84 protein-coding genes, 1 pseudogene and 1 riboswitch (1 of these 86 running past the window's edge) are annotated in these 96989 nt (G+C 62.0%); of the genes and pseudogenes, 38 read left to right on the top strand and 47 right to left on the bottom strand.

All coding sequences use genetic code 11. From position 1 onward, the window contains the following. From ATY78_RS04895 to ATY78_RS04885, 3 genes are all read right to left on the bottom strand, one after another. A partial coding sequence (locus tag ATY78_RS04895; protein WP_190237391.1) for a M10 family metallopeptidase occupies positions 1–1578 on the bottom strand: 1578 nt, incomplete at its 3' end. Beyond that, positions 1575–2162: a hypothetical protein gene (locus ATY78_RS28780; RefSeq protein WP_245313487.1), complete on the bottom strand. Its 588-nt coding sequence runs from the start codon at positions 2160–2162 to the stop codon at positions 1575–1577. The genes ATY78_RS28780 and ATY78_RS04895, both read right to left, overlap by 4 nt. Positions 2163–2376: 214 nt before the next feature. Beyond that, on the bottom strand, positions 2377–2631 hold the full coding sequence (locus ATY78_RS04885) for a DUF1127 domain-containing protein (protein WP_088681211.1): 255 nt from the start codon (positions 2629–2631) through the stop codon (positions 2377–2379). Positions 2632–2712: 81 nt separating this feature from the next. Here ATY78_RS04885 and ATY78_RS04880 point away from each other — a divergent pair, with 81 nt between their 5' ends. From ATY78_RS04880 to ATY78_RS04865, 4 genes are all read left to right on the top strand, one after another. Continuing rightward, complete coding sequence (locus tag ATY78_RS04880) at positions 2713–4131, top strand: PLP-dependent aminotransferase family protein (RefSeq protein WP_088681210.1); 1419 nt, start codon at positions 2713–2715, stop codon at positions 4129–4131. A gap of 125 nt (positions 4132–4256) precedes the next feature. Further along, a complete protein-coding gene (locus tag ATY78_RS04875) occupies positions 4257–4835 on the top strand; it encodes an acyloxyacyl hydrolase (protein WP_088681209.1) in 579 nt (192 codons plus the stop codon). Positions 4836–4955: 120 nt separating this feature from the next. Then, a complete protein-coding gene (gene purL, locus ATY78_RS04870) occupies positions 4956–7187 on the top strand; it encodes a phosphoribosylformylglycinamidine synthase subunit PurL (RefSeq protein WP_088681208.1) in 2232 nt (743 codons plus the stop codon). A 19-nt stretch (positions 7188–7206) separates the two neighbouring features. Further along, a complete protein-coding gene (locus ATY78_RS04865) occupies positions 7207–7440 on the top strand; it encodes a BolA family transcriptional regulator (protein WP_010010652.1) in 234 nt (77 codons plus the stop codon). 137 nt (positions 7441–7577) lie between these two features. Here ATY78_RS04865 and ATY78_RS04860 read toward each other — a convergent pair whose 3' ends face one another. Continuing rightward, positions 7578–8750: a hypothetical protein gene (locus tag ATY78_RS04860; protein ID WP_088681207.1), complete on the bottom strand. Its 1173-nt coding sequence runs from the start codon at positions 8748–8750 to the stop codon at positions 7578–7580. Between the two features lie 162 nt (positions 8751–8912). On the opposite strand from ATY78_RS04860, the gene ATY78_RS04855 reads away from it, so the two are divergent. From ATY78_RS04855 to ATY78_RS04825, 7 genes and pseudogenes are all read left to right on the top strand, one after another. After that, complete coding sequence (locus tag ATY78_RS04855) at positions 8913–9143, top strand: hypothetical protein (RefSeq protein WP_088681206.1); 231 nt, start codon at positions 8913–8915, stop codon at positions 9141–9143. A 172-nt stretch (positions 9144–9315) separates the two neighbouring features. After that, on the top strand, positions 9316–9651 hold the full coding sequence (grxD, locus tag ATY78_RS04850; protein ID WP_009994514.1) for a Grx4 family monothiol glutaredoxin: 336 nt from the start codon (positions 9316–9318) through the stop codon (positions 9649–9651). 137 nt (positions 9652–9788) lie between these two features. Then, positions 9789–10994: a multidrug effflux MFS transporter gene (locus ATY78_RS04845; protein ID WP_088681224.1), complete on the top strand. Its 1206-nt coding sequence runs from the start codon at positions 9789–9791 to the stop codon at positions 10992–10994. Positions 10995–11029: 35 nt separating this feature from the next. Next, entirely contained in the window at positions 11030–12310 is a 1281-nt protein-coding gene (locus ATY78_RS04840; protein ID WP_088681205.1) for a multidrug effflux MFS transporter, read from the top strand. A gap of 148 nt (positions 12311–12458) precedes the next feature. After that, complete coding sequence (locus ATY78_RS04835) at positions 12459–14420, top strand: elongation factor G (protein WP_088681204.1); 1962 nt, start codon at positions 12459–12461, stop codon at positions 14418–14420. A gap of 15 nt (positions 14421–14435) precedes the next feature. Continuing rightward, positions 14436–14637 (top strand): annotated as a pseudogene (locus tag ATY78_RS28775) (acyl-CoA thioesterase); the annotation flags it as partial. A 29-nt stretch (positions 14638–14666) separates the two neighbouring features. After that, positions 14667–15140: a GNAT family N-acetyltransferase gene (locus ATY78_RS04825; protein WP_088681203.1), complete on the top strand. Its 474-nt coding sequence runs from the start codon at positions 14667–14669 to the stop codon at positions 15138–15140. A 58-nt stretch (positions 15141–15198) separates the two neighbouring features. Here ATY78_RS04825 and ATY78_RS04820 read toward each other — a convergent pair whose 3' ends face one another. The 10 genes from ATY78_RS04820 to ATY78_RS04775 all read right to left on the bottom strand — a co-directional run bounded on the left by ATY78_RS04820 (position 15199) and on the right by ATY78_RS04775 (position 25638). Then, on the bottom strand, positions 15199–16023 hold the full coding sequence (locus tag ATY78_RS04820) for an inositol monophosphatase family protein (RefSeq protein WP_088681202.1): 825 nt from the start codon (positions 16021–16023) through the stop codon (positions 15199–15201). 40 nt (positions 16024–16063) lie between these two features. Next, entirely contained in the window at positions 16064–16891 is an 828-nt protein-coding gene (locus ATY78_RS04815; RefSeq protein WP_088681223.1) for an inositol monophosphatase, read from the bottom strand. Positions 16892–16937: 46 nt separating this feature from the next. Next, positions 16938–17810 carry a tRNA 2-thiocytidine(32) synthetase TtcA gene (ttcA, locus tag ATY78_RS04810; RefSeq protein ID WP_088681201.1) on the bottom strand — a complete coding sequence of 291 codons (873 nt, stop codon included), beginning with the start codon at positions 17808–17810 and terminating at the stop codon, positions 16938–16940. Positions 17811–17871: 61 nt separating this feature from the next. Continuing rightward, entirely contained in the window at positions 17872–18801 is a 930-nt protein-coding gene (locus tag ATY78_RS04805; protein WP_088681200.1) for a glutaminase, read from the bottom strand. A 72-nt stretch (positions 18802–18873) separates the two neighbouring features. Then, positions 18874–19491 carry a 30S ribosomal protein S4 gene (rpsD, locus tag ATY78_RS04800; protein ID WP_088681199.1) on the bottom strand — a complete coding sequence of 206 codons (618 nt, stop codon included), beginning with the start codon at positions 19489–19491 and terminating at the stop codon, positions 18874–18876. Positions 19492–19715: 224 nt separating this feature from the next. Further along, complete coding sequence (locus tag ATY78_RS04795) at positions 19716–21227, bottom strand: ATP-binding protein (protein WP_088681198.1); 1512 nt, start codon at positions 21225–21227, stop codon at positions 19716–19718. A 127-nt stretch (positions 21228–21354) separates the two neighbouring features. Next, positions 21355–22155: a glutamate racemase gene (murI, locus tag ATY78_RS04790; RefSeq protein WP_088681197.1), complete on the bottom strand. Its 801-nt coding sequence runs from the start codon at positions 22153–22155 to the stop codon at positions 21355–21357. After that, positions 22136–22966: an RNA methyltransferase gene (locus ATY78_RS04785; protein ID WP_088681196.1), complete on the bottom strand. Its 831-nt coding sequence runs from the start codon at positions 22964–22966 to the stop codon at positions 22136–22138. Before ATY78_RS04785 ends, murI begins: the two co-directional genes overlap by 20 nt. Before the next feature lie 4 nt (positions 22967–22970). Beyond that, positions 22971–25010, bottom strand: a complete 2040-nt coding sequence (locus ATY78_RS04780; RefSeq protein ID WP_088681195.1) for an FUSC family protein — start codon at positions 25008–25010, stop codon at positions 22971–22973. Between the two features lie 88 nt (positions 25011–25098). Continuing rightward, positions 25099–25638: a hypothetical protein gene (locus tag ATY78_RS04775; protein WP_088681194.1), complete on the bottom strand. Its 540-nt coding sequence runs from the start codon at positions 25636–25638 to the stop codon at positions 25099–25101. Positions 25639–25831: 193 nt separating this feature from the next. Here ATY78_RS04775 and ATY78_RS04770 point away from each other — a divergent pair, with 193 nt between their 5' ends. The 3 genes from ATY78_RS04770 (at position 25832) to ATY78_RS04760 (ending at position 28229) form a co-directional block, all read left to right on the top strand. Continuing rightward, positions 25832–27043, top strand: coding sequence for an NADP-dependent isocitrate dehydrogenase (locus ATY78_RS04770; protein WP_088681193.1), 1212 nt, complete (start codon positions 25832–25834; stop codon positions 27041–27043). Positions 27044–27113: 70 nt separating this feature from the next. Next, positions 27114–27542 (top strand): GNAT family N-acetyltransferase, encoded by a 429-nt coding sequence (locus tag ATY78_RS04765; protein WP_088681192.1) that lies wholly within the window; start codon positions 27114–27116, stop codon positions 27540–27542. A gap of 60 nt (positions 27543–27602) precedes the next feature. Then, positions 27603–28229 carry a glutathione S-transferase family protein gene (locus tag ATY78_RS04760; RefSeq protein WP_088681191.1) on the top strand — a complete coding sequence of 209 codons (627 nt, stop codon included), beginning with the start codon at positions 27603–27605 and terminating at the stop codon, positions 28227–28229. 25 nt (positions 28230–28254) lie between these two features. Here ATY78_RS04760 and ATY78_RS04755 read toward each other — a convergent pair whose 3' ends face one another. The 5 genes from ATY78_RS04755 to recA form a co-directional block, all read right to left on the bottom strand. Next, a complete protein-coding gene (locus ATY78_RS04755) occupies positions 28255–28560 on the bottom strand; it encodes an addiction module antidote protein (RefSeq protein WP_088681190.1) in 306 nt (101 codons plus the stop codon). Next, positions 28557–28895 (bottom strand): type II toxin-antitoxin system RelE/ParE family toxin, encoded by a 339-nt coding sequence (locus ATY78_RS04750; RefSeq protein ID WP_088681189.1) that lies wholly within the window; start codon positions 28893–28895, stop codon positions 28557–28559. Before ATY78_RS04750 ends, ATY78_RS04755 begins: the two co-directional genes overlap by 4 nt. A gap of 101 nt (positions 28896–28996) precedes the next feature. Further along, entirely contained in the window at positions 28997–29848 is an 852-nt protein-coding gene (locus ATY78_RS04745; RefSeq protein ID WP_088681188.1) for an AraC family transcriptional regulator, read from the bottom strand. A gap of 367 nt (positions 29849–30215) precedes the next feature. Next, positions 30216–32870 (bottom strand): alanine--tRNA ligase, encoded by a 2655-nt coding sequence (gene alaS, locus ATY78_RS04740; RefSeq protein ID WP_088681187.1) that lies wholly within the window; start codon positions 32868–32870, stop codon positions 30216–30218. A gap of 165 nt (positions 32871–33035) precedes the next feature. Then, positions 33036–34124: a recombinase RecA gene (gene recA, locus ATY78_RS04735; protein ID WP_088681186.1), complete on the bottom strand. Its 1089-nt coding sequence runs from the start codon at positions 34122–34124 to the stop codon at positions 33036–33038. Between the two features lie 229 nt (positions 34125–34353). Here recA and ATY78_RS04730 point away from each other — a divergent pair, with 229 nt between their 5' ends. After that, complete coding sequence (locus ATY78_RS04730) at positions 34354–35298, top strand: carbohydrate kinase family protein (RefSeq protein WP_088681185.1); 945 nt, start codon at positions 34354–34356, stop codon at positions 35296–35298. Between the two features lie 88 nt (positions 35299–35386). Beyond that, complete coding sequence (locus ATY78_RS04725; protein WP_088681184.1) at positions 35387–36313, top strand: pseudouridine-5'-phosphate glycosidase; 927 nt, start codon at positions 35387–35389, stop codon at positions 36311–36313. A 264-nt stretch (positions 36314–36577) separates the two neighbouring features. On the opposite strand, the gene ATY78_RS04715 is transcribed toward ATY78_RS04725, so the two are convergent. Continuing rightward, positions 36578–39181, bottom strand: a complete 2604-nt coding sequence (locus ATY78_RS04715; protein ID WP_088681183.1) for a PAS domain-containing sensor histidine kinase — start codon at positions 39179–39181, stop codon at positions 36578–36580. 313 nt (positions 39182–39494) lie between these two features. Here ATY78_RS04715 and ATY78_RS04710 point away from each other — a divergent pair, with 313 nt between their 5' ends. Continuing rightward, a complete protein-coding gene (locus ATY78_RS04710; protein ID WP_190237390.1) occupies positions 39495–40541 on the top strand; it encodes a flagellar biosynthetic protein FliO in 1047 nt (348 codons plus the stop codon). A 392-nt stretch (positions 40542–40933) separates the two neighbouring features. Beyond that, a complete protein-coding gene (locus ATY78_RS04705) occupies positions 40934–41569 on the top strand; it encodes a DUF1062 domain-containing protein (RefSeq protein WP_088681181.1) in 636 nt (211 codons plus the stop codon). A gap of 60 nt (positions 41570–41629) precedes the next feature. Here the strand turns inward: ATY78_RS04705 and dksA are convergent, their stop codons facing one another. After that, positions 41630–42049 (bottom strand): RNA polymerase-binding protein DksA, encoded by a 420-nt coding sequence (gene dksA / locus ATY78_RS04700; protein ID WP_008525884.1) that lies wholly within the window; start codon positions 42047–42049, stop codon positions 41630–41632. A gap of 274 nt (positions 42050–42323) precedes the next feature. Between dksA and ATY78_RS04695 the strand changes: the two genes are divergently transcribed. The 4 genes from ATY78_RS04695 to ATY78_RS04680 all read left to right on the top strand — a co-directional run bounded on the left by ATY78_RS04695 (position 42324) and on the right by ATY78_RS04680 (position 46274). After that, positions 42324–42818: a histidine phosphatase family protein gene (locus tag ATY78_RS04695; protein WP_088681180.1), complete on the top strand. Its 495-nt coding sequence runs from the start codon at positions 42324–42326 to the stop codon at positions 42816–42818. A 142-nt stretch (positions 42819–42960) separates the two neighbouring features. Next, the gene (locus ATY78_RS04690; protein ID WP_088681179.1) at positions 42961–44436 is read left to right on the top strand and encodes a YcjX family protein; all 1476 of its coding nucleotides are present in this window, start codon (positions 42961–42963) and stop codon (positions 44434–44436) included. Then, positions 44433–45512, top strand: a complete 1080-nt coding sequence (locus ATY78_RS04685) for a TIGR01620 family protein (RefSeq protein WP_088681178.1) — start codon at positions 44433–44435, stop codon at positions 45510–45512. The genes ATY78_RS04690 and ATY78_RS04685 overlap by 4 nt, the downstream gene beginning before the upstream one ends. Positions 45513–45722: 210 nt before the next feature. Beyond that, entirely contained in the window at positions 45723–46274 is a 552-nt protein-coding gene (locus ATY78_RS04680; protein ID WP_088681177.1) for a hypothetical protein, read from the top strand. Between the two features lie 53 nt (positions 46275–46327). Here ATY78_RS04680 and folK read toward each other — a convergent pair whose 3' ends face one another. From folK to folP, 3 genes are read right to left on the bottom strand one after another with little or no spacing between them, the layout of a single operon-like run. Further along, positions 46328–46846: a 2-amino-4-hydroxy-6-hydroxymethyldihydropteridine diphosphokinase gene (gene folK / locus ATY78_RS04675; protein WP_088681176.1), complete on the bottom strand. Its 519-nt coding sequence runs from the start codon at positions 46844–46846 to the stop codon at positions 46328–46330. After that, the gene (folB, locus tag ATY78_RS04670) at positions 46839–47204 is read right to left on the bottom strand and encodes a dihydroneopterin aldolase (protein ID WP_088681175.1); all 366 of its coding nucleotides are present in this window, start codon (positions 47202–47204) and stop codon (positions 46839–46841) included. Before folB ends, folK begins: the two co-directional genes overlap by 8 nt. Beyond that, positions 47201–48070 (bottom strand): dihydropteroate synthase, encoded by an 870-nt coding sequence (folP, locus tag ATY78_RS04665; protein WP_088681174.1) that lies wholly within the window; start codon positions 48068–48070, stop codon positions 47201–47203. Before folP ends, folB begins: the two co-directional genes overlap by 4 nt. Positions 48071–48171: 101 nt before the next feature. Between folP and ATY78_RS04660 the strand changes: the two genes are divergently transcribed. Then, the gene (locus ATY78_RS04660; protein ID WP_088681173.1) at positions 48172–48798 is read left to right on the top strand and encodes a DUF922 domain-containing protein; all 627 of its coding nucleotides are present in this window, start codon (positions 48172–48174) and stop codon (positions 48796–48798) included. 425 nt (positions 48799–49223) lie between these two features. On the opposite strand, the gene ATY78_RS04655 is transcribed toward ATY78_RS04660, so the two are convergent. Both ATY78_RS04655 and ATY78_RS04650 read right to left on the bottom strand, forming a co-directional pair. Then, positions 49224–49544 carry a 2Fe-2S iron-sulfur cluster-binding protein gene (locus tag ATY78_RS04655; RefSeq protein WP_011425597.1) on the bottom strand — a complete coding sequence of 107 codons (321 nt, stop codon included), beginning with the start codon at positions 49542–49544 and terminating at the stop codon, positions 49224–49226. A gap of 202 nt (positions 49545–49746) precedes the next feature. Further along, on the bottom strand, positions 49747–50130 hold the full coding sequence (locus tag ATY78_RS04650) for an Hpt domain-containing protein (RefSeq protein ID WP_088681172.1): 384 nt from the start codon (positions 50128–50130) through the stop codon (positions 49747–49749). 465 nt (positions 50131–50595) lie between these two features. Between ATY78_RS04650 and ATY78_RS04645 the strand changes: the two genes are divergently transcribed. Together ATY78_RS04645 and ATY78_RS04640 are read left to right on the top strand one after the other, a co-directional pair. Further along, positions 50596–57711 (top strand): hypothetical protein, encoded by a 7116-nt coding sequence (locus ATY78_RS04645; RefSeq protein ID WP_088681171.1) that lies wholly within the window; start codon positions 50596–50598, stop codon positions 57709–57711. A 276-nt stretch (positions 57712–57987) separates the two neighbouring features. Continuing rightward, positions 57988–58857, top strand: coding sequence for a D-alanyl-D-alanine carboxypeptidase family protein (locus ATY78_RS04640; RefSeq protein WP_088681170.1), 870 nt, complete (start codon positions 57988–57990; stop codon positions 58855–58857). A gap of 27 nt (positions 58858–58884) precedes the next feature. Here ATY78_RS04640 and ATY78_RS04635 read toward each other — a convergent pair whose 3' ends face one another. The 5 genes from ATY78_RS04635 to ATY78_RS04615 form a co-directional block, all read right to left on the bottom strand. Then, complete coding sequence (locus ATY78_RS04635; RefSeq protein ID WP_088681169.1) at positions 58885–60138, bottom strand: sensor domain-containing diguanylate cyclase; 1254 nt, start codon at positions 60136–60138, stop codon at positions 58885–58887. A 147-nt stretch (positions 60139–60285) separates the two neighbouring features. Further along, positions 60286–60897: an ABC-type transport auxiliary lipoprotein family protein gene (locus tag ATY78_RS04630; protein WP_088681168.1), complete on the bottom strand. Its 612-nt coding sequence runs from the start codon at positions 60895–60897 to the stop codon at positions 60286–60288. A 21-nt stretch (positions 60898–60918) separates the two neighbouring features. Further along, positions 60919–62289 (bottom strand): MlaD family protein, encoded by a 1371-nt coding sequence (locus ATY78_RS04625; protein WP_088681167.1) that lies wholly within the window; start codon positions 62287–62289, stop codon positions 60919–60921. A gap of 9 nt (positions 62290–62298) precedes the next feature. After that, on the bottom strand, positions 62299–63138 hold the full coding sequence (locus ATY78_RS04620; protein WP_088681166.1) for an ABC transporter ATP-binding protein: 840 nt from the start codon (positions 63136–63138) through the stop codon (positions 62299–62301). Between the two features lies 1 nt (position 63139). Then, complete coding sequence (locus ATY78_RS04615; RefSeq protein ID WP_190237389.1) at positions 63140–64309, bottom strand: MlaE family lipid ABC transporter permease subunit; 1170 nt, start codon at positions 64307–64309, stop codon at positions 63140–63142. A gap of 101 nt (positions 64310–64410) precedes the next feature. On the opposite strand from ATY78_RS04615, the gene dgcA reads away from it, so the two are divergent. Continuing rightward, positions 64411–65394 carry an N-acetyl-D-Glu racemase DgcA gene (gene dgcA, locus ATY78_RS04610; protein WP_088681164.1) on the top strand — a complete coding sequence of 328 codons (984 nt, stop codon included), beginning with the start codon at positions 64411–64413 and terminating at the stop codon, positions 65392–65394. Here the strand turns inward: dgcA and ATY78_RS04605 are convergent. Together ATY78_RS04605 and ATY78_RS04600 are read right to left on the bottom strand one after the other, a co-directional pair. Beyond that, positions 65346–66563, bottom strand: a complete 1218-nt coding sequence (locus tag ATY78_RS04605) for an MFS transporter (RefSeq protein ID WP_088681163.1) — start codon at positions 66561–66563, stop codon at positions 65346–65348. The two genes, dgcA and ATY78_RS04605, sit on opposite strands and share 49 nt — an antisense overlap. 164 nt (positions 66564–66727) lie before the next feature. Continuing rightward, on the bottom strand, positions 66728–67540 hold the full coding sequence (locus ATY78_RS04600; RefSeq protein ID WP_088681162.1) for a UDP-2,3-diacylglucosamine diphosphatase: 813 nt from the start codon (positions 67538–67540) through the stop codon (positions 66728–66730). Positions 67541–67745: 205 nt separating this feature from the next. Here ATY78_RS04600 and ATY78_RS04595 point away from each other — a divergent pair, with 205 nt between their 5' ends. Next, positions 67746–68495, top strand: coding sequence for a phosphoglycerate mutase family protein (locus ATY78_RS04595; protein ID WP_088681222.1), 750 nt, complete (start codon positions 67746–67748; stop codon positions 68493–68495). Positions 68496–68656: 161 nt separating this feature from the next. Here the strand turns inward: ATY78_RS04595 and ATY78_RS04590 are convergent, their stop codons facing one another. Next, positions 68657–70096 carry an FAD-binding oxidoreductase gene (locus ATY78_RS04590; protein ID WP_088681221.1) on the bottom strand — a complete coding sequence of 480 codons (1440 nt, stop codon included), beginning with the start codon at positions 70094–70096 and terminating at the stop codon, positions 68657–68659. 242 nt (positions 70097–70338) lie between these two features. Here ATY78_RS04590 and ATY78_RS04585 point away from each other — a divergent pair, with 242 nt between their 5' ends. Continuing rightward, positions 70339–72651, top strand: a complete 2313-nt coding sequence (locus ATY78_RS04585; RefSeq protein ID WP_088681161.1) for an NADP-dependent malic enzyme — start codon at positions 70339–70341, stop codon at positions 72649–72651. 33 nt (positions 72652–72684) lie between these two features. Here the strand turns inward: ATY78_RS04585 and ATY78_RS04580 are convergent, their stop codons facing one another. Continuing rightward, the gene (locus tag ATY78_RS04580) at positions 72685–73116 is read right to left on the bottom strand and encodes a type II toxin-antitoxin system VapC family toxin (RefSeq protein ID WP_088681160.1); all 432 of its coding nucleotides are present in this window, start codon (positions 73114–73116) and stop codon (positions 72685–72687) included. Positions 73117–73588: 472 nt separating this feature from the next. Here ATY78_RS04580 and ATY78_RS04570 point away from each other — a divergent pair, with 472 nt between their 5' ends. After that, positions 73589–74683 (top strand): DUF2865 domain-containing protein, encoded by a 1095-nt coding sequence (locus ATY78_RS04570; RefSeq protein ID WP_088681158.1) that lies wholly within the window; start codon positions 73589–73591, stop codon positions 74681–74683. A 12-nt stretch (positions 74684–74695) separates the two neighbouring features. Here ATY78_RS04570 and bluB read toward each other — a convergent pair whose 3' ends face one another. Next, positions 74696–75385 (bottom strand): 5,6-dimethylbenzimidazole synthase, encoded by a 690-nt coding sequence (gene bluB, locus ATY78_RS04565; protein WP_088681157.1) that lies wholly within the window; start codon positions 75383–75385, stop codon positions 74696–74698. 41 nt (positions 75386–75426) lie between these two features. After that, a riboswitch (cobalamin riboswitch) is annotated at positions 75427–75613 on the bottom strand. A 220-nt stretch (positions 75614–75833) separates the two neighbouring features. On the opposite strand from bluB, the gene ATY78_RS04560 reads away from it, so the two are divergent. The 3 genes from ATY78_RS04560 to ATY78_RS04550 all read left to right on the top strand — a co-directional run bounded on the left by ATY78_RS04560 (position 75834) and on the right by ATY78_RS04550 (position 79717). Further along, positions 75834–77708, top strand: a complete 1875-nt coding sequence (locus ATY78_RS04560) for a HAMP domain-containing methyl-accepting chemotaxis protein (protein ID WP_088681156.1) — start codon at positions 75834–75836, stop codon at positions 77706–77708. Between the two features lie 59 nt (positions 77709–77767). Beyond that, positions 77768–78352, top strand: a complete 585-nt coding sequence (locus tag ATY78_RS04555) for a hypothetical protein (RefSeq protein WP_088681155.1) — start codon at positions 77768–77770, stop codon at positions 78350–78352. 303 nt (positions 78353–78655) lie between these two features. Continuing rightward, positions 78656–79717: a 3-deoxy-7-phosphoheptulonate synthase gene (locus ATY78_RS04550; RefSeq protein ID WP_088681154.1), complete on the top strand. Its 1062-nt coding sequence runs from the start codon at positions 78656–78658 to the stop codon at positions 79715–79717. Here ATY78_RS04550 and ATY78_RS04545 read toward each other — a convergent pair. From ATY78_RS04545 to ATY78_RS04535, 3 genes are all read right to left on the bottom strand, one after another. Next, positions 79714–80541, bottom strand: a complete 828-nt coding sequence (locus ATY78_RS04545) for a TolB family protein (protein WP_088681153.1) — start codon at positions 80539–80541, stop codon at positions 79714–79716. The two genes, ATY78_RS04550 and ATY78_RS04545, sit on opposite strands and share 4 nt — an antisense overlap. Positions 80542–80567: 26 nt before the next feature. Then, positions 80568–82247, bottom strand: coding sequence for an NAD+ synthase (locus ATY78_RS04540; protein ID WP_088681152.1), 1680 nt, complete (start codon positions 82245–82247; stop codon positions 80568–80570). A 208-nt stretch (positions 82248–82455) separates the two neighbouring features. Then, positions 82456–83016 (bottom strand): DUF4231 domain-containing protein, encoded by a 561-nt coding sequence (locus ATY78_RS04535; protein WP_088681151.1) that lies wholly within the window; start codon positions 83014–83016, stop codon positions 82456–82458. A 219-nt stretch (positions 83017–83235) separates the two neighbouring features. On the opposite strand from ATY78_RS04535, the gene ATY78_RS04530 reads away from it, so the two are divergent. Further along, positions 83236–83766 carry a DUF1003 domain-containing protein gene (locus ATY78_RS04530; protein ID WP_088681150.1) on the top strand — a complete coding sequence of 177 codons (531 nt, stop codon included), beginning with the start codon at positions 83236–83238 and terminating at the stop codon, positions 83764–83766. A 17-nt stretch (positions 83767–83783) separates the two neighbouring features. On the opposite strand, the gene ATY78_RS04525 is transcribed toward ATY78_RS04530, so the two are convergent. Then, positions 83784–84185 (bottom strand): GFA family protein, encoded by a 402-nt coding sequence (locus ATY78_RS04525; RefSeq protein WP_088681149.1) that lies wholly within the window; start codon positions 84183–84185, stop codon positions 83784–83786. A 308-nt stretch (positions 84186–84493) separates the two neighbouring features. Here ATY78_RS04525 and ATY78_RS04520 point away from each other — a divergent pair, with 308 nt between their 5' ends. Then, a complete protein-coding gene (locus ATY78_RS04520) occupies positions 84494–86332 on the top strand; it encodes an ABC transporter ATP-binding protein (RefSeq protein ID WP_088681148.1) in 1839 nt (612 codons plus the stop codon). Positions 86333–86549: 217 nt separating this feature from the next. Here ATY78_RS04520 and ATY78_RS04515 read toward each other — a convergent pair whose 3' ends face one another. Further along, a complete protein-coding gene (locus ATY78_RS04515; protein WP_088681220.1) occupies positions 86550–87923 on the bottom strand; it encodes a 3-deoxy-7-phosphoheptulonate synthase class II in 1374 nt (457 codons plus the stop codon). A gap of 219 nt (positions 87924–88142) precedes the next feature. On the opposite strand from ATY78_RS04515, the gene ATY78_RS04510 reads away from it, so the two are divergent. Continuing rightward, complete coding sequence (locus tag ATY78_RS04510; protein WP_088681147.1) at positions 88143–89432, top strand: vWA domain-containing protein; 1290 nt, start codon at positions 88143–88145, stop codon at positions 89430–89432. Between the two features lie 6 nt (positions 89433–89438). Here ATY78_RS04510 and gor read toward each other — a convergent pair whose 3' ends face one another. After that, positions 89439–90824, bottom strand: a complete 1386-nt coding sequence (gene gor, locus ATY78_RS04505; protein WP_088681146.1) for a glutathione-disulfide reductase — start codon at positions 90822–90824, stop codon at positions 89439–89441. Positions 90825–91002: 178 nt separating this feature from the next. On the opposite strand from gor, the gene ATY78_RS04500 reads away from it, so the two are divergent. After that, positions 91003–91221 carry a hypothetical protein gene (locus tag ATY78_RS04500; RefSeq protein ID WP_088681219.1) on the top strand — a complete coding sequence of 73 codons (219 nt, stop codon included), beginning with the start codon at positions 91003–91005 and terminating at the stop codon, positions 91219–91221. A 42-nt stretch (positions 91222–91263) separates the two neighbouring features. Here ATY78_RS04500 and ATY78_RS04495 read toward each other — a convergent pair whose 3' ends face one another. The 3 genes from ATY78_RS04495 to rpiA all read right to left on the bottom strand — a co-directional run bounded on the left by ATY78_RS04495 (position 91264) and on the right by rpiA (position 92912). Next, positions 91264–91548 (bottom strand): acylphosphatase, encoded by a 285-nt coding sequence (locus ATY78_RS04495; protein WP_088681145.1) that lies wholly within the window; start codon positions 91546–91548, stop codon positions 91264–91266. Positions 91549–91640: 92 nt separating this feature from the next. Continuing rightward, complete coding sequence (locus ATY78_RS04490) at positions 91641–92198, bottom strand: DUF2059 domain-containing protein (RefSeq protein WP_088681144.1); 558 nt, start codon at positions 92196–92198, stop codon at positions 91641–91643. A 15-nt stretch (positions 92199–92213) separates the two neighbouring features. Continuing rightward, on the bottom strand, positions 92214–92912 hold the full coding sequence (rpiA, locus tag ATY78_RS04485; protein WP_088681143.1) for a ribose-5-phosphate isomerase RpiA: 699 nt from the start codon (positions 92910–92912) through the stop codon (positions 92214–92216). 238 nt (positions 92913–93150) lie between these two features. Here rpiA and ATY78_RS04480 point away from each other — a divergent pair, with 238 nt between their 5' ends. Beyond that, complete coding sequence (locus ATY78_RS04480) at positions 93151–93855, top strand: HAD family hydrolase (RefSeq protein WP_088681142.1); 705 nt, start codon at positions 93151–93153, stop codon at positions 93853–93855. Between the two features lie 305 nt (positions 93856–94160). Here ATY78_RS04480 and ATY78_RS04475 read toward each other — a convergent pair whose 3' ends face one another. Next, on the bottom strand, positions 94161–96071 hold the full coding sequence (locus ATY78_RS04475) for a murein L,D-transpeptidase (RefSeq protein WP_088681141.1): 1911 nt from the start codon (positions 96069–96071) through the stop codon (positions 94161–94163). A gap of 93 nt (positions 96072–96164) precedes the next feature. After that, positions 96165–96494 (bottom strand): hypothetical protein, encoded by a 330-nt coding sequence (locus ATY78_RS28120; protein WP_141105622.1) that lies wholly within the window; start codon positions 96492–96494, stop codon positions 96165–96167. Here ATY78_RS28120 and fumC point away from each other — a divergent pair. Next, a protein-coding gene (gene fumC / locus ATY78_RS04470; protein WP_088681140.1) for a class II fumarate hydratase crosses the window boundary here: on the top strand, positions 96493–96989 show its beginning. Its footprint extends 895 nt past the window's final position; 497 of the gene's 1392 nt are visible here — the first part of the coding sequence; it begins with the start codon at positions 96493–96495; its stop codon lies beyond the right edge, outside the window. The two genes, ATY78_RS28120 and fumC, sit on opposite strands and share 2 nt — an antisense overlap.

The following is a 96989-nucleotide window of genomic DNA, read 5'->3' as shown; positions in this document are numbered from 1 at the left end:
GCCGGTTATAACGTTGTCGAGCCCATTGCCGGTTCCGGTAAAGGCTGCCGTGCCGATGTAGGTGAGGTTCTCGACATTGCTGCCGAGCGTATAGTTTGCCAGCGCGCGAACCGTGTCGATACCCTCGTCGGTATTCTCGACGACGACGTCGCCGACATTGTCGACGACATAGGTGTCGTCGCCCACTCCACCAATCAGAGTGTCGGCGCCATACCCGCCATTCAGGACATCATTGCCGGCGCCGCCGGTAATCGTGTTGGCGACCGCGTTGCCGGTGCCCGTGAAATTGCCCGATCCCGTGTAGATCAGGATCTCGACATTGCTGTCGAGCGCATGGTTTGAAAGCGCCGTCTGGACCGTGTCCGTCCCCTCGTTCCCGAACTCGATCACAGAATCGAAGGTATCGTCGACAACATAGAGGTCGTTGCCCACGCCGCCCACCATCCAGTCGGAACCAGCACCGCCGATCAATGTATCATTGCCGGCACCACCATAAAGCGAATCATTTCCAGCATTGCCCCATAACGTATTGTTCGCCTCGTTGCCTACAATATTGTCGCTGCCGGAGCCGGCCTGAACATTCTCGATCAACGACGCAAGGTTGCCGTTATAAAGAAGCGCGTTGAAAATGTTGCCGCGGGCATAGCCATCGTTCGGACCACCCCACAGATCGGCTAGCTGGCTTTGGGAAAAGACCGAGTATCCCCCCGCTCGCAGATCGATATTGAGGGCGGTGGTATAAGCACTCAAATCATAGGTATCGATACCGCCGCCGTCCCAGATTGTCGCGAAGATCCGGTTGGCATCAGGGGTGATGGCCGCAACCCCGTCGACATAGGTGACACCTTCGTTCGGATTCCACTTATAGACGGTATCGCCGCTGTTCGTGGTGTAGTCTGCACCATACATTTCCTGCAGGGCGGCGATGTCGAGCATCATGAAGGTCTGTGGCGCGCCGTCAGCCTCGTACTTGTACCCGCCGCTCGTACTGTCTCCGACATATGTACGATAGGTCATGATCGTATATTCGACCGAATCGTAGGCACGCGGAACGACCGTGGGATTGTAGAAAAAATCCGGTTCGTGAGCATGTTTCAGCCCGAGAGCATGACCGAGCTCATGCGCCAGGGTGTGTCCCGCATAGTTGCCGAACTCCGGATAGCGATAATCGGATTCCGTACCGGCATATTCCGTCCCGAACCAGACATCACCGCCGCTGTTGCTAGAGTCCGGATAGTAGCCCCATGCCGTCGAAGGCAGGGACGACTGAGCGAACCGCACGGTTGCGGTATCGGCGCTTCCCGCCGTGAAATTGGCGTTCGTAAACCCCTCTACCGAAAAACCGTCATTTGCCGCGTTTCCATAGGATTGCTCCATAAAAAACAAAGCTGCAGATTGCTGTTGCGAGGAAATCGACGAGAAATCGAAATCTTTCTCGCCGCTATAGGAATACGATGTCGAGAGAGTGGGAAACGCATAGGTTATCGTGCCGTCCCAGGCAATGCCGCTGAGAAGCCCGTCAATTTTCTTATCCCCCGTCAAGAACACATCCTTCGTGGAGGTAATAATGCCTGTCATCGGATCCCCGTTTGCCTATGCTGCTCTACCAGAGCGCCCTGCGTCCTGTCGGACGCCAAAGAACGCTCTACATTTTCAATCTTCAAATCGTGCTTTCCGAAAATCGATTCCGATTTTCGGGCCAATGCGCTAACGCGTATATCCGACGGAGTAACTTCGCGATTAACGCGCGTCATCGGATCGACAGGTCTGTACTTCCCTGACGGATTCAACCCGGCGAACACCTGAAAGGATCCGCTGCGTGGTTTGACGATAGGGGGGATCGGCATGGTTCGAAGCCGTTCCTCCGTGACCTTATCCGCGAGACGCGCCTTGAGCCTGATAATCTTGGCGGCTCTCTGAATGCCATCGGCCCGGGACGAGCATCCCTTCAACGTCAAGTCGCGCCGCAATTGAGCCGCGTCGGCAGCAATTCGATAGAACGCAGCAATCCCGCAGGGCGCACGAAGACCGGAGTCCAGATGCTGCGAAATGACGCCATCCATACGCGGAATTATTCCCCTCAAAGCTGCGGATTTATCGCGAGTGCGGAACCTGCTGCGGTTGTTTGTGGAGATGTAGCTCACGCAGAGGTAAGGCACCATGGGGGTGCTTGTGTTTCCTGCATTTTTAAGTGGGTGTGGCTAATAAGCAGCAAATTTCCCGTCACTAACGTAAGCTCGCTACCTCGTGCCTCGCGATTGGGGCAGTTGCTCGCGTTTCCCGGGCAAGGCTTCGAGCCGTCACCGTTCCATCGTCCCTGGCAATCCTCGACCGACGACAGAACGGTGAACCGCTGCAAATCTTTGCACGCCAGGCTTAATCCCAAAAGAAAGACTTGCCGACCTCACGGGCCGCATCGGACTGTGACACACCGATATCCTTGAGTTCGCCCGCCGTCAGGCCTCTCAATGCGCGCCGACCTTCCCGCTTCTCATGCCAGAGAAGAATAGCCGCCCAGATTCGGCCGAGACGCGTCGCCTCGGCTGGCTCGGCCGGCGAGGCAATCACTCTTCTGTCTTCGAAGGAGGCAATTGGTACAATTGGCATTTTGATTTCAGGCAAAGCAGACATTCCAGGAATCCTTTCGGCGATCCGTTGGAATTGACTCTTAATCTTGACAGATACAATGTGACAATATAAGCAATTGTCACCATGACAAATTGGCTTCCTGATCTTTCACGCGGCTCCGGGCCGGTCTATCTCCGGCTCGCCGACAGCATCGAATCCGCCATATCGAGCGGCGCCCTGCCCGCCGGCAGCAAGTTGCCGCCGCAGCGCAACCTTGCCTATGACATCGGCGTGACGATCGGCACGATCGGGCGCGCCTATGCATTGGTGCACGAGCGCGGCCTGGTCGCGGGCGAAGTCGGGCGCGGCACCTATGTGCTGAACCGTTCCGAGACCCCGCCCGGCGAACAGAGCGATCCATTGACCGTCTCGCTTGGCGGCACCCGCTTCCAGGATGCGCCTGCCAATAAGATCCGCTTCGATACCACTGCTGCTCCCGACCTCGGCCAGGGCAAGATCATATCGGGCGTTCTCGCGGAGATCGGCGAACAGCATCTGGCGGAGATCTCCTCCTACTCCCGGAGTTTCCCGCCGAACTGGTTCGAAGCCGGACGTCGCTGGCTTGCCCGCAGCGGCTGGACGCCGGACGTCGAAAATATCGTCCCGACGCTCGGCGCCCATGCGGCGGCGATCGCCGTTATCGGCGCCGTCTCGGCTCCGGGCGACAAGATCGTCTTCGAGAATCTCAGCTACACCCAGGTCAGTCGCAGCGCCCGCCTTCTTGGTCGCCGCACGGTGACGGTCGATTCCGATGAATTCGGCATGATCCCCGAGGATTTCGAGCGGCTTTGCCAGCAGCAGCACCCGAAGCTCGCCTTCCTGATGCCGACGGTCCATAACCCGACGGTGGCGATCATGCCCTATGAGCGGCGTGCCGCGATCGCCGGCATCGCCAGGAAGCATGGCGTCTGGTTGATCGAGGACGATCTCTATGGCGGCATGGCCGATGACGATACGCCGCTGCTTGCAGCACTTGCGCCCGATCGCACCTTTCTCGTCAACGGCCTGTCGAAATCGGTCGCCGCCGGCGTGCGCGGCGGCTGGGTTGCCTGCCCGCCGCATTTCGCGCAGCGCATCAAGGTAACGCACAGGATGATCACGGGCGGCCTGCCGTTCATCCTGGCGGAGACCTGTGCACGGCTCGTCGAAAGCGGCGCCGCGCACGAGATCCGCAAGTCGAGCGTTGAGGAGCTTGCCCGCCGTACCCAGCTCGCCCGCGAGTATTTGCAGGGTTTCGATTTCGAATCGCACCCGCATGCGCCCTTCCTCTGGCTGAAGCTCCCTGAGCCTTGGATGTCCGGCACCTTCAAGAATGCCGCCTTCCGCGACGGCGTGCTGGTCGACGACGAGGACGAGTTCAAGACGGCGCGTGGCGAAAAAACCTATCACCGTGTTCGCGTCGGTTTCTCCTCGCCGAAAACAGGACAGGAGCTGATCTCGGGCCTGATGATCCTGCGCCGTCTCTTGGAAAATGGCGGCTCCGCCTATGACGGCGAAATATGACCTGTTGCAAATACACGTCATAGTTCCGAAAAAATATCGGCGTTGAATCGCGGTTCTTTACCCCTCTGCCTGCCATGCTACCTCTTTGTCATTCCTCCTTGGGTGAGGGAATCAAAGGACAGCGGATGAAGATCGACTTCAACAAGGTCGTTCTGCGCTTCTTGGGTATTGCGTCAGTAGGGACGGTTATGGGCTTTTTTGCCATGGCCAACTCTGCAAGTGCAGGTGAACAAATATTCGACGAATTGCGCTTCGGCGCCTCGGCCTCGGTACAATCGGGCCACTCCCGGGAAAACGGCGTTTTTCCCGAAATTACCGCCCTCTTCGATCCCTTCGGCTATGATGAGACGGTCGGCTGGCAGCGGCTGCTGCATCCGCGGGTCCATGTCGGCACCTCGATCGGCACATCGGGCGAAGCCACGCAATTCTTCACCGGCTTCACCTGGACGGTCGATTTCAACGAGAAGCTCTTTGCCGAAGCCGGTTTCGGCGGCGTCATCCATACCGGCGATCTCGATGAAGATGATGACGGCCCTGGACTCGGCTGCCGCGTCCTCTTCCACGAATATGTCGGCGCCGGTTATCGTTTCACCCGCAATTGGAATGTGATGGCCCAAATTGCCCATTCCTCCCATGCCAATCTCTGCGACGGACCTAACGACGGCATGACGCGCGCCGGCCTGCAGGTCGGCTACAAGTTCTGATCATCTGATCTTTTATTGGAACACTCTGCCCACCCTCTGTTGACGGCGGGCATTTTCCTGTCGCGCGCCGCCGCTACATGAGCTAAAGACAGCGCAAAACGCGCCAGGGACTTTCCGCTCATGACCATTCCAAACACCATCCCGATCACGCCGGAACTCATCGCAAGCCATGGCCTGAAGCCGGACGAGTACCAGCGCATCCTGGACCTGATCGGCCGCGAGCCGAGTTTCACCGAGCTCGGCATCTTCTCGGCCATGTGGAACGAGCACTGCTCCTACAAATCCTCGAAGAAGTGGCTGCGCACGCTGCCGACCAAGGGGCCGCGCGTCATCCAGGGCCCGGGCGAGAATGCCGGCGTGGTCGATATCGATGACGGCGATTGCGTCGTCTTCAAGATGGAGAGCCACAACCACCCCTCCTATATCGAACCGTACCAAGGTGCGGCGACCGGCGTCGGCGGCATCCTGCGCGACGTCTTCACCATGGGCGCGCGCCCGATCGCCGCGATGAACGCGCTGCGCTTCGGCGAGCCGGATCATCCGAAGACCCGCCACCTCGTCTCCGGCGTCGTCTCCGGCGTCGGCGGCTACGGCAACTCCTTCGGCGTGCCGACGGTCGGCGGTGAAGTCGAGTTCGATGCACGCTACAACGGCAACATTCTCGTCAACGCCTTTGCCGCCGGTATCGCGAAATCGAACGCCATCTTCCTCTCCGAAGCCAAGGGCGTGGGCCTCCCGGTTGTCTATCTCGGCGCCAAGACCGGCCGCGACGGCGTCGGCGGCGCGACGATGGCTTCGGCCGAATTCGACGAATCGATCGAGGAGAAGCGCCCGACCGTTCAGGTCGGCGACCCCTTCACCGAAAAGTGCCTGCTCGAAGCCTGCCTTGAGCTGATGCAGACCGGCGCCGTCATCGCCATCCAGGACATGGGTGCCGCCGGCCTCACCTGCTCGGCCGTCGAAATGGGCGCCAAGGGCGATCTCGGCATCCTGCTCGAACTCGACAAGGTGCCGGTGCGTGAAGAGCGCATGACCGCCTATGAGATGATGCTCTCGGAAAGCCAGGAGCGCATGCTCATGGTGCTGCAGCCGGAAAAGGAAGAGCAAGCCAAAGCGATCTTCGTCAAGTGGGGCCTCGATTTTGCCATCGTCGGCAAGACCACCGATGACCTGCGCTTCCGCGTCGTGCATCAGGGCGAGGAAGTCGCCAACCTGCCGATCAAGGATCTCGGCGACCAGGCGCCGGAATATGATCGCCCCTGGCGCGAATCCGGCAAACAGGCCCCCCTGCCCGCCAACCTCGTCGCCGCACCTCAGGATTACGGCCAGGCGCTGCTCCAGCTCGTCGGCTCCGCCAACCAGTCGAGCCGCCGCTGGGTCTATGAACAGTACGACACGCTGATCCAGGGCAATTCGCTGCAGCTTCCGGGCGGCGATGCCGGCGTCGTGCGCGTCGACGGCCATCCAAGCAAGGCGCTCGCCTTCTCCTCGGACGTCACGCCGCGTTATGTCGAGGCCGATCCTTTCGAGGGCGGCAAGCAGGCGGTTGCCGAATGCTGGCGCAACATCACCGCGACCGGCGCCGAGCCGCTCGCCGCCACCGACAATCTCAACTTCGGCAACCCCGAAAAGCCTGAAATCATGGGCCAGTTCGTTCAGGCGGTGAAAGGCATCGGCGAAGCCTGCCGCGCGCTCGACTTCCCGATCGTCTCCGGCAACGTCTCGCTCTACAACGAGACCAACGGCGTCGCCATCTTGCCGACCCCGACGATCGCAGGCGTAGGCCTGCTGCCGGACTGGCGCAAGATGGCCCGCATCGGCAGCGCCAATGACGGCGACAAGGTCATCATGATCGGCGTGGACGGCAGCCACCTCGGCCAGTCCGTCTATGTGAGAGACGTGCTTTCCAGCCGCGAAGGTCCCGCACCTGAGGTCGATCTGTTCGCCGAGCGCCGCAACGGCGATTTCGTCCGCTCCGTCATCCGCAACGGCCAGGCGACCGCCTGCCACGACATTTCCTCGGGCGGCCTTGCCGTCGCTCTCGCCGAAATGGCCATGGCATCGGACAAGGGCCTGACGATCGATCTCGGCGAATGCAAGGGTGCGCCGCATGCGCTGCTCTTCGGTGAAGACCAGGCCCGTTACGTGCTGACGGTGCCGGCCGATGTCGCCGATTTCGTCTGCGCCAACGCCGAAGGAGCCGGCGTTCCCTTCCGCCGTCTCGGCACGGTCGGGGGAGCCGCACTCGTCGTCGGCGATCTCATCTCGCTGCCGATTCAGCAATTGCGCGATGCCCATGAATCGTGGTTCCCTGATTTCATGGAAGGCCGCGGCGAACTGGCCGCGGAATGATGCGCAAGGAGTAACGATCATGGCCATGAAACCCGGCGATATCGAAGACATGATCAAGGCTGGGATTCCCGGTGCCAAAGTGACGATCCGCGATCTGGCCGGTGACGGCGACCACTACGCCGCCGAAGTCGTCGCCGAAGTCTTTCGCGGCAAGAGCCGCGTACAGCAGCACCAGATGGTCTACGAGGCGCTGAAGGGCAATATGGGCGGCGTGCTGCACGCGCTCGCCCTGCAGACCTCCGCGCCGGATTGAAAATCTAGGATTGGCCGCTACCTCTCCACCCCTCATTCCTGTCCTCGGACTCGATCCGAGGGAAGTCACAGGAATGAGGGAGGTCGTGGTGAGCGCGCATTGATCCGGACACCTCGGTGAGCTGGAGTCACGGCGGCTTAAGCCGGCAGCTTGTCCTGCTCCGGATAGGCAAAGACCGAAGCCGGCATCGGGCCGGCGGTGAGCAACGTGAAATCGAACGAGGATTTCATGTCCGGTCCGAGCACATATTGGCGATGGACCCGCAGTTGGTCCTTGCGGATTTTGCGGTAATGCTCGCCCGTCAGCATCTGCTTGACGCGGATGAGAAGGATCTTCGCCGGGGGCGCATCGGCATGGCCGCAGACGGCAACGACCGGCACCTTGTAGAAATTGATCGAATCCGTTAGGCACTGCACGTCGAGCCAGGAAATCTCGGGACAGCGGGCGATCAGCCCGACGCGGGCGCGAAGCAGCTTCGCCGATGACAAGAGTGCGCATTGCAGGACCGCGCTGCCGAGCGTGGCAAACACGACGCGCTTGCCCTTGAAGATCTCCGGCTCCCTTTCGAGCAGAATGCCGATGACATGGGCGGCGACGCTTGATCCCATGCTGTGCGACGAGATCACATATTCATCCGCCTCTTCCATGAGCGCCTTGCGCACGGCAACGGCCCGGCCCTCCAGCCAGTCGTTGAATTCAGCCTGGTCCATACGGCCGAGCGCCACCGCCATTTCCCAATCGGCAAAGAGATGCAGCGTATGGAAACGCTCGGAAAACGGCAGGAAGGCGAAGATGAAGAAGCAAAGCGCCAGCGATCCGCTCCAGAGCATGTGCCAGGCCGGGAAGCCGAGACCATAAGGCAGGAGAGCGATCTGCGCCGTCAACGCGATCGCCAGGGCTGTCAGCAGGAAGGGAAACAGGAAGAACAGGCCGAAACGCCAGGCATGGCGGAAATATCCCCGCATGCCGCCCTCGAGCATGATCTCAACGCAGCTTCGAAAGCCCGCGATGATGCGGCTTACCGTGCTGCGGCTGCGCAGCCGGCGCACGAGCACATCATGCTCGACCATGTGGATCCGGCTCTTCGTCTGCCAGCTATGGGAATCCGACCCGCCGCCGATCGCCTCGCTCGTCATCACCTCGAAGCTGAGGGGATCGCTTCCCGCCTCCGGCGTTCCCGTCTCGATCGAATAGCCCCACACCGCGGCGCTCTGCCTGGCCGAGCGCTCATAGCGAGCCCTGTGGGCAGCGCCGTCGAGGGGCTCGAAGCCCGGGAAATGCAGGACGACCCGCTTCTCGATCAGTTTCATTCCACTCTTTCGGCCGGGTCGATAGCCGGCATGCTACTGCGATCCTGCTGCCGTGCCGATATCGACGAAAAAGCAGGGATGGTCTCGAAGGCGTCTTGCTAACCGAACTCTTCCGGAATTCAATAGCGGGCATGTCGTTTCCACCACGAACGGAGAGGTTTTGTGGCCGATCTTGTCAAAGAATTGATATCAGGCGTCGTCGACACAGTGCTGAAGGAAATCCTGAAGAAAACCACCGGCCGGGTCACGAGGAAGCGCAGCAGGCGCAGGACCCGCCCCACGACAACAACAACGGCTGCGCGCAAGACGACGACGGCCAAACGCAAACCAGTCCGCAAACAGGTCAGCAAACGCCGCACCGCCGCCGGCCGCAGCCGTCAACGCCGCGACTGAGAAAAGCACTGCATCTCGCCCACCGTCACGCGACGGCAACAATCCCGAAGTGGTCTGACCAGATTGGTCTTTTTTTGGTTCGGGCGGCTGGAATTCCTGCTGTCGCATGCTATCTAAGGGAAACGATTGAAACGGCGGGCCTTTAACTCGCCCGTTGAAAGGATCAGGTCCTATGAGCGGCATTCACGAATTCATCGACAATGAAATCAAGAGCAACGACGTCGTCCTCTTCATGAAGGGCACGCCGCAGTTTCCGCAGTGCGGTTTTTCCGGACAGGTCGTTCAGATTCTCGATTACATCGGAGTCGACTACAAGGGCATCAATGTGCTCGCCGATTCGGAAATCCGCCAGGGCATCAAGGATTATTCCAACTGGCCGACGATCCCGCAGCTTTATGTAAAGGGCGAGTTCATCGGCGGCTGCGACATCGTCCGGGAGATGTTCCAGGCCGGTGAGTTGCAGCAGCATCTCCAGGAAAACGGCGTCACCGTTCGCGGCGCCGCCTGACCGGTCACCGGGCGTCCGTCCGGTTTCCAAATCTGTTTCTCGAGTCCGAGGCGCTGCGGTGAGCAGCGCCTTAGCCTGTTTATGGGAATTTCATTGTGACAGATTCATCCCAAGCCGTGTCCGCGGGCCGCCTGCCCATGGGCAAGCGTGAATTCATCGCGCTTGCAGCCTTCCTGATGGCCATCAACTCGCTCGCGATCGATATCATGCTCCCGGCCCTGCAGCAGATCGGCGCCAGCCTCGGCGTCGAAAGCGAGAATCACCGCCAGTTCGTCGTCTCCTCCTATCTTCTCGGCTTCGGCTGCGCCCAGCTTTTCTACGGCCCGCTCTCCGATCGCTTCGGCCGCCGCGCGCCGCTGTTGACCGGCATCGTCATCTATATCGTTTCCGCCATCGGGATCGTTTTCGTTCCGTCATTTGCCGGCCTGCTGGTGCTGCGCTTCGTCCAGGGCATCGGTTCAGCCGCCACCCGCGTTATCACCATCTCCATCGTCCGCGACATCTATGGCGGCCGGCAGATGGCCGAGGTCATGTCGCTGATCATGATGGTCTTCATGATCGTGCCGGTGATTGCGCCAGGCACCGGACAGGTGGTGATGTTCTTCGGCAACTGGCACCTGATCTTCCTCTTCATCGCAACCATGGCGACTGCGATCGGCGTCTGGGCCTATCTCCGCCTGCCGGAGACCTTGCATCCGCAGAATGTCCGCCCCTTCACCGCCCGCTCGATCTTCGGCGCCTTCAAGCTGGTGCTGACCAATCGCGTGGCGCTCTGCTACACCATCGCCAGCACCTTCATCTTCGGCGCGCTGTTCGGCTTCATCAATTCCGCCCAGCAGATATATGTCGGCATCTATGGCCTCGGCGTCTATTTCCCCTTCGCCTTTGCCGGTGTCGCGATTTTCATGTCGCTGTCGTCCTTCTTCAATTCGCGTTTCGTCGGCAAGCTCGGCATGCGCCGCCTGTCACATGGTTCGCTGCTCGGCTTCATCGCCATCAACACCATCTGGCTGATCGTCCAGATGGCGAGCTCCGAGCCGATGCCCTTCGCGCTGTTCATCTCCTTCTTCGGCCTTGCCATGTTCCAGTTCGGCTGGATCGGCTCGAATTTCAACTCGCTCGCCATGGAGCCTCTCGGCCATGTCGCCGGCACCGCCTCCTCCGTCCTCGGTTTCATGAGCACGGTCGGCGGCGCCATCATCGGCGCCGGCATCGGCCAGGCCTTCGACGGCACCGCGCTGCCGATGGTCGCCGGCTATTTCGCCGTATCGATCGTCGGGCTGATCTTCGTGCTGATTGCCGAGAAGGGCCGCCTCTTCCACCAGCAGAACCCGGCCGTCTGAACGACCGGCCTCATTCGCCTACGGGATATCTCCACATGACGCCGCCGCACAAACCGCACCAGGAAAACCAGGGCTCCCGCCGCATCGGCATGGGTTTCGGCGAGTTCGTCGTCACCATCGCCATCATGACCGCCAGCGTCGCCATGGCGATCGACAGCATGCTACCGGCATTGCCGAATATCGGCCATTCCCTCGGCGTCACCAATACCAACGACGCGCAGCTCATCATCGGCGTGTTCCTCCTGGGCTTCGGCATCTCGCAGATATTCTTCGGCAGCCTTTCGGATACGTTCGGCCGCCGCAACATCCTGCTCGGCGGCCTCGTCTGCTACGTGGTCGGGATGTTTGCCGCCGCAGCAACCGGCAGCTTCGAAATGCTGCTGGTCATGCGCTTCATCCAGGGCGTGGGCGGCGCGGCGGTGCGTATCACCACCATGGCTATCGTGCGCGACTGCTTCGGCGGCCGCGAAATGGCCCGCGTCATGTCTTATGTCATGATCGTCTTCATGATCGTGCCGATCGTCGCCCCCTCCGTCGGCCAGCTGATCATCCTCTATGCCAACTGGCACTGGATCTTCATCCTGCTCGGCGTCATCGCCACCATCCTGTTCGTCTGGGCGCTTCTGCGTCTGAAGGAATCGCTGCCGCCGGAAGAGCGGCTGCCGCTGTCGGTCGGCTCCGTCATGGATGGTTTCAAGACGGTGCTCACCAACCGCATCACCTGCGGCTACATGATCGGCCTCACCATGTTTACCGGTGTCATCAGCGCCTATGTGATTTCGGTGCAGCAGGTCTTCGGCGAGGTCTACGGTCTCGGTGACTGGCTGCCGATCGCCTTTGCGGCCACCGCCGGCGGCATCGCCCTCGCCAATTTCGCCAACGGCTTCTTCGTCCGTAAATTCGGCATGCGCCGCATCTCGCACGCCGCGCTGTTGATCTTCACGGCGCTATCGATTGTCGGTTTCATCATTTCGCTGGCCGGCAAGCCGGATTTCGCCCTCGCCTATGGTATCTTCACCGTCGTACTGATGATGTTTGCCCTGATCGCCACCAATTTCACCGCCATCAGCCTCGAGCCTATGGGCAATCTCGCCGGCACGGCGACCGCCGTCACCGGCTTCGTCTCGACGACCTTCGGCACCATCCTCGGCGGCCTGGTCGGCCAGATGTTCAACGGCACGGTGCAGCCCCTCTTCGCCGGTTTCGCGCTCTTCGGCCTCCTCACGATCGCAGCCACCCTCTGGGCGGAAAACGGCAAGCTCTTCACGCACCCAGGGGACAGCCCGCAGCTCGATGCGGGTGCGGCTCACTTCTAGACAGGCACTCCGGCTTTTTCAGCCCTCGGGTCTCAGCTCCTACGTCTCCAGGTCAGCATTGTGAAACCGAACACCTCTGGCGCCTTGCAGCGGTTCAGGGCATCCTATGATGGCTGAAAATTGTGTTTATGGCAGTTGGAGGAATGCGATGCGCTGCTTTACCGTGCTTGGACCCTCGCAGACCGGAAAATCAACAGTCGTGGAAAAGCTCGGCTCCCTGGAGGGGGCGCCGAGAAAGTCCAAGTCCCCTTATGGATTGAACCTCACAGAATTCACCTTTGGAAACGAGGCGTGGTGTGCGCTGGATGCGCCAGGACCCAACGAAGCGTTGGCGCATGCACAGCACGCGCTTCTTGCCAGCGACGCCTGCATCCTGTGCGTTTCATCGGCACCCGAGGAGGCTGTGCTCGCCGCGCCCTATCTGCGGATAGTCGAAGCCTCGGGGACGCCGTGCATCCTCTTCGTCAACCGAATGGACGAACCGAGAGGGCGGCTGAGGGACGTGATCGCCGCGCTTCAAGACTACGCCAACCACACGCTTTTGCTTCGCCAGATCCCGATCCGCGAGGGAGACAAGATCGTAGGCAGTTGCGATCTGATTTCGGAACGGGCGTGGCGCTACCGGGAAGGCCAGACTTCGGCGCTGATCGCAATCCCCGAAAGTGCTGCCGAGCGCGAGCACGAAGCGCGCAGCGAGCTCCTGGAACACCTGTCCGAATTCGATGACTGGCTTCTCGAGGAACTGGTCGAAGATCGCGAGCCGCCCAGCGACGCGCTCTATGCCATTTCATCGCGGGTTCTCAGGGAAAACAGGATTATTCCAGTCCTGATCGGTGCCGCAAGTCACGGCAACGGCATGATGAGGCTGATGAAGGCGATGCGCCACGAGGCGCCGCCGGTAGGGATTCTCAGACAGCGCCTGGCTCGCGCGGGCAATGTCGATGAAAACAAGCTGACCGCCGTGAGCTTTCATGCCTATCATCGTCAGAATATCGGCAAGACGGTGCTGGTGCGTGCGTTCGGTGAGGGACTGCGGCAAGGCGCACTACTGGGCGGCTCCAGCCTCGGCGCCGTGCAGGACCCCGCAAACGGACGGTCCAGCTCGCCGATGGTGCCTGCACCGGGGGATGTCTTCGCAACGGTCAAGTCCGACCGCTTGCCCGTCCCGTCGCTGTTGACATCAGACGCGACGGTCGCCCCGCCCGAATGGACCGAGCCACCTACGCCGATGCTTGAAAGGATCCTGGTCCCGGGCAGCGACCGCGATGAAAACAAGCTCTCCGAAACGCTGGCAAAACTTTCCGAGACGGATCGCGGTCTTGTCGTTTTGCAGGAGGAAGGCACCGGCGCCCAGCTCGTCCGCGCCCAGGGCCCGGTACATCTGCGCGATCTCTGCCGAACCCTGTCCGACGTCTTTCACATCGACGTAACCGATCGAACGCCCAGCCCGATCTACCGCGAGACAATCGCGAAGCCGTCCGAGGTTCACTACCGGCATCGCAAACAGACAGGCGGGGCCGGTCAATTCGCGGATGTGAAGCTGAGCATTCGCCCCAACGAGCGCGGCCGGGGCTTCACCTTCAGCGAGACCGTCAAGGGTGGCGTCGTTCCGCGCAACTACATCCCTGCCGTCGAAGCAGGCGCGCGCGAAGCGATGGAGAAAGGGCCGCTCGGCTTCCAGGTCATCGATGTCGGCGTAACGCTGTTCGATGGTCAGCACCATGCCGTCGACAGTTCGGAACACGCCTTCAGGACCGCGTCGAAAATGGGGGTGCGACAGGCGCTTTCCGAAGGGGCGGCCGTTTTAATGCAACCGGTCTTCCGCAGCGAAATTCACATTCCGTCGATCTATTCCGGCAGCCTCGTCCAGATCGTCTCCGCTCTCAAGGGTCAGGTTCTCGGCTTCGACCGGGATGAAACCGCGAAGGGATGGGACATCTTCCGGGCACTTGTTCCGGGCGGCGCACTTGACGATCTGGCGCGGGCGCTGCGCTCGGCGACGCAGGGCATTGGTTACTTTTCCAAGACCTTCGATCACTTCGAGGAGCTATACGGCAAGGAAGCGGATGCCATCGTGAGGGCACACGAGGAACCAGGCGTCGCACACTGAAACGTTCGCGCCACTTTCGCCGCATCCATTGTCCAGCAGCGTGCTGGTTCAGGCTCAAGAACTCGGCTTTTATTGGGAGAAGACGCAGGGCATCGCATTTTGCTTCCGGGCGAAGCGACACCCCGATCATCGTTGCATGCCCATGGCGGAACCGATGAATCCGACTCCGAATTGGGGGCAACGTGCGTGGCAACAGATCCTCGCTATCTTGTCGTAGCTCGGATCGGTGAGTGAAAGACATAATCGATGGACGACCGAATTCTGATCAGACCATACACGGCAGGCGACGCAGACGCGACGATCGAGATTTTTCTGCGCTCCATCCGGGAAGTTTCGTCGAAAGACTATTCGCCTGCCCAGATCGAGGCCTGGGCAAAAGTGGAAGACCCCAGCTTATGGGCGGAGCGAAGGATAAGCAGGCCAGCCTGGATCGCAGAAGTCGATGGAAGGCCTGCAGGGTTCTCCGATCTGACGGAAGACGGGTGCCTGGACATGATGTTCGTGCACCCCGAGTTTCAGAGCGTCGGCGTGGCGACCCGCCTCTTGCGCAGGGTCGAGGAAGAGGCTTTCAAACTGGGGTTCCGCAGAATTTACACGGAAGCGAGCAGAACCGCCCGCCCGTTTTTCGAACGGAAAGGGTTCCGCGTGTTGACGGGACAAATCGTCGAGAAGCGCGGCCAAGGTCTGGAAAACTTCCTGATGGAAAAGGTCTACACTTGAGCTCACGGGTGCCGGCCGCAATTCAACGTCTGCAACCGGCCTTGCAACGGTCGGCTTATCAGATCGTAAAGACCTCACGCCGCAACATCTCCCACGAGGCCTTGTCGGGAGCCACCAGCAGCCCGCCGTCGAGATGGTGCGGCAAATAGGGCGAGCCGTCGAAACGCGCCGCATGGGCGCCGGCCTCCTGCGAGATCAGCGTGCCGGCAAGGTGATCCCAGGGCATCAGCTTGTTGTACATCAGGTAATGCACATGCCCACCGGCAAAGGTGCGGTATTCATGGGCCGCGCAGCGATAATTGGTGAGGAAGCGCACCTTGGCGAGATTGCCGAGGATCTCGGCCCGCTTTTCTTGCGCCAGATATCCGGTGGAGGCCATGCCGACCATCTGGTCGAGCGCAACCGGCTCGGCCGTGCGCAGGCGCTGCGCCTCGCCATCCGGCCGCCGCAGCCATGCTCCGCCGCCCTTTTCCGCCATCACCCAGTCGTCGCCCATCGGATCGTAAATAATGCCGGCGACCGTCTCGCCGCCCGATACGACGGAGGCCATCACGCCGAAGGCCGGAATGCCGGACGCGAAATTGAACGTGCCGTCGACGGGATCGACGACGATCGCAAGGTCCGCATCCGCGAGCCTTGCGAGCAGCGCCGGCTCGGCCGCGACCGATTCTTCGCCGAGGAACAGCGCGTCAGGCCAGAGCTTTTCCGATTCCGCCTTGATCATCCGCTCGGCCTGCTCGTCGGCTTCGGTGACGAGATCCGTCGCCTCGCTCTTGGCACGGACATCCTCCCCACCGAGGCGGCGAAAGCGCGGCAGGATCTCCGCCTGCGCCGCACGGCGCAGCAGATCGGCAAGCACGGTCACATCGACAGTCGCAGTCATATCAAATCCTTTCGGTCCGGCCTTTGGGAAAGGCCTCAAATCAGATGCCGACGATCTCGCGCCGGATCAGCTGCCAGCTTTCCCTATCGGGCGCGGAGATGATGCCGCCCGTCGTCTCGCCCGGACGATAGGGCGTTCCGTCGAATTTCGCCGTATGGCCGCCGGCTTCCTGATGCGCGAGCACGCCAGCCAGATGATCCCAGGGCATCAGCTTCGCATGGCCGATGAAATGCAGCTTGCCGGAGGCGACCATCCAATATTCATAGGCCGAGCAGTTGAAAGCGAAGGTCATCCGGGCCTTTGCCATGTTGGCGCAGATCCGAGAGCGATCCGGATCTTCCATATGCCCCCACGAGAAGCCGCCGACCATCTGGTTCACTGCGGCGGGCTCGGCCACCTTTAACCTGCTCGATTGCCCGTCCTGCCGCGTCAGGAAGGCGCCCGCCCCCTTGATCGCCGTCACCGTGTCGCCGAGAACAGGATCGTGGATGATGCCGGCGACTGTCTCGCCCCTGACGGTGACCGCAAGCATCGTTCCGAAGACGGGAAGCCCGGCGGCAAAATTGAACGTGCCGTCGACGGGATCGATGACGAAGGCAAGCTCGGCATCGGCAAGCGCCGGCACCACCGACTTATCGGCGTCGTAGGCCTCCTCCCCGACGACGAGCGCCGAGGGGAAACGCTCTTTCAGCGCAGCTGTGATCCTGTGTTCGGCAAGCAGATCCGCCTGCGTCACCAGATCGGTCGCCGAGGTCTTTTCCGAGACGTCGGCTGCGCCGAGATTGCGGAAACGCGGCATGATTTCGGCGCGCGCCGCCTGCTTGACGCACTCGCCGAGGAAGAGAATGTCCGTGTCTGATATAGTCATGCGAAATCTGTCCTTCATGCAATAAACAGCCTGCATAGCCGGCCTTTCATGAAGGATCGGTGACGCCAAGGCTGGAAAAATCGAAGAGTTTGGGATCGAGCAGATGCGATGGGTTCACATGCGAAAGCGCCCGCAGCATCGTGTCCTTGCGCCCCGGCATGCGCCGCTCGATATCGGCGAGCATGTCCTTCATCGCATTGCGCTGCAATCCGTCCTGGGAGCCGCAGAGATCACAGGGGATGATCGGGAACTGCATGGCGGCGGCGAACCTGGCAAGGTCGTCCTCGGCAGCATAGGCAAGCGGCCTCAGAACCATCAGGTCGCCTTCGTCATTCAGAAGCTTAGCCGGCATAGAGGCGAGCCGTCCGCCATGGAAGAAGTTCATGAAGAAGGTTTCGAGAATGTCCTCGCGGTGGTGGCCGAGCACCAGCGCGTCGCAGCCCTCTTCCCGCGCCACCCGGTAGAGATTGCCGCGCCGCAGCCGCGAACAGAGCGAACAATAGGTCGCGCCCTCCGGCACCTTCTCCTTCACGATCGAATAGGTATCCCGATATTCGATTCGGTGCCGCACGCCGATCTTCGTCAGATAATCCGGCAGAACATGCTTGGGAAAGTTCGGCTGGCCCTGATCGAGATTGCAGGCGATGAGCTCCACCGGCAGCAGGCCGCGCCATTGCAGATCGAGCAGCAGCGCCAGCAGTCCGTAGGAATCCTTGCCGCCGGAAAGGCCGACGAGCCAGCGCTTCTGCCCCTTCAGCATGTCGAAATCGTCGAAGGCCTGGCGCACTTGCCTGAGCAGCCGTTTGCGCAGCTTGTTGAAGGAAACCGAGCGCGGCGCATCGGAAAACAGCGCATGGCCGATACCGCTGTCGGCTTCGCCGGTTTCCAGATCATCCGCGATATTGGCTGCGATATTCATTGCTCCGTCCTATCGAAGATCCCAGACCTGCCTTAGCAGAAAGCCGCTCGGCAACACAGCGTCAATCGCCGAAAACAGACCAGCCGGTTCGCGCCGCAAGCATCTCAAGCGCCACGGCGCCAAGCTGCGAATTTCCGACCTTGTTCAGCCCTGGCGACCATACCGCGATCGACGCGATGCCGGGCGCCACGGCGAAAATGCCGCCGCCAACGCCGCTTTTTCCCGGCAGGCCGACATGATAGGCGAAATCGCCCGAACCGTCGTAATGGCCGCAGGTCAGCATCAGTGCATTGATGCGCCGCGCCCGCTTCGGCGAGACCACCGAATGACCGGTCATCGGGTTGCTGCCGCGCGCCGCCAGGAACAGCCCGGCGCGAGCCAGCTGCTCGCAGCTCATCGCGAGCGCACATTGATGGAAATAGACGCCGAGCACGTGGTCGACGGGGTGGTCGAGATTGCGATAGGCGCGCATGAAATTGGCAAGCGCGGCATTGCGGTAGCCGGTCTGCGTCTCCGACCGCGCCACCTTGTCATCGATCGTGATCGACTCGTCATCGGCGAGATACCGCACGAAGCGCAGAAGCTCGCCGATCGCCTCGCGCGGCGCATGGCCGGCCATGACGACATCGGTCACGGCGATTGCGCCGGCATTGATGAAAGGATTGCGCGGGATGCCGCTCTCATGCTCGAGCTGGACGATCGAGTTGAAAGCCGATCCCGAAGGTTCGCGCCCGACGCGTTTCCACAGGCTCTCGCCGACCTTGCCAAGCGCCAGCGTCAGCATGAAGACCTTCGAAATGCTCTGGATCGAAAAGGCGATATCGGCATCGCCGACACGGTAGACCTTGCCGTCGACAGTGATGATCGCCATGCCGAACTGCCGCGGATCGATCTTGGCGAGTTCGGGAATATAGTCGGCGACCTTACCCTCGCCGATACGTGGCAGGATATCGCTGTAGATGCTGTCGAGGGTCGCCTGCAAATCCGTCATCGCTTCTCTCCGGATAACAAAAAAGCCGCCCAAAAGAGCGGCTTTTCCATATGCGAAAACGCCTGGTGTTTCTTAACGCGAATAGAATTCGACGACCAGATGCGGCTCCATGACGACCGGGAACGGAACGTCGCTGAGCGTGGGAACGCGTGCGTAGGTGGCGACCATCTTGTTGTGATCGACTTCGATATATTCGGGAACGTCGCGCTCGGCGAGGCTGACGGCTTCCAGAACGGTCACGAGCTGCTTCGACTTCTCGCGAACTTCGATGACGTCGCCGGCCTTGCAACGGTAGGAACCGATGTTGACGCGCACGCCGTTGACGGTCACGTGGCCGTGGTTGACGAACTGACGGGCAGCAAAGACCGTCGGAACGAACTTGGCGCGATAGACGATCGCGTCGAGGCGCGATTCCAGTAGGCCGATCAGGTTTTCCGAGGTGTCACCCTTGCGGCGGTCGGCTTCGGCGAAGATCGCGCGGAACTGCTTTTCGCGCAGGTCGCCGTAGTAGCCCTTCAGCTTCTGCTTGGCGCGCAGCTGCACACCGAAGTCCGAAAGCTTGCCCTTGCGGCGCTGGCCGTGCTGGCCCGGGCCGTATTCGCGACGGTTCACCGGAGACTTCGGACGGCCCCAGATGTTTTCGCCCATACGGCGGTCAATTTTGTACTTGGACGATTCGCGCTTGCTCATCGCATTTCCTTTCAAATGTTTATGGCGGCTTGTTACCAAACCGCGCGAAGGAAACACGCCCTCCTCTGACCTCTTTCGAGACCTGACAGGATGCTCCGGTTAGCGAACAGGAACGATCCACGGGACATGTCAAATGAAACACCGGACATTGCTGCCCGGTGCTTGGCGCGGTCTTTAGAGGGCCGTCATGAAAATGTCAACAGCGCCAAAGATCAAAAGCGCCACTATTCCGCAGCCAGAGGCTGGTCGCCGCTATCCGGCGCGTTCGCGTCGCCGGGTGCTGTCTGGCAGTTCATATCAGGGAACGCCACGATGCGCTTGCCGGAGAAATCCGTATGCACGACGACGATCCCCTGCTCCTCGAAATAGCCGAGCAGACGGCGGGCGCGGCGGGCGGAATGGGTGCCGTAGGCGCGGGCGATGCGCGCATCCGACGGGCACGCTTCCCCGCAGACGGCCGCCTTGGCGAGCATCAGGAAGACGCCTTGCAGGTCATCGGTGACGCCTGCCGACAACGACAGCGCCGTTGCCCACTCATCGCTCGCAGCTGTTGTCGCATTGACACCGGAGCGCGAGATCGCCACGCGCCGGCGGAAATCCGGCAGCGCGATCGGCGGCCCCGGCACGCGGCGCATGCGCAGCCGGACGAGGAAGTCCTGATAAAGCACGGAATCGGTGCGGAAGGCCGATGCGGGATCGTCGAGTATTTCGGCAAGCACGCCGGCAAGGCGCTCTTCCCGCTCCTCTGGCGAAATCTCGGCCTGGCTCGCCCTCGCCTCGACAGGCGCTGGGGATGCCGCCGGCGTCGAGCGTGAGAGTTCGGCCAGGATATCCGTCGTCGGTCGGGGCGCCGGCGGAGCACGGCGCACGAGCGGACGCTGGAATTCTTCCGGATCCGGCGTGAAGATCAGGTCTTCGACATCCTGCGGTGCGTCCGGCAATGGCATCAGCTTCGGGCTGGAGGAACGCGCCGAGGTCTCCACCGCGCCGATCTGGATCGGCAGCGGCCGACGCGACAAGGCTGGTCCGAGGGCAACGAAATTGCCGCGTTTCAAGTCACGGAACATTTCGGCTTGGCGCCGATCCATGCCGAGCAGGTCGGCGGCGCGCGCCATGTCGATATCGAGGAAGGTGCGGCCCATCAGGAAGTTCGAGGCTTCGGCCGCGACGTTCTTGGCAAGCTTGGCGAGCCGCTGCGTCGCGATCACCCCGGCAAGCCCGCGCTTGCGGCCGCGGCACATCAGGTTGGTCATCGCCCCCAGCGACATCTTGCGCGCATCTTCCGAGACATCACCGCCGACGGAGGGCGCAAACATCTGCGCTTCGTCCACGACGACGAGGACCGGATACCAATATTCGCGATCGGCATCGAACATGCCGTTGAGGAAGGCGGCGGCGGCGCGCATCTGCTGCTCGATATCGAGCCCTTCGAGCGTCAGAACGCAGGAAACGCGATGCTGGCGGATACGGTTGGCAATGCCGGCCAATTCCGCCTCGGTGCGCTCGCCATCGACGACGACATGGCCGAACCGGTCGCTGAGAGTGACGAAATCACCCTCGGGATCGATGATGACCTGCTGCACCCATTGGGCGGATTGCTCCAGCAGTCGGCGCAGGAGATGCGATTTGCCGGAGCCGGAATTGCCCTGCACGAGCAGACGGGTCGCCAGCAACTCCTCGATATCGAGTGTCGCCGGAGCGCCGGACGCCAATCCCATATCGATGCCAACCTGCAATGCTGATCCTCGCGGCGAAGAGACTCACATGAACGAAGCGCCATTCTTCCGAAACGACACCGCCCCGTCTATCAAAGAATGCACCGTTTTTCAGGACCGGATTTCGCCAACCCACAGGACAATTCCTTCACGCCCTCAAGCCAAACCCTTGCATCAATCGCCGCGTGGCAAAATCCGGATTCCCTGACGTAAAGACGGCAAAATCGAAACTGTCGGGATGCACGGCATCGGCAACCAGCGGCACCAGCGTCCGGGCGCGCCGGGCAATCGCTTCGGCCGGATCGAGCCAATCGACCGGCCAGGGCGCAAGCCGGCGGAAAAGATTCGCCATGAACGGATAATGCGTGCAGGCAAGCACGACGATATCGGTCTTGTGGCCGTCCTTCTCGACGAAGCACTGGTCGATCTCGGCAAGCACCGCCTCGTCGGAGACGGTGTCACCGCGAATATAGGCTTCGGCCATGCGCGCAAGGTTTTCCGAGCCGACGAGCCGCACATGGCATTGCTGCGCAAAGGACTGGATGAGATCGCGTGTATAAGCGCGCTTTACGGTGCCCGGCGTCGCCAGCACCGAGACCAGGCCCGAGCGGGTGCGCTCCGCCGCCGGCTTGATCGCTGGAACGGTGCCGACGAAGGTCATCTGGGGAAAGGCCGCGCGCAGGTCGGCGCCAACCAGCGTGAAGGCGGTGTTGCAGGCGATGATGCAGACTTCGGGATCGTGCTCCTGAAGCAGCTTGCCGAAGAGCCCGATGATGCGGTCTTTCAGCGCCTGCTCTTCCCACCCGCCATAGGGAAAGCCCGCATCGTCAGCGACATAGATGAAGCCGCGCTCCGGCATCAGCACGCGCGCCTCACGCAACACGGTCAGCCCGCCTATGCCTGAATCGAAGACGAGGACGGGTTTCAGCTCATTGGTCGGCGCTGTCATCGGTTGGCGCTTCCTTGCCGGATCTGGTGAAACCGCCTTTGCGCGGACTGTTCCGCGAAAAGCGATCGAGGGAGGAGACGACGCCGCGCAGCACGCTGATTTCCTGCTCAGTGAAGGCCCGGCGGGAGAGAACAGCGCGAAGGTTGTCCACCATTTTCGGCTTTTTCGAGGGCGGATGGAAATAGTTGCGCGAATCGAGCGCTTCTTCCAGCTGGTCGAACAGGCCGAAGAGCTGCTCCTTGGTGGAAGGCCGCTGATCGAGCGCCTGGAACGGCACGGCTTCCAGATCTTCCATGCCGGACTTCATCCATTCATAGGACATCAGAAGCACGGCTTGCGCAATGTTCAGCGAGGCGAAGGCGGGATTGACCGGGAAGGTCACGATCTCGTCAGCCAGCGCCACTTCCTCATTGGTCAGGCCCCAACGCTCGCGGCCGAAGAGAATGCCCGTTGCCTCGCCTGCCCGGAACCTTGTGCGCAGCGTTTGCGCGGCAAAGACCGGGGAGCGCACCGGCTTGTAGTTGTCGCGGCTGCGTGCTGTCGTCGCATAGACGAAATTGAGGTCGGCGATCGCCTGCTCCAGCGTGTCATAGACCTTCGTTGCCTCGATCACGTGATCGGCCTTGGAGGCGGTCGCCTGCGCCTTCTCGTTCGGCCAGCCGTCACGCGGATTGACGAGGCGCAGTTCCGCCAGGCCGAAATTCGCCATGGCGCGCGCCACCATGCCGATATTCTCGCCCATCTGCGGCTCGACCAGAATGATGGCCGGCCCTTCGGCCAGAAGTTGACGCTCGCTGTTCGTGCCTGCCATGGTCTTATCCCTGTTTCGAGCGCGCAATAGCCTCGCCCGGCGCAAACGGCAAGGTGTCGGCCCGCGGATAGAGCCTTTCCAGCGCCGAACCGATCATTTCGAGCCCCACCCTGGCGCCCTCGCGCGACACCGGCAGGTGCCGTCCTGTCGTCCGCGATGCCTTGCGCTCAATGACGAAACAGGTCGAGCCGCGCGGGGCCGCATCGTCGATCAGCGCCAGATCCGCCGCGATCAATCGTTTCTGGTCATCGTCGACGGCTGGCGCGTCGTAACTCTTCGCCAGGATGCGCGACCAATAGGTGCAGGAGAGGAATATCGCCAGCGTCTGGCGGATCTGGCCCGGTCGCGTCACCACAGACCAGGAAGAGCCGAGGGGCCGGGCCGCCACCGTCACGTCGCGGTAGCAGGCATCGATCTTCTGCGACAGCGCGATCAGCTCGAAGCCGCGCTTGCCCTCGCCGATCGCGCCGAGCAGATCGCGCAGTGCCTGGAACCAGTGTGCGAGTGCTGCGTCGAGAGCGCCGCGCGTACGCGCCGGAAACACCACGAAGGCGACCGCCGTTCCGGCCGCGGCCCCGATCATGGTCTCCCCGATGCGCAACTTCAGGAGATCGAGCGTCAGCACGCCGGTCATGCCGTAGACCAGGCAGAGCACGATCGAGATGAAGAAGGTCATCGTCGCATAGGAAACCTGCAGGAAATAGAAAGCGAGGAAGATGCAGACGACCGCGACCGGAATGGCGATCGCCTGTTCACCAGAAATCAGCGTCGCAAGCACCAGGCCGATGGCGATGCCGAACACGGTGCCGAGCGAGCGCGACAACGCCTTCATCGCCGTATCGCCGCGCGAATTGGTGTTGGTGAAGACGAGGAACGAGGCAAGTACGGCCCAGAACCAGCGCTCGCGCGACAGGAGCAGGCCGAAGCTCATGGCGATCGCCGAAGCGAGCGTGATCTGGAACGCCGAACGCAGCAGCGGGTTGGCAAAAGAGAAGTCGATCGGCTGGGGCGGCGCCGTGTCCTCGAAAACCTCGATGCCCGAGAAGCCGGAGGCCTGCCCCTTGACGATCGCCTCGGTCAGCTGCTGCCGCGCCTCGCCGAGCCAGAGAAGCGCCCGCACGGTTTCGCCCTGCGGCTCATCCTTGACGGTCTCGGCCATGCCCTCATATCTTGCAAGCTCCGCCGCATCCGCCTCGATCGCGGCGTGGACGAGCCCGAAGGGCGGCGGGCTCTGGAAGCTCAGCACGATGGCGCTCTCGGCGGCAAGATGCGCATCGAAGAGCCGGATCGCCAGTTCCGCGGCGGGATCGGCGGCACCGTCGAAGACACCGGCGGGTGGGCGTGGGATGAAGGTTTCGGCCATCAGCACCACTTCCTTCAGCCGCTCTTCCAGCTGGCGCAGCTCCTGCCGGTCGGCATCGCCGATAGCACCGCTGCCGGCAAGGGCTGCGAGCTTGAAGAGGATCTGGTTGATCCGTCCCCGCACGCTTTCGAGCGAGCGCAGCAGATCGCGCCGCCAATCATCGGGCAGGAGAACCGCCCTCACCACATGGCCGACGAGTACCGCGACAACGGGGCCGACCGCCACGGCAGGCAATTCGGCAAGCGACGGCCGGAAATAGGCACCCATGAAATAGGAGGTGAAGGCGAACATGCCGATCGCAAAGCCGCGCGGCCCGAACACGCGGCCCGCCGATGCAAGCAGGATGATCAGAAGGAAGACCAGATCTGAGAGAAAGCGGCGATCCTCGAGCCCAGCGGCGATGCCGACGACGGCAAGGCTTACGGCGCAGCCGAAAAGCCGCGTCACCAGCTGGCGTGCATTGCCCTTGTCGCGCACCGCCACTCCGCCTTCGATCGACAATACGATGCCGAGGCCGAAGGCTGCGGTCGGCAAGGGCCAGATAACGGATTTGATGGCAAGCAGGATCAGAAACGAGAGAACGATCGTCAGCGTCACCCGCGTCGCCATGCGCAGGCGCGAAAGCGCCGGATCGTTGGCAAGCAGCCAGTCGCGGAACTGAAAACCGGAAAACAGATGCATGATCCCCTCATGCCATGGAAGGATCGATAGATACCGCCGCGCGAGCGGAAATCAAACCACCGGCGACATACTCCCCGATGCCGTGCGCTTACTGGCCTTTGGCAATCAGCCCCATGGTTTCCTTGAGCGAGGTCGGCCCCTGACCCTCTTCGCCCTGGATCATGATGTCATCGATGACGGATTTATCGTTCTCCTCGATCACCTCGAAACGCACGGTCGTGACGTCATCTTTGTTGGGTGCGCCTTCCATGCAGGTCGCCGCCTTGAATTTCACCGTCACCTCCGTCGTGCCGTTTGCCGGCTGGCCGCCTTCGATGGAGAGGTCCTGCAGCGGGCAGGCATCCTGGCCGTTGACGATCACGTCATAGTCGAAGGGCGAAATGCCGTCCTCGTCGGCCGCGGGGTTCTGGGCGGCTGCCTTGTACTTGTCGCCGAAGTCCTTGCTGTAGAGCCGGCCGAGTATGCTTTCTTCGAAAATATCGATCCAGTCGCTGGCGTCGCTCGCCCAGTTCTTCTGCGTGTCCTGCATAATTTCCTTGACCGGTACAGTCGCATCGGCCGCAAGCGAAAGGCCAGGTGCGAAAGACACGGCGGCAACGAGGCCGGCGAGAACGGCGATCTTCTTCATGGCAAAATGTCCGGGACTCGGGGCAGGCTTATGCCGCGGAGGGTAGCCATTTTCCGGCACTTGGCAATGGCGGCAAAAACGTCACGTCCCTGCCCGTTGCAGCTTTGCGTTCCCGGCTCACAATGCTATAGCGCTCCGGATTACATCACCCAGCCGGGACAACCCTTCCCTTCCAAGCTTACGAGGCAGATACATGAAGAAGATCAAGGTCGCCAATCCCGTCGCCGATCTCGACGGCGATGAAATGACACGCATCATCTGGCAGCTTATCAAGGACAAGCTGATCCATCCGTATCTCGACCTCGACATCGACTATTACGACCTCTCGGTGGAAAACCGCGACGCCACCAACGACCAGGTCACGGTCGATGCCGCCAACGCCATCAAGAAGTACGGCGTCGGCATCAAGTGCGCGACGATCACGCCTGACGAAGCCCGCGTCAAGGAATTCAACCTCAAGGAAATGTGGAAGAGCCCGAACGGCACGATCCGCAACATCCTCGGCGGCGTCATCTTCCGCGAGCCGATCATTTGCCGCAACGTTCCGCGCCTCGTTCCCGGCTGGACGCAGCCGATCGTCGTCGGCCGTCACGCTTTCGGCGACCAGTACCGCGCCACCGACTTCAAATTCCCCGGCAAGGGCAAGCTGACGATCAAGTTCGTCGGCGAAGACGGCACCGTCATCGAGAAGGAAGTCTTCAACGCTCCGGGCGCCGGCGTTGCCATGGCCATGTACAACCTCGATGAATCGATCCGCGAATTCGCCCGCGCTTCGATGATGTACGGCCTGATGCGCAAGTGGCCGGTTTACCTGTCGACCAAGAACACCATCCTCAAGGCCTATGACGGCCGCTTCAAGGACATCTTCGAAGAAGTCTACGAGACCGAATTCAAGGATCAGTTCAAGGAAGCCGGCATCACCTACGAACACCGCCTGATCGACGACATGGTCGCTTCGGCGCTGAAGTGGTCTGGCGGTTACGTCTGGGCCTGCAAGAACTATGACGGCGACGTCCAGTCCGATACCGTCGCCCAGGGCTTCGGCTCGCTCGGCCTGATGACCTCGGTTCTGCTCACGCCCGACGGCAAGACGGTTGAAGCCGAAGCCGCCCACGGCACGGTCACCCGCCACTATCGCCAGCACCAGAAGGGCCAGGAAACCTCGACGAACTCGATCGCCTCGATCTTCGCCTGGACCCGCGGCCTCGCACACCGCGCCAAGCTCGACGACAATGCCGAGCTCGCCCGCTTCGCCTCGACGCTGGAAAAGGTCTGCGTCGACACCGTCGAATCCGGCTTCATGACCAAGGACCTGGCGCTGCTCATCGGCCCCGATCAGCCGTGGCTCTCCACCACCGCCTTCCTCGACAAGATCGACCAGAACCTGCAGAAGGCCATGGCGTAATCAGTCCTTTTCGGAATAGCATTGAAACGGCGGGGATTTCCCCGCCGTTTTCATTTTGGGAGAACAGCAAATGACGGCGACCGTGCGCCCGCTTCAACCCTCTGACTACGCGGCCTGGGAACCCTTATGGGCTGCCTACCAGCGTTTCTACGAAGTGGTGATCCCCACCGAGACGACCGATCTTACCTGGGCTCGACCGATGCATGCGCTCGGCGCCTTCGACGAAGACGGCCGCCTCGTCGGCATCGTACACGCCATCTTCCATCGGTCCTGCTGGCTGCCGCAATGGACCTGCTATCTCCAGGATCTCTATATCGAGGACAGTCGACGCGGGTTCGGCACCGGCGCAGCACTGATCGAGGCCGTCGCCGGGCTGGCCCGGCAAAACGGTGCCGGCAGGCTCTATTGGATGACGTATGAAAGCAATGCGACGGCCCGACGCCTTTATGACAAGATCGCCGAACGCTCAGGCTTCATCCAATACCGCAAGGCGCTTTAGGCAGCAGGGTTGCAGAAACGCCAGCCCGCACTATTGATTCCGGGAAACGAGGAGGATGTCATGACTGAAGAACTGGTATTCTATACCAACCCCATGTCGCGCGGCCGCATCGCGCGCTGGATGCTGGAGGAGATCGGCCAGCCCTATCGCACCGAACTCCTGACCTTCGGCGAAACCATGAAGGCGCCGGAATATCTCCGGGTCAATCCGATGGGCAAGGTGCCGGCGATCCGCCACGGTGATACCATCGTGACCGAATGCGCGGCGATCTGCGCCTATCTTGCCGAGACTTTTCCGGAAAAGGGCCTGGCGCCAAGGCCGGAGGAACGCGCCCGTTATTACCGCTGGATGTTCTTTGCCGCCGGCCCGCTCGAATCGGCGGTGACGATGAAGGCACTCGGCTTTGAAATTCCCGCGGAACGCCTGCGCATGGCCGGCTGCGGCGGTTTCGGCGACGTCATGAACACGCTCGAGATGGCGGTCTCCCAATCGGCCTATGTCACCGGCGAACGCTTCACCGCCGCCGACGTCTATGTCGGCGCCCATATCGGCTGGGGCCTCGGCTTCGGCAGCATCGAAAAGCGCCAGGCCTTCATCGACTATTTCGGCCGTGTCAGCGAGCGCGAGGCCTATAAGCACGCAAACGCGCTCGACGACGAGGCCGGCAAGACGATGCACGCCGCTTGAGCTAAATGCTGCGATTTCCTGCTCCCTACCGGTGCGCAGGCGTGACCGTGAATTTCAGCCCGAGGGCTGATAGCATCTTTGAAACGGTCTCCAATTGCGGCTTACCGTTCTTGGAGAGGGCTCGGTACAGGTTTTCACGGCTTAGGTGAGCCTGCTCGGCGACGGCACGAACACCGCCAATCTGCGCTTTGGCTACATTGCGCAGGGCTTCTTGAAAAAGCTCCATATCACCATCTTCAAGGCATTCGGCCAAGTAGATGGAGGCTTGCTCAGGGTCGCGCAGGAGGTTGTCGCGATCCTGAAAATCGAAAGTCTTGCTGGGTGCGGTCATGGTTTTACCCTCCGTTTGTAGTCAGCCAGATATTCCGCGGCTTTCGTTATCGCCTTATTCTGGTCCTGCTTGGTGGAGCCTGCCAACAGCAAAACTATCTTCTGGCCGACGATAGTATAATAGACGCGGTAACCTTGGCCGTAGTGTTCACGCAACTCATAGATTTCTTTGACCCCTTGAAGGCTTTTCCAGTCGCCAAAGTTTCCAAAGCTTGCGCGATCAATGCGGGCATAGAGTTTCGTTCGAGCGGTTTTGTCCTTTATCTGTGCCAGCCATTCCTGCACCGGAGATTGGCCAGCCTCGTTGACATAGGTCTCGATTTCATACCGCTTCATGCTATCTGTGTAGCTTACAAGCTACACAGATAGCAATAGAAAATGCTTCTGCCATTGCAGCATGCCGCTTTGTCCGCCATGACTGCCTGAAATATTCGCCGTCAGGCGAGCGGCATATAAATGTCCGTCATCAGTTCTGTCGGCGGCACCTCGCGCGGGTTGTTGAGATATTCCTCGAACATGACGCTGTCCTTCAGCTGCCGCCCCGATTTGGGCAGCCATTCCGCATAGAGCCACTGGTAGGCCTTGTGCATGTCGGCATAGGGACCCTTATGGCGCAGCACGGCATATTCGCCGCCCTCGATCCCGCGTCGTTCGAACGGCGCCTCGGCAGGAAGCTCGGAGGTGCCGGTGACGCAGGCGACTGAGCGCAGTTTTTCGGCCGGCACGATGTCCGGGTCATCGAAATAGACGCCGATCATCCGCATTTCGGGCCTTGCGAGGCCGCGGGCGTAAAGCGTTCCGAACAAGGTCTCGAAGGCTTTGCCGATCTGCATATAGGAACCGGTATGGGCAACACCGATCAACTCGGTTGGCCCGATCTCGCGTATGGTCACGTCGAACATGGCTTTGGTCTTTCCGTCAGGTGAGGGTTCGAAGGCTGTGTGGCTTCCCTCTTTCCGGTAGCGGGCCGGCGGCATGCCGTAGACCGACTTGAAGATGCGATTGAAGGATTGGAGATTGGGATAGCCTGATCGCTTTGCAATTTCGCCGACGGCAAGCTCCGTGCCGACGATCTCGCCCGCCGCGCGATGCAGCCGCAGCCGCTTGACGGTGGCCGCCAGCGTCCCGCCATAGATCGCCCGGTAGATCCTGTGCCAGTGATAGCTCGACAGACAGGCGATTTCGGCCAGGCGCTCCATATCCAGCTCCTCCTCGAGGTGGTCGTGAATATAGGCCGAAACCCGTCTCAGACGGCTTTCGTAAAGTGCCCATGCCGTTTCGCCGTTCATGTCAAACCTCGTGCAAATCGATCGGCTGAAAAGAACCATATATCGATTTGACAAATCCTGCGCACTTGCGCGGTCCGGAGCGCCAACGCTATGTCATCGCCCCGTAAGCGGCAGAGAAAAGCGTCGCCATATGTCGGCTACGCCGCCTCCCCTCCCTCATTCCTGTGCTCGTCACAGGAATCCAGCCACGGCGCGTCTGCGCCGTGAATGAATCAGCACCTAAAGAAAAGAGTCCTTCGCGCCCAAGGACTTGGGCGCACTGGATTCCTGTGACATCCCTCGGGCAAAGCCCTGAGGTCACAGGAATGATGTAGCTTGGGCGGAAGCCGAGCTGCCGCCTTTTCGAAACTGCGGAATGGACGGCAGGTCAGCCCGCAAGTGCCGCTGCAACAGCCTCAAGCGCCTCATCAGCCTTGGCGCCATCAGGGCCGCCGGCCTGCGCCATGTCGGGACGACCTCCGCCGCCCTTGCCGCCGAGCGCGGCAGAAGCAACGCGCACCAGATCGACGGCGCTGAAGCGCTGCACCAGATCCGGTGTCACCGCAACAACAGCACTTGCCTTGCCATCCTCGGACACGCCGATGAGCGTCACGACGCCGGAGCCGATGCTGGCTTTGCCGTCATCGGCCAGACCCTTGAGGTCCTTCGGATCGACGCCGGCCACGGCCTTACCGAGGAACTTCACTCCGGCGACCTCGCGCACGGCATCGGCAGAACCGCCCTGCCCGCCGCCCATGGCAAGCTTGCGCTTGGCGTCGGCCAGTTCCTTTTCGAGCTTGCGGCGCTCGTCCATCAGCGCTTCGACGCGCGACAGAACTTCCGAAGGCTGAACTTTCAGCGAGGCAGCGAGCGTCTTCACGCGCTCGTCCTGCTCGGCGAGATATTCGCGCGCCGATTCACCGGTCACCGCTTCGATACGGCGAACCCCTGCACCGACGGCGCTTTCGCCGAGGATGCGCACGAGGCCGATCTGCCCGGTAGCCGACACATGCGTGCCACCGCAAAGCTCGACCGAGTAAGGCTTGTTGCTCTTTGCGCCATGAAGGCCTGTGCCCATCGACACGACACGCACTTCATCGCCGTACTTCTCGCCGAACAGCGCCATGGCGCCTTCGGCGATGGCGTCGTCAACGCTCATCAGGCGGGTCGTGACCGGCGCATTCTGCAGCACGATCTCATTGGCCATGTCCTCGACGATCTTCAGTTCTTCCGCAGACATCGGCTTCGGATGCGACACGTCGAAACGCAGGCGCTCGGGCGCGACCAGCGAACCCTTCTGGGCGACATGGGTGCCGAGCACCTCGCGCATTGCCTCATGCAGCAGATGGGTTGCAGAATGGTTGGCGCGCAGGCGCGAACGGCGGGCATGATCGACCGTCAACACAACAGCGTCGCCGGCCTTGAACACGCCTTCGATCACGGTTCCGGAATGCACGAAGAGGCCTTCGCCCTTCTTCTGCGTATCCGATATCTCGATCTTGCCGTGGTCGGAGGAGATCACGCCGGTATCACCCATCTGGCCGCCGGATTCGCCATAGAACGGCGTCTGGCTGACGACGATCTGCACCTTGTCGCCGGCCTTGGTCTCGGTCGCAACCGCACCATCGCGGACGATCGCCTGGACAACGCCTTCGGCGGTCTCCGTGTCGTAACCGAGAAACTCGGTCGCGCCGTGCTTTTCCCTAAGTTCGAACCAGACGGTTTCCGTTGCCTTCTCGCCGGAGCCGGCCCAATGCGAACGGGCTTCGGCCTTCTGGCGCTGCATCGCATCGGTAAAGCCCGATATATCGACGCCGATTTCACGGGCACGCAGCGCATCCTGCGTCAGGTCGAGCGGGAAACCGTAGGTATCATAGAGCTTGAAAGCCGTCTCTCCATCGAGCATGTCGCCCTTGGAAAGGTCGGCGGTCGCGTCGGATAGAAGCGACAGGCCACGTTCCAACGTCTTGCGGAAGCGGTTTTCCTCGAGCTTCAGCGTCTCGGAGATCAGTGCTTCGGCACGCACGAGCTCCGGATAGGCCCGGCCCATCTGCTGCACCAGCGTCGGCAGAAGCTTGTAGATCAACGGCTCCTTGGCGCCGAGAAGCTGGGCATGGCGCATGGCGCGGCGCATGATACGGCGCAGCACGTAGCCGCGGCCCTCATTCGACGGCAGAACGCCGTCGGCGATCAGGAAGGCGGAGGAGCGCAGGTGATCGGCGATGACGCGATGGCTGGCACTGCCCGCGGCCTTGACGCCGACGGCATCCTCGATCGCGCCGGTCAGCGTGCGGAACAGGTCGGTGTCGAAAACGCTCTGAACGCCCTGGAGAATGCAGGCCATACGCTCCAGGCCCATGCCGGTATCGATCGACGGACGCGGCAGCGGGTTGCGCACGCCGGGCTCGGTCTGTTCGAACTGCATGAAGACGAGGTTCCAGAATTCCAGGAACCGGTCGCCATCTTCCTCGGGCGAACCGGGAGGGCCGCCCCAGACGTTCTCGCCCTGGTCGATGAAGATTTCAGAGCAAGGGCCGCAGGGGCCGGTATCGCCCATCTGCCAGAAATTGTCGGAGGTTGGGATACGGATGATCTTGTCGTCGGAGAAGCCGGCGATCTTCTTCCACAGCGCCGCTGCTTCCTCGTCTTCGGAATAGACGGTCACCAGCAGGCGATGCTTCGGCAGGTCGAACCCCTCGGTCACGAGCTTCCAGGCAAGCTCGATCGCATTCTCCTTGAAATAGTCGCCAAAGGAGAAGTTGCCGAGCATTTCGAAGAAGGTCAGGTGACGCGCGGTATAACCGACATTGTCGAGGTCGTTATGCTTGCCGCCGGCGCGCACGCACTTCTGCGAGGTCGTCGCCGTGGAATAGGGACGCTTTTCCAGGCCGGTAAAGACGTTCTTGAACTGCACCATGCCGGCATTGGTGAACATCAGCGTCGGGTCGTTACGCGGCACGAGCGGGCTAGACGGAACGATCTCGTGGCCGTTCTTCTTGAAATAGTCGAGGAAGGTCGACCGGATATCGTTCACGCCGCTCATTCTATGCCCTTCAATGCTGCCCAAGGCGGATAAATACAAATCCATCGGCTTTTAACGTTCGCCTCCGCCACTGTCCAGCCGACAAACAAAACCGGCCGCATTCTGATCAGGGAATGCGGCCGGTCTGACTTTCAAATGGACTGGCAGACGAACTGAGCGCGAAAATTACATCTCCGCCGCGTCATCGCCGTCATTGGCATCCGGTCCGCCATTCTGCAGGAAGCGGTCAGCGATCAGGCCGGCATTCTGGCGCAGCGACAGCTCGATCTCGCGGGCGAGATCCGGATTGTCGCGCAGGAAGGTCTTGGCGTTTTCACGGCCCTGACCGAGACGCTGGCTGTTATAGGAGAACCAGGCACCTGACTTCTCGACGATGCCGGCCTTGACGCCGAGATCGACGAGTTCGCCGGTCTTCGACACGCCCTCGCCATACATGATGTCGAACTCGACCTGCTTGAAGGGAGGCGCCATCTTGTTCTTGACGACCTTGACGCGGGTCTGGTTGCCGATCACCTCTTCGCGTTCCTTGACCGCGCCGATGCGGCGAATGTCGAGGCGGACGGAAGCATAGAATTTCAGCGCGTTGCCACCCGTCGTCGTTTCCGGCGAACCGAACATGACGCCGATCTTCATGCGGATCTGGTTGATGAAGATCACCATGCAGTTCGACTTGGAGATCGAGGCGGTGAGCTTGCGCAGCGCCTGGCTCATCAGGCGGGCCTGCAGGCCGGGAAGGCTGTCGCCCATCTCGCCTTCGATTTCGGCGCGCGGCGTCAGCGCAGCGACCGAGTCGACGACCAGAACGTCGACGGCACCGGAGCGCACCAGCGTATCGGTGATTTCGAGCGCCTGCTCGCCGGTGTCGGGCTGCGAGATCAGCAGGTTCTGCAGATCGACGCCGAGCTTGCGCGCATAGACCGGATCGAGAGCGTGTTCGGCGTCGACGAAGGCGCAGATGCCGCCCTTCTTCTGCGCTTCCGCAATGGTCTGCAACGCGAGCGTCGTCTTACCGGAGCTTTCCGGCCCGTAGATTTCGATGATACGCCCCTTCGGCAGGCCGCCGATGCCGAGCGCGATATCGAGGCCGAGCGAGCCCGTCGAAACCGTCTCGATCTCGACGACGTTCTCGTTGGAGCCGAGTTTCATGATCGAGCCCTTGCCGAACGACCGCTCTATCTGTGAGAGTGCCGCTTCAAGCGCCTTGCTTTTGTCCACCGATTTGTCCTCTACCAGCCGCAATGAATTCTGAGACATCCGATCCACCTTTAGGTTATTGAAGCCGCTCAAGCAATGTCGAGTTTGTACCCTATTTGTTCCACTCCCGCAATAGGCGATCAAACAATTGAAAGAAAAAGGTAAAACGGTTCGTGTTCTATATTTGTTTTATCGATGCAAAGCAAAGGCTTAAGCCGTCAAAACCGGCTCCGGCGGAACGGTGCTCTCCCGGTCGATTCGCTCCTTCGGCGCCAGGAGAGCAGCTGAAATGAAGAAAAAGATTCTCGTTCTCGGCGGCGCCCATATCGATCGGCGCGGCCGTATTTCCGGCGAGACGGCGCCAGGCGCCAGCAATCCCGGCACATGGTTCGAGGAACCGGGCGGCGGCGGCTTCAACGCCGCGCGCAATCTCGCAAGGCTCGGCTTTCAAGTGACGATGATCTCGCCGCGCGGCGGCGACGCTACCGGCGAGATGGTCGGTGAAGCCGCCGATTTCGCCGGCGTCGATGACCGCCCCTTCGTTTTCCTCGACCGCAAGACGCCGAGTTACACGGCGATCATCGAGAAGGACGGCAACCTCGTCATCGCCCTTGCCGACATGGAACTCTACCGTTTCTTCGTGCCGCGCCGGCTCTCCATCCGCTGGGTGCGGGAAGCCTTCGCCGCCCATGATTTCATCCTTTTCGATGCCAACCTGCCGGAAGAGACGATCTCGGCAATCGTCGCGAAGGCGCGCTCCCTCGCAAAACCCGTCGCGGCGATCGCGATCTCGCCGGCCAAGGTTGTCAGGCTGAAACCCTGCATCGAGGATATCGACTATCTGTTCCTGAACGAGGCCGAAGCCGCTGCCCTTACCGGCGGACAGCCGGAGGATGTGGGCGATTGGCCGCCGCTCCTGAACGAAATCGGCATCCGAAACGCCGTCGTCACCCGCGGCCGGCGCGAGCTGGTTGCGATTTGTGAGGGCCGCGCCGTGACGCTGCAGCCGCCGATCGCCGAGACCGTCGCCGACGTCACGGGCGCCGGAGATTCCCTTGCCGCCGGCACACTCGCCGCCTTGATGTCAGGCTTGCCGCTCGCGGAGGCTGTTCGCCACGGCGCGGCAGCAGCAGTGCTGACCGTGCAGTCGCGGCACGCCGTCAATGAAAATCTGACGCCGGTTCTCCTGAATGAGGCGCTTGCCCTTGTTCCCGAGGCCAGAATTCTGCATTGAAGCGGCTGAATTAAAGAGTTGAGCATGACGCCGTTCGAAACCCGCCCGGCTTTTCGGTATCATGCTCTGCCGATCACAGGAAAAGATCATGACCAAGCCCATCTCTCCTCTTCTGCCGATCGCCTATTCGAAGGAAGTCGCCAGCGCCAAGCAGCGCGGCGCGCCGCTGGTGGCGCTGGAATCGACCATCATCACCCACGGCATGCCCTACCCCGGCAATATCGAGATGGCCCGCAGCGTCGAGACGATCATCCGCGAACAGGGCGCCGTCCCGGCAACGATCGCCGTCATCCACGGCACCTTGCATATCGGCCTTGAATCCGCCGAACTGGAGCAGCTCGCCAAGGCGACTGATGTGATGAAGGTGTCGCGCGCTGACCTCGCTTTCGCGATCGCCGAGCGCCGCACCGGCGCCACCACGGTCGCGGCGACGATGATTGCGGCAGCCCGCGCCGGCATCCGCGTCTTTGCCACCGGCGGCATCGGCGGCGTGCATCGCGGCGCCGAGGAAAGCTTCGATATATCGGCCGATCTGGAAGAACTGGCGCGCACCGGCGTCATCGTCGTCTGCGCCGGCGCCAAGGCGATCCTCGACATTCCGAAGACGCTGGAAGTGCTGGAAACCCGCGGCGTACCCGTCGTCACCTATGAGAGCGAAGAATTCCCCGCCTTCTGGTCGCGCTCCTCGGGCATTCCAAGCCCGCTGTCGCTGAACAGCCCGGCGGCCATCGCCAATTTCCAGACCGTGCGCGATCAGCTCGGCATCGATGGCGGCATGCTCGTCGCCAATCCGGTGCCCGAAGCCGACGAGATCGCGCGCGAGGAAATGGAAATCTATATCGAGCGGGCACTTGATAGCGCCGAGCGCGACGAAATCACCGGCAAGGCGGTGACGCCGTATCTGCTCTCGACCATCTTCGACCTGACGGACGGGCAGAGCCTGAAGACGAATATTGCATTGGTGGAGAACAATGCCCGGCTTGCGGCGGAGATTGCCGTGGCGCTGGGCGAGTAATTTTTGACGGGCGAACTGGTCCGGCCATACAGATAGATAGTGCCGTGTAGCACCCCCTCTGTCCTGCCGGACATCTCCCCCACAAGGAGGGAGATCGGCTGGGTGCGCGGCTCCCCAAACAACAAGCGTTGTCGCCCGGCAAAGCGGTAGCTGTGTGCGACGGTCAGGCCGCTTGTCGATCTCCCCCCTTGTGGGGGAGATGTCCAGCAGGACAGAGGGGGTACCACACAGCGCACCCTCTACTGAAACCGCCAAGCCGCAGCCCTAACTATCCAGCGTCTCTTTCACCACCACCGCCAGCTGCTTCAGCGAGAACGGCTTCGGCAAGAACCCGAATTTCGCATCCGGCGGCAGGTTGCGGGCAAACGCGTCCTCGGCATAGCCTGAAACGAAGATGAATTTCAGGTCGGGATAGTTCTTGCGCAGCTCGCGCAGCAGCGTCGGGCCGTCCATTTCGGGCATCACGACGTCGGAGACGACGATGTCGACCTTGCCGTCGAGCTCTTCCATGATGCTCAGTGCCTCGACCCCCGAGCCCGCCTCGTGCACGGTATAGCCCCGTGTTTCCAGCATGCGCTTGCCACCGCGGCGCACCGCCTCTTCATCCTCGACGAGAAGAACGACGGCCGAGCCGGTCAGGTCCTCGGGCTGCTGCGACGATACGGGCGGCGGCAGCACTTCCGTTCCGGCAATGGCGCCGTCTATCGCGCCCGCTTCCGCTGCAACCGCCGGCTCCGGAATGTGGCGCGGCAGGAAGACACGGAAGGTCGTGCCCTTGCCGACTTCGGATTCCGGCTGGATGTAACCGCCCGATTGCTTGACAATGCCATAGACCATGGCGAGGCCGAGACCGGTTCCCTTGCCGACATCCTTGGTGGTGAAGAACGGCTCGAAGATCTTGTCCATGATCTCAGGCGCAATGCCCGTGCCGTTATCGGCGACCTCGACCAGCACCATGTCCTCGGCCGGCATATAGGAATAGTTGAAGGCGGCAACGTCGGCGGCGGTCAGATTGCGGGTGCGCAGCGTCAGCGTGCCGCCCTCCGGCATGGCGTCGCGCGCATTGACGCAGAGGTTGATCAGCACCTGCTCGAATTGCGAAAGGTCCGTTTTGACCGGCCAGAGATCACGGCCATACTGCACGTCGAGTTTGACATTGGTGCCGGAGAGCAGCCGGTCGACCAGCATGCGCAGGTCGCCGACGACGTCGGTCAGGTTCAGCACCGAGGGCCGCATCGTCTGCTTGCGCGAGAAGGCGAGCAGCTGGCGCACCAGCACGGCGGCGCGATTGGCGTTGCGCTTGATCTCCATCAGGTCGGCGAAGCTCGCATCCGAGGGGCGCGCCTGCAGCAGCAGATGGTCGGAGGAAAGCAGGATCGCCGTCAGCACGTTGTTGAAGTCGTGCGCGATGCCGCCGGCAAGCGTTCCCACGGCATTCATCTTCTGCGTCTGCGCCATCTGCGCTTCCAGCGCCTTCTGCTCGGTCACCTCGACGGCATAAACGATCGCCGCTTCCTCAGGCGCTTCGTCGCTCTGGTCGATGACCGCGTTGACGTAGAAGCGGAAATAGCGCGCCTCATCGGTCGGCGTGCGGGTGTCGAGCGGCGCGATGTCGCCCTGCCGGTCCTTCGCTGCCGCCAGCGCCTCGGCCAGCTGCGGCCGGTCGCTCTCCTGCACGATGGTTTCGAGACGCGGCCGCCTTTCGAGATCGTCACGAGAGACAACGCCGGAGAACAGCTTCAGGAAAGGCGCATTGGTGCGCAGGATGCGCCCGTCGCCATCGACCGAGGCGATCGCCATCGGCGTGTTGTTGAAGAAGCGGGTGAAGCGCATGGCCGCGGCCGAAGCGGAATGGCCGCTCTCGTCGCTCTTTTCGCGCGCCAGCACGATCGTCCGGCTTTCGCCGGGCGCGCCGTCGCGCATCGAAGTGACGCTGTGGATGATCTGCACCGGCAGGCTCTGGCCGTTGGTCTTGCGCAGGTCGAGATCGAGCGTCACGGTCTTTTTCAAACCCGGTTCGGCCTGCACCGACTGGATCAGCGCCAGCCCCTCGCCCGCCACGACGTCGCCGATCGTCATCGAGCCCGGCACGAACTTGGTGAGGTCGAGGCTCAGCCACTCCGCAAGCGTCGCATTCAGATAGAAGATCTCGCCCTTCCTGCCAGCGGAGAAGAATCCGGCCGGCGCATGGTCGAGATAGTCGATCGCGTTCTGCAGCTCCTTGAAGAAACGCTCCTGATCGTCGCGCTCGGTGGTGATGTCGGTAATCTGCCAGATCTGCAGCGGCTTGCCGCCGTTCTCCTCCGGCTGGAGCAGCCGCGCCTTCAGCCGGTACCAGTGTGCGCCCGAGCCGTTGCCGCCGGGGCCGACCGCGCGCAGCAGACGGAATTCCTCGCGGCCTTCCCTTCCCTCGCGCAGGCCGTTGACCAGCCTGTAGAGCGCCTCGTTGGATTCGCGGTGACGGGAAAGCAGCGTTTCCAGCGTCTGCACCTCGGTCGCCTTGCGTGCGCCCGTCAACGCGCCATAGGCGGCGTTGGCATAGATGATCCGGCCTTTTTCGTCAGTGATCAGCGTGCCGTCGGGATGGCTGTTCAGGAACGCGCGCGCCAGGCTGTCGGACTGGCGCTGCGGCATCACCTCGATGAAGCCGATGACGGAAGATACCAGGAAGAAGATGCCGACCATGGCGAGCACGCCGAGACCGCCGAGCACGATCTCATTGTCGAGCGAGTGCTTGAAAACGACGAAGCCGCCGGCGGCCGCGATCAGCACGATCGCCAGGAGGAGAATGCGCAAAACCGTGCCAGAACGCCCCCCACGATCGACAAGCGGTGCGTTATAGTCGTCGGCCTGACGCGGTTTCGTCATGTATTCCTCACATAAACCCTTCCGGCTTGGTTCGTAGCACGAAGACGAAGCAGGAATCAGGCACTCCTTCCTTCTTAGCAATTTGCCGCGCCGGCAAAAACAGCGGTAGGCGGCAAGACTGCTTGAATTCACAGGCAAGAGCGCCATCTGCCCCTGAAGCTCGCCTGAGGTGCCCGCAAAAGCGCAACACCTGCACGCGCAACCCTGCGCACACGAAATCGCGTTCGCGCGTGACTGGACAGGACCTTCGGCCCTTGTCTAAGGAACGGAAAAGTCGTCAATATGTGCCGAATGTGAAATGGAGTGAGTGACTATGTTCGATGATGTTGTGGGAGCTTACGGCAGCCGCTTCCTGCTTGCCGCCGGTGGCGTCGGTCTGGCGCTTCTCCTGCTCATCCTCGCGCTCTGGCTGCTCCGCAATCGCGCGCCTTCGCCCTTCGTTCGCGGCGGCAAAAACCGCCAGCCCCGCCTGCAGGTGCTGGATGCGGCTGCCGTCGATACCCGCCGCCGGCTGGTGCTGGTTCGCCGCGACGATGTCGAGCACCTGATCATGATCGGCGGCCCGACCGATATCGTTATCGAAAGCCGCATCCTGACCGAGACGGCCGGACAGGCGGAAAGCGCCCACCGTCCGCAGCCCGCCGATGAGCGTCCGATACCGGCCGCGCGGCCGGAAACGCCGCCCGCCCCTGCAGCTCGCCCGCCTGTCGCGGCCCGCGTCGAACCGGCCCCCGAGCCCTCGTTCTCCGCACCCGTGTCGCCGGAACCGCGCCCTCGTCCCGAACCGCCGGCCCAGCCGGTCGTCGCGTCCCCGGTGGCCACGAGCCCTCTTCCGGTTGAGCCCGCAGCATCTCCTGCGATAGCCTCTCTGGCGGCAGAACGCGACAATTCGCTGCGCGCCGTCCCGCCCTCGCCGCGCCCGCCGGAACGTCCCGCTCCGCCTGCTTCCGCGCAGCCCGCACCGTACCGGGACGCGGCCAGTGCCGCCGAGATCCTCGATGCTGCCCGCCAGCGCGTGCTGCCGCAGCAGCGCATCGAACCTGAGGTCTCCGCCCCGCCTGTCCAGAGCACGCCGGCGGCCGCGCGCACGGCGACGGCCGAGGACGATGCGGCTGCGCAATCGGCAGCGGCGATTCGGCGTGATTTCCAGCGCGTGCTGGAAGAGGAGATGTCGAACAACCTGACGGCCGAACGCGTTGTGCCGGCGCCGGCAAACCAGGCGCCGCGCCAGGCCGCGCCGCAGCCCGGCAACCTGCCGCGCCGTGACCCCGATCTTGCGCCGATCACCGGCGCCGACACCGAGCTGCAGAAGGAAGTCGCCCGCATCTTCGGGGAAATGAGCGTCAACCGCGACAAGTGAGGGAAGCGCCCCGCGCTCCCGCCCGCATCATCAAGTTGCATAAAAGTCTCAAGTCTGCGGCTTTCAATTGCGGAAAGCAGCGGGGACTCCCATCCGCTCCGATCATTTGTTATTCCTCGGGTTGAAGAGCGTTGGCGCACCGAGGTTCATTTTGCCTAAGTAAATACCGGTCTCACTCCAGTTTCACCTGTACTTCGGGACAGCGATGCGCTGCCGGGGTATGACCATGTTCATCGGGTGGTGGCGAGAGACCGGTTTGGCATTGTTATTTTGTGCCATGCGCAGCTCCGCTGCCTCAGCTCTTCAGCCGCCCAGAACATCGCCACGCCGCGCCCGCAGGGGCTTTCTCATGCACCATCCTGGTGGACTTCCGACAGGAAGACCAACGCGATATGTGCAAGACGCTTCGGGTCCGATGGACCATCATTCCGACAACAGCACCTCAGCCTTGGATTGCATGCGGCGGATGCGGAGGCCTCAGAGCCTTCCAATCCAGCGACAAGATCCGGCTCAACGCCAACGGCCGCAAACTGGATGCCTGGCTCATCTACAAATGCCTGACCTGCCAAAGAACGTGGAACCGGCCGATCCTGGAACGCCAGAATGTCCGCACCATCGATCCCGCAATCCTTGACGCGTTACAGTCCAACGATCCGGATTGGATTCGGGCGGAAACCTTCAATCTCGAAGCACTGCGACGCAAATCGCAACGCGTGGACGAGTTCGCCGACTTCGAAGTCACCAAAAAAATCCAGCAGGACGTTCCGGAGTGGACGCGTTTGGAAATCGAACTGACGGTTCCGTTTCCGATCAGCATCCGTCTCGACCGCCTGCTGGCGTCCGAACTGAAGCTTTCCCGTTCCCGGCTGCAAGCCCTTCACGAAAGCGGCATGCTTCGCACGGACCCCGGCCATGCGGACCTCATTCGGCGGCGAATCAGGAATGCGGTTCTTATTGGGATCGACCTCGCCGAGGAGGCGGACCGCGAACAATCCTGGAAGCCCTTGGCGACAGGAGACCCCGCCTAACGAAAAGGCGCCGCGATCGGTCGCGGCGCCTTCTTCTGTTTCATGCCTGCATGAAAATCGCTATTCGTCGCGATAGACTTTTTCGCGACGTTCGTGGCGCTCCTGCGCCTCGATCGACAGCGTCGCGATCGGGCGGGCGTCGAGACGCTTGAGGCCGATCGGCTCGCCGGTTTCCTCGCAGTAGCCGTAGGTGCCGTCCTCGATGCGCTGCAGCGCGGCGTCGATCTTGGAGATCAGCTTTCTCTGCCGGTCGCGGGCGCGAAGTTCGATCGCCCGGTCTGTTTCCGATGACGCACGGTCGGCGAGATCGGGATGGTTTGCGCTTTCCTCGGCCAGGTGGTCGAGTGTCTCGCGCGCTTCTCTAAGGATATCATTTTTCCAGGCTACCAGCTTAGCCCTGAAGTAGGCACGCTGGTTTACGTTCATGAACTCTTCCTCTTCCGAGGGAACGTAATTGCTAAGATCGATCTTCTCACTCAACGCGATTCTCCTGAAGAACATCTCATGGCGGGCTGTATATCCCAAGCGCTGGCCGCGATTCAAGCCAAATACGACAGGTAAACAGATTTTTAAATCTGTTACATTTTCCGGCTAACGGTCTATTTTATCATCATTATTCCGGCGGCCGTTTTTTGCTTCGCCTTCAAAACGCCGTGTTGTCGGCCAGGTTTTGGGCAGCCTTTGCACGCCTGGCGGTTGACGGCGGCTGATCGCAGCCGTTAGTGAAAAGACTTGCTCGATCCTGGATTTGCCCATGACCGTACCCCTGCCTCCGCCTAACCGCATCTATTTCCTGCGTCATGCCGAGGCGGCCTGGGCCGAACCCGGACAGCGCGATTTCGACCGGCCGCTGAATGAGAAGGGCTATGGCGATGCCGAGATCATCGCCGATAAGGCCGCCGACAAAGGTTTTCGCCCCGATCTCCTGATCAGTTCGACGGCTCTGCGTTGCCGCGCCACTGCCGATGCCGTCCACCGCGCGATGGGTGTCACGCTCGACGTGCGTTACGTCGATGCGCTCTATAACGCCACGGTCGGCACCTATATCGAGATCATCGATGCCCAGGATGCGGCAGCCGTCATGCTGATCGGCCACAATCCGACGATCGAGCAGGCGCTGGAGGCGCTGATCGGCCACGAAGCCATGGTGAGCGCCCTTCCCGGCGGCTTCCCGACGGCCGGCCTCGCCGTTCTCGATTTCGACGTATCGGCGGCCGCCTGGCGCCTGACCGATTTCCTGGTCGTCTGAAGCTTTTGCCGGGAATTGCGTTAAAACAAGAAGATAGAGAATTCTCGTGATTCGAAGAAAAACGGAAATGCTCTAGCCCCGCTTCTTTTTCGGGCGGAGCTCCCTTCCTATATTGCCGGCAGTTATCAACCGGAATCGCGCCTTGCCGCCACGCCTGACATCCCTCGCCGACGACGCCCGCATCGCGTTGGACAATCTTGCCGACAGGGCAAGCGGCCTCGTCAATCCGACCGTGCGGCTCGGCGTCACCGGCCTCTCCCGCTCCGGCAAGACGGTCTTCATCTCGTCACTGGTCCATAATCTCTTGCATGGCGGCCGCCTGCCGCTGTTCGAGCCGGTACAGTCCGGCCGCGTCTCGGCGGTGCGGCTGGAACCGCAGCCGGACGATGCCGTGCCGCGTTTTCAATACGAGGACCATATCCGCGCACTGGTGAAGGACCGCATCTGGCCGGATTCGACCCGCGCCATCTCCGAGCTGCGCGTCACGCTGGATTATCAAAGCGCCAGCGGCTGGAACCGCCTGTTCTCGCCCGGCCGCCTATCGATCGATATCGTCGATTATCCCGGCGAATGGCTGCTCGACCTGCCGCTGCTCGGCAAGGATTACCGCACCTTCAGCGAGGAGACGATCGCGCTTGCCGAAACCGGCGTCCGTTCCGAGCTGTCGCGCGGCTGGCTGGAGCTCACGCGCGCCGCCAATATCCATGCCGATGCCGACGAGATGGTCGCCCGCGATCTCGCCACCGCCTTTGCCTGTTATCTCAAGGCCTGCAAGGCCGACGAGCGCTCGCTTTCCACCCTGCCGCCCGGCCGCCTGCTTCTGCCCGGCGATCTAGACGGTTCGCCGGCGCTGACTTTTGCGCCCCTGGCCTTGCCGGCGAGCCGACATCCTGGCCGCGGTTCGCTCTGGGCGATGATGGAGCGGCGCTACGAGGCCTATAAGTCGGTCGTCGTCAAACCCTTCTTCCGCGAGCATTTCGCCCGGCTCGACCGTCAGATCGTGCTGGTCGATGCGCTGCAGGCGATGAACCGCGGTCCCGAGGCCGTGCAGGATCTGGAGCGCGCGCTGACCGATGTGCTCGCCTGTTTCCGCCCCGGCACCAATTCGCTGCTCTCTTCGCTGCTCGGCCGCCGCATCGACCGCGTGCTGGTCGCCGCCACCAAGGCCGATCATCTCCATCATGAGAGCCACGACCGGCTCGATGCGCTGACCCGCCGCCTCGTCGATCGCGCCATCGCCCGCATCGGCATGGCGGGTGCGGGCATCGATGTGATGGCGCTCGCCTCCGTGCGCGCCACCCGCGAGGCCACGGTCAAGCGTGACGGTCATGAGCTGCCTGTGATCGTCGGCACGCCGATGGAGGGCGAAACCATCGCCGGCGAGCGCTTCGATGGCCAGAAAAAGACCGCGATCTTCCCCGGCGACCTGCCGGAAGATCCGGAAAACCTGTTTGACCGCATTGCTTCGGGCAAGACCGTTGAGCCACTGCCCGACGTCAATGTCGTCAGGTTCCGCCCGCCGCATCTCGAAGAAACCGGCGGCGGCATCAAGCTGTCGGTGCCGCATATCCGCCTCGACCGCGCCATGCAGTTCCTGTTCGGAGACCGTCTCGCATGAGCAAGCCCCCATCCGATCCGACACGCCGCCCCCCCGCCGCCTTCACCTATGAGGAAGAGACTGCGGAACCGCGCGAAAATGGCCGGGGGCAACAGGCGCGGCGCAAGCCGGAAAGCTTCTCCGAGAACATCGTCGTCACGGCGGATGAGGACGATCCCTTCCTCAATCCCGACAAGGATCTGAGCGCGGTGCCGGTCGCAACGCCGCTGAAGAGGCGAACCTCCTTCGGCAAGATCGCCGCCGGGGCCTTCGGCATCCTGCTGTCGCTCGGCATCGGCCTCTGGACCGATCGGCTGATCCGCGATCTCTTCACCCGCGCCGATTGGCTGGGTTATGTCGCTCTTGGCGTGCTGGCAATCGGTATCCTCGCCGTGCTCGCCCTCGTCATCCGCGAGACCGCGGGCATGATGCGGCTTGCCGCCGTCCAGACCATCAAGGCCGAAGCAGAGGCCGCCATCCTCGAAACCAGGCCGGCAAAGGCGCGCGCCGTCGTCGGGCGTCTCTGCACTCTCCTTTCGGCCAATCCCGAGACATCGAAGGGCCGCGCGACGCTGAAGGCGACCGAGGGCGAAGTCATCGATTCCCCGCATCTGATTACGCTCGCCGAACGCGAACTGCTCGCTCCCCTCGATCGCAAGGCCCGGGCGCTCATCGTCAACGCTTCCAAGCGCGTTTCGATCGTCACCGCCGTCAGTCCGCGCGCCGTCGTCGATCTGCTCTATGTGCTCTATGAGGCCGTCCGCCTCATCCGCGCCATGGCCGAACTCTATGGCGGCCGTCCCGGCACGCTCGGCATGTTCCGCCTGCTGCGCGATGTGCTGGCTCACCTTGCAGTTACTGGTTCGATCGCCGTTGGCGACAGCCTCGTCCAGCAGGTGCTCGGCCATGGCTTGGCTTCCAAGCTCTCGGCCCGACTCGGCGAAGGCGTCATCAATGGTCTGATGACCGCCCGCATCGGAATCGCGGCCATGGATCTCTGCCGCCCGCTCGCCTTTCGCGCATTGAAAAGGCCGGGAATCGGAGATTTCATCGGCGATCTCACGCCTTCGATGTCACCGCGCGGCAACACTCCTTGAACACCGGAACAGTTCTGCAGCTTTTGCCATCCCCAAGGTAAGGTTGGATAAATTTAAGTAAATCCAATGCATTAGCGATAAAAATCTAAAATCCGGGCGGCTCCCAGCCTCGGCATTTCCTCGCATTCCGCCATGATGGAAAGGAAGGATTAACCATTATTCGGCAAAACTTACACTCAATTCGTGAGTGGTGTTTGCCAAGGAAAATCCATGTATTCGCGCAAGTTTCTCTTCGTTTGCGGCCTGGCCGCCGCGGCATTGTCTCCTGTCGCAGATGTCGCTCCGGCAGCCACGGCTGCGACCCGTGACAAGGCTTTCTTCGAATCCGTCACCGGCTCCTGGAAAGGCCCGGGCGAGATCGTCGCCGGCAAGTACAAGGGTACGAAATTCACCTGCAACCTGACCGGCGAACCGACCGACGACAGCAGCACCGGCATCAAGCTTGACGGCACCTGCCGCGTCGGCGTCTTCAAGCAGCCGATGACCGCCGTCATCTCGCAGTCCGGCTCCACCTACAAGGGCAAGTTCCTCGACGGCGCTGCCGGCAAGGGCCTCGACGTCGTCTCCGGCGCCGTGACCGAGGATACCGTCGTCGTCGGCATCAACCGCGCCAAGCTGAACGGCGCGATGATCGCCCGCGTGCGTGACGACAAGACGATGAACATCACCGTCTCGGTCAAGGTCGAAAGCCAGATGATCCCGGTCATCGGCCTGACATTGACCCGCCAGGTCGACGAAATCGCCGTCGGCTCCATTCAGTAAAACGGGATTGCAGGATCGTCCTGAAGCGGCGGGTTTTCCCGCCGTTTTCCGTTTCAGGCTTTCCGCCACCAGTCGCGGCTGCCATCGGCAGTCTCGATGCCGGCCACGTCGGCCTCATCAAGCCAGTCGCCGATTGCCCTGCCCTTGACCAGAAGGTCGGGCGCGATATCGGCCAGCGGCATCAGCACGAAACCGCGCTCGGTCATACGCGGATGCGGCAGTTCCAGCCGCGGCGCGTCCTGAACGACGTCACCATAGGTCAGCACGTCGATATCGAGCGTGCGAGGCCCCCAGCGCTCGACGCGCTCGCGTTTCATCTCGCGCTCGATCGACAGGCAGACATCGAGCAAAGCCTCCGGTGGAAGCAAAGTCTCGACGGCAGCGCAGGCATTGAAGAAGAAGGATTGGTCCGTCTTGCCCCAGGGCGGCGTGCGATAAAGCCGCGAGACGGCGGCGACACGGCAGTCATCTCGCCGGTCCAGGCTTTGCAGCGCAGCGGCCATCGCCTTGACCGGATCGCCGATATTGCCGCCGAGGCCGAGGGTGGCCGATTGCCATGCGGCCTCAGGCAAAGTGCTCAACGCTCACCTGCACGAAATCGAGTACGCCGGGCACCGGCGCATTCGGCTTGCGCACCGTGATCTTCGCCCGCCGCACCTGCGGAAATTTCTGACAGAGCCCCTTTGCGATATCGAGCGCCAAGGCCTCGATCAGGTAGCGGCGTTTGCCCGTGACGATCTCCTCGATCACCGTGAAGGCGATGCCGTAATTGACGGTGTCGTCGATCGAATCGCTTTCCAGCGCCTCGCCGCCGACGACATCGAGCTCCGCATCGACGAAGAAGCGCTGGCCGAGGAATTCCTCCTCGTCATGCACGCCATGGCGCGCGAAGAAGGCGCAGTTCTGCAGCGTGATCGTGTAGGTGGTCATGTCGGCCGCGTCCTCTCGAAATCCTGGCGGGCATTGAGCATAGCATCAGCGATATCGAGCGCATCCCTGTTGATTGCGACATTGTGCACGCGGAAAACCGCAGCCCCCTGAAGCCGCAGCAACGCGCTGGATGCAGCCGTCGCCGCGTCCCGGTCCGGCGCCTCCCGCCCGGTCACGGCGCCGAGAAACCGCTTGCGCGAGGTGCCGGCGAGCAGCGGCAGGCCGAAACGGGAAAGCTCGGAAAACCGCGCCATCAGCTCCAGGTTCTCCTCTGCCGTCTCCTTGGCGAAGCCGAAACCCGGATCGAGCACGATACGGTCGCTGCTGACGCCCGCTGCCGCGGCAATCGCAAGCGATGCTTTGAGGAAATGCATCTGGTCGGCGATCACGTCGGGAAGCTTCGCCCTGTCGCGGCCGGTATGCATGATGCAGAGCCCGGCCCCGGTCGCTGCGGCGATATCGGCAATATCGGGCTCCTTCTGCAGCCCGAAGACATCATTGACGATATGAGCGCCGGCGCTGACCGCAAGCCGCGCCGTCTCGGCGCGATAGGTATCGATTGATATCAGCGCCTCGGTGCGCCCGCGCAAGGCCTCGATGACGGGCAGCACGCGCGCCTGCTCCTCGGAAGGGCTTATGGTTGCCGCACCCGGCCTGGTCGATTCGCCGCCGATGTCGATGATGGCAGCGCCGTCGCTGACTGCCTGTAACGCATGAGCAACGACCGCATCCACGCTTTGGAAGCGCCCACCATCGGAAAAGGAGTCCGGCGTCACGTTGATGATCGCCATGATCGCCGAACGACGGCCGAGTTCGATCTCCCGGCCGTGGGCGACGCGCCATAAACTGCCTTCGAGCCCTGTCACCAGACTTATCCCATTGATGACGAAAAAACCGTCATCCGATATTGCGCTTGTGGTGGCTATGCCCCAAGCTCCAGCCGATTTCAACACGGGTTGCGTTCAGAATGCCGCTTGCAGTGCGTAATATGGTTCTTCCTGTCGCCTTTTCCATTGCTCTTTGCCTCTGCGGCCCAGCGGCAGCCGAAGTGATTGCATCGAAAAGCTATTCCTATTTCGACATTCGCGGCAAAACGGCGGATGAGCTCGACCGCGAACTCAGCCGGCGCGGCCCGACGGCGAGCGGCTCCTCGGCGCGCCATCCAGGCGCCACGAAGATCCGCTTCGGCGGCGAAGCCACCTATATCCAGGATGACGGCCGCTGCCGCGTCGGCAACGTCAAGGTCACCGTCCATACCCAGATCATCCTGCCGCGCTGGAGCAGCCGCAAGGGCGCCAGCAAGGAGCTCTCGATGATCTGGGATGCCCTGTCGAGCGATATCAAGCGCCACGAGGAGCGCCATGCCGAGATCGCCCGCAACCAGGCCCGCGCCATGGAGCGCGCCATCCGCGCACTGCCGGTCCAGCGCAGTTGCGAGGCCATGCAGGAACTCGTTTCCAACGAATCAGCTCGCGGTATAGAGGAGCACGACCGGCAGCAGGCGCAATTCGACCGGGTAGAGGCGGTCAATTTCCAGAAGCGCATGCTGAGATTGCTGAACAATCGAATCAACGGTCGAGCCGGCGCAAAATAAGGCTTTCTCAACTTGTCTGCGAGCGGAAAAACTTAGCCGCGCAACGAAACCTGTGCGAAACTTGCCCCCTCCCCAGCGTTTTAATGGTCATTTTTCATCCTGGCAGACTCAACCGGAACGCGTTAATATGAACACATTCGAAAGTTCAGGTACGGCATCTGCACTTTCATCGCTGGGTTCTCCTGGCGCGTTCCGAAGCCGCGGATGTTCCTCCCTCATCCGTTGGTAATGCGCCCGCCTCGCCTCGCTCGCACCAGCGCGCGAGGCGTCTTTTTTTGCCATACGAAGATCTGACGGCGACGGTTGCTGAAACGCAGGCGCGCTTGGAGCGCCGGGCGTCCTTTCGGACGCCAAGGACGCTCTAACTCTTCCAGTCCTCGCATCGCGCTTTCCGAAAACCGATTCCGATTTTCGGGCGGATGTGTTTAGGCTTGGCGTTCCGGCACGTGCACAACGAGCCCGTCATAGGCGGCCTTCATCCTGATCTGACAGGACAGCCGCGAGGTCGGGCGGACGTCGAAGGCGAAGTCGAGCATGTCTTCTTCCATCGCTTCCGGCTGACCGACCTTCTCGGTCCATTCCTCGTCGACATAGACATGACAGGTCGCGCAGGCGCAGGCGCCGCCGCATTCCGCCTCGATGCCGGGCACCGAATTGCGCACGGCATTCTCCATGACGGTGGAGCCTTGGTCGACGTCGAGGTCGAAGCGCGTGCCGTCGAAGGCGACGATGGTAAGTTTGGGCATCAGGACTATTTCCGGTCTTCTAATGGATGGGCGGATTTTCTTCCGACAATTCGACGCGTCAGTCAACATTCGGAAACTGGCCATAGCCTCGCAGATCGAGCCCTCGCCCGCCGTCTTCATAGCGTCATGAGGGACGTCGCAAAAAGACCCGTGGTTTCGCAATGAAACAACGGGCCTCGTTCGGACGATGGCTGGAGACAGCTCAGCCGCGGCAGAGCTTCAGGATGAAATTCTCGGCGTCGACGACGGCAGCGCCGAGCGCTGCCATCGCTCCGGCATCGCAGCCTGCTTCCTCGACGGCTTCCGCCGTCTGCGACACGCGGAACGCGCCGACGGAGCTTGCCGCCCCTTTGAGCCGGTGAGCCGCAGCGCCCGCGCGGCTTGTTTCACCGCTTGCTATATCTTGAAGGCAGGCGCGCGCCTGGCGCGCAAACATCTGAAGGACTTCGATTTCCAGCGTCTTGTCGCCCATCGTCTGCTTGGCGAGATGGACCAGGTCGATCGGCCGGACCTTCGAGGGACAGGGTCCCTTCGCATTGTCCGGCGCCTCGAATACGATGTTCAATGCTGCCATCTGGGCTGCCATTTGCCAATTCTCCCGTCTCGTATCGTCCGCAGTTGCTACAGTTCTGCGTCAGGAGGGTGGCCATCACGTTAAATTCCGGCACATTGAGGGCGGAAATCTCGCCATATGGTTAACGTGCGTTAAACATCCCTAAATTATTGGTTTTTAAGCGAGGCGCGGGATTCAAAGATGTTAACAACGGGTTAACGAGCCGTGAATCTCAAGCCTTCATTAATTGTGTCAAGAGCCCAGATGTGTCACTACGATACTGGTAGAGCGGGTTTATGGTACGCGCCTTTGCCGAGCGAGTGGATAATGGTAGTGTTTTGATACCTTCCGTTTGAAAAAGCGGCTATCTACTCTGAAATGACATGCTTATCCGTCCGCGGTTGGGATGGAAGGCTGGAACGGCGAAGTCGTTATCCGGGTAAGGCGGAACCCCGGGATGCGGTGCCGGACTGGCTGACAGTAACGAGGCATAACCGAATGGCGAACAACAAATATAATGAGTCGATCGAGGACAAGGCGTTCAAGGCATTGGACGAGGCGCTTCAGATCGATTTCGGCAAGGAAAACGTGCCGTCTCGCCGCGGCAGCGCGCCCCAGGCCCCGGAGGCTAATGTGTCTGAACCATCCAATGCGCGTAACCAGCAGGCCCAGGAAGAAGCTCAGCGCCGCAACCGGCGCGGTGGCGCCGGCGAGCAGGCTTCCAGGGCTTCGGCCTTTGCCCCGGCCAATGACGCCAGCCGCAACACGCCAGCCTCCATCCTGAAATCCTTCGACGGCGCCTCCAGCCGCTCGGCCGTGCGCACCGCCACGCTCTTCTCCGCCCTTTGGGTCATGGGCGGCCTCGGTCTGATGTCGCTGCTTTATGCGCCGCAGATCTGGCAGATCCGTTCGATCGCCGATCTCGTCGCCCTACCCAGCGTCATCGCCGGCCTCGTCGGCATCATCATTCCGGTGATGATGTTCTATGCCTTTGCCATCATGATCTCCCGCGCCCAGGACATGCGCAACGCCGCCCGCTCCATGGCGGAGGTGGCATTGCGCCTCGCAGAGCCGGAAACCATTGCCTCCGAGCGCATCATGACCGTCGGCCAGGCCGTGCGCCGCGAAGTCTCCGCGATGAACGAGGGCATCGAGCGCACCATCGCGCGCGCCTCCGAGCTGGAAACGCTCGTCCATTCCGAGGTCAACGCGCTCGAACGCTCCTACGCCGACAACGAACTGCGTGTGCGCGGCCTCGTCCACGAACTCGGCTCCGAGCGCGAAGCGATCGTCAACCATGCCGACCGCATCCGCACCTCGATCGGCAGCGTCCACGACCAGCTGAAGGAGGAGCTGTCGCTGGCGACCGAAGAGATCGCCGTGCGTCTCGCCACGTCGGGCGAAGCCTTCGCTTCGCTCATCGACACGCGCGCCGCGACGATCCTCGAAAAATCGGACGCCGCGCTGCAATCGATGGGCAGCCTGCTCGCCGCCAAGACCGACAGCCTGCTTCAGACACTGAACGCGTCCGGTTTTGCGCTCGCCACCGAATTTGACGACCGCCTCGAAGCGCTTTCGGTCAATCTCAATGAACATGGCGAAAGGCTGCTCAGCCAGTTCGAGACGCGCGCCTCGACCATGGACAGCAGCACCGAGAAGCTGAACGCGGCGCTGAACGAGCGCACGCATCAGCTGAACGAGATCCTGATCGCCCGCACCCGCGAGATCAATGAGAGCCTGACCTCGGGCGAACGCACCATCAGCGGCACGCTCGACGACGTCCTGTCGAAGCTGAACAGCGCGCTCGACGAAAAGGGTGCAAGCTTCCGCCAGAGCCTGCAGAGCACCGCCGACGATGCCGTCATGGATCTCGACGTCCGCTCCGGCTTCTTCGAGGAGCGGCTGCAGACGACCGTCGCCCAGCTGTCGACCGCCTTCGACGAGCGCGTGGCCGAATTCACCAGCGCTTTCGACAAGCGCACCGGCTCGCTCGACACCAAGCTGATGGAGAGCCTTGCCCGCATCAACGAGACGCTGACCGGCGGTTCGGATTCGATCGAGGGCATCCTGAGCTCCAGCATCGAGCGGATCGGCTCCTCGATTACCGACCAGTCGCTGGCGCTCGCCACTGCGCTCGCCACCGGCCATGAAGTGCTGGAAAGCGCGCTCGGCACCCGGACGGACGAAATCACCACCGCACTCGCCAGCCGCACCGGCGAACTGACCTCGGCGCTGCAGAGCGCCACTTCGGACATCGCGCTGGCGCTTGCATCTGGTACCTCCGACCTGCAGAACAATCTTCAGGCCCGCTCGGCCGAATTCCGCGACACGTTGCGCACCACCACCACCGATCTCACGACCGCCGTTGCCGCCGGCACCGAGCAGGTCACGACGGCCTTCGGTGGCCGCGCCGAGGAGCTGACCGGCGTCCTGGCCGCGCGCGCCGCAGAAATCCGCGAAGCGCTCGGCACGGCCCACGAGCGTATCGACAGCGTCATGGCGGAGCGCGGCGACGCGCTTGTCGATGCACTGACCACCCATCACGGCCGTTTCGAGGAAGCGCTGACCAGCCGCTCCGACGCCATCATCAATGCGGTCTCAGGCACCCATGACCGTCTTGCCGAAACGCTTGACGAAAAGGCGATGGCACTTGCCATTTCCTTGAACGAGAGCCAGGCCCGCATCGAGGATACGCTCGAAACCCGCTCCGAGGCGCTGCTCAGTGCCGTGTCCGGCACCCATGACCGCCTTTCCGAGACGCTTGATGAAAAGGCGATGGCGCTCGCCATTTCCTTGAACGAAAGCCAGAGCCGCATCGAAGACACGCTGGAAACCCGCTCCACGGCCTTCCTGAACGCGGTCACGGGCACACATGATCGCCTGTCGGAAACGCTGGATACGAAGGCGGCGGCCCTGACGACCTCGCTCGACGAGCGCCATGCGCGCATCGAGGATGCGCTCGGAACGCGCGCCGAAGCATTGCTGAACAGCGTGTCCGGCACGACCGACCGGCTTGCCGAAACGCTCGATGAAAAGGCGATGGCGCTTGCCATTTCCTTGAACGAGAGCCATGCCCGCATCGAGGATACGCTCCAAACCGGTTCCGCAGCCCTGCTGAACGCCGTCTCCGGCACCCATGACCTCTTTGCCGAGACGCTGGAAGGCAAGGCGGCGGCCTTCGCCACCTCGCTGAACGAGACCCAGGCACGCATCGAAGATACGCTCGAGGCCCGCTCCGCAGCCTTGTTGCATGCCGTCTCCGGTACCCATGACCGTCTCTCCGAGACCCTTGATGAAAAGGCGATGGCGCTTGCCATCTCATTGTCCGAGACCCAGGCACGCATCGAAGATACGCTGGAGACCCGGTCGGCGGCGCTGCTGCATGCGGTATCCGGCACCCATGAGCGCCTGTCCGAGACGCTCGACGAGAAGGCGATGACGCTCGCAATCTCTCTCAACGAGAGCCAGTCCCGGATCGAAGACACGCTGGAAGCCCGCTCCGAAGCCTTCCTCAAGGCCGTCTCCGGCACGCATGAGCGCCTCTCCGAAACGCTCGACGAGAAGGCATCGGCAATTGCCGCCTCGCTCAACGAAGGCCAGAGCCGTCTGCAGGATACGCTGGAAACCCGCTCGGAATCCTTCCTCAGCGCGATCTCCAGCACCCACGACCGCCTGACCGAGACCTTCGACGACCGGGCGATGGCGCTTGCCATCTCCCTGAACGAGAGCCAGAGCCGTCTCGAAGAAACCCTGACATCAGGCGCCGATGCGATCACCAATGCCGTCTCCGGCACGCATGAACAGCTGAACGGTGTGCTCGACCAGAAGGCAGCCGCCCTCGCCGCTTCCTTGAACGACGGCCAGGCTCGCCTCGAGGAGGCCCTGGGTCATCGCACCGCCGCGATCATCAACACTGTCACCGCCAGCCATGACCGCCTCACCGATTCGCTCGATGAAAAGACCATGGCGCTCGCCATTTCGCTCGACGACAACCAGAGCCGCTTCGACAGCGCGCTGGAAGCCCGCAGCAACGCCATGATGGAAGCCGTCGCCAATGCCGAGGCCCGTGTTGCCGGCGCCTTCGCCGACAAGACCGACGCGATCCACGCCGCCTATACCGACAATCAGCAACGGCTTGAAAATGCTCTTTCCGGGCACAGTGCGGCTCTCTCCGGCGTCCTCGATGCCGGCGGTGCACGCTTCGAGGATATCGTCGGCGGCCTGACCGGCCGTATCGAAGGCCGCCTGGCCGATGCCCATGCGCGGCTCGGGGGCCTTGCAGACGAGGCCGCGGCGCGTATCGAAGGCGGGCTTGCCTCCGCCCATGACCGTATCCGCACTACGCTCGACGATCGCGCCAACGCCATCGACCTGACGCTGAACCAGGCCCATGCGCTGATCAGCGATACGCTGACCGAACAGGCGACCAGCATCGGCACCTCGGTTGCGACGAGCGTCAGCATGCTCGAAATGTCGCTGGAGGAGCGCGAAGCTTCGATCCGCCAGGCGATCGATGCCAGCGCCCAGACATTGGAAGAGCGCATGCATGCCGGCGCCGGCCAGATCGCCGGTCGCTTCCAGGAAGCCGCAAGCGCGATTTCGACCTCCGCCCAGAATTTCTCCTCGCATCTCGACCAATCCGTGGAAAGCTTGACCGGCCGTTTCGAAGAAACGGGATCGCGGGTGGAAGCCGGCCTTGCGGCGATCGAGACCCGCATCCGCGACGGCGTCGGCGGCGTTGCCGAAAAGGTGGAAACGGTCGGCAGCCAGCTCTCCGGCGTGCTTTCCGACGGCATCTCCCGTCTCGGTGCGCTGAGCGAAGACGCCACCCGGCGCTTCTCGGCGACGCTCGAAGGCAGCACCGCAAACCTCACCCAGGCGATCGACAGCCGTACCGCCAATCTGGCCGAGACGCTGGACAGCCGCACCTCGATGCTCACCGGCGCCATCGACGGCCGCACGGCGAGCCTCGGCGAAACCCTCGATCGCGGCAATGAACGCATCGAGGAACGCCTCTCCACCATGGACCGCGCCTTGACCGTCGGCCTCGACGCCGTCAACCGCACCATCGAAGGCAAGGCCGCCGGTCTCGCCTCGACGCTGCGCAGCGCGGTTGCCGATGCGGCCCAGGGCATGGAAGGCGAAGCGACGAGAACCACCGAACTGCTCGGCAGGACAGGCCAGCAATTCGCCGAGGATCTCAACACCAAGAGCGACGAATTCACCCGCACCATGGACGAGCGCTCGTCGCAGATCGTCACCCGCGTCGCCGAGGCCCAGAGCCGGCTGGCAAGCCAGGCCGCCGCCGTCGCCCAGACCTTCTCGGAAGCCGGCAACGCCATCGTCAACAAGGTGGCCGAGGCCGAGACCATCGTCGGCACCCAGGTCAATGCGATCTCCAAGGCTCTGTCGGATGCCGGCCAGTCGCTTGAAGCGCGCGGCGATGCCATCCGCTCGACGCTGTCGGGCGCCGGCAGCGAGATTTCCACCACCATGGCGGATGTCGAGCGCGCCCTCGAGGCACGCAGCAGCGCCATCCGCTCCAATCTCGAAGAGCGTGTCCGCGAGATCGATACGACGCTCTCGGACATCGATCGGGCGCTCGAAGCGCGCGGCAATTCGATCCGCACGACGCTTGAAGAACGCAGCCGCGACCTCAACTCGATGCTGTCAGGCCGCTCGGTCGAACTGACGCGCATCCTCGACGAGACCGCCCGCCCGATCATCGACCGCTACACCGATGCCGGCGAGCAGGCCGCCGCCCGCATCACCGCGGCCGCCAACCTCAGCGCCGACCGTCTGCGTGCCGAAAACGAAGCGCTCGCCAGCGCCGTTGCCGCCCGCACCGAAAACGTCGCCAATGCCGTCAGCGCGATCGAGAACAGCCTGGTCGCCAACGTCAACGGCCTCGTCGAGCGCATGTCGGAAAGCAGCGCGGCGATGGCGATGATGATGAACCGCGCCGCCGAACAGCTGACGAGCGTCGACGGCCGCCTCGGCGATACCACCACACGCTTTGCCGACTCCGCCACCAAGGCCGCCGAGATGGTTTCCGCCTCGACCAGGCTTCTCGAAGGCAAGGTCGATCGCCTGTCCGACATTTCGGGCCAGACGCTGGCGCAGGTCGGCAGCATCATCGGCCGCTTCGACGAGCACTCCAAGGTTCTGACCCAGGCCTCGCATCTTCTCGGCGCCGCCCAGTCCAACCTCGCTTCGACGCTCGAAGAGCGCGAAAGCGCGCTGCAGGCGCTCTCCGTCGGCCTCGTTCAGCGCTCCGGCGAGATCGAGAAGACCATGCGCGGCCTCGGCGGCATGATCGAGACCGTGTTCGAGCGGGCGGAGCAGCGCTCCAGCCAGGTCACCGGCAATCTTCGCCAGGGCGTGCAGTCCTCCTTCGCCGATATCGGCCGTATTCTCACCGAAACCGAGAAGCGCGCCCAGGAGGCCGCCGAGACGATGCGCGAGGCGATCACCCGCGCCGGCGACGAAGCCAATACGACGATCGACGGCACCTTCGCCAATGTCGAGCGCCGCTCCGGCGATCTGTCCAACCGCATTCGCGGCGGTCTCACCGCCTCGCTGTCGGAAGTCGAGCGCATGCTCGGCGAGGCAGGCCGCGCCTCCGACGGTGCTGCCCAGCACATGCGGGAATCGCTGCGTGAAGCGATCGACGATGCGGTCGGCCGTTTCTCCGGCGCCACCGACGACATTCGCCGCTCGGCAGCCGATATCCGCAATGAGCTCGACGCCACCCGCGCCGAACTGAAGCGCGGCGCCTTCGACCTTCCCGAGGAAGCCAAGGAAAGCGCCTCGGCCATGCGCCGGGCCGTCGCCGAGCAGATCAAGGCGCTGCAGGATATCTCCCAGCTCGTCGGCCGCACCAGCCAGCGGTTGGAGATCTCCGAGCCCGTCGCCCGCACGCTCGCCCAGGCGCAGCCGGCTCCGCGCCCGGCTCAACCGGCCGTGGCCCAGCCGCAACAGCCGGCAGCCCGTCCGCCGATCGAGGCAACCGGCCTGCGTGGAACGATCGCGCCATCCGCACCCGCTGCCGCTCCCCAGCGCGCCGCCCAGCAGCCGGCGCCGGCTCGCCAGGAACCAGCCCGCCAGGAACCGGCCCGTCCGGAAAGCGAAAGCGGCGGCTGGATCAGCGATCTCCTGCGCGGCGCCTCGCGTGAGGAACCCGCCGAGGAGGCGCCCGCCCGCGCCCCTGCCCGCCAGGCCGAAGCGGCAGCACCGACCGCCCGCAGCAGTGACATCCGCAATCCGCGCCATGTCGTGGAATCGCTGAATTCGCTCTCGGTCGATATCGCCCGCGCCATCGATCACGACGCCTCGGTCGATCTCTGGCGGCGTTACCAGCGTGGCGAGCGCGACGTCTTCACCCGCCGCCTCTACACGCTGAAGGGCCAGCAGACCTTCGACGAAATCAAGCGCAAATACGACCGCGAACCGGAATTCCGCACCGCCGTCGACCGCTACATCGGTGATTTCGAAAAACTGCTCGCCGACGTCGCCCGCACCGACCCGAACCAGACCGTCTCGCAGTCCTACCTGACCTCGGACACGGGCAAGGTCTACACGATGCTCGCCCACGCCGCAGGCAGGCTCAGCTGAGCCTGCTCGTAACCGTCGATCTATTCGACCGAACAGGACAGAAAGCCGCCGTTTGAGCGGCTTTCGTTCGTTTATCGCTTGTCCTCTCTCCCTTTACGCCAACACTCTATAATCTTGACCCAACGCGGTGGGACAAAAGCGTCAGCTGTGGATGACCCTTTTTTATTGCCCTCTGTCCTTCATTCCGTCACAAACTTTTTCAATGCGCTACGATCAGGTGAACGGCTCGTTCGATCACTGGGCTCCTTTGACCAAACGACAGAGACAGCAACATTGATGACCAAGACGACATCCCGGTTTTTCGCCACCGCGCTCTCCTCCGCCATGCTGATGGGCACTTTCACCCTGGCTGAGGCCGGTCAGGCAAGCTTCGTCGTCGATGTGCATTCAGGGCAGGTCCTCGAAGCCTCCAATCAGGATGAGCTGAACTATCCGGCGTCGCTGACCAAGATGATGACGCTCTATCTCGCTTTCGAGGCCCTACATGACGGGCGCCTCAGCTGGGATCAGAAGCTCACCATGTCGGAAAATGCCGAGAGCAAGGAGCCTTTCAAGCTTGCCGTCGGCGCCGGCCGCAAGGTGACGCTGCGTGAAGCGGTCGAAGCAATCGTCGTGCTGTCGGCCAATGATGCCGCCGTGGCGATCGCCGAACAGCTCGGCGGCTCCGAGCCGGCCTTCGCAAAGACGATGACGGACAAGGCGCACCAGCTCGGCATGAAGGATACGGTCTTCAAGAACCCTTCGGGCCTTCCCGACCCCGAGCAGGTCACGACGGCGCGCGATATGGCGACCCTCGGCGTTTCGCTGATGCGGGACTTCCCCGAAGAATTCAAGCTGTTCTCCATGCGCGGCTTCCAGTTCCGCGGCATGAAGCTGCGCGGCCACAACAATCTCATGTATCGCTATGACGGCGTCGACGGCATCAAGACCGGCTACACCGATGCGTCGGGCTACAATGTCGTGACATCGGCTCTCAAGGATGGCCGCCGCGTGGTCGGCGTCGTCATGGGCGAAAAGACCGCAAGCTTGCGCGACGACAAGATGGCAGGCCTGCTGGACAACTATCTGCCGTCGTCAACGACCGGCACTGCGACCGCAGCCAGCCAGCCGGGAGCGACGATGACGGACGCGCAGCCGACGAAATAGGCTGCCGCTCCAGATTGCCGCGTTAGACTATCGGAACGCCACTTCCAGGTTTTGCCGATCTTGCGAGATCACCTTGCAATTCGTCTCGAATCCTTCCCCCTTGATGGCGAGAATGAATTCCGGGGGAATGCCTGTCGTATTGGACACTGAAATCCCGGCGCTCTCCGAGCCGATGGATTTGACGGTACAGTCGATGGTCGAGCGCCGGTCGTTGAACAAGATCGAACCCGCCTTCAGCACCCGCCGCCGGTCGCCGATGGCATGATCGGCGTGGATGGAGCTCCACGATACGCAACGATTCCGCCCACCGTGCTTGGCTCGGTACATCGCGGCATCCGCCTGGGCGAGCAGCGTCTCGATATCCTTGCTGACGATGGAAAGGGCCGACGTTCCCAAGCTGGCCGTCACGGTGAGCGAAACGTGATCGCCGGAGACGGGCTGGGAGCAGATGGCGGCCCTGAGCTTTTCGGCGACCGCGCCTGCCCCTTCCCGATCGATATGCGGCAGGAGAACGGCGAATTCCTCGCCTCCGATACGACCAAAGAGATCGCCGGCGCGAAGTGTGGCCTTGCAGATAGCCGCAACCGCCTTGAGAACCGCGTCTCCCGCGGCATGCCCATGCGTGTCGTTCACCTGCTTGAAATGGTCGATGTCGAAGACGATGCAGGAAAGGTCATGATGGTGGCGCAGCGCAAGCGAGATGAGCTGATCGGCCTCCTGCTTGAAAGCGCGCCGCGTCATCGCCTCCGTCAGGCCGTCGGTGGCGGCCGACTGCGTGAGCTCGATGCGATCCATCGCCGCGCCCGCAAGCTCCGTGAGAATGTCGAGATCTCTACTGCTGAACGATCTTGGGCGCCGGTCGATCGCGCATACCGTTCCGATCATGTGCCCGGCCTTCGTTCGCAGGGGAACGCCGGCATAGAAGCGGATATGGTCCTCTCCCGTCACTGCGGAATGTTTTGAAAAGCGAGCATCCTTCGTGGCGTCCTGCACGATAACAGGTTCATCACAGTCCACCACGCAGCGGCAGAAGGTGTCCTCAAGCGACACCTCGTCGGCCGACAGACCGGAACAAGCCTTGTACCATTGCCGGTGCCCATCGATCAGGGATACGATGCCGATGTCGATGGAAAATATCTGCTTGATCAGGCGGACGATCCGCTCAAAGCCTTCGTCCCTGGGCGTGTCGAGAATGTCGAGCTGCTGCAGCGCCGCCAAGCGAGCATTATCGCGCTGGATCGCTTCCGACGACGACTTTCCGAATACGCGTGCGACCACCATGCAGCATGCCTCCTGACAGCGTTAACATGATGCGTTCCACAAATTCATGAAGAAATTGAATACGATGGCGACCCCAACCCCATGGGACCAAATATTTTTCGGAATCAGCAACCCTTGATGTCGGCGCCGCAATCGCGAAACGCCATCTCAGATTGAGCGCAGCGTCCAGGTGACGATTTCGGAAGCAACCGTGGAGAAGGCGCGGTCGAGGCCCTTGACGAAACCGTCATTGCCGCCGCCGGCCGGCGCCGTGGCGCGGAACACCTTCTGGGCGCGCACCGCGCCGTTGCGGTCGTTGAGGATCTTGGCTGAAATCTCGACCACCGCCTGGTTGCCGTTCGAGGCATCGATTTCGAAGGAGCGGATATCGGTGACGACCTGATAGTCGATCGCCAGGCCCTGCCCCGGTATGCCGACGCCGCCAAGCTTGCCCGAATTTTCGAAGGCTTCCACCAGCTTCGACTGCACCATGCGCGGCAGCTTGTCGCCCCACTGCGCCCGCGAGAGATACTGGATTTCCGAAGACGAAACGCGGATGACTATCTGCTCGCTGTCGAGCGCTCTGAGTGCCGTCGGGCCGGCGATCAGGATCTGGCGGGATTTGGCAGCAGGCCCATCGCCATCGACGGCCGCGGAAAGATCATAGGTATCGTTCTTGGCTGAGGTGCCACAGCCCGACAGGATCAACGCAGTCAGCGGCAGCGCGACCACCGTTCCCTTGATCCACGAACGGCGCGACAACAAATGCGATGCGACCATATACGCTACCCTGCCTTCCCGTTAACGCCGCGTCCGGCCGTCATATTGCTTCACTGTGTCCCCGCCGAAGATCAGGCGTTGCGGGTTGCGGTCGAAGTTGGTGATCGTATCGTTCAGATTGTTCACGGTTCCACGCATGTCGTTGACGAGCGTCTGTACATCGCGCAGGCCGCCGCTCGAGAACTTCTGCAGATTGTCGGCGATCGGCCCGATGCGCGAATTCAGGTTGTCGGCGACCTTCTTAAACGATTCGAGCGTCGCGCGCGCCTCGGTGAACAGCGATTGCGTATTGTCGGTGCCGAGCAGCGCGTCGACCTTGATGAGAATGCCGTCGATGCGGGTCGAGGCCGAGTTCAGCTTGTTGGTAAGCTGCGAGACGTCCTGGATCGTCTGGTCGATGTCTTTCTTGCGGGCCGAAACCGTATCGGCGACATCGCGGATCGAGGCGACGGCGCTACGCGCATCCTTGGTCGCCTGCGCTATGTCGTCGACGGAGCCTTTAATCTTTGCCGGGTCGATCTGGGCGACGAGCGTGTCGACGCGGTCGAGCGTCGCCTGCGCCTGCTTGCCGAAATTGTTGAAGGTGGTGGCCGTCTCGTCGAACTTCTGGATCGCGCCCTTGAGGTCGCCCGATGCGTCGGCGACATTGGCCGTGATTTTCTCGGCATTGGAGACGATGTTGTCGATCTTCTGAGCGTCAACCGCCTTAACCAGCGATTCCACCGCTTGAAGCGTCGAATCGACACGGCCGGAAACCGCCTTCACCGTATTGGAGAGTTCGCCGACGCTCTGCAGGAAGGCGTCGATATTATCGGAATTCTTCGCAAGCGCATCCGAGAAGGTCTCTGCATTCTTGAACGTCTGGGTCAGCGGAGCGCGCGAATCCTGAATGAAGCCCTGGAGTTCGCCGACCGCGTCATTGGCGCGATCGAGGATCTTGTCGGCCGTCGCCAGGAGATTGGTGACACTCGACTGGTCGGCGACGATGACGGCCCGTTTGCCGTTGTCGATCGCGTGTTTCAGGATGCTTTCCTCGCCCTTCCGGCCGCCGGACAGTTCGATATAGGCAGCACCCGTCAGGCCTTGGATTTCAAGGGCGGCCTTGGTGGAAGGGTAGATCGGCGCATCGGTGCGCACCTGGGTGAAGGCCAGTGAATATTGCGGATCGTCGGCATCGATCGACAGTGTCTGCACCGAGCCCACCTGGATGCCGTTGAAGCGCACCGGCGAGCCGACGCTGAGGCCGTTCGCCGAGCCCGGAATACGCACGATCAGTTCCGTCATCGGGCCGCCGCGGCCGTATTCGGCCATCCAGTAGACGAAGCCGAAGGCCGCCGCGATCACCAGCACCGTGAAAAAACCGACGATCGTATAATTGGCTTTGGTTTCCATCTTATCCGGTCACTTTCCGCTGCTGCCGTGCCGCGCGGCATCGTCCTGCGGCACGATCGATCGCGCCCGCTTACCTTTGAAATAGGCCTGCACCCATGGGTCGTCATAGGCCAGCATGTCGTCGATCGTGCCTTCCACCATTACCCGCTTCTTTCCGAGCACGGCAATACGGTCACAGACCGAAAACAGGCTATCGAGGTCATGTGTGACCATATAGACAGTCAGCCCCAGACTATCGCGCAGGTTGGCGATCAGTTCGTCGAATTCGGCCGCGCCGATCGGGTCGAGGCCCGAGGTCGGCTCGTCGAGGAAGACGAGTTCCGGATCGAGCGCCAGCGCGCGGGCAAGGGCTGCGCGCTTGATCATGCCGCCGGACAGTTCGGAGGGGTATTTGTCGGCGGCGTCGGCCGCGAGCCCCACCATGCGGATCTTCAGATGCGCCAGCTCGTCCATCAGCGAGCGCGGCAGATCGAGATATTCGCGCATCGGCACCTGGATGTTTTCCTTCACCGTCAGCGACGAGAACAGCGCCCCCTGCTGGAACAGCACGCCGAGCCGCATGTCGAGCGCGTTGCGCTGCGGTTCGTCGAGTTCGTCGAAATCCTGGCCGAGGATCTTGATCGTGCCGGAGCGGCGGGGCAGGAGCCGGAGCACCGTGCGCATCAGCACCGATTTGCCGGTGCCCGACGCGCCGACGAATCCGAGGATCTCGCCGCGATAGATATCGAGGTTCAGATTGTCGAGCACCACTTTCGAACCGAAAGCAACGGTGACGTCGCGCGCCGAGAGCACGATATCCCTGCCCTGTCCTTCGTTTTCGATCGGTTGCTCGTCCACGCTGCCCGCCATGCTAGAAATCGATCGCTGCATAAAACATCGCAAAAAGCCCGTCCATCAGGATGACGACGAAAATCGCCTTCACCACGGAGGCCGTCACGTGCTGGCCGAGCGATTCGGCGCTGCCACCGACCTTCAACCCTTCAACGGCGGCGACGATACCGATGACAAGCGCCATGAACGGCGCCTTGATCATGCCCGACAGCACAGTCGACAGCGTCACCGCCTCATGCAGGCGCGCCAGGAAATTGGCGAACGTGATGCCGGAATAACCCCAGGCGACGACGGCAGCCCCCGCCAGCGAAGCGAAATTCGCCAAAACAGTCAGAAGCGGCAGCGCGATGGTCAGCGCCACCAGCCTGGGGAAGATCAGCACGCCGATCGGGTTCAGCCCCATCACTTTCAACGCGTCGATCTCTTCGCGCATCTTCATCGAGCCGATTTCGGCGGTGATCGCGCTGCCGGAGCGGCCGGCGATCATGATCGAGGTCAGCAGCACGCCGATTTCGCGCAGCTGCAGAATACCGACGAGATCGACGACGAAAACCTCAGCCCCGAAATAACGCAGCTGGAAGGCGCCCTGCTGGGCGATGATCGCACCGATCAGAAACGACATCAGCAGGATGATCGGAACGGCGCGCACGCCCATATGGTCGATCTGGTTGACGATCGAAGCCGGCGAAACGCCGCTGCCGCGCCCGAGCTTCATCTGCGCGCCGCGCACCGCCGAGCCGAGGATATACATGGAGGCGGCGAGATTGTCCCAGATGTCGTAGGTCATCTTTCCCACAGGCGTGAAGATGCGCGTGGCCAGCGAGACCTTTTCCCTCTGCTCCGGCTCCACTTTGGCCGGCTCCTCGGAAAACATTTCCAGCATTTCGTCGATATGCGGATTGGTGCCGACGAATCGGATCGTCCGCCCGGCGGACTCCTCTTCCTTCTTCAGACGGCACAGAAGCCAGATACCGGCGGTGTCGATGTCTGATACATTCGACAGGTCGACCGTCAAATTGCCGGCCTTCTGACGCAGAAGCTTTTCAAGATCACGCAGAACGAAATGCACATAGGCGCTGCGCCAGTTGCCGCTGAGACGCACATGCTGCCCCGAACCATCGGCATGGTCGTCCACTTCAAGCGAGGCGGCGTTGCGGTTCTCGGCGTTCAAGATACTTGTGTCTTTCAAGGCTTACGGCGACATTGCCGACTCGCGAAGCGGTCGTTCGCCGCCCGGCGCGTCAATATACAGAAGCAACGTCCAATTTCCATGCTCGCAGGACAGCAATAATGCCGCGCACCCTCGATATCCAGATGAATTCCTTTCCGATTGCCGGCGCCTTCACCATCTCGCGTGGGGCTAAGACCGAGGCCGAGGTCATCACCTGCGCGCTCACGGAAGACGGCGCTCACGGACATGGCGAATGCGTGCCCTATCGCCGCTACGGCGAGACCATGGAGAGCGTTTTCGCCCAGATCGAGGCCGCGCGCCCGCTGATCGAATCCGGCATCTCGCGCAACGATCTCCTGTCGGCGATGCCGCCGGGTGCGGCCCGCAACGCCGTCGATTGCGCCCTTTGGGATCTCGAAGCGAAACGGACACGCCAAACCGCCGCCGCCCGCCTCGGCCTTACTGCGCTCCAACCGCTCACGACAGCCTACACCATCTCGCTCGGCGAGCCGGAGGTGATGGCTGCGCAGGCGCGCGAACATGCCGGCCGTCCGCTGCTCAAGGTCAAGGTCGGAACCGGCGACGATGAAAGCCGCATCCGTGCCGTTCGCGCGGCCGCGCCCGATGCGGCGATCATTCTTGACGCCAACGAGGGCTGGCCCGAGGCGGTGCTGGAACGTCATCTCCATATTGCCGCCAAGGCCGGTGTCGTCCTCGTCGAGCAGCCGTTGCCGGCCGGCCGCGATGCGCTGCTTGCCGAAATCCGCCGCCCGCTCCTCGTCTGCGCCGACGAGAGCGTCCACCACACCGGCGATCTCGCAAGCCTTGCCGACCGCTACGATGCAATCAACATCAAGCTCGACAAGACGGGCGGCTTGACGGAGGCCCTGGCGATGAAGGCGGAAGCCGAGCGGCTCGGCTTTTCCATCATGATCGGCTGCATGGTCGGCACGTCGCTTGCGATGGCGCCGGCCGTACTGCTCGCCCAGGACGCCGATTTCGTCGATCTTGACGGCCCGCTGCTGCTGGCCCGCGACCGCGAGCCCGGCCTGCGCTACGCCGCTTCCCTGGTCTTTCCGCCGGAAAGCGCCCTCTGGGGCTGAAGGTAATAGGCCGATATGACGAGCCCGAGGCCGCAGAGCGCGACCAGCGCCATGACGTAATAGCTGACGATGCCGAGCCAGGCGTAGAGATAACCCGACGCGATGGTCATCAGCCCCATCGCCATGCCGACATAGAAGAAATAGGCGCCCTGCGCCGAGGATTCCTGCGTCTCCTGCACAGTCGCCACGATCCGCCGCTGCACGCCCGTATGGACGAAAGCATAGGTGAAGCCGTGAAAACACTGCAGCAGGAAGAATCCGGCAAAGCCCGTATTCATGGGAAACAGAATCCAGCGGCAGACGCTGACGGCGCAGCCGAAGCGGATCAGCGTCCAGGCATCGAAGCGCCGGTTGAGGCGCTTCGACAGGAAGAACACCGTCACCTCCGACGCCACACCGGCGCTCCACAGCAGGCCGACCTCAGTGCCGGAAAAGCCGAGCTGATGCCAATAGATCGAGGAGAAAGCATTGAGCACCGCATGGCTCGACTGCTGGATGGCGACACCGATCAGGAGCAGCAGCAAATGCGGCTCGCGCAGGCCGCTGCCGGTGGCGGCCGGAAGGTCGATCGGCTGGCCGCGCCGCCGCGTCGGCCCGATCCGCGGACAGAAGATCGCCATGACGACGGTCATCGTAAAGCCGAACACCATGACGACGAGTACCATGCCGCCGCCCCACCGGCTGATCAGTTGGCCCCCGACCAAGGTCGAAACGATGAAGGCGATCGAGCCCCACACGCGCATCGATCCATAATCCAGCCCCCAGCGGCGTACACCCGAAATGACGATCGATTCGACGACGGGCAAATAGGGCGCGAAGGTGGCGCCTTGCAGCGCGAAGACGATCGTCACCGGCCAGAAGCTGGTCGTCCAGTAGAGCGCGACCGCCGTCAGCAGCGACAGGCCGCCAGACCAGAGAAGAACATCGGCGCGCTCCTTCAGGCGGTCGGCAATCATGGCGACGACAGGCGCCACCAGCACGCGGACGACCATCGGTATGGCAAGGATGATGCCGATCTCGTGATCGCTGAAACTGTGGGTTTCGAGCCATACGGGGAAGAACGGCAGAACGACGCCGTTGACCAGCAGCGGCGCGCAATAGGAAAGCGCGCTGAGCAGCCGGAAGCGCGGCGGCGCTCCCTCACCAGGGGCATGTTGAGCGGGAATCATGGGTGGACCTGAAGGAAACTTGACCTTGTCCTAACACACCACCCGGAGGGCGACTATTGCGAGAAATAGCCGTCCTGAAACGTTTTAGAAAATAAATAGGGCCTGTCACCGCGCGGTAACGGCTAAATTACTCGAGAGCCGCCGCGAATGCGGCGACACCAAAATCAAGCAGCCTGCGGGGCCAGTTCGCCTTCGCCGTGCATCTCGATGGCGGTAAGCGCCGGCACGGCGCTGGCGAGCGTCCGCCAGGTGATCAGTTCGAAGGTGCCGTCCTCATGCTCGGCCACTGCCGTGCAGCTTTCCACCCAATCGCCGGTGTTGATGTAGCGGATGCCTTCCATGTCCTGGATGACGGCGTGATGGATATGGCCGCAGATCACGCCGTCGGCGCCGCTCTTGCGGGCCTCTTCGGCCACGACGCGCTCGAATTCGCCGATGAAATTGACCGCATGCTTGACCTGCAGCTTCGCCCAGGCCGAAAACGACCAGTAGGGCATGCCGAGACGGCGGCGCACGGCCGCCAGAAGGATGTTGATGCGGATCGCCGTATCGTAAGCCCAGTCGCCGAGATAGGCGAGCAAGCGGGCGTTGCGAACGACGACGTCGAATTCGTCGCCGTGCAGGATCAGGTATTTCTTGCCGTCAGCGCCGTCATGCATCATGCGCTCGACGACTTCGATGCCGCCGAAATGCATGCCCGGGAAGTCGCGCAGGAATTCGTCGTGATTGCCGGGAATGTAGACGACGCGTGTCCCCTTGCGCGCCTTGCGCAGCAGTTTCTGGACGACGTCGTTGCAGACCTGCGGCCAATACCAGCTGCGCTTCAGCCGCCAGCCGTCGACGATGTCGCCAACGAGCACGATCGTATCGGCTTCGTGGTAGCGCAGGAAATCCAGCAGGAAATCAGCCTTCGCGGCCTTTGAGCCAAGATGGACATCGGAAATGAAGAGCGTGCGGAAATGTCTGGGTTCCATCATGTCTGTCACGAACAATGCTCGTGCCCCATCTTTCATCTAGCCTTCCAAAACCAGACTCGTGTTTCAGGAAGATGACAAGCTGGGGAAAAGCCCTGCAAACCCGTTCATTGCGCGCGGGCGCGATGATCCGCATCCGCATGTTGCCCTGTGCAGGGAGCGCGTTCATGATGCCGGCGATTCCATATCCGACAAAGCGGGATGGCCGATGCGTCTCTTTCTCGTTCGCCACGGCGAATCTCTCGGCAACATCAACGAACGGGCCTATCGCCAATTCGGCGATCACAATGTACCGCTGACGGAGTGGGGCTATCGTCAGGCAGCGGAGGCGGGCAGCGTCATCGCCTCATACCTGCAGGGATTGCCGAGCCAGGGGTTCCCGAGGCTGCACATCTGGTATTCGCCGTTTCTGAGGACGCGGCAGAGCAAGGATGCGCTGCTCGAAGCGCTGCCGAAGAGCTTCGTCGGCGATGTCAGGGAGGATTATCTGCTGCGCGAGCAGGATTTCGGCCTCTTCACCGAAATCTACGACCATGCCGAGCAGAAGCAGAAATTCCCCGAGGAATTCGAAAAATGGGCGAGATTGCGCAACAACAGCGGCAAGTTTTATGCGCGCCCGCCGGATGGCGAAAGCCGGGCGGATGTGGCGCAGCGCGTGCGCCTGTTCCTCCAGACCGTCATGCACGAAGCCGAAAACGGTGACCACAACGTCGCAATCGTCGGCCATGGCGTCACCAACCGGGCGCTCGAAATGAATTTCCTGCACCACTCCGTCGAATGGTTCGAGCGCTCCGACAATCCCGGAAATGCCGACATCACGCTGATCGAGGGAACGCGCTCGCAAGGCTACGGCACGACCCTGCTCCACCAGGCCACCGACCGGCAGCCCGGCCAGGAAAGCCAGTTGCGCGATGCTTATGGCGCTGATGTGACGATTACGCCGAAGGCCGGTATATAGACCCCTCCCCACAAGGGGGAGGGACTACCCCGGGGCACCGCCTCGCTCCTCCCGAAATGTCGAAGATTTAGAAAGCCGGTGCGACAAGTTAAGTCCCTCCCCCTTGTGGGGGTCTGGAGGACGGGTTTGGGGCGGTGTCTTCTATTGAACGCTTCATCTCTTCAAGCAGCCCGCACCGCCGCCATCGGCTTCACGTTCTGGTTCATCCGAAACAGATTGTTCGGATCGTAGCGCAGTTTGATTTCGGCAAGCCGGGCGTAATTGGCGCCGTAAGCCATTTCGACGCGATCGGTCTCATCCTCCGGCATGAAGTTGATATAGGCAGTGCCCACGGCATGCGGCTTGGTTGCCTCGAAGAGCTCTCGCGCCCAGCCGATGCAGCTTGCGTCCATCCCGGTCTCGCGCCAGCGCGCATGCACGTTCATGACGAAATGCGAGCTGCGCTGCGGAAAGGCGGTCGCTTCAGTCGGAACCCGGCCGGCGGCCCCGCCGACATGGCCGATGAATATTTCGCATTCCGGCCCCGGCAGTTTCCGCACCGCATTGAGGAGAATCTCGATCGCCGCATCGGAGAGCGAGGCGAAATCCTGGCTCTTCCAGTAATTGCGCGCGCCGGGTGTCAGAAGCGGGTCGAAAGCCTGCTGCCAGCCGATGAACGGCATCGGGCCGACGATGTCGGCAATCGGCTTTCCGATCCCGCGCAATCTGGCAGCGGCCTTTTCACCCGCCGCCATGTCTCCGCAATAGCACATGGCGAGCACCACGATCTCCTTGCCGTGCCATTCGGCCGGCAGGAACGGCAGCGGCGGCGCCTGGCGCATCACCACCCAGCAGGTCAGCTCGTCAGGTGCGGCTTCCAGCGCCTGCCGATATTCCCTCAGCACCTTTTCCGCATCGGCAAAGGGATGCACGACCAGCCCCGCGAACACCTCGGGATGGAGCGGGTTGAGCTGGAATTCAAAGGACGTCACGACACCGAAATTGCCGCCGCCGCCGCGCAGCGCCCAGAAGAGGTCCGGCCTTTCCGTCTCGCTCGCCTTGACCAGCTCACCATCGGCCGTCACTACGTCAACCGAAATCAGATTGTCGAGCGTCAGCCCGAATTTGCGGGTCAACCAGCCGAAACCGCCGCCGAGCGTCAGGCCGGCAATGCCGGTCGTGGAATTGATGCCGGTCGGCAGTACCAGCCCGAAGGCCTGCGTTTCCTTGTCGACGTCGCCGAGCGTGGCGCCGGGCTCGATCCTGGCGCGGCGCATCTCGGGATCTACCCGCACCGATTTCATCGGCGACAGATCGATGACGACACCACCCTCGCAGACGGCGTTGCCGGCAATGCCGTGCCCGCCGCCGCGCACCGAAACGAGCAGATTGTTATCGCGCGCAAAACGCACCGAGCGCATGACATCAGCCGCCCCCGCGCAACGCGCAATCAGGCCCGGCTGGCGATCGATCATCGCGTTCCAGATCGCCCGCGCCTCGTTGTAATCCATGTCCTTGCTGGTCAGGAGACTGCCGCGAAAGCCGGCGGCAAAAGCATCCATGGCCACGTCATTGACCATCGTCTGACCCCGTTGCAGGGTCGTCAGGTTCAAATTGTCCATGATTTCCTCCATACGACCGGCGCCCCGCACCGTCGCGGCCCGCATCTTGCGCTTGCGAGGAGCGTCAAACAAGTTTTCCAAAAGGATTAGTACCGGCGATGACGGTACCTCATGCCTACCCGCAACGCCGTGTGGCATGCCCTCTCCACGAAAACTTCTCCCAGTCCTCATTTCCATACTGTCGCCCGTATCCGATTGATGTATGGAGGGAACTCCAGAAAAAGACGTGCACGGAGGCGGCAATGGATCACCAGGATAAATCCAAGACGGACAAGAACCTGCCGGGCGGCGATCTCGACGAGCAGGCGCTCTTCTTCCATCGCTATCCCCGCCCCGGCAAGCTGGAAATCCAGGCGACCAAGCCGCTCGGCAACCAGCGCGACCTCGCGCTCGCCTATTCGCCCGGTGTCGCCGCCCCCTGCCTTGCCATCCGCGACAACCCGGAAATGGCGGCCGAATATACCTCGCGCGCCAATCTCGTCGCCGTGATTTCCAATGGCACCGCCGTTCTCGGCCTCGGCAACATCGGCCCGCTGGCGTCGAAGCCGGTCATGGAGGGCAAGGCCGTGCTCTTCAAGAAATTCGCCGGCATCGACGTTTTCGACATCGAGATCGACGCCGCGAGCGTCGAACAGATGGTCTCGACCGTTTCCTCGCTGGAGCCGACCTTCGGCGGCATCAACCTCGAAGACATCAAGGCGCCGGAATGTTTCGAGGTCGAGCGTCGCCTGCGCGAGAAGATGAAAATCCCCGTCTTCCACGACGACCAGCACGGCACGGCGATCATCGTCGCCGCAGCCATCCTGAACGGTCTGGAACTCGCCGGCAAGGCCATCGACAGCGTCAAGATCGTCGCCTCCGGCGCCGGTGCCGCCGCCCTTGCCTGCCTCAACCTATTGGTGACGCTCGGCGCCAAACGCGAAAACATCTGGGTCCACGATATCGAAGGCCTCGTCTATGAGGGCCGCACCGAGCTGATGGACGAGTGGAAGTCCGTCTATGCCCAGAAGAGCGATACCCGCACGCTCGCCGAAAACATCGGCGGCGCCGATGTCTTCCTCGGTCTCTCGGCCGCCGGCGTCCTGAAGCCGGAGCTCTTGGCGCAGATGGCCGATAAGCCGCTTATCATGGCGCTCGCCAATCCGACGCCCGAGATCATGCCGGATCTCGCCCGCGCCGCCCGCCCCGATGCGATGATCTGCACCGGCCGCTCGGATTTCGCCAACCAGGTCAACAACGTCCTCTGCTTCCCCTATATCTTCCGCGGCGCGCTCGATTGCGGCGCCGAGACGATCAACGAGGAAATGAAGATGGCGGCCGTGCGCGCCATCGCAGCCCTTGCCCGCGAAGAGCCCTCCGATGTCGCCGCCCGCGCCTATTCCGGCGAGACCCCGGTCTTCGGCCCGGACTACCTCATCCCCTCGCCCTTCGATCCGCGCCTCATCCTGCGCATCGCGCCTGCTGTCGCCAAAGCCGCCGAACAAGGCGGCGTCGCGCGCCGCCCGATCCAGGATTTCGATGCCTATCTCGACCAGCTGAACCGTTTCGTCTTCCGCTCCGGCTTCGTCATGAAGCCGATCTTCACCGCGGCAAAGACGGCCGAGCGCAAGCGCGTCATCTTCTCCGAAGGCGAGGATGAGCGCGTGCTGCGCGCCGCCCAGGTACTGCTCGAGGAAGGCTTGGCCAAACCGATCCTGATCGGCCGCCCGCAGGTCATCGAGACGCGTCTCAAGCGTTATGGCCTGCGCATCCGCCCGCTGCAGGATTTCGAGGTCATCAATCCGGAAGACGATCCGCGCTTCCGCGAATATGTCGATCTCTATTTCTCGCTCGTTGGCCGCCGTGGCGTCATCCCGGAAGCGGCCCGCACCATCGTGCGCACCAACACGACCGTGATCGGTGCGCTGGCGCTGCGGCGCGGCGAGGCCGATGCGCTGATCTGCGGCCTCGAAGGCCGTTATGAAAAGCACCTGCGCGACGTGCGCCAAATCATCGGCAAGCGCAAGGATGTCCGCGATTTCTCGGCGCTGAGCCTGATGATCTCGCAGCGCGGCGCAACCTTCTTCACCGACACCTACGTCACCTTCAATCCGAGCGCCGAAGAGATCGCCGAGGCGACCGTCATGGCAGCCGAGGAAATCCGCCGCTTCGGCATCACGCCGCGCGCTGCTCTCGTGTCGCATTCCAACTTCGGCTCGCGCGAGTCCGAAAGCGCGACGAAGATGCGCAACGCCCTGCAGCTCGTGCGCGACGCCGCCCCGGATCTCGAAGTCGATGGTGAAATGCACGGCGAAAGCGCCATCACCGAAGCACTGCGCAAGCGCGTCATGCCGCACACGACGCTGCATGACGAGGCGAACCTCCTCGTCTTCCCGAACCTCGATGCCGCCAACATCACGCTCGGCGTGGTGAAGTCGATGACCGACGGCCTGCATGTCGGCCCGATCCTGCTCGGCGCTGCCATGCCCGCCCACATCCTCGCCCCCTCGGTGACGTCCCGCGGCGTCGTCAATATGGCGGCATTGGCCGTCGTCGAGGCCTCGCAGCCGGCGTAAGCCGGCTGCGTGATACGGTGGGTGCCGTATCCTTCAGCACACGATGACTTCGAGATATTCGGGCGAGGCAAGGTTCAACATGACAGCATCGCGCGTGATGATCGGCACTTTCTTTATTCGTGCGGTGGCGATCAGGTAGCAGTCTCCCGGGTCCTTATGTCCCGTATCCGCCACCACAGCCGCGGCCTCGCAGGCAATCCGCGTTTTGATTGGAACAATTTTCGCCCCGGTAACTGCTACCGCTTCCGAAAACCAACCAGACGGCGACTTGGCCCCGAGGTTTGGCGGATCTTTATGTGCCGGTTTGCGCGAGGCGATTGTTAATTCCCAGGCTGTAATCGGTGACACATAAAGCGTGCCTGCAGCTTGGTTGGCGGCGATAGCGATAAGAGCCTCTTCCGACAGCGTGTCTACGGCCGTCACAAGCCAGTAGAGCGTATGAGTATCTAGCAGCGCTCCCGGCAAGGATCAGCTCGTTAGAAGGGTTTGTGCAGCTTGGAGGAGCCACCTTTGAGGACTTGCTTGGCAATGGGCTTCGTAAGGTCAACGCCCTTTTTCAGAGGCAGTTGCGAAGACTTCATGGAATCAGCACCGCGCACCTCGACAAAGCGACCGCTGCGCGGATCGCGAACAACCCACTTACCGGTCGGTTCCTGTTTGAGCTCTGCCTTCGTCATAAACTAGATATAGCGACGAATCGTCGTCAGCGCGAGTCTTCATGCAGATTTTGAACCCCACGGCTGTGAGGTCCGAAGCGACTACCTTAGTTGGTCTAGTTTGCCGCTCAACGCACTTCGCACCTGATCTGCTGGAAAAAATCGCGAAAATGCGCTAAGAATTTAGCTCAGCTTCTTAAGAGAAACACGCTAAAAGAAACCACGCGGCGAAGTGACGTCGCATCGATCCTTCGACCGTGTGCTCATTCCGGGACGACGCCGTGAAACGCCGAAACCTGTCTCTTGTTCTTCTTCTTGCGTTGGCATCGCCCGCCGCTGCGCAGTCCAGCGCTATCTGCAACGACCTGCGCGGCCGCCTCGCCGACCTGCCGCGATCGATCGGCAACAACAATGGGCCGGAAGCGCGCCAATATGCCAGCGCCATGGCCGAGCAGAACCTCGAGCTGCGCAAGGTTCGCAACGATCTGCGCAGCTACGGCTGCACCTCGGGCAGCATGGTCGTGATCGGCGGTGAGAATGCCGATTATTGCGCCGAGCTCTCGCAGGCCGAAGCCCGGATGATCGACAATATCCGCTATCTCCAGGATCGCCGCGACGAGCTGCGCGGCCAGGGCGATGACGGCGCGCGCCGCGAACTGATGGCCGCTCTGGAGCGCAACGGCTGCAACAGCGAAAACTTCTATGCGCCCTCCGAACGCAGCACCAACGATCCCGCCCCCAGCATCGAGGAGCAGGCAATGCGCGGCGACACCTTCATTCCGCTCGGCGGCGGAGGAGAGATCGACCCGCGTTACGGCCTGCCGCAAGCCCAGATGCTTTCACCCGTCAGTACCATGTGCGTGCGCAGCTGCGACGGCGGCTTCTTTCCGATCAGTTCGAACGCCACGTCGGTCGATTTCGGCCGGGACGCCGAAACCTGCGCCAAGATGTGCCCCGGCATCGAGACCCAGCTCTTCTATCGCGACGTCAGGAGCACGGAAGCCTCGAACATGATCTCGGTAGCGACAGGCACGCCCTACAGCGCCATGAAGAACGCATTCGCCTACAAGAACCGCGCGCCCGGCGAAAAAAACGCCTGCGCCTGCAATCTCACCGCCTACTACAATGAGATGCGCGGCAAGCAGGCTCTGAGCCAACCGCCGCAGCAGGGTTCGATCACCACCATCCATACCAATTCGCCGGTGAAGGATGCCGGGGCAGCGCCGCCGCAGCAGCAGCCATCCGTTCCGGAACGTCCTTACGACCCCGCGCAGAATAAGGTCCGCCAGGTCGGCCCGCAATTCCTGGCCGGCGACCAGGGCTCGATCGACCTTGCCAATCCGGCAAACCCCGGCCCGCAGCCACAGCAGCAATGATTGCGACGCTGATCAGCGCTCGTTCCGTCCCCATTCATCGTGAAAGACCAGTTCTTCGAGCGGCATCCTTTGCCGCCAGCCTTTGACCGCGAGCTCAGGCTCGTCATAGAGCCGGTCGACGAAGCCGGCGCAAAGCCAGGCGACCACCTCGATATGATCGGGTATGCCGAGAATGGCTTTCAGATCGTCTTCGCGAAAGATGCTGACCCAGCCGATGCCGATGCCTTCGGCGCGGGCCGCAAGCAACAGATTCTGGATCGCGCAGACTGTGGAATAGCTATCCATCCTGGGATTGTGCGTGCGCCCGAGCACCACGCTGCCGCTGCGCGTGGGATCGCAGGTCACGCATATGCCGAGCGGCGCCTCGACGATCCCTTCTAGCTTCAGCGAGCGGTATGCCTGCCGCCGCTCGCCTTCGAACATCAGAGCCGCCTCTTCGTTCGCCTTCACGAAGGCATCGCGCACTTCGGCCCTCACCTCGGCGCTTCGCACCAGAACGAAGTTCCACGGCTGCATGAAGCCGACGGAGGGCGCGTGATGGGCAGCCGTCAGCAGCCGCCCCACGACATTGTCAGGCAAGGGATCGGGCAGAAACTGGCTGCGAACGTCCCGCCGCGTCATGATCGCGTGATAGACGGCCTCGCGTTCGGCCATGGAAAAACCGGATGCCACTGGCAGGGCATCCTCGTCAAAGGGTCGCATCGTCAAATCCCCAACAACGCAACCGCCCGCCGTCCGCGCGGGTTGGGTCTATCTCGCCAGGCCGGTCTTCTGACTTGGCGTCATCCGTCTGCCGCAGCCTTCCCGGCACAAGCCAGTGGCGTGTTGAGCGGCAGACGTCGGCCTTACAGCGTTGGGCACGTTCCGGCCTTGCACCGGATTCCCGATTCTCCCGCCTCGACGGCGGGCACCTGACGACGCATCTATTTCAGGAAACGGGGGCTGCGGCAAGCCGAGCAGGATAATGCGCACCAAAGCCCTTTCACTTTATCATTTCTTTACAAAAAAAATACAGACTGCGATTGCGCGTTTTGGGTTGCAAGGAGGACATGGGCATGAGTGCTCATGCTGCGACCGCCGGCGTCGATGCCCGTGTTGATAGGCCAGTCGAGAGCAGCTCCGACTGCGCTGCGTTTCGAGGCCCCGCGGCATGTTCCATTTTCTAAAAACGATGCCTCTGACAGCCAAGCTGTCGGCAATCATCGTCGCCGTCAATCTCTGCGGCATCTCTGCTTTCGCCGCCTACACCTGGATGCATGAAACCCAGGCATTGATCGATAGCGCCAAAACGAACTGGTCCAAGGATGTGGAACAGTTCGCATCCGTGGCCGCCGGCGGCGTGAAATGGGGCAAGGCGAATGCCGTTAGAGAGGCCTATTCGCTCTACCGCGACGATCCCTCGCTCGACCTCGTGCAGTTTGCCGCTTTCAACGCGGATCTCGCCGCCGTCGATACCTGGACACGCGACGGCATCGGCGGCTTACCCGCTACCGACGACTTGAAGAAGAGCCTTAGCGCCAAGCCGGAAAAGACGACGATCGACGACGGCGGAGTGTCGGCCGGTGTCGTCACGATCATCGCGCCGCTCCCGCTGGACAAGTCGGGCAAGGCCACCGGTTACATCGTGACGAACTGGTCCGTCGAGAAGATCGCTGCCGAAGTCCAGCAGAAAGTCTTTGTTTCACTGATCACGCAATCGGTGATCACCACCATGGCCGTCATCGCATTCCTTCTCGCCATGCGAAGCCTCGTCGGCCGCCCGCTCAGGATCCTCAGCGGAAGAATCAGCGCCCTGCAGAAAGGCGACCTGGCCTCTCCCGTCACCTATAGGGAAAATGGCGACGAAATCGGCTTCCTCGCGCGGGCGCTGGAGGTTTTCCGTGAGGAAGCGATTGTGAAGGTCGAAAGGGAACGGGCTGCTGCCGAGCAGAGCGCCTCTCTCGATGCCGAAAGGGCGCGCAACGCATCCTTGACGGAAGAGTCGAGCAACACCCAGCGTCTGGTGATGAACACGCTCGCCAATGCATTGGAACGGCTTGCCGCAGGTGACTTCTCCACGCGCCTCGCCGACCTCGGCCCCGAATTCGATAAATTGCGGCAGGATTTCAACCGCATGGTCGAAGCGGTCGCAGCCGCGCTGACCGAGATCAAGACCGCTTCCGTCGCGGTCGAAGGCGGCTCGAGCGAGCTGGCATCCTCCGCGGATCAGCTCGCGAAACGCACCGAGCAGCAGGCGGCAGCACTGGAAGAAACCGCGGCAGCGCTCGATGAGGTGACGACGACGGTCAGAACATCGTCGCAGAGGGCCGAAAGTGCCGGGCAACTGGTCGAGGAGACGAAGCGCAGCGCCCATGTCTCGGCCACGGTGGTGCGTGATGCCATCGGAGCGATGGACCGGATCCAGACCTCTTCCAGCCAGATCGGCCGCATCATCGGCGTCATCGACGAAATCGCCTTCCAGACCAACCTGCTGGCGCTGAACGCCGGCGTCGAGGCCGCGCGAGCCGGCGAGGCTGGCAAGGGCTTTGCGGTCGTCGCCCAGGAAGTGCGTGAACTCGCCCAGCGCTCGGCAAATGCCGCGAAGGAAATCAAGAACCTGATCAATGTATCGGGCGATGAGGTTGCAGCCGGCGTCGGACTGGTGAACCAAACCGGCGATGCCCTGCTGAAGATCGAGGAGCAGATCAACCGCATCAGCGACAGCATCGCCTCCATCGTCCAGTCCTATCGCGAGCAGGCGACAGGCCTGCAGGAGATCAACGGCGCGATCAACCAGATGGATCAGGCGACACAGCAGAACGCGGCAATGGTCGAAGAAACCAACGCGGCCTGCCAGGAACTGCTCACGCAGGGCCGCCTTCTGCAGGACTCGGCCGGCAGGTTCACCGTCGGCGCTTCTGCCGCCGGCCAGCCCAGACCTGCTCAACCCGTTCGCCAGCCTCGCCCCGAGCCAAGGAGCTTCACGCAGCGGCATGCAGGAAACGCCGCCGTTGCCGCTTCTCCCGGCGCCTGGGAAGAGTTCTGACGCAATCAGCCTTCAATAATGAATTCCTCAACAACCGATCATCAGGAAGGGAACAGAATATGAAAAGAGTTGTCACCGCATTGCTTATTGCCTGCAGCGCATCTGCCGTGCCCATGGGTGTCTCCATGGCGCAGGATGCCGCTCAGCTTGCCCCGATCGCCGACTACGTGAAGAGCGATGTTACGCCCTGGCTCAGCGATCCCGCCATCGTCGACGCCCTCAAGGCGCAGGACGCCACCAACGCCAACCTGAGCGCAGCCGATATCGACGCCCTCGACAAGAAGTGGCGCGCCGAAGTCGACGGCTCTGATCACTCGATGATCGACGGCGTGCTCGGCAATGCGCTGTCGAAATTCCTGCAGGAAAAGAAGGCTGCTTCCGGCGGCAAGATCACCGAGATCTTCGTCATGGATGCCAAGGGCCTGAATGTCGGCCAGAGCGACGTAACCTCCGATTACTGGCAGGGCGACGAAGCCAAGTTCCAGAAGTCCTTCGGCGCGGGCAAGGACGCCGTCTTCATCGACGAAATCGAGAAGGACGAATCGACCCAGACGCTGCAGTCGCAGGCGAGCGTGACGATCTCGGACGACAAGGGCACTCCGATCGGCGCCATCACCATCGGCGTGAACGTCGACGCCCTCTGATCTGCCAAGGCTGCAAGGCTTGAAAGCACGTCGCATCGGAAAACCGATTGCGACGTGCATCATGGCCGCTGCCGATGCTCCATTTCAGGCTGCAGATTCCGCGTGACAATGAGACGCCGCCACGCTACACACGGCGCATGTCGATCACTTCTGTCTACGCCTCGCGATTTTATTCGTACCGCTGCTCTCAGCGGATGCGGGTCCATGCGTAACTGAAGTCGACGCGACGACAACCCGAACAGCCGCTAGTCTACCTGGCGGCTTTTTTGTTTCCGCACGGTATGACCAAACAGGAGCCATGCCGTGTCCGATACTATCGATGATCTGCGTATCCTCGAGATCACCCCGCTCACCAAACCCGCCGATGTCATCGCGGAAATTCCGCGAACCGCTGCCGTCAGCCAGACCGTGACCAGCAACCGCAATGCGATCCACAAGATCCTTGAGGGCAAAGACGACCGCCTGATCGTCGTCATCGGCCCCTGCTCCATCCACGATCCCGTTGCCGCCCGCGAATATGCCGCGCGGCTGGCGGAACAGCGGCAGCGCTTCGCCGGCGACCTGGAAATCGTCATGCGCGTCTATTTCGAGAAGCCTCGCACCACGGTCGGCTGGAAGGGCCTGATGAACGACCCGCATCTCGACGGCAGCTACCGCATCGAGGAAGGGCTGCGGATCGCCAGGCGCCTTCTGCTCGACATCAATGCGATGGGCCTTCCCGCCGGCGTCGAATTCCTCGAGACGATCACGCCGCAATACATTGCCGATCTCGTCAGCTGGGGGGCGATCGGCGCCCGCACGACCGAAAGCCAGATCCATCGCCAGCTCGCCTCCGGCCTCTCCTGCCCGATCGGTTTCAAGAACGGCACCGATGGCAGTGCCCGCGTCGCGCTCGATGCGATCCTCGCCGCGTCGCAGCCGCATCACTTCCCCGCCGTCACCAAGGACGGCCAGGCGGCCATCGCCTCGACCAGAGGGAATGAGGACTGCCACATCATCCTGCGCGGCGGCAAGCGCCCGAATTATGAGGCGGCTGATGTCGAAGCGATTGTCGGCGAAGCCGTCAAGCTTGGCGTCGATCCACGCATCCTCATCGACGCCAGCCATGCCAACAGCAGCAAGGACCCGATGAACCAGCCACGGGTGGTCAAGGACGTCGCCGGACAGATCGCCGCGGGCAACCGCCACATCAAGGGCATGATGATCGAAAGCAACCTCATCGCCGGCCGCCAGGATCTCGTCCCCGGCAAGCCGCTGGCCTACGGCCAGTCCATCACCGACGGCTGCATCGACTGGGACATGTCTGTTGGCGTGCTGGAAGATCTGGCGAAAGCTGCCCGCGAGCGGCGCAAGGCAGCAGCTTAAACCGCCGGAAAATACCTGACATAGGCAAACTCATCACCATCCGGTGACCAGCAGGGCACGTTGATCGTGCCCTGCCCGCCGAAAAGCTCGAACAGAGTCTTCAGATTGCCGCCGTCCATATCCATCAGCCGCAGCCGCACGTCGAGGTCGCGCGGATGGTCGAAAACCGATGGGTCGTAGGACAGGATCAGCACCTTGTCATTCCTGGGTGACGGATGGGCGAACCAGTTCCCTTGATTATCCGAAGTCACCTGCTGGAGACCCGTGCCATCGGGGTGGATGCGCCAGATCTGCATCAGCCCGGTGCGGCTGGAGTTGAAATAGATCCATTGCCCATCGGCGGAATAATCCGGCCCGTCGTTGCGGCCCTCGCCATGCGTCAGCCGCGTCTCGACGCCGCCGTCGACGGAGATCGTATAGATATCGAAGAGGTCGTTGCGAATGCCGCAATAGGCGAGCTGACGCCCGTCCGGCGACCAGCCATGCCAGTAGGAGGGCTGGTTTTGGGTAACGAGCCACGGCGTGCCGCCCTCGATCGGCAGGATATAGATCGCCGACTTGCCGAATTCGGTCTTGTCGGAGATGACGATCTCGGTGCCGTCAGGCGAGATGCCATGGTCATTGTTGCAGTTGACGGCAAAGCCGGTATCGACCTGAACCACCTCGCCGCCATTGAGCGGCAGCCGGAAGAGCAGCCCGTCGCCGTTCAGCAGGAGATAGGAACCATCGGGTGAGAAGTTCGGCGCTTCCACCAGCCTGTCCGTCTGCCAGACCTCGCGCGCCCTGCCCGTCCTGACATTGTAGATCTCGACCGAGCTGCGCATATTGCCTCCCTGATATCCCGATTGCGTCAGCGATCCCGGAACCGGTTGGTGATGGGATAGCGCCGATCGCGACCGAAATTCTTCTTGGTGATCTTCACGCCCGGCGCCGACTGCCGGCGCTTGTATTCGGCGAGATAGAGCAGATGCTCGACCCGGTGAACCGTCGCCACGTCATGACCGCGCGCGACGATCTCCTCGACCGCCATCTCCTTTTCGACGAGGCATTCAAGGATATCGTCGAGCACGGGATAAGGCGGCAGAGAATCCTGGTCCTTCTGGTCGGGACGCAGCTCCGCGGACGGCGCCTTGTCGATGATATTCTGCGGGATCACTTCGCCTGAAGGACCAAGCGCAGTCGGCGGCACGTTTTCGTTGCGCCAGCGGGCCAGCGCATAGACCTGCATCTTGTAGAGGTCCTTGATCGGGTTGAAGCCGCCGTTCATGTCACCATAGAGCGTGGCGTAGCCGACCGACATTTCCGATTTGTTGCCCGTCGTCACCACCATGGCGCCGAATTTGTTGGAGATCGCCATCAGGATGACGCCGCGCGCCCGGCTCTGCAGGTTCTCCTCGGTGATGCCGCTGTCCGTCCCCTCGAAGAGATCGGCAAGCGCGCTGCTGAATCCCGTCACCGGCTCCTCGATCGGTACGATATCGTAGCGGCAGCCGAGCGCCTTGGCGCAATCGGCCGCATCCTTCAGCGAATCCTCGGAGGTGTAGCGGTAGGGCAGCATGACGGTGCGCACCCGCTCCTCGCCCAGCGCATCGACGGCAATTGCCGCGCAGATCGCCGAGTCGATACCGCCGGAAAGGCCGAGGACCACGGTCTTAAAGCCGTTCTTGTTGACGTAATCGCGAAAGCCGAGCAGGCAGGCGCGGTAATCGGCCTCTTCGCTTTCGGGGATATGCGCCATCGGCCCTTCGGCGCAGTGCCAGCCGGCGTCACCGCGCTTCCACGTCGTTACCGCCAGAGTGGTTTCGAACTGGCTCATCTGGAAGGCCAGCGATTTGTCGGCATTGAATGCGAAGCTCGCCCCGTCGAAGACGAGCTCGTCCTGGCCGCCGAGCTGAGCGGCATAGATCAGCGGCAGGCCGGTCTCGATCACCTGCTTCAGCACCACCTGATGACGGATATCGACCTTGCCGCGATAATAGGGCGAACCGTTCGGCGACAGCAGGATCTCGGCCCCGCTTTCGGCCAGCGTCTCGCAGACGCCGAGCTCCCCCCAGATATCCTCGCAGATCGGAATGCCGAGCCTGATGCCGCGGAAATTCACCGGCCCAGGCATCGCACCCTGGTCGAAGACGCGCTTCTCGTCGAATTCGCCGTAGTTCGGCAGATCGACCTTGTCGCGCACCGCGATCACCTTGCCGCCGTCGAGCACCGCAACGGAATTGTAACGCCCGCTCTCGTCCTGCCTGGGAAAGCCGATGATGACGCCCGGCCCGCCATCGGCGGTATCGGCAGCAAGGCTTTCGACCGCCTTCCAGCAGGCGCGGATAAAGGCCGGTTTCAGCACCAGATCCTCAGGCGGATAGCCCGAAATGAAGAGTTCCGTCAGGATCAGCAGATCGGCGCCTTCCCGAGCCGCATCGGCGCGCGCCTCGCGGGCTTTGACGAGATTGCCGGCGACATCGCCGACCGTCGGATTGAACTGGCCGACGGCGATGCGGAGGATATCAGAGAGAGCGTTTTCCTGTGTCATGTCATTTATTTAGCTCGCAGCTTCCGCAACGGCAACATGTTCGCTCCGAAAGCGGCGCCCGGCAGTGACGAATTTTTTGTGACCGGATTACTTCAGCGCACCGGAGAAAGAGCTAAGCGATTTCACGCAAGAATCTCAATGCACCGATCTTGGACGATGACAGCGAAGGTCGCCTCCGCCCGTCACGAAATTGTAGCCGCTGCATTGCCTAATTCTTTGGCTTTCCGCCCTTGCCGGGCCGATCTTTCTCTGGTGAAGGCTCATTTTCCGGCTTGTCCAGGTCTTTGAAAAAGACCGCGGTTTCTTTATCGAGAACGTCGTTGATCAGCTGTTGATAGTGGAAGATATTTTCCCGCCAGTCGTCGGAACCGACAGGCTTTCCTATCTGCCTCAATCTGTATTGGTCGCGTAGTCGCCTGATTTTGGTTGCCGCCGAATAATTGGCGATCCACCGCCGATCAAACCGGCCGATGCGGCGTATTCCTTCAAGGATTGCCGCTAACGCGGCCATTCCGGTTGCAATCGTAGTTAGCAATGCAGGCGGGCCCAAAAAGCTGTCTGTTTTGCCGGCCTCAGCGATGACGACGGGCGTAAGCACACCGAATATCATAACTGCGATAGACAAATTGGTCTGAGCAAGTCTGCACAGCTTTACTTCGCCACCGTAGTAACGCAAGTCATTCTCGATCCGAGAAAACATCTTGCGCTCTTGCTTAAGCCATCTCTCCTCATTGGATAGCGCGGCGTTTTCGGTCCCTATCACATCCATTGTCGTATCCCCCCATCACCCCATATTCAACCTATCATAGAATAACACGACTGAAAATAGATCCAATATTCGCATAACTCTTGAAGGTTTAGTTCCTGAGCCAGCCATCCGCCGTGGTCCGAGTTTTAGGCCGAACTCCGGGGGCACCCATACGCCGCATTGCAATTTGCCGCCGGAGCGGAATACTGCGCCGAAAGCGACAGCACCGGAAACACGGCCATGAATACTCTTTCGAACTTCGTCCACCATCATTTCGACAAGCCGGCCGACGAGCTCGGCGCCATCGAAAAGCGCGTGTTGGCGAAAGCGCACGAACGCAAGATCATCTCCACCGACGTCAACGCCGCCTTCTCCGCCGAAGCCTCGTTCGGCCAGCGCGTCGCCGACGGCATCGCCCGCGTCGGCGGCTCCTGGTCCTTCATCATCGCCTTCCTGGTTTTCCTCGTCGCCTGGACGCTGATCAACACGGCGATCCTCATGAGCGAAGCCTTCGACCCCTATCCATTCGTCTTCCTGAACCTGATCCTGTCGATGCTCGCCGCCATCCAGGCGCCGATCATCATGATGTCGCAGAACCGCCAGGCCGAGCGCGACCGCTTCGAGGCCGCCAAGGATTACGAAGTCAACCTCAAGGCCGAACTCGAAGTGCTCTCGCTGCATCAGAAGATCGACGTGAGCGTGCTGACCGAACTGACGGCGCTGCGCGAAGACGTCGCCCGTCTCACCGCCGCGCTCGCGACCAAGACCTGACGCGAGGCATCCTCACATCAACCAGGCGGATACTTGTCATATTGCGGCAGGCCGTCTGATATCTCGTAGAAATCGCCCTTGTCGGCGCAGTAGATATGGTGGCTGAAGGCAAGGCCGCTCGGTTCGTCGAAAGTGCCCGCCATCACCGAGACTTCCGAGCGTCCGTCACCCTGCCAGAACAATGCCGAGCCGCAATTCGAGCAAAAGCCGCGCTGCGCCTCTTCGCTGGACCGATACCAGCGGATGGCCTCTGCGCCCTCGATCGAAAGAGAGGCGCGCGGCACGTTGACCGCGGCGTAATAAAACCCCGTCTGCCGGCGGCATTGCGAACAGTGGCAGCCGACGACAGGTCCGGGTTTCCCCCGAATTGAAAATCGCACGGCCCCGCAAAGACACCCGCCTGTATGTTGTTCGCTCATTCTCGCTCTCTCCTCGCTCATGAAGAAAGTTGCTGCCACCGAGCCTCGCCGTCAAATCCATTCCCCTGAACGAGCGATCAGAAATCTTGAAGGTGCAGGCTCAAAATCGGCACTCGCCCAAGCGTGGCTGACGACCGCTCGCTGTTGCCCATCGACAACACCGGCCTATCTCCAATCGTCACCGCGTTGAACCGAATGCCGTTCTCGGTGATACTATAGGCTCGATTTATTCAACCGCCGGGAGACTGACATGAGAGCGACCCTGTCCAGACAGAAAGGAAACATCGCCCACAAGGACATTCTGCTTCATGCACACTCCGTTCTCCCGCGCGAGGAAAAGCTCGCGACGCCATAACCTCTTTCTGAACTTCTTCCGCGACGATTGGAACGCCGCCGACCGCGAGCGGCGCCGGTCGCGCATGCGCAAGTTCATCTCCTATTATCGTCCGCATCTGCCTTTGCTGGTGGCGGATCTCGTTTGCGCCATCCTCGTCGCCGGCACCGCCGTGGCGTTGCCGCTCTGCGCCAACATCGTCACGAGCCGGCTTCTCGCTCTGCCGGACGCCCCGCAGGCCTTCGCCCAGATCCTTGCCATGGGCGGTGTGATGCTGGCCGTTCTGGCGGTGCAGATAGCGGCGATCTTCTTCGTCGATTATCGCGGCCACGTCATGGGCGCCCGCATCGAGGCGACGGTGCGGCAGGAACTCTTCGAGCATTACCAGAAGCTCTCCTTCAGCTTCTACGACCGCCAGCGCACCGGGCAGTTGATGAGCCGCATCACCAATGACTCGCTCTGGCTGGGCGAGCTCTTTCACCACGGCCCCGAGGATCTCTCCATCGCCGTTCTGAAATATGGCGGGGCCATGCTGGTCTTGTTCTTTATCGACCCGCTGCTGGCGACCCTCATCCTGCTGCTCACGCCGCTGGCGGTGGTCTATGCCCTCTATTTCAACCGGCGCATGAACCGCGCGCTCGAAGCCAGCAAGCGGCAGATCGCCGCCGTCAACGAGCGTGTCGAAGATGCGCTCGCCGGCATCCGTGTCGTCCAGTCCTTCGCCAACGAGGCACTGGAACGGCAGCGCTTCGCCGCGCAGAACCAGCGTTTTCTGCAAAGTCGCGCCGAAGGCTACCGCAGCGAGGCGTGGTTTTCGGTCGGCACCGAAACCTTCGCCCAGCTCGTCACCATATTGGTGATCATCGCAGGAGGCTTGCGCATCCTGGCCGCGGAACTGACCGTCCCGGATATGCTGACCTTTCTGCTCTGCGTCGGCGTGCTGGTCGATCCCGTGCAGCGGCTCGCGAATTTCGTGCGCCTCTGGCAGGAGGGTTATACCGGCTTCGTCAGGGCCATGGAAATTCTGGAGATCGATCCCGATATCACCGATCGGCCGGACGCCCGTCCGATGCCGGCGCCGAGAGGCGAGATCAGTTTTTCCGACGTCGCCTTCGGTTACGAAGCCGATGGCCCGCGGGTGCTGGAGCGGCTTTCCCTCACCATCGCCCCTGGGGAGTTCGTTGCTCTCGTCGGTCCCTCAGGGGTCGGCAAGAGCACGCTCTGCGCGCTGATCCCGCGCTTCTACGATGTCGAGGCCGGTGCGATCCGTATCGACGGCACCGATGTAAGAGACGTCACGCTGGCTTCGCTCCGGCGCCGTGTCGGGGTGGTGCAGCAGGATGTCTATCTCTTTGCCGGCACCGTGGCGGAAAACCTGCGCTACGGCAGGCCGGACGCCAGCGATGCCGAGTTGGAAACGGCCGCCCGCGCCGCCAATGCGCACGACTTCATCATGGCCCTGCCCAATGGCTATGACACCGATATCGGCCAGCGCGGCGTCAAACTCTCCGGCGGCCAGCGCCAGCGCATCACCATCGCCCGCGCCTTCCTGAAAGATCCGGAAATCCTGATCTTCGACGAGGCGACCAGCGCGCTCGACAACGAGAGCGAACGGGCGGTGCAGCAGGCGCTGCTCAGTCTGGCCAACGGCCGCACCACCCTGGTCATCGCCCATCGCCTGTCGACCGTCCGCCATGCCGACCGCATCCTGGTCCTGACCGGCGATGGCATCGTCGAGCAGGGCACGCATGACGATCTGATGGCGCAAGGCGGAGTCTATGCCAGCCTGCACAGCGTTCAGGCCAGCATTTGAGTGCGTGATCGCCCCGCGAGCAACAAAAGAGCCTGGCATCGCGCCGGGCTGCTTACAAAGTCGGCCAACTCTTCTTTCGTCATGCTCGGGCTTGTCCCGAGTATCTACATCGGTGCAGCAGATCCTCGGCACAAGGCCGAGGATGACGATGAATACAAGAGGCTCACAACAAAAAGCCCGGGAAAACCGGGCTTTTCGTCATTCGTCTGGCTCAACCTCAGCCGTTGGCGACCATGCGCTTTTCGTCGCGGCCGCCTTTCATGCGCTCGGCAAGCAGGAAGGCGAGCTCGAGTGCCTGGTCGGAGTTGAGGCGAGGATCGCAATGGGTGTGGTAGCGGTCCTGCAGGTCGTCGGCGGTGACGGCGCGGGCGCCGCCGGTGCATTCCGTCACGTCCTTGCCGGTCATCTCGACATGGATGCCGCCCGGATGCGTGCCTTCGGCGCGGTGGATCTGGAAGAAGCTTTCGACTTCCGACAGGATCCGCTCGAAGGGACGGGTCTTGTAGTTGTTGAGCGTGATCGTGTTGCCATGCATCGGATCACAGGACCAGACGACCTTGCGGCCCTCGCGCTCGACGGCGCGAATGAGACGCGGCAGGTTTTCGGCGACCTTCTCATGGCCGAAGCGGCAGATCAGCGTCAGGCGCCCGGCTTCGTTCGCGGGGTTCAGGATGTCGATAAGTTGCAGCAGATCGTCGGCCTGCAGCGACGGGCCGCATTTCAGGCCGATCGGGTTCTTGATGCCGCGGCAATATTCGATATGAGCATGGTCGGCCTGGCGGGTGCGGTCGCCGATCCAGATCATGTGGCCGGATGTGGCATACCAGTCGCCCGAAGTGGAATCGACGCGGGTCAGCGCCTCCTCGTAGCCGAGCAGCAGCGCCTCATGGCTGGTGAAGAAATCGGTCTCTCGGAGCGCCGGCTGGTTTTCCGAAGTGATGCCGATCGCCTTCATGAAATCCATGGTTTCGCTGATGCGGTCGGCAAGCTTGCGGTAGCGCTCGCCCTGCGGGCTGTCCTTGACGAAGCCGAGCATCCACTGATGCACGTTTTCGAGATTGGCGTAACCGCCCATCGCAAAGGCGCGCAGAAGGTTCAGCGTCGCGGCCGACTGGCGGTAGGCCATGGCCTGGCGTTCCGGGTTCGGAATGCGCGACTCCTCGGTGAACTCGATGCCGTTGATGATGTCGCCGCGATAGGCCGGCAGCGTCACGTCGCCCTGCTTCTCGACATTCGACGAACGCGGCTTGGCGAACTGGCCGGCGATGCGGCCGACCTTGACGACCGGCAGCTGCGCGCCGAAGGTCAACACGACGGCCATCTGCAGGAAGGCGCGGAAGAAGTCACGGATATTGTCGGCGCCGTGTTCGGCAAAGCTCTCGGCGCAGTCGCCGCCCTGCAGCAGGAAGCCGTTGCCCTCGGCGACATTGGCGAGATGCTTCTTCAGGCGGCGCGCTTCGCCCGCAAAGACGAGCGGCGGATAGCTGGCAAGCTGGGCCTCCGTTGCCGCCAAAGCGGCCGCATCAGGATATTCGGGAACCTGCAGGATCGGTTTCTGCCGCCAGCTGCTCGGGGTCCAGTTCTCTGCCATCTCACTCACCTCAATCACATCCTCGGTCGGATGCCCTGTCTCGATATCCGGCGGCTTATAGACTTTTAGATCAAGCTTGCAAAGGCCAATCGGCCGAGCTTATCGGGCCTCGCCGCAGCCAGACGGTCCATCGTTAAATCTGCATATACCATGTCGATTTCCCCATATTTTAGACTTTGAATGTAGAAGCGGAAAGAGTTTCAATATCGGGGACATGGCATGGCGATCCTTCCGCCCGGTTTCATATCGGACCGCTCGGGCAATTTTGGCATCATGACTGCGCTGCTGATGGTGCCGCTTCTCGGCGCCGCAGGCATGGCGGTGGATTTCGCCCATGCGCTGAGCCTGAGAACGCAGCTCTACGCTGCCGCCGATGCGGCCGCAGTCGGTTCGATCGCTGAAAAATCCGGAGCGGTCGCCGCCGCGATGACGATGAGCGGCAATGGTACGATTTCGCTCGGCAAGACCGATGCCCGCAACATCTTCATGTCTCAGATGTCGGGTGAGCTGACCGACATTCAGGTCGATCTCGGCATCGACGTGACCAAAGCCGCCAACAAGCTGAACTCGCAGGTCGCCTTCACGGCGACCGTGCCGACCACTTTCATGCGCGTCCTCGGCCGGGATTCGATCACCATTTCGGGCACGGCGACAGCCGAATACCAGACCGCCTCCTTCATGGATTTCTATATCCTGCTCGACAACACACCGTCGATGGGCGTCGGCGCCACCGCGAACGACGTCGCCACGATGGAAAAGAATACCAGTGACAGCTGCGCCTTCGCCTGCCACGAAACTGAAAACAAAAACAACTACTACAATCTTGCCAAAAGGCTCGGCGTCAGCATGCGCATCGACGTCGTTCGCCAGGCAACCAAAGAGCTGACGTTGACCGCCACGTCCACACGCGTTTCGACCAATCAGTTCCGCATGGGCGTTTATACCTTTGGCACGAAGGCCGAAGACGCCAAGCTCACCACCATATCTGATCCGATCGACGACCTCGCCAAAGTAGCCGGCTATACCGACGCCGTCGACCTTATGACCATCCCGCGGCAGGGCTACAATAACGATCAGCAGACGAGCTTCGACAACGCGCTGACGCAGATGAAAGACATCATCACGACACCAGGCGATGGCAGCACGTCGTCGGCACCGCAGAAGATCCTGTTCTTCGTTTCGGACGGCGTCGGCGACAGCGAGAAACCGAAGGGCTGCACCAAGAAGCTCACCGGCAACCGCTGCCAGGAGCCGATCGATACCTCGTTCTGCCAGCCGCTAAAGGATAAGGGCGTCCGGATCGCGGTGCTCTATACGACCTATCTGCCCCTGCCGAAAAACAGCTGGTACAATACCTGGATCAAGCCCTTCCAGGGCGAGATCCCGACGAAGATGCAGGCATGCGCCTCGCCGGGCCTCTATTTCGAGGTGACGCCGACCGAAGGTATCGCCGATGCGATGAAGGCCCTCTTCCTAAAGGTCATCCGCGCGCCGCGTATTACGAGTTAAGGTTTTTCAGACGCGCTGCCCGTCGCGGATGCGATAGCTCGGCGCATACATGGTGACGAGTTCTTCGGCCGCTGACGGGTGCAGCGCCATCGTCCGGTCGAAATCATCCTTGGTGCAGCCGGCCTTCAGCGTGATGCCGAGCAGCTGCGCCATCTCGCCGGCATCATGGCCGAGGATATGGGCGCCCACCACCTTGCGGCTCGCCGCATCGACGATCAGCTTCATGATCATCCGCTCGGGCCGCCCGGAAAGCGTGGCCTTCAGCGGCCGGAACTGGGCGCGGTAGACTTCGAGCTCAGCGTAGCGCTTGCCCGCCTCCTCCTCCGAAAGGCCGACGGTGCCGATCTCCGGCTGCGAGAACACGGCGGTCGGAATCAGCTCGTAGTCCGGCCTCGTCGGATTGTTCTTGTATTCGGTCTCGATGAAGCACATCGCCTCGTGGATCGCCACCGGCGTCAGCTGTACCCGATTGGTGACATCGCCGAGCGCATAGATGTTCTCGACATTGGTGCGGGAATAATCGTCAACGATGATGGCGCCGCGCTCGTCGACGGCGACGCCGGCCGCTTCGAGGCCGAGGCCTTCCGTGTTCGGATCGCGCCCAAGCGCCAGCATGACGACGCCGGCCTGCAGCGTGCCGTTGTTCAGCGTCTCGGCAACGAGCCCGTCCTCGCTCTTCGAAACCTTCTGCAGCGTATCGTGGCAGAGAATGCGGATGCCCTTGGCGACCATCGCCTCGTGCAGCCCGCGCCTCAAATCCTCGTCGAAGCGCGACAGGATTTCGGCGCCGCGATAGATCAGCGTCGTCTCGACACCGAGGCCATGGAAGATATTGGCGAATTCGACGGCGATGTAACCGCCGCCGGCGATCACGATCGATTTCGGCAGTTCTTCGAGGTGAAAGGCCTCGTTGGAGGAGATGCAGAGCTCGTGGCCGGGAAGTGCCACATGCGGGTTCGGCCGTCCGCCGGTCGCGATCACGATCGTCTTTGCCGTCACCGTCTGCCCGGTTTTCATGAGCCGCACCGTATGAGCATCGACGAGTTCGGCGCGCGTTTCCAAAATCTCGGCATTGGCGCCGGCAAGGCCTTTCTTGTAGAGGCCTTCCAGCCTGGTGAGTTCGGCATCCTTGCCGGCCACCAGTTTCTTCCAGTCGAAGCTGCTTTCGCCGACCGTCCAGCCGAAGCCTGCCGCATCCTCGAAATGCTCGTGGAACTGCGAGGCATAGACGAAGAGCTTCTTCGGCACGCAGCCGCGGATGACGCAAGTGCCGCCGTAACGGTATTCCTCGGCGATCGCCACCTTCTTGCCGAGCGAGGCGGCGACGCGCGCGCCGCGCACGCCCCCGGAACCGCCGCCGATGACGAAGAGGTCGTAATCATAGGAAGACATGAGAAGCTCCGGAAGGGAATCGCAGGAAGAACGTTCCTGATATAGGAGCGTTCGCCATGAAAACAAAAGCCCGCTCCCGCATCATGCCGTTCTCTTTCGGCAAATCTTCATTGGCGGTTGACCCGGCCACATGAGACTGGCAGGCAATCGGCGGGATAAAAAAATGCCGGAGCAAACGATGGATCAGACACTCTTCGCCAACCTGTGCAGGGCCGGCAAGTTCAAGGAAGCGCTCAATCTCGCCATCCAGGGCCACGAGGGCGAGAAATACACGCCGAGCCGCTTCGCCATGGACAAGAAAACCGGGTTGCCGATCTTCTACCGCGGCAACAAGCGCGTCGAGCCGGATGAGACGGGCGAGTGGCAATTGGCGAAGAGCTCGAAGGATTGGGGCTGACTGTCCGGCGCGACCGCGACACCATCCTTGGCATTAAGGCCATCAGCCGGTGATACGGAAATCCGCCGGCGCCTTCTCGATCTCCACTGCTTCCGTCTCGACGCTTGAAACCAATGCCCCTGGAGGTCCTCGCTTCAAGCGCTCGATCATCGTCGAGATGGCGCTATCCGATCCAGCGATCAAGGCGGCGACAGATCCGTCCGCTTCGTTGCGCACCCAACCGGTCACGCCGAGCCGCAACGCCTCATCGCGCGTCCACATGCGAAACCCGACGCCTTGGACCCTGCCCGACAGGCGTATTCGCAGAGCCGTGTAATGATCGGACATGTCTGCCTCACCAAAGCCTCTCCGCACACTCCCGCATCATAACAAAAAAGCCCGGACGATGCCGGGCTTTCACAAATTCTGGCGGGCAGCCCTTACTGCTGGACGGCCGGAGCCGGGGCGGCCGGGCTGTCGGTTGCCGGCGGCGGCGCCTTGATGACCTTGGAAAGCTCGGCGTTGCTCTGCTTTTCCAGGTCGCGGGAAATGCCCTGTGCCCAGATGTCGGCGGCCTTCGCCGTCTCGCGCGAGGCGACCGGGCCGTCGCGCAGCAGCTTCTTGCCCACGTCGGAATTGTAGAAGTCGGCGATCGCCTTCAGCTCGTCGACCGTGAAGGTCTTGGCATAGGTGAGTGCTGCTTCCTTCTCGAGATCGCCGCGGCGCGGCGCCAGCGCCAGTGCCTGAGCATCGACCGTCGAGGAGATGATGTCCTGGTAGTTCGGCGAATCCTGAATCAGGCCGGCCTTCAGGCGCTCAGCCAGGCCCGGCAGGATGTTGTCGAACTGGGCCGTGGCGCCGATGGCGTCGATCGCGGCGCGCGAAGCCTTCAGCTGCTCCTCGGAGACTTCCTGCGCCTTGACGGCGGAGCCGAAGGCAAGCCCGGAAAGAACGATGGTCGCAGCGGCGAAACGGCCAAGACCTGCAATGTTCATCATGAGTGTATGCTCCTGTTATCTGTTTGCCTGCAGCGTGCGCGCACCCGCAGGACCGGCAATGATCGCAAGTGCCGCCATATTGATAAAGAGCCCGTGTTCGACGACGCCGGGTATGGAATTCAGCTCGCTCGAGAGCGCCTCTGCATCAGGAATGCGGCCAAAAGATGCATCGATGATGTGATGGCCGCCATCCGTGGTAAACTCTCCGTCACCGGACTGGCGCAGGCTGAGTTCGCCAGAAAGGCCGAGCCGGGCCGCAACTTTTTCGATTGCCATCCGTGTCGAGACGAGGCCGAACGGATTGACCTCGATCGGCAGCGCGAAAGCGCCGAGCGTGTCGACCAGCTTGCTCTCGTCGGCGATGACGATCATCCGCTCGGAAGCGGCTGCAACGATCTTTTCGCGCAGCAACGCGCCGCCACCGCCCTTGATCAGCCTCAGCGCCGCATCGACCTCATCAGCGCCGTCGATCGTCAGATCGAGCGCCGGCAGTTCGTCGAGCGATTTCAACGGCACGCCGAGTTCGACGCAGAGCCGCGCGGTTCTTTCGGACGTCGGAACGCCCTCGACCTTGAAGCCGCCCGCGACCTTCTCCGCCAGCAGCCGGACGAATTCTTCAGCCGTGCTGCCGGTGCCGATTCCGAGACGCATCCCGCTTTCGACATGGGCAAGTGCGGCCTCGGCGGCCTTGATCTTCATTTCGCGCGCATCCATGCGCCGCCAGCTCCCGATATTGCGTTGGATGTGCTGTTTACACGGCTCGCCAGGCAAACGAAAGTCAAAATCATCACGGAAAATGAAAAGCCGAAACAAATGCCTGCGGCCTTCCCGGCAATCCCCAGGCCGTTGCTTTCCGGCGCACGATCCCCTACCTCAGGAGCAATACCATTCGCTCCCGGGGACGACACAGTCGTCCGCTCGCAAGACGCCCATCGCTCAAAGAGGCAAACCCTTGACCCCTGCCCCCGCTCCGCTCGTCGTCTTCGATCTCGACGGCACCCTTCTCGACACCCATGCCGATCTCGTCGTAAGCCTGAACCATACGATCGCAGCCCTCGATCTCGAGCCGGTCAGCTATGACGACCTCACTCATCTCGTCGGCCAGGGCGCGCGGGTGATGATCGAGCGCGCGTGCCGGCTGCGCGGCCATCCGCTCGCCGCTGACGGCTTGCCGCCTCTGGTGGAACGCTTCGTCGCCCATTATGCCGGCAACATGCCCGGCCATACCGAACCCTATCCCGGCCTGGTCGCCGCAATGGACCGCCTGAAATCCGCCGGCTACCGCCTCGCCGTCTGCACCAACAAGATGGAGAGCCTCGCGCTCGGCCTGCTCGGCAAGCTCGGCCTCACCCACCATTTCGACGCCATCACCGGCGGCGACACCTTCGAATACCGCAAACCCGACGCCCGCCACCTCACCGGCACCATCGAGCGCGCCGGCGGCGATATCTCCCGAACCGTGATGATCGGCGACAGCATCAACGATATCGCCGTGGCAAAAAACGCCGCCGTGCCCTCGATCGCCGTGCCGTTCGGCTATTCGGACGTGCCGGTCTCGACCCTCGATCCGGATGTCATCATCACCCATTACGACGAACTGACGCCGGAACTGGTGGAAGGTTTGCTGAAGGGTTCTGCGGCGAAGGTTGCTGTCTGACGCTTGGCGATCGAGCCGATGTCTTCGCGATCGCGGCCCCCTCATCCGACCCTTCGGGCCACCTTCTCCCCGCTGGGGAGAAGAGGGAGCCAGCGGCACGGCCGCAACCGCATGAAACGCTTTGATCAGGAGCGAGGCGTCGCGGCAACATCCCTTCTACCCATCGGGGAGAAGGTGCCGGCAGGGCCGGATGAGGGGGCCACACGGCACGCCCTCTCCTCTTATTTCCCGCACGCAGACGTCTCAAAAACAAAACGGGCGGCCCAAAGACCGCCCGCCCATCAAACCCATCACAAAATCAGGCGTCAGATCTGTGCCCCACGCGCCTTGGTGGTCGCATCGAAAGCCTTGTCGACATAAGCGTCGCGGCCATACACATCGTCGAAATATTCCACCACGCCGTCCTTGTTCGGCCAGGCGGTGAAATAAGAAACGTAGACCGGAATCTTCTGCGGCACCTTCACCGCATGATTCTGGCCGCTGGCGATCTGCTTGGCGACGTCCTGAACGCTGGTGCCGAGGACGGCCGCCGCCATCGCGCGTGGGTCGGCAAGGCGCACGCAGCCGTGGCTGAGCGCCCGCATGTCACGCTTGAAGAAGCTCTTCGACGGCGTGTCGTGCATGTAGATCGCGTGGCTGTTCGGGAACAGGATCTTCAGTTCGCCGAGCGCATTGTCGCTGCTCGGCGGCTGGCGCACCGAGACGTTCTGCGTCGAGCCGTACCAGTCGACGCTGGACGAGGCGACGGCGTGGCCGTTCACTTCGACTTCATAGCCGAGCTGATCGAGATAGTTCGGGTCGGAGCGCAGCTTCGGCAGCATCTCGTTGATGATGATCGACTGCGGCACGCCCCAGAACGGGTTGAACTCCACCGTCTCGATCTCGTCGTCGAAGAAATAGGTCTGGTTGTTCTTGCCGCCGACCACCACGCGCATCGACAGCTGTTCCTTGCCGTCATTGTGATAGTAGGCCATGAAGGCCGGTTGGTTGATCATGACGTAACGGGAACCGAGGTCTTCCGGCAGCCAGCGCGCCTGCTCCATGGCGACGACGAGCTTGTCGATCTTCGACGCATTAGTGTCGCCGCCGATCATGGCGCGCACCGTCGCCTGGCCGATGACGCCGTCGGGCTTCAGGCCGCGCTCTTTCTGGAAATCCTCGACCAGCGCGACGATGTCGGGCGAATAGTCGCTGCTGCCGGCATAGGCGGCAAGCGTCGTCGCATGATCGGTCTTCAGCGTCTCGGAGCCGTGCTTTTGCAGCGCCTTGACGATATTGGCGACTTCAGGAGAGATGTCGCCGGGTCTCAGCAGCTTGTCGAGCGAAATGACGATCCGCTCCTCATTGCCATCGGTGGCGCGAAGCTTGGCAAGTTCCGCCTTCAGCGCCAGGAACTGCGGGCCGTCGGGCGAGCGGCTGGCGATGTAGGAACCGACATCGGGGCTCATGCGGGCAAGTTTCAGCACCGGCGTCAGATTGACCGCCTTGCGCTGAAAATCGTGATAGCCGGAAATCTTGTTCGGATCGATGCGGCCGCGCACCGTATCCTGCACGAAGGCCAGCACCTTGGCCGAGAGATCGAGTTCGAATTGCGTCAGCGCCCGGTCGCGGGCGGCGGGATCGGGATTGGCCGGATCGATCTCCGGTGCCTGAAGCGCGTAATCGGCCGGATCGAGGCCGACGGAGGATGCATCGGCAAGTGCCGCCATCGCCGACTTGGCGCGCTCATTGATCTGGTTGCCATCGATCCAGACGAGCGGATTGCGGTTGTCGCCATAATAGGCTTCGAGCGCCTTGGCGACGTCGGCATTGGCGCGGACCTTGGCCTGCGCCAGGAAACGGCGCTGCACCACCGGTTCGGCGCCGGAATCGCCGCCGGGCGAAACGTCGGCAACCGCGCCGGTGACGATCGGATCGGCGAACTTGCTGGTATCGACGAACTGCAGCGTCTCGGTCTTGTAGGTGTAATAACGCGGACCGCTCACCTTCGGCAGCGGCGCCTCCGGGTCAAGGCCGCCAAGCGATCCGCCATCGCTGCCACGCGGCGCCACGCGCCCGGGCGGCATCTGGTCCATGAAGATGGTGCTCTGGGTCCGCTGCTTGTCGCCGCGCAGCATATCCATCAGCGTATAGGCATGCGCGGGAGCGGCACTCATTACTGCCAGTCCGCAGGAAACTGCCAATGCGGATACCGCGCTTTTCAAAACGAACGTCATATATCTTCCAGTCCCGGTGTCATGCTGTTCTTGTCACGAGCACGAAGCTCAAGCTCAAATCCCGCGAAAACTCACGCAGCGTCGGTTCCTTCATCAGAAATCGGCCTTCGCCGCCAGCGCCGGCGGACTCAATTTCATGTGAGAAGAATCCTGCACGGCGCCGCGCAGCAGTTCACACAAAATTATGAAATTATTAGTTAATTTTTTACCGAATTTTCGCCGGCGGACCAGTGCGGCGAAAAGCTCCGGACGCATAAAATTTCCAACGTGGCCGAAAAAGCACGCCGTCCGGCGAGCGAAAACATGACTGCAATACTCAATATTTCGCGCGGCAACCGGTTTTCTTGTCCTGGTTTCCAACCTATAAGACCACATCTTTCGAAGATGCCAGAAAACAGCGTGTGACAGGAAGGCAAAAGTCATGACCGCAACCCGCACCGAAACCGATACTTTTGGCCCTATCGACGTCGCCGCCGACCGATATTGGGGCGCCCAGGCTGAGCGTTCGCTCGGCAATTTCAAGATCGGCTGGGAAAAGCAGCCGCTGTCGATCGTGCGTGCGCTCGGCATCGTCAAACAGGCAGCCGCCCGCGCCAACATGTCGCTCGGCCAGCTCGACCCGGCGCTGGGCAAAGCCATCGTCGATGCCGCCCAGGAAGTGATCGACGGCAAGCTCGACGACCATTTTCCGCTGGTCGTCTGGCAGACCGGTTCCGGCACGCAGTCGAACATGAACGCCAACGAAGTCATCTCCAATCGTGCCATAGAAATGCTCGGCGGCGTCATGGGTTCCAAGAAGCCGGTGCACCCGAACGATCACGTTAACATGAGCCAGTCGTCGAACGACACTTATCCCACGGCCATGCACATCGCCTGCGCCGAACGGATCGCCCATCACCTGCTGCCGGCGCTCAAGCA

The sequence above is a fragment of the Rhizobium sp. R635 genome, assembly GCF_002211285.1.
Taxonomy (GTDB): domain Bacteria; phylum Pseudomonadota; class Alphaproteobacteria; order Rhizobiales; family Rhizobiaceae; genus Rhizobium.
This window is presented reverse-complemented; position numbering and strand designations above follow the sequence as displayed.

What these genes read in the sequence shown, in the direction of transcription:
- ATY78_RS04680 (WP_088681177.1), top strand. Translation starts at nt 45,723, where the DNA reads ATGTATTCGCGCAAGTTTCTCTTCGTTTGCGGCCTGGCCGCCGCGGCA.
- ATY78_RS04860 (WP_088681207.1), bottom strand. Translation starts at nt 8,750, where the DNA reads ATGAAACTGATCGAGAAGCGGGTCGTCCTGCATTTCCCGGGCTTCGAG.
- ATY78_RS04770 (WP_088681193.1), top strand. Translation starts at nt 25,832, where the DNA reads ATGAAGAAGATCAAGGTCGCCAATCCCGTCGCCGATCTCGACGGCGAT.
- folB (WP_088681175.1), bottom strand. Translation starts at nt 47,204, where the DNA reads ATGACCACCTACACGATCACGCTGCAGAACTGCGCCTTCTTCGCGCGC.
- ATY78_RS04840 (WP_088681205.1), top strand. Translation starts at nt 11,030, where the DNA reads ATGACGCCGCCGCACAAACCGCACCAGGAAAACCAGGGCTCCCGCCGC.
- ATY78_RS04540 (WP_088681152.1), bottom strand. Translation starts at nt 82,247, where the DNA reads ATGACACAGGAAAACGCTCTCTCTGATATCCTCCGCATCGCCGTCGGC.
- ATY78_RS04785 (WP_088681196.1), bottom strand. Translation starts at nt 22,966, where the DNA reads ATGGCAGGCACGAACAGCGAGCGTCAACTTCTGGCCGAAGGGCCGGCC.
- ATY78_RS04635 (WP_088681169.1), bottom strand. Translation starts at nt 60,138, where the DNA reads ATGGTGGTCGCACGCGTATTCGGAAAGTCGTCGTCGGAAGCGATCCAG.
- ATY78_RS04660 (WP_088681173.1), top strand. Translation starts at nt 48,172, where the DNA reads ATGCCGCTTGCAGTGCGTAATATGGTTCTTCCTGTCGCCTTTTCCATT.
- ATY78_RS04600 (WP_088681162.1), bottom strand. Translation starts at nt 67,540, where the DNA reads ATGATGGAACCCAGACATTTCCGCACGCTCTTCATTTCCGATGTCCAT.
- bluB (WP_088681157.1), bottom strand. Translation starts at nt 75,385, where the DNA reads ATGCGACCCTTTGACGAGGATGCCCTGCCAGTGGCATCCGGTTTTTCC.
- ATY78_RS04825 (WP_088681203.1), top strand. Translation starts at nt 14,667, where the DNA reads ATGGACGACCGAATTCTGATCAGACCATACACGGCAGGCGACGCAGAC.
- ATY78_RS04885 (WP_088681211.1), bottom strand. Translation starts at nt 2,631, where the DNA reads ATGTCTGCTTTGCCTGAAATCAAAATGCCAATTGTACCAATTGCCTCC.
- ATY78_RS04880 (WP_088681210.1), top strand. Translation starts at nt 2,713, where the DNA reads ATGACAAATTGGCTTCCTGATCTTTCACGCGGCTCCGGGCCGGTCTAT.
- rpsD (WP_088681199.1), bottom strand. Translation starts at nt 19,491, where the DNA reads ATGAGCAAGCGCGAATCGTCCAAGTACAAAATTGACCGCCGTATGGGC.
- ATY78_RS04510 (WP_088681147.1), top strand. Translation starts at nt 88,143, where the DNA reads ATGGCGATCCTTCCGCCCGGTTTCATATCGGACCGCTCGGGCAATTTT.
- ATY78_RS04815 (WP_088681223.1), bottom strand. Translation starts at nt 16,891, where the DNA reads ATGACTATATCAGACACGGACATTCTCTTCCTCGGCGAGTGCGTCAAG.
- ATY78_RS04625 (WP_088681167.1), bottom strand. Translation starts at nt 62,289, where the DNA reads ATGGAAACCAAAGCCAATTATACGATCGTCGGTTTTTTCACGGTGCTG.
- ATY78_RS04655 (WP_011425597.1), bottom strand. Translation starts at nt 49,544, where the DNA reads ATGCCCAAACTTACCATCGTCGCCTTCGACGGCACGCGCTTCGACCTC.
- ttcA (WP_088681201.1), bottom strand. Translation starts at nt 17,810, where the DNA reads ATGAATATCGCAGCCAATATCGCGGATGATCTGGAAACCGGCGAAGCC.
- ATY78_RS04520 (WP_088681148.1), top strand. Translation starts at nt 84,494, where the DNA reads ATGCACACTCCGTTCTCCCGCGCGAGGAAAAGCTCGCGACGCCATAAC.
- ATY78_RS04645 (WP_088681171.1), top strand. Translation starts at nt 50,596, where the DNA reads ATGGCGAACAACAAATATAATGAGTCGATCGAGGACAAGGCGTTCAAG.
- ATY78_RS04750 (WP_088681189.1), bottom strand. Translation starts at nt 28,895, where the DNA reads ATGAAGCGGTATGAAATCGAGACCTATGTCAACGAGGCTGGCCAATCT.
- ATY78_RS04695 (WP_088681180.1), top strand. Translation starts at nt 42,324, where the DNA reads ATGACCGTACCCCTGCCTCCGCCTAACCGCATCTATTTCCTGCGTCAT.
- ATY78_RS04650 (WP_088681172.1), bottom strand. Translation starts at nt 50,130, where the DNA reads ATGGCAGCCCAGATGGCAGCATTGAACATCGTATTCGAGGCGCCGGAC.
- ATY78_RS04490 (WP_088681144.1), bottom strand. Translation starts at nt 92,198, where the DNA reads ATGATGAACATTGCAGGTCTTGGCCGTTTCGCCGCTGCGACCATCGTT.
- ATY78_RS04780 (WP_088681195.1), bottom strand. Translation starts at nt 25,010, where the DNA reads ATGCATCTGTTTTCCGGTTTTCAGTTCCGCGACTGGCTGCTTGCCAAC.
- ATY78_RS04495 (WP_088681145.1), bottom strand. Translation starts at nt 91,548, where the DNA reads ATGTCCGATCATTACACGGCTCTGCGAATACGCCTGTCGGGCAGGGTC.
- ATY78_RS04640 (WP_088681170.1), top strand. Translation starts at nt 57,988, where the DNA reads ATGACCAAGACGACATCCCGGTTTTTCGCCACCGCGCTCTCCTCCGCC.
- ATY78_RS04845 (WP_088681224.1), top strand. Translation starts at nt 9,789, where the DNA reads ATGGGCAAGCGTGAATTCATCGCGCTTGCAGCCTTCCTGATGGCCATC.
- ATY78_RS04820 (WP_088681202.1), bottom strand. Translation starts at nt 16,023, where the DNA reads ATGACTGCGACTGTCGATGTGACCGTGCTTGCCGATCTGCTGCGCCGT.
- ATY78_RS04745 (WP_088681188.1), bottom strand. Translation starts at nt 29,848, where the DNA reads ATGAACGGCGAAACGGCATGGGCACTTTACGAAAGCCGTCTGAGACGG.
- ATY78_RS04475 (WP_088681141.1), bottom strand. Translation starts at nt 96,071, where the DNA reads ATGACGTTCGTTTTGAAAAGCGCGGTATCCGCATTGGCAGTTTCCTGC.
- ATY78_RS04805 (WP_088681200.1), bottom strand. Translation starts at nt 18,801, where the DNA reads ATGACGGATTTGCAGGCGACCCTCGACAGCATCTACAGCGATATCCTG.
- ATY78_RS04590 (WP_088681221.1), bottom strand. Translation starts at nt 70,096, where the DNA reads ATGGACAATTTGAACCTGACGACCCTGCAACGGGGTCAGACGATGGTC.
- ATY78_RS04525 (WP_088681149.1), bottom strand. Translation starts at nt 84,185, where the DNA reads ATGAGCGAACAACATACAGGCGGGTGTCTTTGCGGGGCCGTGCGATTT.
- ATY78_RS04500 (WP_088681219.1), top strand. Translation starts at nt 91,003, where the DNA reads ATGGATCAGACACTCTTCGCCAACCTGTGCAGGGCCGGCAAGTTCAAG.
- ATY78_RS04585 (WP_088681161.1), top strand. Translation starts at nt 70,339, where the DNA reads ATGGATCACCAGGATAAATCCAAGACGGACAAGAACCTGCCGGGCGGC.
- murI (WP_088681197.1), bottom strand. Translation starts at nt 22,155, where the DNA reads ATGACAGCGCCGACCAATGAGCTGAAACCCGTCCTCGTCTTCGATTCA.
- ATY78_RS04875 (WP_088681209.1), top strand. Translation starts at nt 4,257, where the DNA reads ATGAAGATCGACTTCAACAAGGTCGTTCTGCGCTTCTTGGGTATTGCG.
- ATY78_RS04765 (WP_088681192.1), top strand. Translation starts at nt 27,114, where the DNA reads ATGACGGCGACCGTGCGCCCGCTTCAACCCTCTGACTACGCGGCCTGG.
- ATY78_RS04530 (WP_088681150.1), top strand. Translation starts at nt 83,236, where the DNA reads ATGAATACTCTTTCGAACTTCGTCCACCATCATTTCGACAAGCCGGCC.
- alaS (WP_088681187.1), bottom strand. Translation starts at nt 32,870, where the DNA reads ATGAGCGGCGTGAACGATATCCGGTCGACCTTCCTCGACTATTTCAAG.
- dgcA (WP_088681164.1), top strand. Translation starts at nt 64,411, where the DNA reads ATGCCGCGCACCCTCGATATCCAGATGAATTCCTTTCCGATTGCCGGC.
- ATY78_RS04755 (WP_088681190.1), bottom strand. Translation starts at nt 28,560, where the DNA reads ATGACCGCACCCAGCAAGACTTTCGATTTTCAGGATCGCGACAACCTC.
- ATY78_RS04545 (WP_088681153.1), bottom strand. Translation starts at nt 80,541, where the DNA reads ATGCGCAGCTCGGTCGAGATCTACAATGTCAGGACGGGCAGGGCGCGC.
- ATY78_RS04620 (WP_088681166.1), bottom strand. Translation starts at nt 63,138, where the DNA reads ATGGCGGGCAGCGTGGACGAGCAACCGATCGAAAACGAAGGACAGGGC.
- ATY78_RS04715 (WP_088681183.1), bottom strand. Translation starts at nt 39,181, where the DNA reads ATGACGAAACCGCGTCAGGCCGACGACTATAACGCACCGCTTGTCGAT.
- ATY78_RS04595 (WP_088681222.1), top strand. Translation starts at nt 67,746, where the DNA reads ATGCGTCTCTTTCTCGTTCGCCACGGCGAATCTCTCGGCAACATCAAC.
- ATY78_RS04760 (WP_088681191.1), top strand. Translation starts at nt 27,603, where the DNA reads ATGACTGAAGAACTGGTATTCTATACCAACCCCATGTCGCGCGGCCGC.
- ATY78_RS04630 (WP_088681168.1), bottom strand. Translation starts at nt 60,897, where the DNA reads ATGGTCGCATCGCATTTGTTGTCGCGCCGTTCGTGGATCAAGGGAACG.
- ATY78_RS04685 (WP_088681178.1), top strand. Translation starts at nt 44,433, where the DNA reads ATGAGCAAGCCCCCATCCGATCCGACACGCCGCCCCCCCGCCGCCTTC.
- ATY78_RS04835 (WP_088681204.1), top strand. Translation starts at nt 12,459, where the DNA reads ATGCGCTGCTTTACCGTGCTTGGACCCTCGCAGACCGGAAAATCAACA.
- gor (WP_088681146.1), bottom strand. Translation starts at nt 90,824, where the DNA reads ATGTCTTCCTATGATTACGACCTCTTCGTCATCGGCGGCGGTTCCGGG.
- rpiA (WP_088681143.1), bottom strand. Translation starts at nt 92,912, where the DNA reads ATGGATGCGCGCGAAATGAAGATCAAGGCCGCCGAGGCCGCACTTGCC.
- ATY78_RS04515 (WP_088681220.1), bottom strand. Translation starts at nt 87,923, where the DNA reads ATGGCAGAGAACTGGACCCCGAGCAGCTGGCGGCAGAAACCGATCCTG.
- ATY78_RS04605 (WP_088681163.1), bottom strand. Translation starts at nt 66,563, where the DNA reads ATGATTCCCGCTCAACATGCCCCTGGTGAGGGAGCGCCGCCGCGCTTC.
- ATY78_RS04535 (WP_088681151.1), bottom strand. Translation starts at nt 83,016, where the DNA reads ATGGATGTGATAGGGACCGAAAACGCCGCGCTATCCAATGAGGAGAGA.
- ATY78_RS04560 (WP_088681156.1), top strand. Translation starts at nt 75,834, where the DNA reads ATGTTCCATTTTCTAAAAACGATGCCTCTGACAGCCAAGCTGTCGGCA.
- recA (WP_088681186.1), bottom strand. Translation starts at nt 34,124, where the DNA reads ATGTCTCAGAATTCATTGCGGCTGGTAGAGGACAAATCGGTGGACAAA.
- ATY78_RS28120 (WP_141105622.1), bottom strand. Translation starts at nt 96,494, where the DNA reads ATGACTTTTGCCTTCCTGTCACACGCTGTTTTCTGGCATCTTCGAAAG.
- ATY78_RS04710 (WP_190237390.1), top strand. Translation starts at nt 39,495, where the DNA reads ATGTTCGATGATGTTGTGGGAGCTTACGGCAGCCGCTTCCTGCTTGCC.
- ATY78_RS04775 (WP_088681194.1), bottom strand. Translation starts at nt 25,638, where the DNA reads ATGAAGAAGATCGCCGTTCTCGCCGGCCTCGTTGCCGCCGTGTCTTTC.
- purL (WP_088681208.1), top strand. Translation starts at nt 4,956, where the DNA reads ATGACCATTCCAAACACCATCCCGATCACGCCGGAACTCATCGCAAGC.
- ATY78_RS04725 (WP_088681184.1), top strand. Translation starts at nt 35,387, where the DNA reads ATGACCAAGCCCATCTCTCCTCTTCTGCCGATCGCCTATTCGAAGGAA.
- grxD (WP_009994514.1), top strand. Translation starts at nt 9,316, where the DNA reads ATGAGCGGCATTCACGAATTCATCGACAATGAAATCAAGAGCAACGAC.
- ATY78_RS28780 (WP_245313487.1), bottom strand. Translation starts at nt 2,162, where the DNA reads ATGGTGCCTTACCTCTGCGTGAGCTACATCTCCACAAACAACCGCAGC.
- ATY78_RS04730 (WP_088681185.1), top strand. Translation starts at nt 34,354, where the DNA reads ATGAAGAAAAAGATTCTCGTTCTCGGCGGCGCCCATATCGATCGGCGC.
- ATY78_RS04865 (WP_010010652.1), top strand. Translation starts at nt 7,207, where the DNA reads ATGGCCATGAAACCCGGCGATATCGAAGACATGATCAAGGCTGGGATT.
- ATY78_RS04705 (WP_088681181.1), top strand. Translation starts at nt 40,934, where the DNA reads ATGTGCAAGACGCTTCGGGTCCGATGGACCATCATTCCGACAACAGCA.
- ATY78_RS04555 (WP_088681155.1), top strand. Translation starts at nt 77,768, where the DNA reads ATGAAAAGAGTTGTCACCGCATTGCTTATTGCCTGCAGCGCATCTGCC.